This window comes from Paragemmobacter straminiformis (genome assembly GCF_014243445.1).
Taxonomy (GTDB): Bacteria; Pseudomonadota; Alphaproteobacteria; order Rhodobacterales; family Rhodobacteraceae; genus Paragemmobacter; species Paragemmobacter straminiformis.
Genome location: NZ_JACLQD010000005.1, coordinates 110,134 through 219,663 on the forward strand (window position 1 = coordinate 110,134; position 109,530 = coordinate 219,663).

Genomic DNA, 109,530 nt, shown 5'->3' on the forward strand with positions numbered 1-109,530 from the left:
CTATCTGGTCGTGAACATGCCGCAGGACGTGCTGTTCGCGGTCGACAGCGCCACGCTGCGGCCCGACCTGACGCGGGACATCAAGTCGATCGCGGGCAATTTGCAGCGCTATCCGAACAGCCAGATCCAGATCGTCGGCCATACCGACAACACCGGATCGGCAGCCTACAACCAGGACCTGTCGCAGCGCCGCGCGGTTTCGGTGGCGCAGGTGCTGCGCGAAAGCGGCGTGCCGAATGCGCGGATCACCGCGTTCGGGCGTGGCGAGGACCAGCCGATCGCCTCGAACCTGACCGAGCAGGGGCGCGCGCAGAACCGCCGCGTGGAAATCATCATCCGCCCCTACAAGTAAGGCGGCATAGCCCCCCTATCTTTCGGTGAAAGGCCGGGCCGCAGGGTCCGGCCTTTCCTTTTTGCGGCGTTTTGGTCATAGTTTCAGACCAGATCGCGCAGATCGCGGGGGGTCCATGCCGTTCCAGAAAGTGCAGACGGAAAAGCTGTCGCAAAGCGTGGTGCGCCAGATCGAGCTTTTGATCCTGCGCGGAATCCTGCGTCCGGGAGAGCGGTTGCCTTCGGAGCGGGAACTGGCGGAGCGGATGGAGGTGTCGCGCCCCTCGCTGCGCGAGGCGGTGGCGGATCTGTCCGAGCGGGGCCTGCTGGTGGCGCGGCCCAATGCGGGGATCTATGTGGCCGAGGTGCTGGGATCGGCCTTTGCGCCGGCGCTGGTGGACCTGTTCGCGCGGCATGACGAGGCGGTGTTCGACTATCTTGCCTTTCGCCGCGACATGGAGGGGCTGGCCGCCGAGCGGGCGGCGCGGCTGGCGTCGGACACGGATCTTGCGGTGGTGGATGCGGTCTTTCGCAAGATGGAAGTCGCGCATGGCAAGCGCGACCCTTCGGACGAGGCGGGGCTGGATGCCGAGTTCCACATGGCGATCATCGAGGCCAGCCATAATGTGGTGATGCTGCATATGATGCGGTCGATGTTCGACCTGCTGCGGCAGGGGGTGTTCTACAACCGCCAGATGCTGTTTCGGGCCCGCACCACGCGCGATGTGCTGCTGGACCAGCACCGTGCCATCAACGCGGCCTTGCAGGCGCGCGATCCGGCGGCGGCGCGGGCGGCGGTCGAGGCGCATCTGGGGTTTGTCGCAGAGGCCCTGGGCGACCAGTTGAAGGCCGACCGCTTCGAGGCCATCGCCCGCCAGCGGCTGGAGCATGAAAAGGGCCGCTAGCCCTTTTTCGCGCCGATCTTCGGTTCGGTTCCGTCCTTGAGCCGGCGGATGTTTGCGGCGTGGCGGAGCCAGACGAGTGCCGCAAGCAGCGTGGCGAGCAGGACCATATCGCCCTGTTCGAACAGGATCAGCCAGACCGGGGCAAGGGCGGTGGCGATGAGCGCCGAGAGCGAGGAGATGCGCGACAGCAGCGCCGTGGCCAGCCATGTCGCGCAGACCGCCAGCCCTGCGGGCCATGCCAGTGCCAGAGCCGTGCCGATGAAGGTGGCGACGCCCTTGCCGCCCTTGAAGCCGAGCCAGACCGGAAAGAGGTGGCCGAGGAACGAGAAGAGTGCTGCGAGTTGCGCCGCGTCGGGGCCTACGAGGCTGCGCGCGACAAGCACGGCGATGCCGCCCTTGCCCGCGTCGAGCAGCAGGGTCGCAAGGGCGGCGGGCTTGTTGCCGGTGCGCAGCACGTTGGTCGCGCCGATGTTGCCCGAGCCGATGCTGCGCAGATCGCCCAATCCGAAGGCGCGGGTGATGACCAGACCGAAGGGGATGGAGCCCAGCAGATAGGCGAAGGCCACGGTCAGAAGCAGGGCAAGGGGAGGGCTGGTGAAATCGGGCATGGCTTACGCTTTGAACACCTGCGTCCCGGCGACGAAGGTCGCGAGGACCTTACCCTCCATCCGCTGGCCGTCAAAGGGCGTGTTCTTCGATTTGGAGCGCAGGGTGAAGCGGTCCATGACGAAGGGGGCGTGGGGGTCGAAAAGCACCAGATCGGCGGGCGCGCCGGGTTCCATGCGGCCCTGCGGCAGGCCGAGGCGGCGCGCGGGGTTCAGCGACAGGGCGCGGAACAGCGCGGGCAGGTCGATGTGGCCCGCGTGGAACAGGCGCATGGCGGCGGGAAGCAGGGTTTCGAGGGCGACGGCCCCTGCGGCGGCTTCCTCGAAGGGGAGGCGCTTTGACTCTTCGTCGGCCGGCGTGTGCATGGAGCTGATCGTGTCGATCAGGCCGGTGGCGACGGCTTCGACCATTGCCAGACGGTCCTCCTCGGACCGCAGGGGCGGGGTGAACTTGAAGAAGGTGCGGTAGTCGCCCACGTCGATCTCGTTCAGCGTCAGGTGGTGGATCGAGGTTCCGGCGGTCACGTCCAGCCCTGCGGCCTTGGCGCGTTGCAGTGCGGGAAGGCTGCGGGCCGTGGTGATCTGGTCGGCGTGGTAGCGCGCGCCGGTCATTTCCACCAGCGCGAGGTCGCGGTCGAGCCCCATGCGTTCGGCGATGGGCGAGACGGCGGGCAGGCCGCGCAGCGAGGCGAATTTGCCCGAGGTGGTGGCGGCCCCCTTCGACAGGCCCGGTTCCTGCGGGTGGCCGATCACCAAGGCGCCGAGGCTGCGGGCATAGGTCAGCGCCCGCGACAGCGCCTTGGTATCGGTCGTCACCGCGAAAGCATCGGTAAAGGCCACGGCGCCCGCATCGAGCAGGAAGCCGATTTCGGTCATCTCGCGCCCCTCGCGGCCCTTGGTCAGGGCGGCCATGTGGCGGATGCGGACGGGCGAGGCCTCGGCCGCGCGGCGGGTGACGAATTCCAGCGTTTCGGGCGTGTCGATGGCGGGGGTGGTGTCGGGACGGGCGACGATGGTGGTGACCCCGCCCGCAGCGGCGGCGAGGCCTGCGGAACGGAAGGATTCCTTGTGGCGTTCGCCCGGTTCGCCGACCTTGACGCCGATGTCGACCATGCCGGGGGCGAGGTAATGGCCGCCGCAGTCGATTTCGGTGGCCCCTTTGGGTTTGGGGCCGTCGATCGCCGCGATCAGCCCCTTGGCAAGGGTGACCGATCCGGTCGAGACGGTGCCCGCTTCGGGGTTGACGATCTGCGCGTTTACAAGGTGAAGCGTGGTCATGCGCGTCTGCCCGTTCCCAATGCTGCGATAACGGCGGGGGCGTTACCGATGTATTTCATGAGGTGTTTGTCGCCCTGACGGGTGACGAGCTGCACGTCACCCAGAAAGGGGCGTGCGGCGACGATGTCCTCGCGGGCGATGTCGCGCAATCCGGGGCCGAGCAGGCGGCGGTCGGTCAGGCGCCAGCGCTGGCCGAGGGCTTCCGAGCGCAGGTAGGCGGCGCGCAGGCCGATGGCCAGTGCGGCGGCAACGGGGCCGACCCAAGGATGCGGATTGCCCAAGACCACAAGCACGAGACCCGCCGCGATGCCGCCGAGCAGGGCAAGGATGCCGTGGCCGCGCCAATAGGCGGCGGGGTCGGGGCGGAATTCGGCCAGCAGAACCTCGCCCGCCGCGAGGGGTGTTTCGCCGCCGAGAATGCTGTCGGGCGCGATCTTCATGACGCCATCCAGATGAAAACGGCGGTGAAGATGAAGAGGAACACCAGCACGGCCATCGCGATCCGGCCCGACATGGCGGCATCGGACACGGGCTTGCCGCGCGGGCCTTCCAGCACGCCCTTGGCCGAGGCGGTTGCGGGCATGGGCAGGATGGGGCCTGTGGCGGGTTCGGTATAGTGGCCGATGAAGCGCAGGGGCGCTTGCGGGGAAAGATGCGTGCCGCCCGTGCCGAGTGCGGCGCGGAACACCATGAGAAGCCGCCCCTTGAGACTGTCGAGCAGGACGGCATCGGGGGCGACGGTGGCGTCGTCCATGCCGTTCGCCTCGGTCAGATAGGTCGCAAGGCCGATGAGCCGGATGGTGTCGGTGTCGATCACCTCGACCTGCGCGGGGTCGAGTTCGGCCGCGCCGAGGGCCGCGGCGAGGCCGGTTTCAAGAAAGGCGTCCACCTGTTCGTCGGGCAGGTCGATGGCGAAAAGCCAGATCGCCCGGTCCTGTGTCAGGGGGATGCGCAGGGGGTCGGTCATGGCATCACGGCCGCGAGGGCGCGGCCCCGTTCCGCGCGGAGGTTGCGGGCCAGCAGGTCCATGCAGGCCATGCGGACGGCGACGCCCATTTCGACCTGTTCCTGAATGACGGAGCGGTTGATGTCGTCGGCCAATTCCCCGTCGATCTCGACCCCGCGGTTCATCGGGCCGGGGTGCATGACGATGGCATCGGGCTTGGCGAAGGCGAGTTTCTCGGCGTCGAGCCCGTAGCGGTGGTAATATTCGCGCTCGGACGGGATGAAGCCGCCGTCCATGCGTTCCTTTTGCAGGCGGAGCATCATGACGACATCGGCGCCTTCGAGACCCTTTTTCATGTCGCCGTAAAGCTCGCAGCCGAAGTCTTGCACCCCGGCGGGCATGAGGGTGGGAGGCGCGATCAGGCGGATGCGGTTTTCCATCTTGCCGAGCAGGATCAGGTTCGACCGCGCCACGCGGCTGTGGGCGATGTCGCCGCAGATGGCGACGGTGAGGCGCTGGATGCGCCCTTTGGCGCGGCGGATGGTGAGCGCGTCGAGCAGCGCCTGCGTCGGGTGTTCGTGCCGCCCGTCGCCCGCGTTCAGGACGGCGCAGTTGACCTTGCTTGCCAGCAGGTTCACCGCGCCCGAGGCGCCGTGGCGCACGACCAGAAGGTCGGGGTGCATGGCGTTCAGCGTCATGGCGGTGTCGATGAGGGTTTCGCCCTTCTTCACCGAGGACGAGGCCACGGACATGTTCATCACATCCGCGCCGAGGCGTTTTCCCGCAAGCTCGAAACTGGCCTGCGTGCGGGTGGAGTTTTCGAAGAACATGTTGATCTGCGTCATCCCCGACAGCACGTCGGAGGATTTCACCGTGCGGCGGTTCAGGTCGACGTAGCGGTCGGCGAGGTCGAGGATGGTGGTGATTTCAAGCGGGGAAAGCTGTTCGATGCCGAGGAGGTGACGGGCGCGGAAGGTCATGGTCTGTCCTCATCTGGCGCGGGCTGGCGGGCCGCTTCCTGCGGCTTATAGGTAGGCTGCGGCGATGCGACAAGCGGGCTTTGCCGGGGCATTTGCGCGGCACCCCGATTTTTCTGCGAAAAATCCCGCCGGTCCTGCGCCCGTGGCGCGGCTGAAATGGCGGGTTGTGGCGCGGTGGGGGCGGGCCTACCTTTGCCGGCATGGGAATCGAGGGCGACATCGCGGCAGAGGTCTGGGAAGGGCCGGAAAGCTGGCATGCGGCGCTGGCGGCGCTGGCGTGGCAGGCCGATCTGGGCGTGACCGAGGTGATCGGGGACAGGCCGGTCAATGCCTATGTGCTTCCCGACAAGACCAAGGCCGCTGCCGCCACGGCGCCGGTGGCGCGGGCCGAGGTGATGCCGGTCATTTCGGCCGAGGCGCGGGCGGCGGCCGAGGCGGGGCAGGCGGTCGCGGCGGCCAAGGCTGCGGCGGCGGCGGCCGGCACGGTCGCGGAGCTGCGGGCGGCGCTGGAACAGTTTGAACATTGCGAGTTGAAGAAGGGGGCGCGGTCGCTTGTCTTTGCGGACGGGTTCCCCTCGGCGCGGGTGCTGGTGCTGGGCGAGGCGCCGGGGCGCGAGGAGGACATCGTGGGCAAGCCCTTTGTCGGGCCGGCGGGGGTGCTGCTGGACCGGATGTTCGCGGCCATCGGGCTGGCGCGGGACGCGGGCGAGCGGGCTTCGGGGCTGTATGTCACAAGCGTCCTGCCGTGGCGGCCGCCCGCGCAACGCGAGCCGACGCCCGACGAGATTGCCATGCTGCGCCCCTTTGTCGAGCGGCATATCGCGCTGGTCGATCCCGATGTGATCGTGGCGATGGGCAATGCGCCCTGCGCCATGCTGCTGGGGGCCAAGGGCGTGCTGCGGCTGCGCGGCCACTGGGCCGAGGCTTTGGGCAAGCCGGTGAGGCCGATGGTCTCGCCCGCGCAGGTGCTGCGCAACCCGTCGGCCAAGCGTGACGCCTGGGCCGACCTGCTGGCGATCAGGGCGCGGCTGGGGGGATGAGCTGGATCGTCGAGCCTTCGGTTCTGGCGGCATTCGCCGTGGCGGGGTTGGCGCTGAACCTGACGCCGGGGGCGGATATGATGTTCACGCTGGCGCAGGGGCTGCGGTCGGGGCGCAGGGCGGCGATGGCGGCCAATGCCGGGATCGCGCTGGGCGGGCTGGTCCAGACGCTGGTTGCGGGGCTGGGTCTGGGGGCGCTGGTGGCGGCGCATCCCTTGGCCTTCGATCTGATCCGCTGGGCGGGGGTGGCCTATCTGCTGGTGCTGGCGGTGCAGGCGCTGCGGGCGGGCCCGCTGCGGGCGGGGGCTGTGGCGGAACGGTCGGCGGCGCGGGTGTTCGGGCAGGCGATGATGGTGAATTTGCTGAACCCCAAGGTCATCCTGTTCATCCTTGCGCTGCTGCCGCAGTTCATCGACCCCGCGCGGCCGGTGCTGGCGCAGTTCATGGTGCTGGGGCTGGTCTTTGCGACCGGCGGCTTCGTGGTGAACGGGCTGGTCGGGCTGTTTGCGGGCAGCATCGGGCAGAGGCTGGCGCAATCGGCGGCGCTGTCGCGCTGGTTGGGGCGGGCGAGTGCAGCGATCTTTGCGGGACTCGCGCTGAGGCTTGCGCTTGTGCAACGGGGGTAGGGGATGAGCCGGATCGACGAAAGCCGCGAGTTCATCGCGATGCGGATCGCGGTGCTGACGGTGAGCGACACGCGGAGCGCGGCCGACGACCGGTCGGGCGACACTTTGGTCGAGCGGTTGCAGGGCGCCGGGCACCAGCTTGCGGCGCGGGGGATCGTGCGGGACGACCGCGCGGCGATTGCGGCGCAGTTGCGGGCGTGGATTGCCGATCCGGCGGTCGATGTGATCCTGACCACGGGCGGCACGGGCCTGACGGGGCGCGATGTGACGGTCGAGGCGCATCGGGATGTCTACGAGAAGGAGATCGAGGCCTTCGGGACGGTGTTCACCATCGTGTCGATGCAGAAGATCGGCACCAGCGCGGTGCAGTCGCGGGCCTGTGGCGGGGTGGCGGGGGGAACCTATCTGTTCGCCTTGCCGGGGTCGCCCGGGGCCTGCCGCGATGCCTGGGACGAGATTTTGCTCTGGCAGTTCGACTATCGCCACCGGCCCTGCAATTTCGTGGAAATCCTGCCGAGGCTGGAAGAGCATCGCCGCCGCAAGTGACGGGGACAGGGGACGGCGCTGGGTGACGGCGCTAGGTGGCGGGGCGGCGATTTTTCTGCGAAAAATCGGTGCGTCGCGGATGTTGCGGAGGGGTGCGCTGGCGGTCGGGGAGCAGGCGGGCGGTGCGCGGGCAGTCTGGGCGCGGGCCGTCGGGCGGTCGGGTGATTTTTCGCAGAAAAATCGTGGTCAGGGCGCGGGGCAGCCGTTGATTTCCACGGCGCTGTTTTCCGCGATGACCGTGACGGTGACGCCCGAGCGGTCGAGCGCGAAGGGGGCGCCGTCGGGCGGGACCATTTCGGAGACGGCCGTCAACTCGGCCCCGTTGCGCGATGCGCTGGCCTGCGAGACCCAGACGCCGCGGGTTGCCGTTTCGAACACCACGGTTTCGGTCGGCCCGAGGGCCGCAAGGCCCATGCGCGCGGTGATGCGCAGCCCGTCCGAGATGGGGTCGAGGCTGCAACCGATGCCCGTAAGCCCCGCCGCGCTGGCCGGGGTGGGCATGTCTGCCAGTGCCTGCGAGATGGCGGATTGCTTGCTGCCCGCGCCCTGCAATTCGGCGTCGAAGCTGAGGGCCGCGGGAAGGCAGATGTCCTTGCAGACGCCCAGATCGACGCTGACGCGCAGGGCGACGGGTTTTGCGGGATCTTTGGCCGTGACCTCGAAGGGCAGGACCACGCCGTCATGATAGCCGATGGTCTGCATGCCGTTCAGGTCGAAAACCACAGGGCGGGGCCAGTGGATTTCGACCGATTGCAGGTTGGTCGAGCCGGAAAAGTCGAAGCTGGGGGGTATTCCCGCCTCGCCGGGGGCGCGCCAATAGGTTTTCCAGCCGGGGGCGAGGACCAGTTCGAAGGCGGCCATGCGGGTGCCGGATGCGGTTTGCCAGCCCGGCAGCAGCCGGGCCGCGAGGACATCGTCCTGCGTCAGCGCATGGGCGGGCGGCGCGAGCAGCGCAAGGCAGGCGGCAAGGCAGGTGGCGGGTATCTGGCGCAAGGTCATGGCTGGGAAAAAGGTCATGGCAGGGAAATTAGGCGATGGGCGGAAAATGGGAAATCACTTTGACGAGACGCCGCGCGGGATGGAAACGGGGTTGAGGCTTTGCGGTCGCAGCCCCACATTGGGCGGGCAAGCGGGGACGGGCAAGCGGGAGAGTCGCGATGGACGAGGTCACCGATCTGGACGGCAAGCTGCTGATCGCGATGCCCGGCATGGGCGATCCGCGTTTCGAGCGCGCCGTGATCCTGCTGTGCGCCCATTCGGCCGAGGGTGCGATGGGCCTGATCGTGAACAAGCCCAGCCCCGAGCTGAGTTTCGCGGGCCTGCTGGAGCAACTGTCCATTCCGCGCGCGCCAGCGGGGCGCGATATCCGGGTGCATTTCGGTGGCCCTGTCGAGCGGGGGCGGGGTTTCGTGCTGCATTCGGCCGATTACGCGGGTGGGCCTGCGACGATGCGGATCGATGCGCGCTACGGGATGACGGCGACCTTGGACATTCTGGAGGCGCTGGCGCAGGGCGCGGGTCCGGCGCAGGCGCTGCTGGCGCTGGGCTATGCCGGATGGGGGCCGGGGCAGCTTGAAGCCGAAATCCGTGCCAATGGCTGGCTGGTCGGCGATGCGCCGGGAGAGCTGGTATTCTCGGGCGATGATGCGGGAAAATGGGCGGGGGCTTTGAAGGGCCTCGGGGTCGATCCGCTGACGCTTTCGGCGGCTGCCGGACGGGCGTGAGGCGCGGGGGGGCGTGAGGCGCGGGGGGCGTGAGGCGAAAAGGGGGGGGGCCTGTGCGGCCCCCCTGCCATGCGGCGGGCCGCATGGCACCCCCCGCAGGATATTTGCACGAGTATGAAAGCCGCTATTCGCCGTAGGGGACCCAGATGGTCTTTACCTCGGTTGCCTGTGCGAGGGCGCTGCGGGGGGCAAGGGGGAAGGCGGTCGCCTTGCCGTGATTGACCCATGTGCGTTTGAGGTTGGTGGCGCTTTCCTCTTCGACCAGTTTCGAGACGGGGGACGAGGAGAAGGACCAGAGCGCGTCGATGTCCATGTGGCCCGCCAGCGGTTTGGCGAGTTCGGCGTGGCTGCCCGTGACGATGTTCACCACCCCCGCCGGAACGTCGGAGGTTTCGAGCACCTGGTAAAAATCGGTCGCGGCAAGCGGGAAAGGGTCGGAGGGGACGAGGACGCAGGTGTTTCCCATCGCGATGGCGGGGGCCATGAGCGAGACGAGGCCGAGCAGCGGCGCGTCATCGGGGCAGAGCGCCGCGATCACGCCGCAGGGTTCGTGCATCGCCAGCGCCACGCCGCGGATCGGGACGGATTTGGCGGCGCCGTCGTATTTGTCGGCCCATGCGGCATAGGTGAAGAGCGTGTCGATGCTTTGCGCCACCTCGGCCTCGCCTGAGGAGCGTCCGGTCAGGTCGCGCAGGCGGCGGGCAAATTCCTCGGCGCGGGCCGAAAGGTTTTCGGCCATGTAATACAGGATTTGCGCGCGGGCGTGGGCGGTCGTTTTCGCCCAGCCTTTGGCGGCATGGGCGGCTTCGACCGCGTTCCTGATGTCCTTGCGGTTGCCGAGGCCCGCATGGCCCAGAAGCCTGCCCTTGGGCGACCAGACGGGGCGGGAATAGCCGCCGTCGGGGCGGGCCTGTTTGCCGCCGATGAACAGTTTCGCCGTGCGGTCGAGTGCCGGGGCTTCGGGGGTGGCCGGTTCGGGGAAGGGTGCTGCGGGTTTCAGCGGTTTGCCGCTGGCGCGCGGTTTGAGATAGGCCATCAGCCCCTCCCACCCGCCTTCGCGGCCGAAGCCGGATTCGCGCAGCCCGCCGAAGCCTGCGGCGGCGTCGAAGAGGTTGGTGGCATTGACCCAGACCACGCCCGCCTTGAGCTTGGGCGCGATGTCGAGGGCGAGGTTGACGTTTTCGGTCCAGACCGTTGCCGCCAGCCCGTAGCGGGTGTTGTTGGCAAGCTCGACCGCTTCGGCGGGGGTGCGGAAGGTCATGGAGACGAGGACGGGGCCGAAGATCTCTTCCTGCATCAGGCGCGAGGCCGAGGAGAGGCCGGTGATGAGCGTCGGCGGGTAGAAGCAGCCCTGCGCCGGAAGGGGGGTGTCGGCGCGGTAGATTTCGCCTTCGGAGGCGTCGACCATGCCGGTGATGGTGGCAAGCTGGATCGGGTCGACCACGGCGCCCACGTCGATGCACTTGTCGAGCGGGTCGCCGATGCGCAGCCCGTCCATGCGGCGCTTCAGCTTTTCATGGAAACGGGGGGCGATGCCTTCCTGCACGAGAAGGCGGGAACCGGCGCAGCAGACCTGTCCCTGATTGAACCAGATGGCGTCGACCAGCCCTTCGATCGCGCTGTCGATATCGGCGTCGTCAAAGACGATGTAGGGGGATTTGCCCCCCAGTTCGAGGGTCAGCGCCTTGCCCGTGCCGGCGGTGGCGCGGCGGATCGCCTTGCCGACCGAGGTCGAGCCGGTGAAGGCGATCTTGTCGACGGGGGCTGCGACGAGGGCGGCGCCCGTGTCGCCATCGCCCGTGACGATGTTCAGCACGCCTTTGGGCAGACCCGCCTCGCGGCTGATCTCGGCAAAGAGGAGGGCGGTGAGGGGGGTGTATTCGGCGGGTTTGAGGACGATGGTATTGCCCGCGGCAAGGGCGGGGGCGACCTTCCATGCCAGCATGAGGAGCGGGAAGTTCCACGGGATCACCGCCCCCACGACGCCGAGCGGCGCGTGGTCGGGCAGTTCGGCGGGGGCAAGCTGGGCAAGCCCTGCGTGATAGTAGAAATGGCGGGACACGAGCGGCAGGTCGATGTCGCGGCTTTCGCGGATCGGCTTGCCGTTGTCCATCGTTTCCAGCACGGCCAGAAGGCGGGCGTGCTTCTGGGTCAGGCGGGCGAGGGCGTAGAGGTATTTGGCGCGCTGGTGGCCCGAGAGGGCGGCCCATTTCGGCTGGGCGCGGCGCGCGGCGGCGACGGCGGTTGCCACATCGGCCGCGGTGCCCTGGGTCACGGTGGCGAGCGTTTCGCCCGTGGCGGGGTTCCGCGTGGCGAAGCCCGCTGCGGGTTTGGTGAACTGGCCGTCGATGAAATGGCCGAAGGCAGCGGCGTGGCGGGCGAGCCAGTCCTTGGCCTCGGCGTTGGATTCGGGGGCGGGGCCGTAGCTCATGGCGTCGAAGATTTCCTTGATCGTCATGGTCTTAACCCATCGCGTGGCGGTTGGCGGCGGAATAGTGGCCGGTCAGGTGGTGTTCGAGCTGGCGTTCGATATCGCCCAAGAGGGACGACGCGCCGAAGCGGAAGAGGTCGGGTTGCAGCCACGGGTGGCCGAGTTCGTCCTTCATCAGCGCGAGGTAGAGGAGCGCGTCCTTGGCCTTGGCGATCCCGCCGGCCGGTTTGTAGCCGACCTTGATGCCGGTGCGGTCCTGATAGTCGCGGATGGCGCGGATCATGGTGAGAGAGACGGGAAGGGTGGCGTTGACCCCCTCTTTCCCCGTGGAGGTCTTGATGAAATCGGCGCCTGCCATCATGCAGACGAGGCTGGCGCGGGCGACGTTGCGCAGCGTGCCGAGTTCGCCCGTGGCGAGGATGGCTTTGACATGGGCCTCGCCGCAGGCGGCGCGCATCTCGCGCATCTCGTCATAGAGGGCTTGCCAGTTTTGCGTCAGCACATGGCGGCGGGAAATGACGATGTCGATTTCGCGCGCGCCCGCCTTCACGCTTTCGCCGATTTCGGCGATGCGGAGGCGGAAGGGCGACAGGCCCGCGGGAAAGCCGGTCGAGACGGCGGCGACGGGGATGCCTGTGCCTTCGAGCGCGCGGACGGCCGTGGCGACCATGTCGTGATAGACGCAGACCGCGCCGACGGTCAGGCCCTGCATGCCGAGTTTTTCCAGCATCCACGGCGCGACGGGCTGGCGGGCCTTGGCGCAGAGGCGCTCGACCCGGCCCCAGGTGTCATCGCCCGAGAGCGTGGTGAGGTCGATCAGGCTTATCGCCTTGAGCAGCCACGCCGCCTGATAGTCCTTTTTCACCGAGCGGCGGCCGCCGAGGCTGGCGGCGCGGCGTTCGATGGCCGAGGTGTTGGCCTGCACCGCCGCGACCCAGTCGAGGTCGAGGTCCATGCCCGGATTGCGGGTATGGGTGATCTGGGGCAGCTGCGATTTGGCGGGGGTGAGTGTGGACACGCTGTCCTCCCTTTGGACGGGGAAAGGATGCAACGCAGGGCAGGGGGTTGCAAGCCCCGTGGCGCGTGGATTTTGACCTGTTGGTCAAATCGGGGTCAGCGGCGGGGCAGGTCGGGTTCGTCGGTGTCGACCGTCGGGTCGAAGGTGGCCCAGGGCCGGTCGGTTCCGCTGGGGGGCGGGGTGTAGGTGCCGCCGAAGAGGTGGAGTTTCGACAGGTAGTTGGCGGAAACCGGGGCGGTGACGAAGATGAAGACCATCACCGCGATTTCCTGCCAGCTGAAGCCCGTGCCGATGGTCAGCCCGTGCAGCATCGAGGCGAGAAGCGCCGCCCCGAGGCCCACGGTCGAGGCCTTGGTCGGGGCGTGCAGGCGTTGCATTCCGTCGCGCAGGCGCAAGAGCCCGTAGCTGCCGATCAGGCCGAAGGTTCCCGCCACGACGAGCAGGGCAGCGAGAAGGAGGTTCAGGATCATTCGATCACGCTTCCCCTGAGCAGGAATTTGCAAAAGGCTATGGTCGAGACGAAGCCCGTCATGGCCAGCAGCATGGCGGCGGGGAAGTTGAGGCCCATCCCGGTCTTGATGCCGTAAAGCACGATCAGGGCGATGGCGTTCACCACCATCGTATCGACGGCAAGCACGCGGTCGGGCAGGGCGGGGCCGATGAGCAGGCGGGCCAGTGTCATCAGGAAGCCCGCGCCGAAGCAGGCGAAGGCAAAGGCGAGCGGGAGCGTCAGGATCAGGGGGCCGGTCATTCGAAGATCCTTTTCAGGCGGGATTCGTAGCGCGACAGGATCTCGTCGCGGATCGCGTCGGGGTCGGGGGCGTGCAGGGAATGGACGAGAAGGACGGTGCCGTCGCCGTTCATGTCGGCGGTGACGGTGCCGGGGGTCATGGTGATCGTGCCGGCCAGAAGCGCGATGGCCTCGGGCGATTTCAGGGTGATGGGGACGGGGATGAAGGCCGAACGGATGCGGTCCCGCGGCATGAACAGCACGATGCGGGCCACCTGTATGTTGGCAAGGATCACATCCCAGACGACGAGCGCGACATAGGCCAGCAGCAGCGGCAGGCTGTTCAGGCGCGGCTGGTGCGGCCAGTAGGCATGCGTCAGGCGCGGAATGGCGGAGCCGAGGATCGCCGCCATGACCAGCGTGCCGACGCCGATGTGGTTGACGAGCAGCACCCATGTCAGGCCCAAGAGAAGCGACAGCACGGGATGGGGGAACAGGCGGCGCATCATATGGCCCCCAGGCGGTTGGCGTCGATATAGGCCTGCGGTGCGCCAAGGTCCTGTGCGGCGCCTTGCAGCCAGAGCGTGGCCGGCCCCGCAAGCACGGTCAGCAGGGCGAGCAGGCCGAGCAGGGTGGCGATGGCGGCGATGGCGGCGGGTTCGGGCGGCTTGGCCGATGCCTCGGCGCCGGTGTTCCAGAACAGGGTAGAGCCGGCACGGGAAAACCCGAGGATCATCAGGAACGAGGTGGTCAGGATCACCGCCCAGAGCCACGGCGCATCGCGCAGGGCGTTCAGGATCAGCAGTTTGCCGATGAAGCCCGAGAGCGGCGGCAGACCCGAAAGCGCGATGGCGCTGGCGAAGAACAGCGCGGCCAGCAGACCGTGACCGGCAAGGCGGGGGCCGGAGGCGATGGCGGGGCTGCGGCGGCTGGCGATCTGGTCGACGATCAGGAACAGCGCCGCCGTGGCGAGGGTCGAGTGGATCAGGTAATAGAGCGCCGCTCCTGTGGCCTGCGGCGTCTGGGCGGCGATGGCCAGAAACAGCGTGCCGATCGAGGCAAGACCCGCAAGGGCGGCAAGGCGCGGCAGGCTGCGCGCGCCAAGCGTGCCGATGGCCCCCGCGACCAGCGTCAGCGCGGCTGCGGGCAGCAGCAGGTCGGCCAGCAGCGGGCCGATGGCGGGGGTGCCTTGGGGAAAGATCAGCGTCGTCGTGCGCAGGATGGCATAGGCGCCGACCTTGGTCATGATGGCAAAGAGGGCCGCGACGGGGCCGGGGGCGTTGGCATAGGTGCCGGGAAGCCAGAATTGCAGCGGCACCAGCGCGCCCTTGATGGCGAATACGCCGATCAGCATCACCGCCGTCGCGCGGATGAGGGCGTGGTCTCCGACCGGCAGGGCCGCGACCTTGACCGCAAGATCGGCCATGTTCAGCGTGCCGGTCACGGCATAGAGCGCGCCGAGGGCGAAAAGGAACAGCGTCGAGCCGATCAGGTTGAAGGCGACATACTGGATGCCCGCGCGCAGCCTGTCCCGCCCGCCGCCGTGGACCATGAGGCCGTAGGAGGCGATGAGCAGCACCTCGAAAAAGACGAAGAGGTTGAACAGGTCTGCGGTCAGGAAGGCCCCGTTCAGGCCCATGAGCTGGAAGAGGTAGAGCGCATGGAAATGTTTGCCCCTTGCATCCCAGCCGGTCGCGATGGCGTAGGCCTGCACGACCAGCGCCAGCGTGGCGGTCAGCGCCAGCATCAGGGCCGAGAGGCGGTCGAGCACCAGAACGATGCCGAAGGGGGCGGGCCAGTCGCCAAGCCGGTAAAGCGCGGGGCCTTGGGCCGATTGCGACAAGAGCGCCAGCGACAGGCCGAGCAGGGCAAGGCTTCCGGCAAGGCCGAGGATGCGTTGCAGCGTCAGGTCATGGCGCAGGAACAGCAGCAGCGGGGCCAGCAGGGCGGGCAGGACGACGGGGGCGATGATCCAGTGGGTCATGCGTCGCGGTCCCCCGAAGCGCCTTCCCCCGAGGCGCCGTCGCTGAAATCGGTATGGTCGTCGCCGCCGGTGAACCATGCGCCAAGCGCCATGATGACGATCACGGCGGTCATGCCGAAGGAGATGACGATGGCGGTCAGCACCAGCGCCTGCGGCAGGGGGTCGGTGTAGCCGGATGCGGCCTTGTCGATGATGGGCGGCACCCCTGCGGCGAGGCGGCCGCTGGCGAAGAGGAACAGGTTCACCGCATAGGAGACCAGCGACAGCCCCACGACGAGCGGAAAGGTGCGCTGGCGCAGGATCAGGTAAAGGCCCGTTGCCGTCAGCAGGCCGATGGCGATGGCGACCAGTGCCTCCATCTAGAGCCCCTCGCCCATGTCGAGGTCATAGGGGGTGCGCGCGACGCTTTCGCCCGCGCGGCGGGCAAGGCGGCCGAGCGAGTTCAGCACCAGCATCACCGCGCCGAGCACGGTCAGGAACACGCCGAGGTCGAAGACGGCGGCGGTGGCCCATTCGAACGCGTCCAGCGGCCAGAGGTGGATATAGCCGTAGTTCGAGGTGAGGAAGGGCAGCCCCCAGAGCCACGCCCCCGCCCCTGTCAGCCCCGCGACCAGCACGCCTGCGCCGATGAGGCTGTGGAAGGCGATGCGCTGGCGCGTCTCGGTCCAGCCGAGGCCGGAGGCGAGGTATTGCATCAGATAGGCGATGGCCACGACCAGCCCCGCGACGAAGCCGCCGCCCGGAAGGTTGTGGCCGCGCAGGAAGATGAAAACCGCCACGACAAGGGCGAAGGGCAGCAGGAAGCGGGTGGCCATCACCATCAGAAGCGGGTGGCGGTCGCCCGCGCGAGCGGGGCGCGACGCGCCGAAGGCGGCAAGGCGGCGGCTGGCGGGGCCGGGGGCGAGAAGCGATTCGGTCAGGGCGAAGATGATGAGCGCGGCGATGCCCAGCACGATGATCTCGCCAAAGGTGTCGTAGCCGCGGAAATCGACGATGATGGTGTTGACCGCGTTCGTTCCGCCCGCGCCCGGTTTCGACTGGGCGAGGTGGAAGGCGGAAATCGGGGGGAAGGCGGGGGCGCGGGTCATCAGGGCGTAGGAGAGGGCCGCGATGGCAAGGCCCGCCGCGCCGGACAGGGTGATGTCGCGGATGCGGCGGGGGGTGGTGCTTTCGCGCGGGGTCTCCTTGGGCAGGAAATGCAGGGCGAGGAGCATGAGGATGACGGTCACCACCTCGACCGTGATCTGTGTCAGGGCAAGGTCGGGGGCGGACAGCCATGCAAAGCCGACCGACAGGATCAGGCCGATCACGCCGACCATCAGGAGCGACAGCAGGCGGTTGCGGTGCAGGATGGCGGCCAGCGCGGCGGCGGTGACGAGCAGCAGCCAGCCGATGGCCGGAACGGGGGTGACGGGCAGAAGCGCGCGGCTGCCTGCGGCATGGCTGCCGCCGGCAAAGGCGCAAAGCGCCGCGGCGGTGATCGTGGCGATGGCGATGGCGGTGGCGCGGGTGAACGAGCCGTCGTGCGCGGCATCGTTCAGGCGCGTCGCGCTGCGGGCCAAGCCGTTGATCGCGCTGTCGAAGATGCGCTTTGCATCGGGACGGGGGGCGGCGTTCCACAGGGCGGCGAGGCGCGGGGAGAGGGCGAAGAGGACGGCCCCCCCCGCAAGGGCAGCAAGCGACATGCCGAGGGCTGCGGTCAGTCCGTGCCAATGCGCGATCTTGACCGCGACGACCGTGCCCGTGGTGGCGCTTGCGGCGGCATTCACCAGCCATGCGGCCGAGGTCATGGGCAGAAGGCCGATCAGCACGACCAAGCCCGCGAGAAGGGCGGGTGCCGCCCAGAGGCCGATGCCCGGATCATGCGGTTTTTGCGGAGTTTTTGCGGGATTGCCGAAAAAGCCGTGCAGCAGGAACCGCAGGCTGTAGGCCACCGACCAGAGCGCGCCGAAGGTTGCAAGCGCGGGCAAGAGCCAGGCGGGGCCATAGCCTGCGTGGAGCGTTTCCTCGAGCATCATCTCTTTGGACAGGAAGCCGTTGAGCGGCGGGACGCCCGCCATCGAGAGCGAGGCGATGGCGGCGATGGCGAAGGTCAGCGGCATGGCGCGGCGCAGGCCGCCGAGGCGGGCCAGATCGCGGGTGCCGGTTTCGTGGTCGACGATACCGGCGGTGAGGAAAAGCGCGGCCTTGAAGGTGGCGTGGTTGAGGATGTGGAACATCGCCACCGTGGCGGCGGCGGGTGTGCCGAGGCCCAGTAGCATGGTGATCAGGCCAAGGTGGCTGACGGTCGAGAAGGCCAGCAAAGCCTTCAAATCATTCTGGAAAAAGGCGATTTTCGCCCCGATCAGCATGGTTGCGAGCCCGGTGCCGGTGACGATCCAGAACCATTCGGGGCTGCCCGACAGCACGGGCCAGAGGCGCGCCATGAGGAAGATGCCCGCTTTCACCATCGTGGCCGAGTGCAGATAGGCCGAGACGGGAGTGGGGGCGGCCATCGCGTGGGGCAGCCAGAAATGGAACGGGAACTGGGCCGATTTGGTGAAGGCGCCCAGAAGGATGAGGATCAGCGCGGGAAGGTAGAGCGGCGAGGACTGGATCAGGTCGGCTTTCGTCAGGATCACCGACAGGTCGTAGCTGCCCGCGATCTGGCCGAGGATCAGCATGCCGCCGATCAGCGCGAGGCCGCCGCCGCCGGTCACGGCGAGGGCCATGCGGGCGCCTTGGCGGCCGGCGGGGAGGTGGCTCCAGAAGCCGATGAGCAGGAAGGAGGAAAGCGAGGTCAGTTCCCAGAACACCAGCAAAAGCAGGATGTTATCGGAGAGGACAATGCCCGTCATCGCGCCCTGGAAGAGCAGGAGAAAGGTGTAGAACTGCCCCATCGGATCGGATTTCGCGAGGTAGAAGCGGGCGTAGAGGATGACGAGCATCCCGATCCCGAGGATCAGCCCCGCAAAGAGCAGGCCAAGCCCGTCGAGACGGAAGCCGAGCGTGAGGCCAAGCGCCGGAAGCCATTGCCACGAGGCGAGAACCACCTCGCCCCGCAGGACGGCAGGAGCCTGAAAACACAAGAGGACAAAGCCGAGTGCCGAGACGCAAAAGGCGCTGGCGGCGCTGGCGTTGCGGCCCGCGCGCAGCATCAGGGCGGGCAGGAACGCGCCGAGAAAGGGGAGCGCCGCGATCAGGGCGAGTGTCATACGGTCGCTGTCCCTTGGCTGCGCGGTTCATCTTGGTCGGTGTCGTTATGCCCGATGTGGGGGGCGTGGCAAAGGGTTCAAGGCGATGCACGGGCGATGCACGCTTTTGCACGGGCGCAGGGGCCGGGCCTAGGCGCGGGCGGTTTGGCGGACTGCACAGGCGATGCACGCTTCTTTCGCGCGGTTTTAACGGGCGCTTTACCCTGTCGGGCCATCAACTCTCGCGGTTGAGGGCGTTCTGGTCGATCAGGTAGCGCTGCGCCAGAGGGATGGCGGCGGCCCCGAGGGCGCGGGCATCGGCACCGACGGTGCCTTCGCGAACCTGCGGCGGCTCGACCCCCGAGAGGTCGAGGCGCATCAGGGCCGCGTGGGTGCGGCGGGTGATTTCGGCGCGGATCGTGGCGGGCATCCAGCCGTCGATCAGCACGGCTTCGAGTTCGATCAAAGCCGAGGCCGAAAGCGCGGCGTAGGCGATGCCTTCGGAGGCGGACTCGAGCCAGCGGTCCAGCACGGGGGCCGAGACGCGCCATTCGGCATGTTGCTGCCAGAGGTGGTCGGAGGGTTCGCCCGCGGCCTCCATCTCTTCGGCGAGGCGGGACATGGAGGCGACGTCGAACAGGCGTTGCAAGGTGCCGTCGGGGCCGGGGACGGGCATGGGGCCGACGCCGCCCGCGTTGCCGGTGCGGCCCGTGAAGAGCTGGCCGTTCAGGACAAGCCCGCCGCCGATGAAGGTGCCGAAGTAGAAGTAAAGGAAGTCTTTCGGCTTTTCGCCCGTGCCGAACACCAGTTCGGCCCCGCAGGCGGCGGTCGCGTCGTTCTGGATGTGGACGGGCATTCCGGCGATGGCCGCGATTTCGGCGTGGACATCGCGGTCGCGCCACTGGTCCATTTCGGATTGCGGCGCGCCGATGTAGCGGACCCAGTTCCAGAGCTGGAAGGGCATGGCGATTCCCATGCCGCCGACGCGGTCGCGCTGGGCGGGGGGGAGCGAATCGAGGACGGCCGGAAGTGCCGCACCGACAAAGGCCACGACATTGCTGGGCGTGGGGTAGCGGTAGACCTGCCGCCGCGTGGCGCGGACGCGGCCGAGGAAATCGACGAGCATGAGGTCGGCCGAGCGGCGGCCGATCTTGAGACCGAGGAAGAAGGCGCCATCGGCGGCCAGCGACATCGGCACCGAGGGTTGGCCGATCCGGCCGCGCACGGGTTCGCCGCGCAGAAGAAGCCCTTCGTTTTCGAGGCTGCGCATGATGACCGAGACGGTCTGGTTCGAGAGGCCGGTCATGCGGGCGATGTCGGATTTGGACAGGCCACCCTGCTGGCGGACAAGCGAAAGCACCAGCCGCTCGTTATGAGCGCGCATGCCGGACTGGTTCGACCCCCGCAGGCCAGATGCCTCGGGGGCCGGACGATCCATCGCCGGTTCCGCCAAATGTCTCAAAGCTCCTCCCAAAAGGCGTTCGCCCTCTCTTTGGGCAGAGATTGGGGGGGGAATCGCGGCTCTGTCAATAATAATTCAGAGTGATTTAATTATCTTGACGGATGGCAGGGAATCGGTTTTCTTACCGCCTGTCGCTGCGGGGAAAACAGCCCCGCCGGCAATCAACAAAGGGCGAGAGCCCGGATTTTCTTGGGAGGAAAATCAATGAAATTCAAAGCGAAAGCCCTTTGGGGTGCTGCTACGCTTGCTCTGATGGCGGCGGCTCCGGCGATGGCGCAGGACGTTTCGGCCTGCCTGATCACCAAGACCGACACCAACCCCTTCTTCGTGAAAATGAAGGAAGGCGCTTTGGCCAAGGCCGAAGAACTGGGCGTGAAGCTTTCGACCTATGCCGGCAAGGTCGACGGCGACCATGACAGCCAGGTCGCTGCCATCGAATCCTGCATCGCCGATGGCGCCAAGGGCATCCTGATCGCCGCTTCGGACACCAAGGCGATCGTCGACTCGGTCAAGAAAGCCCAAGCCGCCGGCATGGTCGTGATCGCTCTCGACACCCCGCTGGATCCGGCTGACGCCGCCGACGCGACCTTTGCGACCGACAACCTCGAAGCCGGCAAGCTGATCGGCGCATGGGCTGCCGCGACGCTGGGTGCGGATGCTGCCAATGCCAAGATCGGTTTCCTTGACCTCGTCCCGTCGCAGCCGACCGTCGACGTTCTGCGCGACCAGGGCTTCATGATCGGCTTCGGCATCGACCCGGTCGACGCCAACAAGATCGGCGACGAAACCGACCCGCGCATCGTCGGCCATGACGTGACCAACGGGAACGAAGAAGGCGGCCGCAAGGCGATGGAAAACCTTCTGCAGAAAGACCCCGACATCAACGTGATCCACACGATCAACGAGCCTGCCGCTGTCGGTGCCTATCAGGCGCTGAAAGCTGTCGGCAAAGAGAACGACGTGCTGATCGTGTCGGTTGACGGCGGTTGCCCGGGCGTTGCCGCTGTCAAGGACGGCCAGATCGGCGCGACCTCGCAGCAGTACCCGCTGCAGATGGCCGCTCTGGGCGTCGAAGCGATCAAGAAGTTCGCCGACACCGGCGAGAAGCCGCAGCCGACCCCCGGCAAGGCCTTCTTCGACACCGGCGTGGCGCTGATCACCGACAAGCCCGCCGAAGGCGTGCCGTCGATCGACACCGCCAAGGGCACCGAGCTGTGCTGGGGCTGATATCCTGAAGGATTGTGCCGTGACCCAAGTCGCTGCATGATCCTGACAGGGAGAAGATCGGGGCGGCCCTCGGGCCGCCCTTTTTCAAAGAAACCGACGCCTGCCCCGCTGATGTGCCGAGGGCGGAACCATTCTCAGGGGGGACCATGAGCCAGCCACAGGAATTCGAAAAGGTCTTGTCCGGCAGCGCGAGCAGCGTTGCCCATTTCGAGGAAGGCCGTTCGCCGCTGCAGCGGTTGCAGCATTTCCTTCACTCGAATCCGGCCATGGTGCCGTTGATCGTTCTGGTGGTGCTGGTTGTGTTCTTCGGCATCGCCAAGGGCGAGAAGTTCTTCTCGGCCTATACGCTGACGCTGATCATGCAGCAGGTTGCGGTGGTGGGTATCCTGGCCGCCGCGCAGACGCTGGTGGTGCTGACGGCGGGGATCGATCTTGCCATCGGCGTGATCATGGTCTTTGCCTTCGTCATCATGGGCAACGCGGTGCTGCATTACGGCATGCCCGCGCCGATCGCCATTGTGATGGGCTTCGCGATGGCGGGGTTCTGGGGCTGGGTGAACGGGTTCCTCGTCTCGAAGCTGAAGCTGCCGCCGTTCATCGTGACGCTTGGCACGTGGAACGTGGTGATGGCGATCTGTCTGATATATTCGGCCAACGAGACGCTGCGCGAGGCCGATCTGACCGCGATCACCGGATGGCTGCATTTCTACGGGCTGAACTTCAAGGTCGGCAAAGCCGTGGTGACGCTGGGTGTGGTCGCGATGATCCTGCTTTACGTGGCGCTTTGGTACATGCTGAACAACACCGCCTTCGGCCGCCATATCTATGCCGTGGGCGACGATATGGACGCCGCCGAACTGTCGGGTATCCGCACCAGCCGCGTGCTGATCGGCACCTATGCGCTGGCGGGGCTGATCGCGGGCTTGGCGGCCTGGGTGTCGATTGGCCGGAACGGGTCGATCTCGCCCTCGACGGTGGTGACGGACTATAACCTTCAGGCCATCACCGCGACGGTGATCGGGGGGATTTCGCTCTTTGGCGGGCGGGGGTCGATCCTTGGTGTGCTGTTCGGAACGCTGATCGTGGGCGTGATGAGCATGGGGCTGAACATGATGAACGCCGATCCGCAATGGAAGGTGCTGCTGACGGGGGTGCTGATCATCGGCGCTGTCGCGGTGGACCAGTGGATCCGCAAGGTTTCGGGCTAAGGGAGCACAACGAAATGGCTGAACCCATTCTGACCGCACGCGGCCTGACCAAACGCTATGGGCGGGTGACGGCGCTGGATAACTGCGACTTCGATCTTTATCCCGGCGAGATTCTGGCCGTGATCGGGGACAACGGCGCGGGCAAGTCGACGCTGATCAAGGCGCTTTGCGGCGCCGTGACGCCGGACGAGGGCGAGATCACGCTGGAAGGCAAGACCGTCAACTTCGCGAACCCGATGCAGGCGCGGGATGCGGGGATCGAGACGGTTTACCAGAACCTTGCGCTTTCCCCCGCCCTGTCGATTGCCGACAACATGTTCATGGGGCGCGAGATCCGCAAACCGGGGATCATGGGGTCGGTGTTCCGCATGCTCGACCGCGCCGCGATGGAGAAGGTGGCGCGCGACAAGCTGACGGAGCTTGGCCTGATGACGATCCAGAACATCGGGCAGGCGGTGGAAACGCTGTCGGGCGGTCAGCGCCAAGGCGTGGCGGTGGCACGGGCGGCGGCCTTCGGGTCGAAGGTCGTGATCATGGACGAACCGACCGCGGCGCTGGGCGTCAAGGAAAGCCGGCGCGTGCTGGAGCTGATCCTTGACGTGAAGAAGCGCGGGCTGCCGATCATTCTGATCAGCCACAACATGCCGCATGTCTTCGAGGTGGCGGACCGTGTCCACATTCACCGTCTGGGCAAGCGGCTGTGCGTGATCGACCCGAAGAAACACACCATGTCGGACGCCGTGGCCTATATGACCGGGGCCAAGGTGCCGGAAGAGGTTATGGCCTGACCGCCAAGGGCAGGGCTGCGGGAAAAGGGGGCTTCGGCCCCCTTTTTCCTTGGGCGAGGGGGGAAGATTTTTCGGCGAAAAATCTTCGGGATGAGATTTCCGCAGAATTTCGGGGGGGCGGAGGGAATGTCAGCCCTGCGGGGTCAGCGCCTTGCGCTGGGCGGCGCGGTCCTTGCCGAGTTTGCGTTCGCGCAGGATGATGAGGATGCCTGCCGTCACCACGATGGCGGCCCCTGTCAGCATGGTGGCGGTCGGCACCTCGGCAAAGACGAAATAGCCGATGCCAAGGGCGAAGAGCATCGAGGCATAGTCGAAGGGCGCGACGAGCGAGGCGTCGGCCTCGCGGTAGCTCGAGGTCAGCAGGATCTGCCCCAAGCCGCCCAGAAGCCCGCAGCCGACCAGCAGCGCGGCCTCGAACGGGGTGGGGACCACCCAGCCGAAGGGGATGGTGACAAGTGCGAGGCCCGAGGCGGTGGCCGAGAACCAGAACACCACGGTCGCGGTGCGTTCGGTCTGCACGAGTTTGCGCACGAACACCTGCGCCAGCGCCGCAAAGACCGCGCCGCCCAGGACAAGCATGGCCCCCAGCGCCTCGGTCTGGCCAGCGCCGCCTTGCAGGACGGTCAGGCGGGGCGAGAGGACGACCAGCACCCCCGCAAGGCCCAGGGCGACGCAGGAGAGGCGGAAGAGGCGGACATCCTCGTTCAGGAACATCGCGGCGAAGATGACGGTCAGCAGCGGGGCCGCGTAGCCGATGGCCGTCACCTCGGGCAGGGGCAGATAGCCGAGGCCCGCAAAGCCGAGCCCCATCGCGCAGGTTCCGGCAAAGCCGCGCCAGACATGGCCCAAGGGGTTCGCGGTGCGGAAGCCGATGGAGAGTTCGCCCCGCAAGGCCAGCCAGGCGACGATCACGGGGATGGCGAAGAACGAGCGGAAGAACACGGCCTGTCCGGCGGGGATGTGCTGCGCCGTGGCCTTGACCATCGAGGACATGACGATGAAGACGAGGACCGAGGCGATTTTGAGGGCGATGCCGCGCAGGGGGCGCATGGGAGGGTGCTTTCCGGTTTGCGGCCAAAGGACCACCCTTTGCCGCGCGCTGCAAGAGGTTCGGGCTGGACCTTTGGCGGGGGCTTCGGTCACAGTATCGCGAAAAGGAGCGTGACATGACCGCAGCCAAAGCCGCCCTTGCCGACCGGATCGATCAGGGACGCGGGGTCGTGCCCGCCGATCTGGTGCTGAAGGGCGGGCGCGTGTTCGACCTGATCACCGGAGATCTGGTCGAGACCGATGTGGCGATCTGCGGCGACACCATTGTCGGGGTCTTTGGCAGCTATCGCGGCAGGCGCGAGGTGGATGTGGCGGGGCGGATTCTGGTGCCCGGCTTCATCGACACGCATCTGCACATCGAAAGCTCGCTGGTGACGCCGTTCGAGTTCGACCGCTGCGTGCTGCCGCGCGGGGTGACGACGGCGATCTGCGATCCGCATGAAATCGCCAATGTCTGCGGGCTTGAGGGGATCGGCTATTTCCTCGAGGCGTCGGGGCGGACCCTGATGGATATAAGGGTGCAGCTTTCGTCCTGCGTGCCCTCGACCCATATGGAGACGGCGGGGGCGCGGTTGGAGGCGGCGGATCTGGTGCCGCTGATGGAGCATCCGCGCGTGATCGGGCTGGCCGAGTTCATGAATTTTCCCGGAGTGCTGCACCGCGATGCGGGGTGCATGGCCAAGCTGGAGGCCTGGCAGGGGCGGCATATCGACGGGCATGCGCCGCTTTTGCGCGGCAATGACCTGAACGGCTATATCGCCGCCGGAATACGCACCGAGCACGAGGCGACCACCGCCGCCGAGGCCTTGGAGAAGTTGCGCAAGGGGATGCGGGTGCTGATCCGCGAGGGGTCGGTTTCCAAGGACCTGCTGGCGCTGGCTCCGCTGCTGACCGAGCGTTTCGCGCCCTATCTGTGTTTCTGCACCGATGACCGCAACCCGCTCGACATCGGTGAACACGGGCATCTGGACCATATGATCCGCGTGGCGATTGCGGGCGGTGCGCCGCCTTTGGCGGTGTATCGGGTGGCGAGCCTGTCGGCGGCCGAGGCCTTCGGCCTGAAGGATCGCGGGTTGATCGCGCCGGGCAAGCGCGCGGATATCGTGGTGATCGATTCGCTGGAAGGCTGCCATGCCAGCGCGGTTTTTGCGGGCGGCGTCGAGGTGAACGCGGCGGCCTTTGCGCGGCGCGAGGTGATCGCCCCCGTCGCGCGGCATTCGGTCAAGGCAAGCCGCGTCGAGCCGCATCATTTCCGCTGCGGGGGGAACAGGGTCGAGACACCCGTGATCGGCATCTTGCCCGGCAAGATCATTACCGAGCATCTGACCTATGACATCGCGCCCGAGGATGGCGACAAGCGGCCCGACCTGCCGCGCGACCTTGTCCGGATCGCGGTGATCGAGCGGCATGGCAAGAACGGCAACCGCGCCACGGGCTTTGTGAAGGGGTTCGGGTTGAAGCGGGGGGCCATCGCCTCGACCGTGTGTCACGACCATCACAACATCGCGGTGGTGGGGGCCGATTACGGCGACATGGCGCTGGCCGCGAACCGCCTGACCGAGATCGAGGGCGGGTTTGTCGTGGTCGAGGGCGGGCGGGTGCTGGCCGAGCTGGCGCTGCCGGTGGCGGGGTTGATGAGCCTGCTGCCCTTTGAGGAGGTGCGGCAGGCGCTGGTGGCGTTGCGCGCGGCGGCGGCCTCGCTTGGCGTGGTGCTGGAGGAGCCGTTCCTGCAACTGGCCTTTCTGGCGCTGCCGGTGATTCCGCACCTGAAGATCACCGATTACGGCATGGTCGATGTGGACCGGTTCGAGGTGATCCCCTGAGCGATTGACGCGACCGTGAACGCGCCCTCCGTTTGGCGGTGATGCGCTGGCGTTACTTTTGGGGCATAGGGTTTGCAGGCCGGCCAGACCGACGGGATGATGGGAAGGACAGCGCCGCGATGGCGAGAGGCAGATCGATAGCGAAGCGGTTCCGCAAGGTGGCCAAGGGGCCGGTCCCCGAGGGGAAGAAGCGGTTCTCGCAGATTCTGGATGCGATCGGTGCCGACCAGCGGCGCGACCGCGTTTCGGTGTCGGACCTGATGCAGGCGATGGATGCGCGGGCGGTGGCAGCGCTGATCCTGTTGTTCGCGCTGCCCAACGTGGTGCCGACCCCGCCGGGGACATCGGCGATTCTGGGGCTGCCGCTTTTGTATCTGACGGCGCAGATGATGCTGGGCAAGATGCCGTGGTTGCCTGCCTTTATCGCCGACCGGTCGATGACGCGGGCGGATTACGTGTCGTTCGTGGGGCGCGTGACGCCCCTGCTGGCGCGGGCCGAGCGATTGCTGAAGCCGCGGTTCCTGTTCCTGACCGCGCCCAATGCCGAGCGGGTGGTGGGCGGGTTCTGTCTGCTTCTGGCGGTGGTGCTGGCGCTGCCGATTCCCCTTGGCAACATGCTGCCCGCTTTCGCCATATCGCTGATGGCGCTTGGCGTCTTGGAGCGGGACGGGATCTGGGTGGTGATCGGCGCGCTGGTGGGGGGCGGGTCGCTGATGATCGTGTGGGGGGTGGTCTATGCGCTGACCAAGGCCGCGATCTTCGTGCTGATGAACGCCTTCTAGGCGCGGTTCACTGGAGCGGCGGCTTTCCGGGGCTGTAGGTGGAGGAGGGGCGGGTGGAGGAGGGGCGGCAGGCAGGTTCGGGCAGGGGCCTGTGGATCACCCGGACATCGACGTTGCAAAGCCCCGCATAGGCGCGGGTGATGCGGGCGGTGGCGGGAAAGTCGGGGCCGCTGTCGACGAATTCGAACACCGCGCCGAAGGGAATGCCGGGGAATTGCGGGACATCGTAGCTGATGGCCAGACGGACATAGACGTGCATCGCGTCCCCTTTTCTCGCGCTTTGCGTGCAGGATAGGGCAAGCTGCGGCGGGGTGTCAGACGGCCGTCCGGCGCGGGGCCATATGCAAAGGGCTGTAGCGGCCGGGGTTGGCGCGCGCTGTGGTCTGCGTTCGGTTTGGGAAGTTGGTGGAGCCAGGGAGGATCGAACTCCCGACCTCTTGAATGCCATTCAAGCGCTCTCCCATCTGAGCTATGACCCCACCGGAGGTCGAAGCCTTTCGGCTTCGATGGGCGAAGCGTTTCCGCTTCGGTGGCCGTTGTCTAGTAGAGGGCGCGGCGGGGTGCAAGGGGAAAATCGCACGTTTTTGCCGCGCTTTTCCGGCCCCGCGCGGGGGCCGGAAAGGGCGTTGGATCAGACTTCTTCCTCGTCGCCGGCGACGTCGGCGAGATCGTCGAGCGAGACGTTGTCATCGGCGTCGTCCTCGAGCAGATCATCGTCGAGTTCGGCATCATCGGTGACGCCGGCTTCGAGCAGATCATCATCGGCTTCGAGATCGTCGACCAGAACCTCTTCGTCCTTTTCGGGGACGGCGCGGCTGATCACGGCGGCCGCCATCTTGCGGCGGGCGGATTCGATATCGACGACTTCGCCGGTATAGGGCGAAACGATGGGCGAACGGTTCAGGTCGTAGAAGCGCTTGCCGGTCGTCGGGCAGATGCGCTTGGTACCCCATTCTTCCTTGGGCATGGTCATCCCTTTGGTTCAAGGTGCCTGACGGGCAGGCGTGATCTAAGCGGTGTCGCTTGCCACAGGCAGGGGGCGGTGTCAAAGGCTTTTCTCGTGCCGTGGCGGGGGGCGAAAAATGGCGCATTTTTCGCGGCGGAATTTGACGCAAATTCCGGGGGGCAACGGTCGGCGGCGGAGTTTGCGTCAAACTCCGGTCCGGAAAATGCGTCATTTTCCGTGACGTGGCGGCGGTGGTTGCCCTTGGGCGCAGGCTGGCTATCCTGCGGGCAGGAAATGGGAGCGGTCATGCCGGTTTTGCTTGCCAGCGGCGCGCATGGGGATGCGGTCGAGATCACGTTGAAGCGGTCGGCGCGGGCGCGGCGATTCTCGCTTCGTGTCAGCCGTCTGGACGGGCGTGTCACGCTGTCGATGCCGCTGCGGGCGCGCGAGGCCGAGGCGATGGCTTTCGCGCGGGCGCAAGAGGAGTGGATCCGCTCGACCCTCGCGCAGATGCCGCAGCGGGCGGGCGTGGGGATCGGCGGGGTGATTCCGGTCGAGGGGCGGATGCTGCGGCTGGTGGCGGGCACGGGGCGCGGCGTGCGGGTCGAGGGCGAGACGCTGGTGATCGGCGGCGATCCGGCGCAGGCGGGCGCACGGGCGGGGGCTTTTCTCAAGGCGCTGGCGCGCGAGCGGCTGGTGGCGGCATCGGACCGCTACGCGGCGGCCATCGGGCGCAAGGTGAGCCGTGTCACGCTGCGCGACACGCGGTCGCGCTGGGGATCCTGCGCGCATGACGGGGCGCTGATGTATTCGTGGCGGCTGGTCATGGCCCCGCCTTCGGTGCTTGACTACGTGGCCGCGCACGAGGTGGCGCATATGGTCGAGATGAACCATTCCGACGCGTTCTGGGCGGTGGTCGAAGGGCTTTATCCGCGCTGGCAGGTGCAGCGCAAATGGCTGCACAACGAAGGGCAGGCGCTGCATGGCTACCGGTTCGGTGACTAGATGATCACTCCGCGCCAGACAGACCCGAACGCGGCCGCGCACGAGCGGGTGTATCGCAGTCTGCGCCAGCAGGTGATGCATGGCGAGATGGCGCCGGGGCAGGCGCTGACCTTGCGGGGGATCGGCAAGCAGTTCGGCGTGTCGATGACCCCCGCGCGCGAGGCCGTGCGGCGGCTGGTGGCCGAGGGGGCGTTCACGCTGTCGTCGTCGGGGCGGGTGTCGACGCCGGAGCTGTCGCCCGAGCGGATCGAGGAGTTGGCCGCCATCCGCGCGCTGCTTGAGCCGGAGCTGGCCTCGCGCGCTTTGCCGCGGGCGCACTTCGCGCTGATCGACCGTTTGGCCGCGATCAACGCGCTGAATGCCGAGGCCGTGGTGAAGCAGGATGCGGTGGCCTATGTGCGGACCAACCTTGAATTTCACCGCACGCTGTATCTGCGCGCGCAGGCCCCTGCGATGCTGGCGATGTGCGAGACGGTGTGGTTGCAGCTGGGGCCGACGATGCGGGCGCTGTATTCCAAGCTGCGCCGCAAGGAGCCGCCGCAGCACCACCGGATGATTCTGGCGGCGCTGCGGGCGGGCGACGAGCCGGGCTTGCGGCTGGCGGTCAGGACGGATGTGACGCAGGGGTTGCGGCATCTGGCGAGTTGACGGGAGATCGTGCAGCGCCGGGGATTGCCCCGTGGCCCCGAGCCACGGGGCGCGCCCGAACCGCCCCCACGGGGCGGGCGCACGTAGACGTGCCCCCACCCCTCGGTTCGGGCGCGCCCCTTGTGTCGTCACGACCGAAAGAAGAAGGGGGCATGTGCCGCCCCCTGGCTTTGGGCCAAGGGGCAACACCGAAGGTCGGGAAGCGGCAGAAAGCGGCGGTAGGGCCGCTCAGGCGTGGATCGCGCCGTCGCCGCAGGCGAGGGCGGCTTCGCGCACGGCTTCCGAAAAGGTCGGGTGCGCGTGGCAGGTGAGGGCGAGGTCTTGCGCCGAGGCGCCGAATTCCATCGCCACGCAGATTTCGTGGATCAGGTCGCCGGCGGCGGGGCCGATGATATGCGCACCAAGGATGCGGTCGGTGTCCTTGTCGGCAAGGATCTTGACGAAGCCTTCGCCCTGGAACACGGCCTTGGCGCGGCCGTTGCCCATGAAGGAGAATTTGCCGACCTTGTAGGGGCGGCCTGCCTCTTTCAGCTGTTCTTCGGTCTGGCCGACCGAGGCGACTTCGGGCGTGGTGTAGATCACGCCGGGGATGACGCCATAGTTCACGTGGCCCGATTTGCCAGCGAGGATTTCGGCCAGCGCCATGCCCTCGTCCTCGGCCTTGTGGGCGAGCATGGGGCCGACGATGGCATCACCGATGGCGTAGAGGCCGGGGATGTTTGTGGCATAGTGGCTGTCGGTTTTCACCTGACCGCGCGGCAGCATTTCGACGCCGAGCGCCTCGAGGCCGAGGCCTGCGGTATAGGGGCGGCGGCCCGTTGCGACGAGGACGGTGTCGGCGTCGAGCGTGGCTTCGGCGTCGGTCTTTTTCAGCTTGTAGCGGACGGTCGCGCCGGTCTTGTTCGTGTCGACACCCTGGACGGCGGCACCGAGGATGAATTTCAGGCCCTGTTTTTGCAGGATGCGCTGGAAGCTTTTGGCAACCTCGGCGTCCATGCCGGGGGTGATGGCGTCGAGGTATTCGATGACGGTGACTTCCGCGCCGAGGCGGGCATAGACGCTGCCCATTTCGAGGCCGATCACGCCCGCGCCGATCACGGCGAGTTTAGCGGGGATTTTCGCGAGCGTCAGCGCGCCGGTCGAGGTGACGACGGTTTTCTCATCAATGGTCACGCCGTTCAGGGGCGAGGATTCCGAACCCGTTGCGATGACGATGTTTTTGGCTTCGTGGATGTCGTCGCCCACTTTCACCTGACCCGGCGCGGGGATCGAGGCCCAGCCCTTGATCCATGTCACCTTGTTCTTCTTGAAGAGAAACTCGATGCCCTTGGTGTTCTGGCCGATCACATCGTCTTTGTAGCCCAGCATCTTGGCCCAATCGACGGTGGGTGCGCCGCCCATGAGGCCCATTTTCTCGAAGTTCTCGTGAACCTCGTGCAGGTGGTGGGTGGCGTTCAGCAGGGCTTTGGAGGGGATGCAGCCGACGTTGAGGCAGGTGCCGCCAAGGGTGTCGCGGCCTTCGACCACGGCGACTTTCAGCCCCAGTTGGGCGCATCGGATGGCGCAGACATAGCCGCCGGGGCCGCCGCCGATGATGATTGCGTCAAAGCTTGCCATTGGGTCGTTTCCTTTTCGGTCGGGATGCACGGGCGATGCACGCCTGATGCACATATTTTCAGATCAGCGCGGCCAGCAGAAGGCCGAGGGTGGAGAACCAGCCCACCGCCCAGATGGCAGAGCGCCACGGCGACAGGCCGAGGGCGTAGGCGGGGATGTAGAGAACGCGGGCGGCGAGGTAGGTATAGGCGAGGGTGGCGGTGGTGGGGGTGGACTGGCCCGAGAGGGTGATGACCACCACGGCGAGGGTGAAGAGGATCAGCCCTTCGAAATGGTTGTTCATGGCGCGTTGCAGGCGGGCGGTCAGGGTCGAGAGCGGGCGTTCGGGCGCGCGGTCGCGGGGGCCGGAGGTGTAGCGGGTGCCAAGCTCGAGGTTCGCGGGAAGGGCGAAGGCGACGAATTGGACCATTTGCAGCAGGCCCGAGAGGGTGAGGGCGGTGAGTTCGGGGGTCATGGGGTGGCCACCTTTGAAGAAACGTCACGCCCGGCGGAACGCCGGGCAGCGCCCGACCCGCCCCCCACGGGGCGGGCGCTTCTCGCCCACCCCGTCGGGCCGGGCGCTGCCCTTTGCGCCAAACCTGACACGGTCTTAGAGGTCCATCAGCAGACGGCGCGGATCCTCAAGCGCCTCTTTGACCCGCACCAAGAACGTGACCGCGCCCTTGCCGTCGACGATGCGGTGGTCGTAGCTCAGCGCCAGATACATCATCGGGCGGATGACGATCTGGCCGTTTACCACGACGGGGCGGTCCTGGATCTTGTGCATGCCGAGGATGCCCGATTGCGGCGGGTTCAGGATGGGCGAGGACATGAGCGAGCCGTAGACGCCGCCGTTCGAGATGGTGAACGATCCGCCCTGCATTTCGGCCATGCTCAGCTTGCCGTCGCGGGCGCGCAGGCCGAGTTCGGCGATCTTCTTCTCGATCTGGGCGAAACCCATCTGGTCGGCATCGCGCAGGACGGGGACGACGAGGCCCGAGGGCGTGCCGACCGCCACGCCCATGTGGACGTAGTTCTTGTAGATCACGTCGGTGCCGTCGATTTCGGCGTTGACCTCGGGGATCTCTTTCAGCGCGTGGGTGCAGGCTTTGACGAAGAAGGACATGAAGCCCATCTTGACGCCGTGCTTCTTCTCGAAGGCGTCCTTGTAGGTGTTGCGCAGTTCCATGATGCCGGACATGTCGACCTCGTTATAGGTCGTGAGCATGGCGGCGGTGTTCTGCGCGTCTTTCAGGCGGCGGGCGATGGTCTGGCGCAGGCGGGTCATCTTGACGCGCTCTTCGCGGGCGGCATCGTCGGCGGCGACGGGGCCGCGCGGGATGGCGGCGACGGGGGCAGGGGCCGCAGCGGGCGCGGGCGCGGGGGTGGCGGCGGCGCGGGCGACGTCTTCCTTCATCACTCGGCCATCGCGGCCGGTTCCGGTGACCTGATCACGGGTCAGGCCGGCTTCGGCCATCGCCTTTTTCGCGGCGGGGGCGTCCTCGACATCCTTGGCGGCGGGGGCCGCTGCGGGGGCGGGGGCGGGGGCCGCTGCGGGGGCGGGGGCGGGGGCCGCTTCGGCCTTGGGGGCCGGGGCGGCGGCGCCTTCGGTCATGATCGCAAGGCGGGCGTTGGCGGCGACGGTCGCGCCCTCGGGGGCGATGATTTCGGTCAGGATGCCCGAGACGGGGGCCGGAACCTCGACCGAGACCTTGTCGGTTTCAAGCTCGCAGAGCATTTCGTCCTGTTTGACGAAGTCACCCGGTTTCTTGAACCAGGTGGAGACGGTCGCCTCGGATACGCTTTCGCCAAGGGCGGGCACCATAACATCGGTCATCTGTTCATCCTCCGCGCGCATTATCGCGCCAATCGTTCCGGTCTTGGGCGGGGGCCGCCCTGTGAGATGTCCCGCGCCTTTGGGGGGGCGCGGGGAAAGGGTTCAGCCGCGTCTCAGCCGCCGAGGGCTTCGTTGACGAGGGCTTCCTGTTCGGCCTTATGCCGCGAGGCGAGGCCGGTTGCGGGCGAGGCGGATGCGGCGCGGCCTGCATATTGCGCGCGGCTGTGCTTTGCGCCGATGCGGGTCAGCACCCATTCGAGGTTGGGTTCGACAAAGCTCCAGCCGCCCTGGTTCTTGGGTTCTTCCTGACACCAGATGATCTCGGCGCCCTTGAAGCGTTCGAGTTCCTTGGTGAGCGCGAGCGCGGGGAAGGGGTAGAACTGTTCGAGGCGCAGCAGATAGGTGTCATCGGCCCCGCGCTTGTCGCGTTCGGCCAGCAGGTCGTAATAGACCTTGCCCGAGCAGATCACGACGCGCTTGATGTCGGCATCGGGCTTCAGCGCGAGTTGCGAGTTGCCCTTTTGCGCATCGTCCCACAGCACGCGGTGGAAGGTGGAGCCGGTGGTGAAATCGGCCGCTTCGCTGATGCACATCGGGTGGCGCAGCAGGGATTTCGGCGTCATCAGGACCAGCGGTTTGCGGAACGAGCGGTGGATCTGGCGGCGCAGGATGTGGAAGTAGTTGGCCGGCGTCGAGCAGTTGGCGACGATCCAGTTGTCTTCCGCCGAGTTTTGCAGGAAACGTTCGAGGCGGGCGGACGAGTGTTCCGGCCCCTGCCCTTCGAAGCCGTGGGGCAGAAGCATCACAAGGCCGGACATCCGCAGCCATTTGCGTTCGCCCGAGTTGATGAACTGGTCGAACATGATCTGCGCGCCGTTGGCGAAATCGCCGAACTGGGCTTCCCACATGGTCAGCGCGTTGGGTTCGGCCAGCGAGTAGCCGTATTCGAAGCCGAGGACGGCATATTCCGAGAGCATCGAATCGATGACCTCGTAGCGTGCCTGACCCGCGCGGATGTGGTTGAGCGGGTAGTGGCGTTCTTCGGTCTGCTGGTCGATGAAGGCCGAATGGCGCTGCGAGAAGGTGCCGCGCGTGCAGTCCTGCCCCGACAGGCGGACGGGGAAACCCTCGACCGCGAGGGAGCCGAAGGCGAGGGCTTCGGCGGTGGCCCAATCGAAGCCGCGGCCCGAGGCGAACATCTCTTTCTTGGCGTCGAGCTGGCGCGCGACGGTCTTGTGGATGTCGAAGCCTTCGGGGATGCGGGTCAGGGCCGCGCCCACCTCGGCAAGGGTTTCGGGTTTGATCGCGGTGTCGCCGGGGGTGTAGTCGGAGCCTTCGCGGTCGATGCCGGACCAGCGGCCATCAAGCCAGTCGGCCTTGTTCGGCTTGAAGTTCTTGCCCGCCTCGAATTCCTCGTTCAGCCGGGCCTGGAAGGCGGCTTTCATGTCCTCGATCTCGCCCTCGGGGATGAGACCGTCTTTCACGAGGCGTTCGGTGTAGAGTTGCAGCGTGGTCTTCTGCTTCTTGATGCGGGTGTACATCGCCGGGTTGGTGAACATCGGCTCGTCGCCTTCGTTGTGACCGAAGCGGCGGTAGCAGAAGATGTCGATGACGACATCCTTGTGGAACTTCTGGCGGTATTCGGTGGCGACCTTGGCCGCGTGGACCACGGCTTCGGGGTCGTCGCCGTTGACGTGGAAGATCGGTGCTTCGACCATCAGCGCGATGTCGGTGGGATAGGGCGAGGAGCGGCTGAAGGAGGGGGCGGTGGTGAAGCCGATCTGGTTGTTCACAACGATGTGGATCGTGCCGCCCGTGCGGTGGCCGCGCAGGCCGGAAAGGCCGAAGCATTCGGCGACGACGCCTTGCCCTGCAAAGGCCGCGTCGCCGTGCAGCAGGATCGGCAGGACCGAGGAGCGGTTGATCTGGTCGCCCAGCTGGTCCTGCTTGGCGCGGACCTTGCCGAGGACGACGGGGTTCACCGCTTCGAGGTGGCTGGGGTTGGCCGTCAGCGACAGGTGGACGGTGTTGCCGTCGAAGGCGCGGTCGGAGGAGGCGCCGAGGTGGTATTTCACGTCACCCGAGCCGTCGACATCCTCGGGCTTGTAGGAGCCGCCCTGGAATTCGTGGAAGATGGCGCGGTAGGGTTTCTGCATCACGTTGGCCAGCACCGAGAGGCGGCCACGGTGGGGCATGCCGATGACGACATCCTTCACGCCAAGCGCGCCGCCGCGCTTGATGATCTGTTCCATCGCGGGGATCAGGGCTTCGCCGCCGTCAAGGCCGAAGCGCTTGGTGCCCATGTATTTGACGTGGAGGAATTTCTCGAATCCCTCGGCCTCGACCAGCTTGTTCAGGATGGCTTTGCGGCCTTCGCGGGTGAAGGCGATTTCCTTGCCGTAGCCTTCGATCCGTTCTTTCAGCCAAGCGGCCTGTTCGGGATCGGAGATGTGCATGTATTGCAGCGCGAAGGTGCCGCAATAGGTGCGGCGCACGATCTCGATGATCTGGCGCATCGAGGCCACGTCGAGGCCGAGAACCTTGTCGATGAAGATCGGGCGGTCCATGTCGGCTTCGGTGAAGCCGTAGGAGACCGGGTCGAGTTCGGGGTGCATCTTCTCGTCGCGCATGCCGAGCGGGTCGAGGTTGGCCACGAGATGGCCGCGGATGCGGTAGGCGCGGATGATCATCAGCGCGCGGATCGAGTCGACCACGGCGCGTTGCACCTGGGCGTCCGACAGCGAGACGCCCTTTTCCTCGGCCTTGGCTGCGATTTTCTGGGCGGCGGCCTTGGCGTCCTTGACGGGGGCGAGCGGCCATTCGCCGGTCATGGCGGCGGTCAGGTCGTCGGTCGGGCTGGGCGGCCAGTCGGCGCGCGCCCATGACGGGCCCTGCGCCTGACGCTTGGCGTCGATCTCGCTGTCACCGAGGGCGCGGAAAAACTCGGCCCATTGGGCATCGACCGAGGCCGGGTCGGTGGCGTAGCGGGCCTGCAACTGGTCGATGTAATCGGCGTTGTGGCCTTGCAGGAAGCTTTGCGCGTGGAACTGGTCGTTCGGGCTGTGGTCGGTCATGTCGTCGTTCCCTCCCCTATGATGGGAAATGCGGCGGGGCGTCCCCCGCCGACTTTCAGTTCTGGGTGCCGAAGAGCGCGGTGGTCATGGCCGCGTTGGCTTCGGCGTGGTTCAAGGACGCGTAGGCGGTCAGACCAAGGACCGCCAGCAGGGCGAGGAAGGAGGCGATCACGGTCTTGGCGCGGGTGTCCATAGCTGCGTCCTCCATCCCCGTTTCCCTTTCTTTACCGGCCCAAGGCTTTCATCACGGCCTCGCCCAAGGTGGCGGGGCTGTCCGCGACGATGATGCCGGCGGCACGCATCGCCTCGATCTTGCTTTCGGCGTCACCCTTGCCGCCTGCAACGATCGCGCCAGCATGGCCCATGCGGCGGCCGGGGGGGGCGGTGCGTCCGGCGATGAAACCGGCGCAGGGCTTGGCGCGGCCGCGCTTTGCCTCGTCCCGCAGGAATTGCGCGGCTTCCTCTTCGGCCGATCCGCCGATTTCGCCGATCATGATGATCGACTGGGTTTCGGGGTCGGCAAGGAACATTTCCAAGACGTCGATATGTTCGGTGCCCTTGATCGGGTCGCCGCCGATGCCCACGGCCGAGGACTGGCCAAGGCCGAGGTCGGTGGTCTGCTTGACCGCCTCATAGGTCAGCGTGCCCGAGCGCGAGACGACACCGACCGAGCCGCGGCGGTGGATGTGGCCGGGCATGATGCCGATCTTGCAGGCGTCGGGCGTGATCACGCCGGGGCAGTTCGGCCCGATGAGGCGGGATTTCGACCCCTCAAGGGCGCGCTTGACCTTCATCATGTCAAGCACCGGGATGCCTTCGGTGATGCAGACGATCAGCTCCATCTCGGCGTCGATGGCTTCGAGGATGCTATCGGCGGCAAAGGGCGGGGGGACGTAGATCACGGTGGCATTCGCTTCGGTCACGGCTTTCGCTTCATGGACCGAATTGAATACCGGCAGGTTAAGGTGGCTGGAGCCGCCTTTGCCCGGCGTCACGCCGCCGACCATCTTGGTGCCATAGGCGATGGCCTGTTCCGAATGGAATGTGCCCTGCGAGCCGGTGAAGCCCTGACAGATGACGCGGGTGTTTTCGTTGACGAGTACGGCCATGCCGGTTGCTCCGATTACATGAATTTCTTGAAGAGAGACGCCACGAGACCGACGGCACCCATGGCACCCAAAACGCCTCCGATGATCTGGCCGACCCGTCCGAACGCGCCGTAAATCCGCCAGAAGAAAGGGGGCAGGTGGCTTTCAGCCTCAGCGTGCGTCATGTTTCTTTTATTGAAGAGAACGAACCACGGATTGTAGCGGGATAACTCAACGATTTTGGCCCTGTTGTTGAACGCGGTGCGGATGAGGGTCGCAATAGTCCAAAAGCCGAGCCCAAAAACCATTAAGACCAACGCGTCCAGCGGGCTGTCGAAAAGATTTATGGGCCGAGAGTTCGTCATTGATCAGCCCTTCACCGCTTTGACGATCTTCTGTGCGGCGTCCGACAGGTTGTCGGCGGCGATCACATTGAGGCCGGAGTTGCGGATGATGTCTTTGCCGAGTTCGACGTTGGTGCCTTCGAGGCGGACGACGAGCGGGACCTTGAGGCCCACTTCTTTCACCGCGGCGATGACGCCTTCGGCGATGATGTCGCAGCGCATGATGCCGCCGAAGATGTTGACGAGGATGCCTTTGACGTTGGGATCGGAGGTGATGATCTTGAACGCCTCGGTCACCTTTTCCTTGGTCGCGCCGCCGCCCACGTCGAGGAAGTTGGCGGGTTCGGCGCCGTAGAGTTTGATGATGTCCATCGTGGCCATCGCAAGCCCTGCGCCGTTGACCATGCAGCCGATCTCGCCGTCGAGGGCGATGTAGTTGAGGTCGAATTTGGAGGCGGCGAGTTCTTTGGGGTCTTCTTCCGTCTCGTCGCGCAGCGCCGCGATGTCGGCGTGGCGGTAGAGGGCGTTGCTATCAAAGCCCATCTTGGCGTCGAGGCATTTGAGGTTGCCGTCGGTCATGACGACGAGCGGGTTGATTTCCAGCATCTCCATGTCTTTTTCGACGAAGAGGCGGTAGAGGTTTTTGACCAGCGCCACGCATTGCTTGATCTGGTTGCCGGTCAGGCCCAGCTCGAACGCGACGCGGCGGCCGTGGAAATCGCTCAGGCCGGTGGCGGGATCGACCGAGAAGGAGAGGATTTTCTCGGGCGTGTCATGGGCGACGTCTTCGATGGACATGCCGCCTTCGGTCGAGACGACGAAGGAGACGCGGCTGGTCTGGCGGTCGATCAGCAGGGCGAGGTAAAGCTCGCGGGCGATGTCGGAGCCGTCTTCGATGTAGATGCGGTTGACCTGCTTGCCGGCGGGGCCGGTCTGGACGGTGACAAGGGTGCGGCCCAGCATCTGGCGGGCGAACTGGTCGGCCTCTTCCACCGAGCGGGCAAGGCGGACGCCGCCTTTTTCACCGGCTTCGGCTTCCTTGAAGTGGCCCTTGCCACGGCCACCGGCGTGGATCTGGGCCTTGACCACCCAGAGGGGGCCATCGAGTTCGCCGGCGCAGGTTTTCGCCTCTTCCGCCCGCAGGACCACGCGGCCGTCGGACACGGGAACCCCGTAGTGGCGCAAGAGCGCCTTGGCCTGATATTCGTGGATGTTCATGGCAACCGTTCCCGTCGCTGTGGTTTTGCAGGCGTATTGCCACGGAACGGGCGGCGGCAAAACGGTATTCTACGGTATACCGTGGTTTGGGGGCAAAAAAGCGGAGTTTGTGATCACACGCTGAAAAAGTGTGATCACAAGTTAACAAGACGTTACCGCAAACAGGTGATTCGGCGGATTCAGGCGCCTTGGCCGGAGGCCGTGGTCAGGCAGGGCGGGCGACGACGAGTGCCTGTCCGCGCGGCAGCCTGTCGGTGCGGAGGTCGGCCGCGAAGCCCGAGGCGCGGGCGAGGTGCAGCACATCTTCGGCCAGCATGTGCCACGGTGCGCGGGTGGCATGGGTGACGACGCCGTCGGGCTGTTTGCAGGGCAGGTGCAGGCGGGCGGCATCGGGGCAGAGAAAGACGGTGAAGAGCAGGGTTTCCAGCCGCGGGAAGCGTTGGCGCAGCGAGACGAGGGCGAGGCGCAGGTGGTTCATCGGCAGGTGGGTGAAAACGGCGAAGGCGATGGCATGGGTGATGCTGTCGGGGATGGCGGGGAAGGCGAAATCCGCATCCTCGACCAGATGGTCGGGCGAGAGGCGGGCAGGGTCGGAGAGTTCCTGCGCATGGCCCGCAAGCATGAGGGCGCGGCTGGCATCGGTGGCCCAGTAATGGCCCGCGTCGAGGTAGGGCACGGCCTTGCAGCCGAGGCGGAGCGCGCCCGCGCCGATGTCGAGCAGGTGGTGGCGGGGCGCGAGGCCCGCTTCGAGCAGGATCTGCATCTGGGCGCGGCCGGTTTCATCCCAGCGGCCGCCCACGATATCGCGGTGCCGCCCCTTGGACAGGGCGGAGGCGTAGAAATCGGGCGCGGTGTAGGGCGAGACGAGGCCGTTGGACATGGGCGAGCCTAGCGCGGATCGGCGGGCGGGGAAAGCGGCGCGCGCCCCGGGGCAGGCGCCGCAGACCCGATCACCAGCGGTGGTGGACGTGGGGCGCGACGAGGCGGGTGTAGATGTCGCGCGCCGCGGCCATCGTGGCGGCGGGCAGCGGGGCGAGGGCGTCGGCGGCGGCGTTGGATTGCGACTGTGCGGGCGTGCGGGCACCGGGGATGACGACGGTGATGGCATCCTCCATCAGGCACCATTTCAGCGCGAATTGCGCCATCGTGGCCCCTGCGGGGACAAGGGGGCGCAGCTCCTCGACCGCTTGCAGGGCGATGTCATAGGGGACGCCCGAGAAGGTTTCGCCCATGTCGAAAGCCTCGCCGTTGCGGTTGAAGGCGCGGTGGTCATCGGCGGCGAAGGTGGAGGCTGCGGTCATCTTGCCGGTGAGCATGCCTGAGGCGAGGGGGACGCGGGCGATGACGGCGACGTTGCGGGCGCGGGCTTCGCGGAAGAAGAGGGACGCGGGGCGCTGGCGGAAGATGTTCCAGATGATCTGGACCGAGGCGCAGCCGGGGTATTCGATGGCTTTCAGCGCCTCTTCGACCTTTTCGACCGAGACGCCCCATTGGGCGATTTTTCCCTTTTGTTTCAGAGACTCGAGCCCGTCGAAGAGGGCGGGGGTGTAATAGACCTCGGTCGGCGGGCAGTGGAGTTGCACGAGGTCGAGGCAGTCAACACCGAGGTTCGAGAGGCTGCGGTCGATGAAGGATTCGATCGCCTGCGCCGTGTAGCCCGGGGCGATGTGCGGGTTCAGGCGGCGGCCTGCCTTGGTGGCGACGAAGGGTTTGTCGGGCCGCGTTTTCAGCACATCGCGGATGATGCGTTCGGAGCGGCCGTCGCCGTAGACATCGGCGGTGTCGATGAAGGTCATGCCGGCGTCGAGGGCGGCTTCGAGCGTGGCTTTGGCGTCGGCTTCCGACACATCGCCCCAGCTGCCGCCGATGGCCCAGGCGCCGAAGCCGATGCGGGTGACGGTGCGGCCGGTCTTGCCGAAGGGGGTGGTGGACAGGGTCATGGGGCGCTCCGTTGTCAGGCGGGGGAGGGGGGCTGTCTGCCCCCCACGGCGCCCAAGGGCGCCTCCCCCCGAGAGTATTTCAGCAAAGGTGAAGGGAAAGGGCGGTCAGGTGCGGACGCCCGCGAATTTCTGCTGCCAGTCGGCCCGCTCTTCATCGGTGATCTTGCGGAAGAGGTTTTCGGGGACCGAGAAGGCGGCCCCTGCGGGAAGGGCGCGCATGGCTTCGGAAATGTCGGCGGGCCATGTCCAGTCGGTCGAGCCCATCGCGGTCATCATGGCGGCGGCCGCATCGGGGATGAAGGGCTGCGAGAGGATGGCGTAGACGCGGATGAGGTTGAGCGCGAGGCGGATTTGCGCCTGCGCCTGTTCGGGATCGGTTTTCACCACCGACCACGGGGCGGCGGATTGCAGGTATTCGTTGCCGATCACCCATATGGCGCGCAGTTCGGCGGCGGCCTTGCGGACCTCCATCTGCTCCATCAGGGTTTCATAGTCGCGGATGCGCGCGCCGAGGTCGGCGATGAGGGCGGTTTCCTGCGGGCCGAAGGTGCCGCCTGCGGGGATGGTGGTGCCGAATTTCGAGGTGGCGAATTTGGTCACGCGGGAGACGAGGTTGCCCAGCACATCGGCAAGGTCCTTGTTCACCGAAGACTGGAAATTCTCCCACGTGAATTCGGAATCCGAGGATTCGGGGGCGTGGGAGAGCAGCCACCAGCGCCAGTAATCGGCGGGCAGGATCGAGAGCGCCTGATCCATGAACACGCCGCGTCCCTGCGAGGTGGAGAACTGGCCGCCGTCATAGTTCAGGTAGTTGAAGGACTTAAGGTAGTCGACCATCTTCCACGGCTCGCCGCTGCCGAGGATGGTAGCGGGGAAGGAGAGGGTGTGGAAGGGGACGTTGTCCTTGCCCATGAACTGGTAATAGGTGACGTCGGACGCGCCCTTGTCGGTGCGCCACCAGCGTTCCCATGCGGCGTCGTCCAGCCCGTTGGCATCGGCCCATTCGGCGGTGCCTGCGATGTATTCGATGGGGGCATCGAACCAGACGTAGAAGACCTTGCCCTCCATCCCCGGCCAGGGCGCGTTGCCCTTTTTCACGGGGATGCCCCAGTAGAGGTCGCGGGTGATGCCGCGATCTTGCAGGCCTTCGCCGTCGTTGAGCCATTTCTTGGCGATGGAGGTGGTGAGGATGGGCCAATCGGTCTTGCTGTCGATCCATGCCTCGAGCTTGTCGCGCAGGCTGCGCTGGCGCAGGAAAAGGTGTTTCGTCTCGCGCACTTCGAGGTTGGTTGAGCCGGAGATCGACGAGCGCGGGTTGATGAGGTCGGTCGGGTCGAGCTGTTTGGTGCATTCCTCGCACTGGTCGCCACGGGCCGAGGTGTTGCCGCAGTTGGGGCAGGTGCCGGTGATGTAGCGGTCGGGCAGGAAGCGGTTGTCGTCGATGGAAAAGACCTGCTTTTCGAGGACTTCGTCGATCAGGCCGTTTTCGGCCAGCTTGCCCGCGAAATGCTGGGTGAGGCGATGGTTGCGGGCCGAGGAGGAGCGGCCGAAGTGGTCGAAGGACAGCCGGAAGCCTGCGGCGAGGTCTTTCTGGACATCGTGCATTTCGGCGCAATAGGCCTCGACCGGTTTGCCCGCCTTGGCGGCGGCAAGTTCGGCGGGGGTGCCGTGTTCGTCGGTGGCGCAGATGAACATGACCTCGTGCCCGCGGGCGCGCATGTAGCGGGCGAAGAGGTCGGCGGGCAGTTGGCTGCCCACGAGGTTGCCGAGGTGCTTGATCCCGTTGATGTAGGGGATGGCGGAAGTGATCAGAATCCGTGCCATAGCTGCGCCTTTCGTCCGGTCCGGCGGGGTGTTTAATACGGGGCGGCGGGAAGGGCCAGAGGATAGGGCGCTTGCGCGGGATTTTAGCCGCGGATCATGCGGGTGAGGGTGCCGTCGCCGTCCATCTCGCGTTTCAGCGCCGCGCCGATGTGCAGGGCGAGCAGGCCCATGAAGAGCTTGGTCGCGATGTCGTGAAAGGCGAAGGCCGCGCTTTCCCATGCCTCGGAGACGGGGGCGATGGCGGGCAGGGTGATCCGGTCGAAAAGGACGGTGTCGATGCCCGTGGCGCTGGAGGCCACCCAGCCCGAAAGGGGAATGGCGAACATCAGGGCATAGATCGTCCAATGCACGAGGCGGGCGGCCAGCGCCTGCCAGCCGCCGCCGAGCGGGGCGGGGGGCGGGGAGTAGACATGCCAGACCAGCCGGATGGCCATGAGGGCGAAGACCGTCATGCCGAGGGATTTGTGCAGCCCGTAGAGCCAGAGGTTCGCAAGCCCCGGCTCGAGCCCCGAAAGGCGCAGGCCGAGGGGAAGCTGCACGAGGATCAGCGCGGCGATGGACCAGTGCAGCGCGCGGGTGACGAGGCCGAAGCGGGCGGGACCGTTGGCGAGCATCGGTCAGTCGGCCCTTGCGATGCGGGCGGTGATGGTGAGGCGGACTTCGTCGCCGACCATGTCGCTCCAGCCGGTCGCGCCGTAGTCGGAGCGGTTGAGCTTGCCCGTGAGCTGCACGGTGAGGTGCGACAGGTCGCCCGCTTCGCTGCCTTTCTGGCGGAAGATGGTGGCCGCGAGGGTGACGGGGCGGGTGACGCCGCGGATCGTCAGATCGCCCGCGACCGAGGCGCCGTCGCCCGCGCGGGTGACGGCCGAGGAGCGGAAGGTCATTTCGGGGAAGGTGCCGGCGTCGAGCACCTTTGGCCCTTTCATCGCCTGTGCCGCGAAGGGAAAGGAGGCGTCGGCATGGGCCACGTCGAGCGCCACGTCGATCACGGAATTGGTGGCCTGATCGAAATCGAGGATCAGGCGGGCGGATTTCACCGGCATGGCGCCCGTGATGCGGTCGGGGCCGAAGTCGGTTTCGAAGCCGACGGTGGACTGGTCGGTTTGCAGGTCATAGGCCACGGGGGCGGCCTGCGCGGCGAGGGGCAGCAGGGCGGCGGCGAAGAGCAGGCAGGCGGTGAGGCGCATTCCCGGCATCCCTTTCGATGGGCCTTTCGATGGGTTGCGGAGAATGTAGCACGGCCGCGCGGTTTGTCGCGTTCGCGTTCAGGTGATCGGCGCGGCGGGGTCGGTGCGGGGGTCGGTGCGGGGGTCGGTCGCCAGCACGGGGGCGGGCATCAGCGGGTGCGGGACGGGGTCTTTGGCGCGCAGCAGGTAGCGGGCGAAGACTTCGGCGTAGGAGCGGTAGACGTAGCCGTCGTTGCGGCGCAGGTAGTGGTCGCGGTTGGCGGCATAGGTGGCGGGCAGGCGATACCACGGGATTTGCGGGTGCATGTGGTGGACCACGTGCAGGTTGTTGTTGAGAAAGAGCAGCGCGAGCGGGCCACGGTCTTCGACGATGACCGTGCGGGCGCGGGCGGCCTTATGCGCGCGGTGTTCGAGGAAAGTGCGGATCTTCAGCAGCGCGTGGCCGGCATAGGCCGCAAGAAGATAGGCCCACCACGGCATCGGGGCGAGCGTCAGCCAGAGGGCGACGAGGGCGAGGCCGCCGGCATGGAGCGCCCAGTCGCGGCGCGTGCCGGGGGCGTCGTGCCACAGGAGCAGGGCTTCGGATTTCAGCCAGAGCAGGGTGCCGAGGATCGGGCCGAGGGTGATGCGGCCCAGAAGCGTGTTGTTCAGGCGCATGGCCGCCTTGGCCGGGGCGGGAAGGGTGGCCCAGACCACGGGGTCGCAATAGTTCGATTCGGGGTCGTCGTAGGGGTCGGTCAGGATCGGGTCGTGGTGGTGGGCGAGGTGGGTGTCGCGGAAGCGGCCGTAGGGGACGGTGAGGCTGAGGGCGGGGAAGGCCAGCGTCTCGTTCAGGGGGCGCGAGCGGAAGGGGTGGCCGTGCAGGATTTCGTGCTGGAGCGAGGAGAATTGCGCGATGGCGAGGCCGGTTAGCAGGATCGCGGCGAGGGGCGAGAGCGGGTAGAGCGCGGTCGTGCCGATGCCCCATGCGGTGTAGGTGGCGGCCAGAAGGAGCAGCGTGGGCCACTCCACGCCTTGTGTCGTCTTGTCCAATTCGGTCCCCGATGCCTGCCGTTTTCGGCTTGTGGGGCAAGCATAGCGATTGTGCGCCGGGCTTTGAATTCGGTAGATGCGCAACATAATGTCACATATGGTGATATTTGTCACCAACGGGGCGGGGATGGAGCGGGGGCAAGGGTGGACAAGCGCGACAGGGCGGTGATCTTTCGGGCGCGGCTGGCCGAGGCGATGGCCGAGCGGGGGATGAACCGGTCGGACCTTGCGCGGGCGGTGGGGGTGGACCGCTCGACCGTGTCGCATCTGCTGGCCGGGGGGACGCGGCTGCCCAATGCGGGGCTGGCGGCGGATGCGGCGGCGGCTTTGGGCATTTCGGCGGATTGGCTGCTGGGGCTGGCCACGCGGCCCGAGCCGATCGCGGACCTGCTGGCGACATCGCTTGCGGTGACGGAAGCGCCGCGGGCGCTGATCGACGAGACGATCTTCGGCTGGCACCGCGAGGCGGCGGGCTACAAGATCAGGCATGTGCCGGCGACGCTGCCCGACATGCTGAAAACCCGCAGCATGGTGGAATGGGAATACCGGCCGCAACTGGGCCGCACGGCAGAGCAGGCGCTGGGGGCGTTCGAGGACCGTCTGGCATGGATGCGGGGGGCGCGGTCGGATTACGAGATTGCGCTGCCGCTGCATGAGCTTGAGGCTTTCGCGGGCGGGACGGGGTATTATGCGGGACTGCCCGCAGAGGTGCGGGCCGAGCAGATGGAGCGGCTGATCGCGCTGGCGGGGCAGCTTTATCCGTCGCTGCGGCTCTATCTGTTCGACGCGCGGCGGGTGTTTTCGGCACCCGTGACGATCTTTGGCCCGTTGCTCGCCGTGGTCTATCTGGGGCGGCACTATCTGGCGTTCCGCGATTCGGGGCGGGTGGCGAGCATCAGCCAGCATTTCGACTGGCTGGTGAAGGAGGCGGCCTTTTCGGCGCGGGAGGTGCCGGAGTATCTGCGCGGGTTGCAGGCGCGGGTCTGACGGGGGGGGTGACGGGGGGGCGGGTGCCTGACGGGGTGCCCCCTGCCCGGCGGCGGCGGGGGGACTTTGCGTCCCCCCGCACCCCCCTGCAGGATATTTGCGGCAAGAGGAACGGGGGGGGCGGGGGCTACCAGCTTTGCAGGCGGGTGGTGTCGTAGCCGTTGAAGGCGAGCACCTGTCTGGCGGCGGTGAGACGGTCGGGCGGCAGCGGGCCGTCGCGGTTGAGGATGAAGCCGAAGCTGCCGTCGGGGGTGCCGATGACCACGGTGCGCAGATCGGTGTCGGCCCAGAGCACCCACCATTGCCGGTCCAGCGGCGCGGGGGCCTTGCCCGTGGGGGTGAGGCGTCCGGGGCCGGTGGTGGCGAGGTCGGTCGCGAGGTCGCGGGAGTCGCCGTCGAGGCAGAGGCGGGCGCGCAGGGTGATGCCGGTGGCCGTGGGCTCGATCATCGCGCCGCCGGAGCGGCAGCCCTTGCCGGGGGTATTGGTGAAGGCGGAGGTCTGGCTCCAGCGCCCTGCGAGGGCGGCGGCGGAGAGGCTGGCGTTGGAGTAGATGGGCGTTGCGGTGTCGCGGAAGGCCTGACGCCGGTCTGTCTTGTTGCCGCAGGCGGCGAGGACGAGGAGGGGGGCAAGGGCGAGGAACAGCGCGGCGAGGGGTCTTTTCACGGGGAGGCTTTCACTGGGGGTCTTTCGATGGGGCCTTCGATCGGGGGCCTTCGGGAAGGAGGTCAGTCGATGCAGAGCGTCGCCTCGGTTCCGTCGTCTTGCAGGATCGGGTTGCAGCCGAAAAGGGGTTTGACGGGGGCGCAGGTGCGCGAGCGCGAGAGGCAGAGGCCTTCGCAATCCGAGGCGCGGTCGCAGGATTTGCCGGAATCGCGGGTCGGATGGATGCAGCTGTGCAGTTTGGCGAGGCCCGTGGCGGACCACGTGCCGCCCTTGGCTTCGCATTTCGCCTGTTCGGGCGAGACGGGTTCAGGGGTGGGGGTGGGTTCGGGCTTTGGTTCGGGTTCGGATGCGGGGGCGGGGGCTTGTGCGGGGCGGTCCTGTGCGGGGGGGGCCGTGGTGGCGGTATCGGGGCGCGGTTTCGGGGCGGTGGCGGGTTTCGCGCCCGATGCCGGTGCCGCAGTTGCCGGGGCGGAGGGCGTCGGGGCCGCAGTTGTCGGGGCCGCAGCCGTCGGGGCGGGGGCGTCGAGGGGGGTGACCTCGACCGTGCCGGGGCCGAGGATGGCGGGCGGGCTGGCGGGCGCGTTGGCGGATTTGCCCGGCAGCGAGAGGGTGCAGGCGGTCAGGCTGGCGAAGAGGAGGGGAAGGAGAAGCCTGCGCATCGGTCATGCCTGTTGGGGGTCGGAGCAGTAGGACCTGATCCGGCCCGATTGTGCAAGCGGAGCGCGCGCGGCGGGCGGACGCGGACGGGCGGGGGCGGACGGGCGGGCGGGGGCGGGGGCCTGCCGCGCCGTCAGTAGGGTTGCGGATGGGCGCGCCATGCGGCGGCGATATCGGCCAGAACCTCGGGCGCGAGGGTGAGGGAGGCCGCGCCGATGTTGGTTTCAAGCTGGGCGAGCGTGGTTGCGCCGATGATCGGGATGTTCGGATAGGGGCGGGTGCGGCAGAAGGCGATGGCCATACGGGCGGGGTCGAGCCCGTGTTTGGCGGCGATGGAAAGGTAGGTTTCCACCGCGGCATGGGCGGCGGGGGTGACGCGGCCCGAGAGGTCGGCGTTGAGGCTGCGGCGCGAGCCGGCGGGGGTGGCATCATTGCGGTATTTGCCGGTGAGAAGGCCCGTGGCGAGGGGCGAGAAGGCGAGCAGGGGCAGGTTCTCCATCGCCGAAAGCTCGGCCCAGTCGCTGTCGAACTGGCGGCAGAGGAGGGAGTATTCGTTCTGCACCGTCGCCATGCGCGGCAGGTCGTGGAGGGCGGCGAGATGCAGCCAGCGGGCGGTGCCCCAGACGGATTCGTTCGACAGGCCGATGGAGCGGATTTTCCCCGCGCGGATCAGCCCGGCGGCAGCGGAGAGGATGTCGAGCATGTTTTCGGTCACGGCGCCCGCGTCGCGGCCCGAGGGGTCGAAGCCCCAGATCTGGCGGAAGTGGTAGCTGCCGCGATTGGGCCAGTGAAGCTGGTAGAGGTCGATGTAATCGGTCTGGAGGCGCTTGAGCGAGCCGTCCACCGCTTCGCGCAGGGAGGCGCCGGTGATCGGCTGGTCGGGGCGGACGAAGGGGCTTTTGCCGGTGATCTTGGTGGCCAGAACGACGCGGTCGCGGCGGCCCTTTGCGAACCATGTGCCGATGATCTCTTCGGTCTTGCCGACGGTTTCGGCGCGGACGGGATTGACCGGATACATCTCGGCTGTGTCCCAGAAGGTGACGCCGTGGTCGAGCGCCATGTCCATCTGGGCGTGGCCCTCGGCCTCGGTGTTCTGGCTGCCCCATGTCATGGTGCCGAGGCAGAGTTCCGAGACGGTGAGGCCGGTCTGGCCGAGGGGGATCTGTTTCATGGATGGCTTTCCGGTGGTTCGGCTGCGCGGCGCGGTGTTGCGCCTTTGCGCGGGAGCCTAGCGGGCAACGGCGCGGGGGCAAGGGGGAAGGCTTGAGAACATATCATGAACATGGCAGGATCGCGGACATGTCGCTGCCGATTCAGGATCAGTTCGGGCCGAGGCCGAAACGGGCCAGCCAGCCGCTTGCGGGCGGGTTGGAGCTGTTGCGCGGGCGGGTGCATGAAGGCTGCGGCCCGGCGCGGGTGGTGATGGCGGCGCTGCTGATGGGGCGGTCGGCGGGGCCGGTGCTGTGGATCCTGCCGGCGTGGCAGGGGGAGCGGCTGTTTCCCGACGGGCTGGCCGCATTCGCCGATCCGGGGCGGCTGGTCATGGTGCAGGCGCGGCGGGTCGAGGACATGCTTTGGGCGATGGAAGAGGGGTTGCGGTCGGGCGTGACCCCGCTGGTCGTGGCCGATTTGCCCGAAGTGCCGGGGCTGACGCCGGTGCGGCGGTTGAACCTTGCCGCCGAAAGCGGGGCCGAGGCGGCGGCGGCGTGGCGCGGGCCTGCGCCCCTTGGGCTGCTGCTGACGCCGGGCGCGGGCGGGGCGGCGGGGGCCGAAAGCCGCTGGCGGATGGAGTTCGCCCCTGCCGGATCGGCGCTGCTCGAGGCGGCGCAATGCTGGCGGCTTGAACGGCAAAGGGCGCGCGGCGCGCCGCCCGCCGCCTTTCGCCTGCGGCTGGAGGCGGGCGAGGTGCGGGTGGAGGCGGGCTAGGCGAAGAATTTTCGGGGAAAATTCTTCGGGCGGGGGGGGCGGGCGGGAAAAATTCTGGTCATTCCCGCGGCGGCGGGCCAGAACCCCGCGCATGGAACATCTGTGGATCATCCTGACCATCGCGGCGGCGGCGTTGCAGACGCTGCGTCTGATGCAGCAAAAGCGGCTGAAGGGCCTGGGCCTTTCGACGGCGGGGGCCTCCTTTGCGCGGTTTCTTTACGGCGCGCCGCTTGCCGTGGCCCTGCTGGCGGTGCTGCTGGTCCGGGGCTATCCGGCCGTGCCGGTGTCGCTGTCTTTCGCGCCCTATGTGATGGCGGGGGCGGTGGGGCAGATCTTTGGCACGCTGTGCAGTGTCGCGCTGTTTTCGGAACGCAGTTTCGCGGTGGGAACGGCCTTTACCAAATCGGAGACGATCCAGGCGGCGGGGTTTTCGGCGCTGATTCTGGCCGAGCCGGTGTCGGTGCTTGGTCTGGCCGCGATCTCGCTGGGAACGGTGGGGGTGCTGTTGCTGTCCTTCCGTCCGGGGGGCTGGGGCGGGCTGTGGAATCGCGGGGCGGCGCTGGGGCTGGCGGGAGGTGCGTTCTTCGCGATCTCGGCGATCGGCTATCGCGGGGCGACGCTGGCGGTCGGCTCGCCGGACGCCTTTTACCGCGCGACGCTGGCGCTGGCGGCGGTGACGACGTTCCAGACGGTGACGATGGGGCTGTGGCTGGCGTGGCGCGACCGTGCCGAGTTGGGGCGCGTGCTGGCGGGCTGGCGGGCGACGGCGCCCGTCGGGGCCAACAGCATGGCCGGATCGCTGCTGTGGTTCACCGCTTTCGCGCTGATGAATGCGGCCTATGTGCGGGCGCTGGGGCAGGTGGAGCTGATCTTTTCGGTCGCGGCTTCGGTCCTGTTCTTCCGCGAGACGGTCAGCCTGCGCGAATTGTGCGGGATCGGGCTTCTGGCGCTGGCCGTGGTGGGCGTGGTTTCGGTCGCCTGACGGGCGGGGCGCTGAGGCGCGCGGCGGGGCGGGGCGGGCGGGCGCTAGAGGCGGCGGAAGGTCGGCACGGGGCCGGAATTGTCGAAGAAGGGGATGCCGTGGTCGGGGGCGCCCGCAAGGCTGGCCGCCACTTCGGCAAGGACGACTTCGGTGATGAAGGGCAGGTCGAGGGCGCGGGCCTCGGACAGGCCGATCCAGTGCAGGTGGCCCAGTTCGTCCGAGGCATCGGTGAAATCATCAAGATCGCCCGCGATGCGGCTGGTGTCGATGAGGAAGAACCGCGCGTCGAAGCGGCGCGACCGTCCGGGGGGGGTGATGGCGCGGAAGATGAAGCGCAGGGGTGGTGTCGCGGCGGGGGCGGCCTGCTCGGGCGGGGCTGCGAGGTGAAGGCCCGTCTCCTCGACCAGTTCGCGCAGGGCGGCGGTGGCGAGGGTGTCGGGGTCTGGCGCATCGGCGGGCGTGCGGGCTTGCAGGCGGTCGGCGCAGAGCGGCGCGAGAAGCCCCTTGCGCGGGGCGATGCGGTCGGAGGCGTCGACGCCGCCGCCCGGAAAGACGTATTTCGACGGCATGAACACGGCCGCCGAGCCGCGCTGGCCCATCAGCACGCGCGCGCCGCCCGCGTCCTGCCGCAGCAGGACGACGGTTGCGGCATCCCTGATCCTGTCCTCGGTCAGGCCCGTGCTCCGAACCCGTGCATCCGTTTCGCCCATTGCAGCCCCACCAAAGCGCCCTTCAATCGGGGCAGAAGGTAGAGCGAGAGCGCGACGGTGCCTATCGAAAACACCGTTGTCAGCACAAGCGGGTCGGGGCGGTAATGCACGAAGACCCAGAGGATCGCGGGGGCCATGAGGTGACCGACGATCAGGATGGTCAGATAGGCGGGGCCGTCGTCGGCGCGCTGGTGGTGCAGGGCCTCGCCGCAGACGGGGCAGCTTTCGCGGACCTTGAGATAGCCGCGCAGCATCGGGCCGGAACCGCAGGACGGGCAGCGCAGACGCCAGCCGCGCAGGAGCGCGGGCTTCAGCGGGCGCTCTTCGCCCGTGTCGGCGTGTGATTCTGTGTGGTGGGCATGTGCTTGGGGCATCTGCCAGTCGTCCTTTGGGTGGTGAGTGGGTCGGTCCGGCAAGGGATAGGCCGCGGACCGCGATCTTGCCAGAGGCGAAAGGTAAGCATTCCGGCGCGGGATGCGTAGGGGACAGATCGCCACAGCAAACAGGCCCGGTCGACGGGCGCGCCTTTGCGGGGAGGGGGGCGGAAGCGGGGGCGCGAATGCGGGGGGGCGCGCAATCGGGGGGGCGGCAGAAAAGAATTTCTCCGGCAGGCGACGGAATGCGGGGCGGCGGGCGTTTGAGGGTCATGGAAGGCGCGGAAGCATGCCGCCGCCTTGGATGGAGAGAGATGATGAACAGAACGAACAAGACGATCCTTGCCGCCGTGCTGCTGACTGCCGCCGCGGGTGCCGCCTTGGCACGGGGACCCGGCGACATGATGGGCGACATGATGGGCGGGGGCGAGGGCATGGGCCCGATGGCCCAGTTCGATTTCGCCGCCATCGATGCCGACAAGGATGGCAAGATCACGCAGGCCGAAATGACGGCGTGGCGCGCCTCGCAGGTCATCGGGGTGGATGCGGACAAGGATGGCAAGCTGTCGGCCGACGAGCTGAAGGCCATGCATATGGCGCGCATGGAAGAGCGTGCCGCAAACATGGCGACGCAGATGATCGAGCGGCTCGACGTCGACGGTGACGGGTTGCTGGGCGTGGAAGAGATGGCCGCGCGTCCCGGCCCTGCGATGATGTTCGACCGGATCGACGCCGATGGCGACGGGGCGGTGACGCAGGAGGAAGTCGATGCCGCGCGTGCCGCGATGGCCGAGATGCGGGGGCAGGGCATGGGCGAGGGCCGTGGCATGGGCGAAGGCATGGGCCGTGGCATGGGTGCCGGGCATGGCATGGGCGAGGGGCATGGCCGGATGCGCGGCTGGTTCTTCGGCAACGAGTGACGTGACGGTCCCGCGCCCTGTCCGGTCTGGACGGGGCGCGGGCGGTTTTCTTTGATTGGTCCCGCAGGACCGGCTATTCCGCATCAGGATGGACATGCCCCGCGACAGTTTGGACGAGGTGACGGACGAGGCCTTGCTGGCCGCCTATGCTCGGGGCGAGGCTGCGGCGGCGCGGGCGCTGAGCTTGCGTCTGGTGCCGCGCGTGCTGGGCTATGCGGCGCGCCTGTTGGGCGACCGCGCCGAGGCCGAGGATGTGGCGCAGGACGCGATGCTGCGGCTGTGGCGTGCGGCTCCGGGCTGGCGGGCGGGCGAGGCGCAGGTGACGACGTGGCTTTATCGCGTGGTGACCAACCTTTGCACCGACCGTTTGCGGGGCCGCGTGCGGCGGCGGACCGATACGCTGGAGGATGCGCCCGAGGTGGCCGATGCCGCCAAGGGTGTCGAGGCGGGGCTGATCGAGGCCGACCGCATGGCGGCGCTGGATGCGGCGCTGGCCGAACTGCCCGAGCGGCAGCGGCAGGCGCTGGTGTTGCGGCATCTGGAGGGGTTGTCGAACCCCGAGATCGCCGTGGTGATGGACATAGGGGTAGAGGCGGTCGAAAGTTTGACCGCCCGCGCCAAACGCGCCCTTGCGGCCCTGCTTGCGGGGCGGCGGGACGATCTTGGATATGGGGACGAGGTGTGAAGATGGCACAGGATGATCTGGACGATCTGTTCGCCGCGGCGCGGTCGCGGCCCTTGGTGCCTTCGGAGGCGCTGATGGCGCGGGTGCTGGCGGATGCGATGGCCGAGCAGCCGAAAGCGGCGGCGGTGCGCGCGGCTGTGGCCCCTGCGCGGCGCGGGGGATGGTTTGCGGGCTTTGCCGAGGTCTTTGGCGGCTTTGGCGCGCTGGCGGGTGTGGGAGGTGCTGCGGTGGCGGGGCTGGTTCTGGGCTTTGTGCAGCCGGCGACGGTGACGGATTTCGCGGACAGTCTGCTGGGGGCCGAGGTGACGAGCGTCACGCTGATCCCCAGCGCCGACGCGCTGATGGTCGAGGAGTGACGGGAATGGGCGAGAACGCGGAAAACGGCCAGACGCCGGAGGCCGGACCCGGCCCGACGCCGGCTTGGGCGGCGGGCATGGCGGCAGCTCCGGAAGGGGGCAAGCAGTCGGACGGGGGCGAGCAGTCGGGCGGGGGCAAGCCTTCGGGCCGGGGCGTGCGGATCGCGCTGGCGGTTTCGGTGGCGCTGAACCTGCTGATCGTCGGGCTGGTCGCGGGGGCGGTGCTGCGCGACGGCGGGCCGCGCGGGCGGATGATGGGAGAGCTGGATTTCGGACCCTTTACCGAGGCGCTGACGCGCGAGGACCGCGACGCGTTGCGGCAGGCCTTTGTCGAGCGGATGCCCGACATGCGCGACATGCGGCGGCAGATGCGGACCGATTTTGCAGCACTTCTGGCGGCGCTGCGGGCCGAGCCTTTTGATCCGGCGGCGCTGCGCGAGGTGATGGCGAACCAGTCGTCGCGGATGCAGGAGCGGTTGCAGATCGGCCAGTCGTTGATGCTGGAGCGCCTCGAGGCGATGTCGCCCGAGGCGCGGGCGGCCTTTGCCGACCGGCTGGAAGAGCGGTTGCGCCACGGGCCGCGCGGCGGGATGGGTGACGCGATGGGCGGCGGCGCGCCGAAGGGCTGAGGCCGCGCGGCGCGGGCCGGGGCGGCTTGCGCCGAGCGTGGCTTTCAGGCGGGCGGCTAGCGGGATGCTAGCGGGCGGGGCGGGCAGAGGCGGCTGTCAGATGGCGGCGGCGCGCAGGTCTGTCGCGACGCGGTTGCGCCCCTTGGCCTTGGCCGAGAACAGGGCGCGGTCGGCGCGGTCGATCAGCCGGTCGAGGGTTTCGCCGCCCCTGCCGATGGCAAGGCCGACCGAGACGGTGACGGTGACGGGCGGGCTGCCGGGGACGGAAACCGGCGCGGATTTTACCGCATCGCAAAGGCGCTGGGCGGTGCGGCGGGCATCGGACAGGTCGAGGCAGGGCAGGGCGAGCAGGAATTCCTCGCCCCCGATGCGGGCGATGAGATCCTCGGGGCGGAGGTTTGCGGCGAGGCTGCGGGCGACCGAGACGAGAACGCGGTCGCCGATGCCGTGGCCGAAGCGGTCGTTGACCGATTTGAACCGGTCGATATCGACCAGCATCAGCGCGAAAGGTGTCGCCGTGCGATGCGCCGTCGCTGCGATGTTGCCAAGTTCGGCCAGCGCGTAGCGGCGGTTGTGCAGGCCCGTCAACGGGTCGGTCATGGCAAGGCGCAGGCTGTCGCGCAGCGAGAGGCGGCGCTCTTCGGCGGCGCGGGTCCGGCGGATCAGGGCCGAGAGGCGCAGGGCGAGTTCTTCGGGATCGACGCTGCTGGGCAGGACTTCGTCGGCGCCGAGGTCGAAGGCCATCGCGGCCTGTTTCGCGCCATCGCACAAAAGCACCACGCCCGCATGGCTGGTGGCGGTGCGGGTGCGGATTTCCGAGACGAAATGCAGGCCGTTGCTGGCGCCATCGTCGAGGACGAAGGCTTCGGGCTGAGCGGCGGCGATGCCGGGATGGGCCAGAACCTCCTCGCGGCTGAGGGGGGTGACGCAATGGCCGGTGCGGCGGGCCAGATCGCGGGCGAGGCGCAGGCGGTCTTCGGTGCGGCGGGTGACGACCGCGACGAAGCCGGGCCGTTCGAAGGTGGCGGGCGGATCGGCCATGTCGTTGCCCGGCGCATCGGCTGCGGCGGGTGTGTCGGACTGGCGGCGCAACAGGCTGCGGATGCGGGCGAGCAGCAATTCGTCGTTGACGGGTTTGGTGAGGATGTCGTCGGCCCCGGCGCCGAGGGCTTCGAGGCGGGAGGTGCGGTCGGTTGCGGCGGTCAGGACGATCACCGGCACATCGCGCCGCGCGCGGCTGCGGCGCAGGGTGGCCAGAACCTCGAGCCCCGACATGTCGGGCAGGTCGAGGTCGAGCAGGACGAGGTCGGGCGCTTCCTCGCGCAGGGCGGCTATGGCGCTTGCGCCGTCGGGGGCGGCGAGCGGGGTGTAGAAGGCAAGCCCCAGTTTCGCCCGCAGGACGATGCGGGTGATGGGACAATCCTCGACGATCAGAATCCTGCCTGCCATTCCGGCCCTGCCACACCGCTTCTTGCGCCGGTCGCCCCTGCGCGTTTTTTGCCCGTGCCGGGCTGACTTGGTTCACAGAATCCTTCCAAAGGGTTAATCAAAGGTTTCCAGACTGGTGCCAATTCGAGTCAAACTTGGCTGCGACGGCGGGAAATTGTGGATAAGACGGATGAGACAGGAACAGGCCGAGACGGTGGGGTTGCAGGCGCTTGCCTGGTTGGCGGGAGAGGACGAGTTGTTCGGCAGCTTCCTTGGCGCGTCGGGGGCGGGGGCTGAGGATGTGGCCGCCGCCGCGGGGCGGCCCGAGTTCCTTGGGTCGGTGCTTGATTTCGTGATGATGGAGGACGCCTGGGTCATGGCGTTCTGCGATGCGTCGGGGCTGGCCTATACGGTGCCGATGGCGGCGCGGGCGGCCCTGCCGGGCGGGCAGACTGTGCATTGGACCTGACGCGGCGCTTGCGGCAACCGTTGCGCCGTGAGTATTTGGGCAAGGCTGAAGCGGGCAGGTTTGAAGCGGGCCGGGTTGGGGTCTGCGGTAAAGGGGACGGAATGATCGACGGCATCATCTTCGACAAGGACGGGACGCTGTTCGATTTCCGCGCGAGCTGGGGCGGATGGGCGCGGCATCTGTTGCGCGATCTGGCGCGGGACGCGGAACATGCGCGCGAGATGGGGGCTGCCATCGGTTTTGACGTGGAGAGCGGGCAGTTCGCCCCCGACAGCCCCGTGATCGCGGCGACCGCGGCGGATATCGCGGCCTGCCTGCTGCCGCATATGACGGGGCGGAGCCATGCCGAGGTGATGGCCGAGATCAACGCGCGGGCGGCGGTGGCGGCGATGGCGCCTTCGGTGCCGCTGCGGCCGCTGTTGGGCGTGCTGAAGGCGCGGGGGCTGCGCGTGGGGCTGGCCACGAACGACACCGAGGCACCCGCCCGGGCGCATCTGGCGGCGCATGACATCACGGAGTTCTTCGATTTCGTCGCGGGCTACGATTCGGGCTATGGCGCGAAGCCGGGGCCGGGGATGTGCGCGGCATTCGCCAAGCGTTTCGGTTTCGATCCGGCGCGGGTGGTGATGGTGGGCGACAGCCGCCACGACCTCGAGGCGGGGCGCGCGGCGGGAATGCGGACGGTGGCGGTGCTGACCGGTGTCGCGGGGAGCGAGGAGCTGGCGCCGCATGCCGATGCGGTGCTGGCCGATATCGGCGGCTTGCCCGCCTGGCTGGACGGTCTGCAGGCCGCCTGAGGCGGGCGCAGCCGGTCCATTGCGGAAAAACGACGCAATCGCGTCGGGGACGGAGTGTCGCCGCGCCCCCTCATTCGCCATGTTGTGCGAAAGCCCGTCTCAGCGGGCGGGAAAAGACCGGGAGAGACCTGATGAACGACGAGCCGGGACGCAAACGTCGCGCCGGAGGCCGCGCCGGCAACAAGATCCGTGCGGGCAGCGCCGTCATCGACCAGATGCCGTGGCGCATTCCGGTCAACCCCGATGCGCCGGTCGAGCCACTGGACGCCGATGCGGTCGAGCGCATGCACAAGACCGCGATGCGGATCCTGCGCGAGTTGGGGATCGAGTTCCTGAACCCCGACGCGGTGGCGATCCTGAAGCAGGCGGGGTGCAAGGTCGAGGGCACCAACGTCAAGATGGACGAGGATTTCGTCATGGAGATGCTGTCGCATGCTCCGGAAAGCTTCACCATCACGCCGCGCAATCCGGACCGGGAGCTGGTCATCGGCGGCAAGCACATGGTCTTTGTCAACGTCTCGTCGCCGCCGAATGCATGGGACCTCGAACGCGGCAAGCGGTCGGGCGATTTCGAGACCTTCAAGGAATTCATCAAGCTGACGCAGTATTTCAACTGCATCCACATCGCGGGGGGCTATCCGGTCGAGCCGATCGACATCCACCCTTCGGTCCGCCACCTCGACTGCCTTTACGAGAAGCTGACGCTGACGGACAAGGTGGTGCATGCCTACAGCCTTGGCGCCGAGCGGGTCGAGGATGTGATGGAGATGACCCGGATCGCGGGGGGGCTGAGCGAGGAGGAGTTCCGGGCCAAGCCGCGGATGTATACCAACATCAACTCGGTCAGCCCGCTGAAGCATGATTACCCGATGCTGGACGGGGCGATGCGGCTTGCGAGGCGCGGTCAGCCCGTGGTGGTGACGCCCTTCACGCTTGCCGGGGCGATGGCGCCCGTCACCATGGCGGGGGCGGTGGCGCTGTCGCTGGCCGAGGCGCTGGCGGCGGTGGCGCTGCTGCAATACATCAACCCCGGTTGCCCCGTGGCGATCGGCACCTTTACCAGCAACGTCGACATGAAATCGGGCGCGCCCGCCTTTGGCACGCCGGAATACATGCGCGCGACGCAGATGACGGGGCAGATGGTGCGGCGCTACAAGCTGCCGATGCGGTCCTCGGGGGTTTGCGCGGCCAACGTGCCGGACGGGCAGGCGATGTGGGAGACGTCGAACAGCCTTTGGGCTGCGGTGCAGTCGGGAACCAACATGGTCTACCACGCGGCGGGATGGCTCGAGGGGGGGCTGATCGCCAGCCCCGAGAAATTCGTGATGGATTGCGAAGTCTTGCAGATGATCCAGCGCTATTTCGAGGAAGCGACCTTTGCCACGACCGATGACGACCTTGCGTTCGATGCGATCAAGGAAGTCGGGCCGGGGGGGCATTACTTCGGCTGCCAGCACACGCAGGAGCGATACACCACGGCGTTCTATGCGCCCTTTGTGAGCGACTGGCGGAACTACGAGGCGTGGCAGCTGGACGGGTCGGTCTGGACCGCGGAACGGGCGCACCGGATCTACAAGCAGATCCTGGAGGAATTCGAGGCGCCGCCGATGGATGGCGCGCATCAGGAAGAGCTGCGCCGCTTTGTTGCCAAGCGCAAGCAGGAGGGCGGGGCGCCGACCGACTTCTGAGGCGGGGCCTTTGTGCTGACGGGTCGGAATGGCCCCCTTTTCCGCCGCGGAAGAGGGGGCTTTTTCTTGCGCGGTTTCCGCGTCGGGCCGCTGTTGCGCGCGGGGTGGCCGCTGCCGCGCGGGGGGCCGATGCCGCGCGGGGTGGCCGATGCCGCGCGGGGGGCCGATGCCGCGCGGGGGGCCGTCTGCCCCCCGCACCCCCCGAGGATATTTGTGCGGGTGTGAAAGGGGGGGCGGCGTTCGTTGCGGTGGCGGGCGGGGATGGTGGGGCCGGGGAATGTGTGGGATAATGGGGGCGGAAGGGGCGCGGGACGTGTCAGGGAAGGTCGAGCGTCACGGGGAAGTGGTCGGAGGCGTCGAGCAGGGCTTCGGGCAGGCCTGCGATGGCGGCGGTGGCGCGGTCGTTGAGCGGGTGCCAGATGCGCCAGTGCGGGCCGCGGGCGGCGAGATCGGGCGAGACCATGATGAAATCGAGAAGCGCCTCGAGCCATTGGTCGGGCGTGGGGACGTAGAAGCGGGCGGTCGAGGGGGCGAGGCCGATGCGCTGGGCAAGCTCCATGCTGGCGTGGGGGTCGAAGAGGCGGCGCTCGGGCGAGAGGGTGGTGCCGAGGACGACCTCGACCCCCGAGCGGCCGAAGAGCTTTTCGTATTCGTCCAGACCGGGGCCGTCGTTCAGGTCGCCCATCACGATCAGGCTTTCCCCCGCCGCGAGGTGGCCATCGATGCGCTGGCGCAGCCAGATGCATTCGGCAAGCTGTTTGCGGCGGTTGTCGATGGCGATGCGCAGGCCTTCGGCCGGGCTGTGGTAGCCGTGGGCGGCCTTGGATTTGGCGTGGACGCCGATCAGGCGCAGGTCGCGCCCCGGTATGGCAAGGGCGATTTCGAGCGGGGGTTTGGAAAAGCGGATCTGTTCGCTGACGCCATCGGCGTCGAGGTCATAGCGGAAGGTGCCGTCGAAGCGCGGCGCGCCGTGTGCGCCGCGTTTGGGGCTGGGCGGGCCTTTTGGGTCGTGGCGGGCGGCGATGCGCAGGGGGTCGTAGAGGAAGGCGATTTCCTGTTCGGTGCCGGACATGAAGCCGGTGAGGGCCTTGGTCGTGCGCAGGCCCGCGCTGGCGGCGAAGCGTTCGAGCGCCGTGACGGTCGACCGCCGCGTGCCGGTGTCGGGGGCTTCGATCACCATGATGCCATCGGCGTCGAGGGCGGCGAAGACGGTGCGCAGCGCGGCAAGCTGGCGGGCGCGCGAGAGGCCGTAGCGGTGCGAGGGGCCGTCGTCGTCTTGCGGGTTGCCCGCATCGTCGAAGAGGCTGTTGAACCATTCGACGTTATAGGTCGCAAGGCGGAGCGGGCGGGGGGCCGGGGCTGCGGGTTCCATCAGGCGGCGCGGCGGGTGGAGATGTCGTCCCAGGCGGCGGTGATGTCGATCAGGCGGCGTTCGGCAAGTTTCACCGCCTCGGGCGGGACGCCGCGGGCGATCATGCGGTCGGGGTGGCTTTCGCGGACCAGCGCCTTGTAGGCGGCGCGGATTTCGGACAGCGGCGCATCGGGGGTGACGCCCAGCACGTCATAGGGGTCGCGCGGCGCGCCATGCACGAAGCGGGCGCGGATCGCCGAAAAGCAGCGGTCGTCGAAGCCGAAGATGCGGGCGACGTCGTGGAGGAATTCCTCTTCCTGCGGGTGCCATGCGCCATCGGCCATTGCGATGTGGAACAGCCCTTCGAGCAGGTCGCGCAGGGTTTCGCGGTTGTCGCCGGTGAACATGGCGGCGATCTTGCGGGCGTAGGCGTCGTAGCCCGCCACATCCTGCCGGGCGAGGTTGAAGACGCGGGCGGCGTTCTGTTCCTCGGCCTCGTCTATGGTGAAGATGCGGCGGAAGGCGGTGACCTCGTCGCGGGTCACCTGACCGTCGGCCTTGGCCATCTTGGCCCCGAGGGCGATGACGGCGATGGTGAAGCCGACCGAACGGTCGGGGGCGGAGTTGGTCGTGCCGCGCAGCCGGTCGAACACCGCCGAGAGCGGTTCACCCTGTGCGAGGGCGGCGAGGGCATCGGCGATACGGGTCCACAGTGACATGGCCGCAGGATAATGCGCGGCGGGGCGCTTGTCAGGTGAGGAATTTCTGCATCAGCACGAGGTCCATGTAGCGGCCGAATTTGTGGCCGACCTGCCGCAGGACGGCGACCTCGGCATAGCCGATGCGGGCATGGAAGGCGCGGCCTGCGGGGTTTTCGGCGCTGACGCCTGCGAACATGCTGTGCGCGCCGCCATCGCGGGCGTGGGTTTCGAGCGCGGTCATCAGCGCGCGGCCCGTGCCGCGGCCTTGGGCTTCGGGGGCGAGGATGATCGTATGCTCCATCGTGCGGGCATAGCCCACGCCGCCACGGAACTGGGCATAGGTGGCGAAGCCGAGGAGGGCGCTGCCATCGGTTGCCACAAGGAAGGCGTGGCCGTCGGCCTGTCGGGTGCCGATCATGGTGGCGATGTCCGGCCCCGTCTTTTCCAGCGCGTTGAAGGTGACGGCCGTGTCGCGGATCATCGGGTTCCAGAGGGCTGCGAGGGCCGCGGCATCGGCGGTGGTGGCAGGGCGGATCATCGGATGAGGCGGGTCCCGTGCGGGGTGGAGAGGGTGGCTTGCAGGGCGGGCGCGCCGGTGGTGACGACGACGCGCGGATCGGCCAGACGCGGGGCGAGGTGGGCGGCAAGGGCCGCGCCATCGGGGTGGGCGATTTCGAGGCGGGTCAGGCGGCAGCCGCTTTCGGGCAGGGCGCGGGCGGGGTGGAGCGTGCCTTGCCAGTGGATCAGGGCGGGAAAGGCGCCGTCGAAGGGCAGTTTGCCCGTGGCGGGCACGGCCATTTGCCAGCGGTAGTCGCCGCGCTGCAACTGCGTGATGGCCCCCGTGCCCTGCGGCGAAAGCGCGAGTTCGGCGGCGAGGTCGTCGCAGGCGGCGACCCAGTTCGTCAGGCGCGGGGGGCCGGAAAAATTGTCGAGGTCGAACCAGCGCGGCCATGCGGGCGGGGTTTGGGCGGGGTCGATGGCGATGACTTCGAGGTAGAGATCGCCAAGGCCGAGCAGGCGGTTGTGCGTGGCCATGTGGCTGTGCTGGCCGCCCCCTGCGAGGGGCAGGCCAAGGGCGGCTTCCACGGCGTCGACCCCTTCGGCCAAGGTGCCGGCCGAAATGGCGATATGGTCGAAGGCGAGCATCAGGTTCTGGCCGAGACGATGCTGGGAATGGCCTTGAGCGAATTGGCGAGAGAGGCGAAGCGGGCTTCGGCCACCTCGCCGAACAGATCGCGGCCGCGCGGGGTAAGGGCCAGTTCCAGCGTGCGTTTTCTGGGGTTCCACGACAGGCTTCCCGCCTCGGACGGGTCGGCGGCCGAGAACATCGCGCCAAAGCGCATGGCCTTTCCCAGAACCTCGGCGTCGCGGATCTGGTCGTCGTTCAGGAGACGGAACAGGGGTTCGAGCCGCGATCCGGCGCGGGAGTTCTTGTAGCGGTGCAAGAGGGACAGGCCGAGGAAAACGCGGCCCGGATGGTCGAGCCCGCCAAGGTTGGCGCGGGTGGCGTTGTCAAAGCAGACCTCGGCGCGGTAGTCGGGGTGGGCGCGCCATGTGGTGTCATGCAGCAGGCAGGCGGCCTTGATGAGGCGGTGGCGTTCCTCGTCGGCGGATTTGAAGAGGGGGAGGAGGAATTCGTAGAGTTTCTTGCCGAACCCCGGAACGCGGGCCGATGTGAGTTCGGCCATCCGCGCCGCTTCGATCAGCGGGTCGCGGCGGCGCAGGCGGTCGGGCATCTGTTCGTAAAGCAGGCCTTCGCGGATGCCATAGGCCGACACGTCGATTTCCGAGGGTTTCAGGATGCGGATGAGTTCGCGCAGCACCTCGCAGGCCAGCGGGACCAGTTCCATCCGTTCGGTCGAGGTGCCGGTGCGGGCGCGCAAAAGCGCAAGGTCGGAGGTGGCGATCCAGTCGAGGGTGTCCATCAGGCTTTGCGGCGTCATGCGGTATTCGTGCAGGACGGTGAGGGGGTAGTTGCGCCGCTCCATGTCGAGGCGCGCGATGACGCGCCACGAGCCGCCGACGAGGTAGATGCGTTCGCCGGTGGACTTGATGCTGGTCTGCGCCGAGGTGATGACGCGTTCGATCAGTTTCTGGCGCTTCTTCTCGCCGCCTTCGACCTGTTGCAGGCGGAAGGGGCCGAGGGGGGTCGAGACGCGCTTGCCGACCTTGCCTTCGCCGATGCGGGCAAGCTCCATCGAGTTGCCGCCGATGTCGCAGACGATGCCCTGCGCGTCGGGCCAGCCGAGCAGCACGCCCTGTGCGGAAAGCCGCGCCTCTTCGTCGCCGTCGATGACCCAGAGCTTGAGGCCGGTCTCGCGCAGCACTTCGGCCTGGAAATCGGGGCCGTCGGCGGCTTCGCGGGTGGCAGCGGTGGCGACGACGGTCAGGGGGCTGGAGCCCATGCCTTCGGCCAGAAGGGCGAAGCGTTTCAGCGCGGAAAGGGCGCGCCTGCGGCCTTCGGGGTTGAGCTTGCCGGTTTCGTGCAGGCCCTTGCCCAGACCGCACATGATCTTTTCGTTGTAGAAATAGGCCGGGCTGCGCGCGGCCCCGTCAAAGACCACCATGCGGACCGAGTTGGAGCCGACATCGACCACGCCGACACGGCTGAGCGCACGGGCGGAGGGGTCGTCGAACAGCGGTCGGCCGAACGGGCCCCAATCGTCCTCACTCGCGATGTCGGCGAGGGCGGCGGTGTCGGTCATTCGTGCAGTCCTTGTATTGCGGGGAGAGAGTGGCGCGGGGCGGAGGCGCGGTCAAGGATTCGGGCGCTTGGCCCCGGGCGGCGCGGTGACGCGGGCCATATGACGCAGGTCACATCATGCGGGGCAAAAGGTGGGGCCAACCCCTGAGGGCCACATCCTGCGGGCCACATCAGGCGGGCCGCATCCGTGCGAACGGATTTGCGGATTTCCCGAAAGAAATCCGCGTCAGGCGGGCGGCCCCTCGTCGCGGAGTTGGGCGAGTTTGGGGACATCTTTCGCCCCTGCCGTGCCGCGCCCCGAGAGCGACGGGTTTTCCATGAAGAAATGGTGGCAGTTGAACAGCGCGCCATCGCGGGGCGGCAGGTCGCGGCTGTAGCGGCCATCGGGGGAAAGGACCCAGCTTTGCGCCTCGTCGGCAAGGTTGGCGGCCATGATCTGGCCTTCGATCTGGGCCTTGACGGTGGGGTTGTGGATTTCGACCAGCGTTTCCACCCGCCGCGTCAGGTTGCGGCCCATCCAGTCGGCCGACGAGATGAAGACGCGGGCGGATTTCGAGGGCAGGCCGTGGCCGTTGCCGACGCAGAGGATGCGGCTGTGTTCGAGAAAGCGTCCGACGATGGATTTGACGCGGATGTTTTCGGACAGTCCCTTGACGCCCGGTCGCACGCCGCAGATGCCGCGGATGACGAGGCTGATCTTCACGCCGGCCTGAGAGGCGTCATAGAGCGCGTCGATCACCTCGGGGTCGATGAGGCTGTTCATCTTGGCCCAGATTTCGGCCGGACGTCCGGCGCGGGCGTGGTCTGCCTCGGCCGCGATCAGCTCGAGCAGGCGGGGTTTGAGCGTGATGGGCGAGATGGCGAGGTTTTCCAGCCCCTCGGGTTGCACATAGCCCGAGAGGTAGTTGAACACCTTGGTCGCATCGCGGCCCAAGGCGGCGTCGCAGGTGAAGAAGGACAGGTCGGTGTAGATGCGCGCCGTGATCGGGTGGTAGTTGCCCGTGCCGTAATGGGTGTAGGTGACGAGGTTCTCGCCCTCGCGCCGGACGACGGTGCTGATCTTGGCGTGGGTCTTGTACTGGATGAAGCCGTAGACCACATGCGCGCCCGACCGTTCCAGCCGCCGCGACTGGCGGATGTTGGCGGCCTCGTCGAAGCGGGCTTTCAGCTCGACAAGGGCGGTGACGGATTTTCCGGCCTCGGCCGCCTCGCACAGGGCCGAGACGATGGGGCTGTCCCATGAGGTGCGGTAGAGGGTTTGCTTGATCGCCAGCACGTTGGGGTCGCGGGCGGCCTGTTCGAGGAAATTGATGACGAGATCGAAGGTCTCGTAGGGGTGGTGGAGCAGGATGTCCTTTTGCCGGATCGCGGCGAAAAGGTCGCCTTCGTGGTCTTGCACGCGTTCGGGAACGCGGGGCGAGAAGGGCGGCCACAAGAGGTCGGGGCGCGAGGACAGGACCAGTTCCTTGAGGTCGGCGATGCCCAGAAGGCCGCGCACCTCGACCACCATATCCTCGGTGACGGCGAGTTCGTCCATGATGAGGGCGCGCAGGTCGGGCGGCGCGCCTGCCGAGAGTTTCAGGCGGATCACATCGCCGCGCCGGCGGCGTTTCAGCGCGGTTTCGAATTCGCGGACGAGGTCTTCGGCTTCGTCCTCGACCTCGAGATCGCTGTCGCGCAGGACGCGGAAGATGCAGTGGCCGCGGTCGGTGTAGCCGGGGAAGAGCATGTCGAGATGCAGAAGGAGCAGTTCTTCCAGCGGCAGGTAGCGATGCTCGCCCGGTTTGCCGGGCAGGGGGACGAAGCGGGCAATCTGCTGCGGGATGGGCAGAAGGGCCTTTAGCGTGCGCTGGTCGGTGACGCGTTCAAGCTCGAGCGCCAGCGAAAAGCCGGTGTTGGGAATGAAGGGAAAGGGGTGGGCCGGGTCGATGGCCAGCGGCGAGAGGACGGGAAAGACCTTGTGCAGGAAATGCTCGGCCAGATGTTTCAGATCGCGGGAGGTGAGTTTGGAGCGGGTCAGGATCGAGATGCCCTGCGCCTCCATCTCGCGCTTGAGGCGGTTGAAGACGGTTTGCTGCGTCAGCATCAGGCGGCGCGCGTCGTCGTGGATGAGGGCGAGTTGCTCGGCGGGGCGGCGGCCGTCTTCGGAAAGGGTGGCGTTGCCGTTCCTTTGCAGGGCGCGCAGGCCAGCGACGCGGACGGTGTAGAATTCGTCGAGGTTGGTGGCCGAGATCGAGAGGAAGCGGAGGCGTTCGAGCAAAGGCACGGCGGGGTTCGAGGCTTCGTCGAGGACGCGCCAGTTGAAGGCCAGCCACGAGAGTTCGCGGTTGAAAAACCGGCGCGGGCCGCTGCGTTCGGCCTCGGGGAGGGAGACGGGGGCTGGGAAAGCGGCTTTGAGGAAATCGGCTTGGGTCATGGGCCTGCGGGATAGCGGGGGTGTGCGACGGTTTCATGACATGTGACCATTGGCGGGGGGGCATGTCCAGCGGTGGTTTGGCGGGGGAGTTGGCGGGGGGCGGTGCGGGGGCAGGGGCGCATGGTGCGGCCCGCAATGCCCGCGCCGCCCGCGCTTTGCTGCGTCGGTCTTGAGCGACGGGGGAAGGCGGGGGCGGGGAGCAGTTCGGGGAAGGTGGTGCAGGGGGCAGGCGGGGCGTTTCGAGTATTTGGGCAAGGCTGAAAGGGGGGGCGTCAGGCCACGGGTGCCGCGCCTTTGCGGCGTGTGGTGACGTGGTGGATCAGGGCGCGGGCCTCGGGCGGCGGGGCAAGCCTGTTGCGGTGGTAGGCGGTGCCGTCGGGACTGCGCGCGAGAAGGCCGAGCCCGGTCATGTCGCGGCGCAGCAGCGCGGGGTCGCCGAAGCCGTGGGCGGGGGCGAGGAGCGCGTTCACCTGCCGCTCGTGCAGGCCGGAGCCGAGCGGGAAGAGCGGCCAGAGCGCCCAGAGGCAGAGGATTTGCAGGTTGCGGCGCGAGGGCCAGCGGGCGAGGCGACCCTGTTCGTCGAAATGGCGCAGGGCGCGTTCGACGAGGCTGTGGTCGGTCTGGGCAGCAGTCTGGGCCGTGGTCCGGGCGGCGTCGAGCCGGGATTTGGCGGCGGCGGCGGCGCGCAGGTGCTGGAGGTTGCGGAACCCGCCTGCGCGGGCGAGCATGTTCAGCAGCTCGAGATGGCCCGGTGCCGGTTTGGCCTGAAGTTGCAGGGCAAGGGCGCGGGCGAAGGCCGAGAGGTCGGAGGTCTGGAGTGGGAGCGCAAGGCGCGACATGGGACTTATCCTGATGGGCCGCAGGCTGTCATGGTCGCTGGCTTGTGACGCGGCGCAGGGGTGTCCGTTGCGATGCGTGTTCAGGGCAGGTTTAGCATTCCCTTGCGGGACAGCGACGCCTCGGTGATCTGCCGACCGTGGGGGCAGGATAGCCGAAGGCGGTTGCGGTGCAAGCCCTAGCCGTCGCGGCCCAGAATGTCGGCCGCGAGTTGGCGGGTGACGGGGCGGCCCTGGGCCAGAGAGACCGCATCGAGGGCGGCGACCAGTTTGCGGGCGGTGTTGAGCGAGCGTTCCATGCGCTGGACCATGTAGGGGATCACATTCGGCGGAACGGCGATCTGGCGGTCGGCGAAGAGCTTGACCAGCACGGCGGACAAGAGCGCGTCATCGGGCGCGTCGAGCCGTGTCAGCGGCGCGGCTTGCAGGCGGCTGGCAAGGTCGGGCAGGCGCAGGCCCCAGTCGCGCGGCGGGGTGGCGGCCGTGACCAGAAGGGCGGCCCCCTGCGTCACGATGTTGTGGAGGTGGAAGAAGGCGGCCTCGCCCTCGCGGTTGCCCGCGACGGCTTCGGCGTCCTCGACCGCGACGGGGCCGCCTGCGGTGAGGCTGGGGATGTCGGCCTCGGCAAGGCTGGTGGCGCGGACGAGGGTGGCGCCGGTCTCTTGCGCCCAGAGATGGGCGAGGTGGGTCTTGCCGCTGCCCCTTGGCCCCACGATCAGCATCTTGCCGCCCGGCCATGTGCGCCATGCCTCGACCGCCGCAAGCGCCGGGGCGTTGGTGGGCGAGACGAAGAAATCCTCGCGGCGGAAGGTTTCGGCCACGGGCAGGTCAAAGGCGAGTTGGCGGGTCACTCTTGAACGTCGTCCTCGGGCGCGGGGTCGTTGTGGCCTGCGAGGCCGCGGTAAAGCAGGCTCGACTGGTATTGGGCGATGCCGAAGCGGGCAAAGACGCCGATCGAGGCCGCGACAGGCACGGCGACCAGCATGCCGACGAAGCCGAAGAGCGAGCCGAAGGCCGAGAGGGCGAACAGAAGCCAGACCGGGTGCAGGCCCACCGAGTTGCCGACGAGCTTGGGGGTGAGGACATTGCCTTCGATGAACTGGCCCACGGCGAAGATCGCGGCGATCAGGCCGATCGAGACCCAGTCGCCCCAGAACTGGAAGAGCGCAAGCCCGATGGCAAGCGAGCCGCCGACAAGCGAGCCGACGTAGGGAATGAAGGTGATGGCCCCCGCGATGGCCCCGACCACAAGGCCGAATTGCAGCCCTGCGAGCATCAGCGCCAGCGAATAGAAGCTGCCGAGCAGGAGGCAGACGGAAAGCTGTCCGCGCACGAAACCGGCCAGCACGGCGTTGATCTCGCGTCCCAGACGGCGGATCACGGGGGCGTGGTCGCGCGGCAGCAGCGCGTCGATCCGGTCGACCATATGGTCCCAGTCGAGCAGCATGTAGAAGGCGACCACGGGGACGACGACGATGAAGATCACCGCCGAGACGAGGGACATGGCCGAGGAGAGCAGGGTTTCGGCAAGCTGGCCGCCCTTGGCCTGGATGCCCTGGGCGATCTGCGACAGGGTCTGGCGGATGGTCGAGGTGGAGTCGTTGATCTCGGGGAAACGCTCGGTCAGGAAGGCTTGCAGGCGGGCGGCGATTTGCGGCGCGGCGTTGATGAGGCCGGTGAGCTGTTCGACCAGCGTCGGAATGACCGCGAGGACCAGCAGCACGGCGATGAGAAGCGCGGCGAGCGAGATGGTCACCGTAGCCCCGACGCGGCTGAAGCCCGCGCGTTGCAGCCGGTCGGCCACGGGGTCGAGGAAATAGGCGATGGCGCTGCCGACGATGAAGGGCAGCAGGACATCGCCCAGAAGCCACAGAAGCAGCAGGAACACCGCGGTCGCGATGCCCCAGGTCAGAAGCTGTTGCCGCACGGGCAGGGCCATGATCGCGCCTTTCGCTTTGCCGGCGGAACATATCACCATTGCGGCGCGCCGGTGCAAGGGGGGCAGAGTGCGGGGGGCAGAAGCGTCGGGCCGCCGCATGGCCCGCCCGCCGGGGCGCTGCCCCGGACCCCGGAGTATTTGGGCAAGGCTGAAGGGCGGGGCGCGGCCTGTCGGGCGGCAGCATGGGCTGCCCCGTGCGGGGAGGGCGCGGGGAGGGTGCGGTGCGCGCCCTGTGTGCCCGAGGTTGCCTGACAGGCTGCTTCCCGCTAGGAACGCTGGGAAACCGTTTCACGAGGCCCGTCCCATGCGTCTGACCCGCTACTTCCTGCCCGTCCTGAAGGAAAACCCCGCCGAGGCGCAGATCGTCTCGCACCGCTACATGCTGCGGGCGGGGATGATCAAACAGCAGGCGGCGGGGATCTATTCGTGGCTGCCGCTGGGGTTCCGCGTGCTGAAGCGGATCGAGGAGATCGTGCATCAGGAGCAGGTGCGGGCGGGGCATATCCCGCTGCTCATGCCGACGCTGCAACCGGCGGACCTGTGGCGCGAGAGCGGGCGCTATGACGATTACGGGCAGGAGATGCTGCGCATCACCGACCGGCAGAAGCGCGAGATGCTCTACGGGCCGACGAACGAGGAGATGATCACCGACATCTTCCGCAGCCATGTGAACAGCTACAAGGACCTGCCGCTGACGCTGTATCACATCCAGTGGAAGTTCCGCGACGAGATGCGGCCGCGCTTTGGCGTGATGCGGGGGCGCGAGTTCCTGATGAAGGACGGCTACAACTTCGACCTCGACAAGGAGGCGGCGCTGCATGCCTATAACCGCCATATGGTGAGCTATCTGCGCACCTACGAGCGGATGGGGCTGACGGCGATTCCGATGCGCGCGGCATCCGGCCCCATCGGCGGGGACAATACGCACGAGTTCCTCGTGCTGGCGCAGACGGGCGAGTCGGAGGTGTTCTACGACGACCGCGTGACCGCGTTGAAGCTGGGAAGCCGCGAGATCGACTATGACGACCGCGCCGCCGTGGCGAAGGTCTGCGAGGAATTCACCACGCTTTACGCGCGCACCGACGAGACGCATGAGGCCGGTGCCTTCGAGGCCGTGCCGGAGGCGCATCGCAAGGTGGGGCGCGGGATCGAGGTGGGGCAGATCTTCTATTTCGGAACCAAGTATTCCGAGGCGATGGGGGCGACGGTGGTGACCCCCGACGGCAGCCGCGTTCCGGTCGAGATGGGCAGCCACGGGATCGGGGTGAGCCGACTGCTCGGCGCGATCATCGAGGCGAGCCATGACGACAAGGGGATCATCTGGCCGGAGGGGGTGACGCCCTTCCCCGTGGGGATCGTGAACCTCAAGCAGGGCGATGGCGCTGCGGATGCGGCCTGCGAGGGGCTTTACAAGGCGCTGGCGGCCAAGGGGCTTGAGGCGCTGTATGACGACCGCGACGAGCGGGCGGGGGCGAAATTCGCCACGATGGACCTGATCGGCCTGCCGTGGCGCATCACGGTTGGCCCGCGCGGGCTGGCCAATGGTGTGGTCGAAGTCACCAGCCGCCGCACGGGCGAAAGCGAGGAGATGTCGCCGGAAGCCGCCGTGGACCGCATCGCCGCGATTTACGCGGGCGTGTAAGGGCATCTTGCGGATGCCGAGGTGCAAGGGGAGGGCCGCGGCCCTCCCCTTTTCCGTTTGCGCTTGTGGCGGGCGAAGAGAGGGGCGCTGCCCCTCGCCTGCAAGCAGGCTCACCCCGGAGTATTTGGGGCAAGGGTGAAGGGGGGCTTGAACCTGCGGCTTTCATCCTTGCGCAAAATACTCTCGGGGGGTGAGCCGCCCCTTCGGGCGGCGAGGGGGGCGGAAAGCCCCCCTTTTGCGCGGGTGGTCCGCAGGGTTGCGGGACGCAAACGTGACCGCCCTTGCCTTGACGCGGGCGGGGGTTGCACGCAGGGTGCGGGCGGAATTGGAACGGGTGGACCGATGGCTTCGACGCGGCCTTTTGCGCCTTATGAATGGATGATCGCCTGGCGGTATTTGCGCGCGCGGCGGGCCGAGGGCGGCGTGTCGGTGATGACCTGGATTTCGCTGGTCGGGATCACGCTGGCCGTTTTCGCGCTGATCGCCACGCTGGCCGTGCGCGCGGGGTTCCGCGCCGAGTTCGTCGACACGATCCTGGGCGCGAATGCGCATGTCACGGTCTATTCCGTGGGGCGGGTCGATGACGCGGGGCGGCTGGTCAAGGGGTTTTCCGATTACGACGCCCGTGCCGGGGCCGTGGCCAAGGTCGATGGCGTCACCCGTGCGGCGCCGCTGATCCGCGGGCAGGTGATGGTGACGGCGGGCGAGGGCTCGACCGGGGCCGAGGTCTACGGGATACGGCTGGCCGATCTGGAGGCCATTCCGCGCGTCGGGATCGGGGCCGAGGCCGAGGGCGACATTTCCTATTTCCCCGACGGCATCGCCATCGGATCGGGGATCGCGCGGGAATTGGGCGTGGGTCTGGGCGACCGTCTGCGGCTGGTGGCCCCCACGGGGGTAAAGACGGCCTTTGGCACCAGCCCGCGCGTGAACGCCTATGAGGTGGTCTATATCTTTACCGCCGGGCGCTATGACATCGACCGCACGCGCATCTACATGCCCTTTGACGAGGCGCAGAGCTATTTCAACCGCGAGGGCATGGCCGACGAGATCGACGTGACGCTGGCCCGTCCCGAGGCGGTGGATGATATGGCGCCCGTCGTCATGTCGGCCGCGGGCGAGGGGGCGCTGGTCTGGACGTGGCGCGATTCCGCGGGGGCCTTTCTGCGGGCGCTGGATATCGAGGACAACGTGATGTTCGTGATCCTGTCGATCCTTGTGCTGATCGCGGCGATGAACATCATTTCGGGGCTGATCATGCTGGTCAAGAACAAGGGCCGCGACATCGGCATCCTGCGCACGATGGGGCTGACCGAGGGGGCCGTGCTGAGGGTGTTCTTCATCTGCGGGGCCTCGACCGGGCTGGTCGGCACGGCGCTGGGCGTGGGGCTGGGTTGCCTGTTCGCCATCTACATCGACCCGATCTTCTCGGCGGTGAATTACGTGGCGGGGGGTGGGGTCTGGGACCCGTCGATCCGTGGCATCTATGCGCTGCCGGCGAAGTTGCAGATCAGGGACGTGCTGTCGGCCGTGTCGCTGTCGCTGTTCTTGTCTTTCGTCGTCACGCTGTTTCCGGCGCGGCGGGCGGCGCGGATGAACCCTGTGGAGGCCCTGCGCTATGAGTGAGGCCTTGGTTCTGGAGGGGATCGAAAAGGGTTACAACCGCGGCAAGCCTTCGGAAGTGGTCGTGCTGCGCGGGGCGAGCCTGACCGTGGCGCGGGGCGAGGTCGTGGCGCTGGTCGCCCCGTCGGGGGCGGGGAAGTCGACGCTGCTGCATATCGCGGGCTTGCTCGACGTGGCCGACAGGGGGCGCGTGGTCCATGCCGAGCGCGAGATGGCGGGGCTTTCGGACAATGCCCGCACGGCGGCGCGGCGGGCGGATGTGGGGTTCATCTACCAGTTCCACCATTTGCTGCCCGAGTTTTCGGCGCTGGAGAATGTGGTTTTGCCGCAGCTTGCCAACGGTGTCGCCAAGGCTGTGGCCGTGGCGCGGGGTATGGCGCTTCTGGAGCGTGTCGGGGTGGCGGCGCGGGCCGGGCACCGCCCTGCGGCGCTGTCGGGGGGCGAGCAGCAGCGGGTCGCCTTTTGCCGTGCGCTGGCCAACGGGCCAAAGCTTTTGCTGGCGGACGAGCCGACGGGGAACCTTGACCCCGGAACCTCGGAGACGGTGTTCGCGGCGCTGATGGAATTGGTGCGCGAGACGGGGCTTTCGGCGTTGATCGCCACGCATAACATGGAGCTTGCGGGCCGGATGGACCGGATCGTGCGGCTGGATCAGGGGCGGGTGGTGGCCTGATCCGCGCGTCTGGCGCTTGCGCGCGGGGGCGGCTTCGTGGTTCTGTCGGTTGACGGTTATTAACGGAGACTCCCCGATGCAGCGCGCTTTCGTCTTTCCTGCCGGCATGGCGATTCTGGCGGTGCTGACTGCCTGCGTGATGCCCGGGCGCGAGGCCGAGGTGCCCACGGGGGCGCAGGATTTCGCCGAGCATTGCGTGGCCTGTCACGGGGTGTCGGGCAAGGGCGATGGCGAGGCGGCGGCGGGGCTGGCGAAGAAGCCTGCCGATCTGACGCAACTGTCGGCGAAGAATGGCGGGGTGTTTCCGGGCACGCGGGTGATGGCGCAGATCTGGGGCTATACGGGCCGCGACGAGGGGCGGGTGATGCCCGAGTTCAAGGATTTGCTCGACAGCGGGACGGTGCTGTTCGATGGCGGCGACGGGATCGAGACGCCGACCCCGCTGCGGCTGGTGCAGCTTGCGGAATATGTGAAGGGGTTGCAGGGCAAGTGATGCACGCTTCGGCTGCGTCTGGTCCATCTATGCGGATAGCCTGACGCCGACCGTTCATGCAGGCGTCGCGTATTGGGTCACGAAACGTTCCGGACGTTACGCGGCAGGGGCGGTCACCTAAAGCCCGAGCGCGCGGCGCAGGGCGGCGTTGGCGCGGGTTTGCCAGCCTTTGCCCTCGGCCTTGAGCGCGTTTAGGACATCGCGGTCGAGGTGGAGCGTGACGCGCTGCTTGCGCATTGCTTCGGGCAGGGGCGGGCGGCCCAGCTTGCCGTGCTTTTGCAGGATTTCGACGAGTTCGGGGAAATCCCAGACGGGGCGGGCGCGGGCGAAGTTTTCGTCGGTCCATTCATAGGTGTCGGGGTCCGAGGCGATGCCACGGTTGATGGCTTCGTCTTCCTCCGGCGTGGGGGGGATGATCTTCGGCTTTACGGTTCGCGGCTGATCCATCGCAGATATTCCCGATAATTGGCCTTTCGCAGGCTGATGGCGCGGTAGGTGGGCCCGCGCATGGTGTAGGTCACGACATGAAGCCTGTCGCCGATCAGGCCAAAGGCGTTCAGCCGCTCTTCGCCATAGTCGCGGCGGAGGTCGGGTTCGACCTGCGCCGTGGACCAGTTGAAGGTTTCAAGCGCGGCGAAGGCGAGGCCGTGCTTGGTGAGGTTCGCCCGGGCTTTGGCCTCGTCCCAGTCCCACATTTATATGCATACATTAAGTTGGCAGGCAAGGGTGCGTGTGGGGCGGGGAGTGTGGGGCGGGGAGGGTTAAGAAGGGGTTAAGGGGCGGGTGTCGGTCGGGCGCGCAGCCAGAGCGGCTGCGAATTCATCGCTGTGCGAAAATCGGCGGTTGACAGCCCTTGGTTGTGTAAGCTTGGGTGGGCGGGTGCGGTCTGTGGTTCGGTGCGCCAGTGGATGGTCTGTGGTTGAGCGGTGAGGAAAGCATCGAATCCGCAATGGGCGGGACGCTTGCCTTTCGGCCTGTCCGGCCGGTCGGACCCCTTGCCCCTTTGGCTGCGCGCATCGGGTCGGTGGACTGCCCCCTTCTTTCAAAAGCACAGCAGGGCGCGACGGCGCGGCGCGGGCAGCGGCCATGCCTGCGCGGCAGGGGGCTGCATGTCCACGACAGCGCCGCTTTCGGCGGCTTGAACCATCGCGAAACCGCGCGGCATCCGCGTCATGAACACCCGAATATCAGGAGCTTACCATGCTGAAAGCCGCAGGACTTGCCGTGTTGCTTGTCGTGTCCAGCCAAAGCCTTCTTACAGGCTGCACCCCGACCGAGGTGATGGTCTCGGATTATGGAGGGCAAGAGGTGCTGGGGGTCACCGCCGCGCCCGGTGCCAGAATGCCGGCGGGTGCCGAACGGATCGTCTACGGCATGAAGCAGGTCGATGTGCTGGCCTTGCTGACGCCGCGCTATGCCGTCACCCATGCCCCCAATGCGACGCCGGGACGCCCCGAGGCGGATTACTTCTGGTACAAGGAACAGGGGAAAACCAAGGTCATCGAGGTTTGGTACAACGGCGACCAGGTCTACCGCATCCAGTATGGCTACGAAGGGATCGTCGGCTTTATCTGATCGTCCAGGCGGTCCGGCCGTTTGATCCCGCTATCGGTTCGGTGTTATCAGGTGCGGGTTGGGGGGGGATGGTGGGGGTGCGCAGCGAGTGCGCACCCTACGCTGGCTGTGCGGTGGGCCGGTTGAAGGTTTCCAGCGCGGCGGAGACGAGGCCGTGCTTGGTGAAGTTGGCACGGGCTTTGGCTTCGCCACAGTTCCAGATTTGCATGCATAGGTTTGGTTGGCAGGCGAAGGGGGGGATAGGGGTAGGGTGCGCACTTGATGCGCACCGTGGCGCGGGTTGGGCGTGATGGTGCGCAGCGAGTGCGCACCCTACGGTCGGGGTTCGGGCGCTTGGTGTGGCCGATGGTCCGGTTTGGTCGGGCGCGCGTTGGGCGTGATGGTGCGCAGCGAGTGCGCACCCTACGGTCGGGGTTCGGGCGCTTGGTGTGGCCGATGGTCCGGTTTGGTCGGGCGCGGGTGGGCGTAATGGTGCGCAGCGAGTGCGCACCCTACGGTCGGGGTTCGGGCGCTTGGTGTGGCCGATGGTCCGGTTTGGTCGGGCGCGGGTGGGCGTGATGGTGCGCAGCGAGTGCGCACCCTACGGTTGGGGTTCGGGCGTTTGGTGTTTCCGTTAGGCCGGTCTGGTCAGGCGCGGGTGGTGGGAGAAGCGTTTCGGGACCGCGTCGGGTGCGGGCCCCTCACACGTCCAGCTCTTCGACAAACTTCGCATTCTCCTGAATATATTGGAAGCGCAGTTCCGGCTTCTTGCCCATCAGGCGTTCCACCAGATCGCCTGTCATGCCCGGTTCGTCCTCGTCGATGCTCACGCGGATCAGTTTGCGGGTGGCGGGGTTCATGGTGGTGTCTTTGAGGTCTTTGGCGTCCATCTCGCCCAAGCCTTTGAAGCGTTGCACGTCGATCTTGCCTTTGCCGCCCAAGCCCTTGGCGAGCCAGAGTTCCTTTTCGGCGTCGTCGGCCACGTACATGCGTTTGGCGCCCTGGGTCAGGCGGTAGAGGGGCGGGCAGGCGAGGTAGAGGTGGCCCTTGTCGATCAGCGGGCGCATCTGGGTGAAGAAGAAGGTCATGAGCAGGCTGGCGATATGCGCGCCGTCGACATCGGCGTCGGTCATGATGATGATCTTGTCGTAGCGCAGGTCGTCGACCTTGAATTTGGTGCCCATGCCGACACCCAGGGCTTCGCAGATGTCGCGGATTTCGCTGTTGTCGTGCAGTTTGGCCGAGGCCGCGCCGAGGACGTTGAGGATCTTGCCCTTGAGCGGCAGCAGCGCCTGCGTTTCGCGTTCGCGCGCCCCTTTGGCCGAGCCTCCGGCGCTGTCGCCTTCGACGATGAAAAGCTCGGTCCCTTCGCGGGTTTTCGAGGTGCAGTCGGTCAGCTTGCCCGGGAGGCGCAGTTTCTTGGTGGCGGTCTTGCGGGCGGTTTCCTTTTCCTGACGGCGGCGCAGGCGCTCTTCGGCGCGCAGGATCAGGAAATCGAGGATGGCGCCTGCGGATTTGGTGTCATTCGCCAGCCAGTTGTCGAAATGGTCGCGGACGGCGCCTTCGACCCATTTGGCGGCCTCTTCGGTGGCGAGACGGTCCTTGGTCTGGCCCACGAATTGCGGTTCGCGGATGAAGCAGGAGACCAGCGCGCAGCCGCCCGAGGTGAGGTCCTCGCGGGTGATGAGTTCGGATTTGCGGTTCTTGACCAGATCGCCATAGGCGCGGATGCCGCGCAGGATGGCGGCCCAGAAACCCGCCTCGTGGGTGCCGCCCTCGGGGGTGGGGACGGTGTTGCAATAGCTTTGGATGAAGCCGTCGCGGGCGGGTGTCCAGTTGATCGCCCATTCGACCGAACCGGGGATGTTGTATTTCTCGGTGAAGCTGACTTTGCCCGCAAAGGGGCGGTCGGCATAGGTGGTGGTCTTGAGAAGCGAGTCAGACAGGTAGTCGGCCAGACCGCCGGGGAAGTGGAAGGTGGCTTCGAGCGGGGTTTCGCCGTCGTTGATGGCGGTCTTCCAGCGGATTTCGACGCCCGAGAAGAGATAGGCCTTCGAGCGGACCATCTTGAGCAGGCGGGCCGGTTTGAAGGCTTGCGAGCCGAAGATTTCGTGGTCGGGGTGGAAGGTCGTGGTGGTGCCGCGCCGGTTCGGGGCGGGGCCGACCTTGGTCACCGGGCCTTGCGGGATGCCGCGCGAGAAGGACTGGGTGAAGAGTTCCTTGTTGCGGGCGACTTCGACCTTCATCACATCCGACAGGGCGTTGACGACCGATGCGCCCACGCCGTGCAACCCGCCCGAGGTGGCATAGGCGTCGCCGCCGAACTTGCCGCCCGCGTGGAGGGTGCAGAGGATCACCTCGAGCGCGGATTTGCCGGGGAATTTCGGGTGCGGGTCGATCGGGATGCCGCGGCCGTTGTCGCGCACGGTGATCGAGTTGTCGGCATGAAGCTCGACCTCGATCCGCGTGGCGTGGCCTGCGACGGCTTCGTCCATCGAGTTGTCGAGGATTTCGGCGACGAGGTGGTGCAGGGCGCGTTCGTCGGTGCCGCCGATATACATGCCGGGGCGCTTGCGGACGGGTTCGAGACCTTCGAGCACCTCGATGGAGGAGGCGTCATAGGTCTGTTCGCCTGTCGAGAGGAGGTCTTCGGCCATTGGATGCTCGATTCTTTGTGCTGCCCTGTGGGGCGGGATTAGATCATCTTGCGGGGTGGGGACGCAAGATGTTGGGGTGCCGGAGAGGCAAAGAGGCAGGGACGCGACCCGTCAGGCACGGGGCGCGCGCTGGCGCAGCCATTCGGCAAGCTCGGCTTCGTCGAACAGGCGCTGGGCGGCGCGGATGATGGTCTGGCCGACGTCTTCGTGGTTCCAGCCGATCTGGACCCCGTTCAGGTCGAGGCAGACGTCCATCGACTGGTGGGCCGTGCGCTTGTTGCCATCGTTGAAGCAATGGCCCTGCGCGATGGCGATCGCATAGGCGGCGGCGAGGTCGAAGGCATCTTCGATCATGCCGTATAAAATGCGGTTGTCGACGCGGGCAAGTGCGCCTTCAAGGGACTTGTCGCGCGCCCGTCCGGGCAGTTCACCGGGGTTCAGGATGGCGTCGTGGATACTTTCCACCAACTCGGCACTCAACAGGATGAAGGTCATTTGTCACGCAGGTAATCGAGGACGGGTTGGTTGATTTCGCGGCGGCGGTTCAGGCTTTCCATCACCTCCTCCATCGTGGCGTAGCGGCCTTCGGTCTTGCCCACCGCTTCGGCGGGGACGATGTAGCCGACGAGGGCCGAGTTCTTCAGGATCGCCACGGGTTGGCCATTGGCGCGGTCAAAGACCTTTTGCGGCTCGCGCAACTCGGTCATGGTGCAGATGTTCGGCGTGGCGAGGCGGGTCATCAGCGGCTCCCTTTGACGGATGTGCAATTGAATATACATTCTGGCGCGCAATTTTCCAAGGGAGGGATCGAGGATGCGGGTTCTGTTCACGGGCGGGTCGGGGAAGGCTGGCAAATATGTGGTCGCCTATCTGGCGGCGGCGGGGCATCGGGTGCTGAACGTAGACCGCGTGCCGCTGCGGCATCCGGGGGTGGCGGACCTGATCGCGGATATCACCGACAGCGGCCAGATGTTCAACGCGATGAGCGCCTATGCCGGTGACGACGAGATGGAGGATGGCAAGGGGCATCGGCCCTTTGACGCGGTGGTGCATTTCGCGGCCATTCCCGCGCTGAAGATCGCGCCGGACAACGAGACCTACCGCGTCAACGTCATGGGCACCTACAACGTGATCGAGGCGGCGGTGAAGATGGGCATCCGCAAGATCATCGTGGCGTCATCCGAGACGACCTACGGGGTCTGTTTCAGTGACGGGGTGGTGGACCCGAAGGTGCTGCCGCTCGAGGAGGATTACCCGATCGACCCGATGGACAGCTATGGCATGTCGAAGAAGGTGAACGAGGCCACGGCGCAGAGTTTCCAGCGGCGGTCGGGGGCCGATATCTATGCGTTGCGGATCGGCAATGTGATCGAGCCGCATGAATACGCAACGGTCTTTCCGCCGCTGAAGGACAATCCGGGGCTGCGGCGGCGGATCACCTTTAGCTACATCGACGCGCGGGATCTGGGGCAGATCGTGGACCTGTGCCTGAAGAAGGACGGATTGGGCTGGCAGGTGTTCAACGCCTGCAACGACACCAATTCCGTGCCGCAGGAGAATGGGGAGTTGCTGGCGCGGTTCTTTCCGAACGTGCCCCTGTCGCGGCCTGTGGGGCCGCATGAGAGCCTGCTTTCCAACCGCAAGATCCGCGAGGTTCTGGGGTTCAGGGAGCAGCATGACTGGCGGAAGTATGTGGGGTGAAGGGGGGGCGATCCCTGTGATGTGAGGGGGCGTTGAGGACCGCCGCGAAAAGGTCCAGTGGACCTTTTCGCCGGTCCGATTGCGGCTGAGGCAACGAAGCCGCAAGGGGTGTTCAACATTCCCGAAGCCTTGGGCACGGGGCGCGACCGCCCGGCGGGTGCGATCTATCGCGCCCGCCCCCCGCAGGGCGGGCGCGGCCCGTGCGCTGGACGCACGGGCGGGCATGGGGCGGGCTTGGTCGCCGTGCGCACAACGATGGTTGTGCGCAATGCAGCGGAACGTTTACGCCGGTTCGGCCATCCGTCCGGCCCACATCGTCTTGAACCCGTCGCGCGCTTGGCAGGTCTTGATCCACGCGTCGAGGGCGGGGAATTCGGCCATCAGCGCGGCGTTGCCCTGTGCGTAGCGGACGCATTCGGCCACGACGATATCGGCAGCGGTGAAGCGGTCGCCCAGCATGAAGGGGTGGGCCGCCAGATGCGCATCAAGCCGCGCGAAGGGGCGGCGCAGCTTTTCGGCCGAGACGTTTACGGTGGCCTGCTGTTCCGGCGTCAGCGCCGCACCCGAGGCGAGCGGGTAGAACATCTCGAGAGCGGGGCCTTCCACGGAGGTCGCGGCAAAGAGGGCCCATTGCTCCATCAGCGCGGTTTCGGCATCGGAACGGGGGCCAAGATCGCCGCCGTAGCGGCGGGCGATGTAAAGCGTGATGGCAAGGCTTTCGGTCAGGACCAGATCGCCGTCCTTGAGCGCGGGGATCTGCGCCTGCGGGTTCACGGCGGTGAATTCGGGAGAGGCGGTGTTGACGGGCGCATCCGCCGCGACGGGTTGGGGCAGCCGATAGGCCTGTATCACCGGAACATGGGCAAAGGGCGTTCCGGTTTCGGCCAGAAGCCAGAGCGGGCGCGAGGCGCGCGAGCGGTAGACACCGTAGAGGGTAAGCATGGAAACCTCGGGAAGGTTGATGGGTCAGTCGGGAAGGGCGTAGACGGCGAAGCCCGGCATGGTCGAGACGTTTTCGAGTGTCGCCATCCAGGGGCGCGGGTCGGGGCCGTATTCCTGCACCTCGGGCGGGCCCCAGTAGATGTAATCGATGCCGAGGGCGCGTGCGGCCTCGCTCCAGTCGGGCGCGCCCTGCATCAGCTTTTGCAGCAGCGCATCGCGGGGGGCGGTGTCGATGCCATGCGACCAGAGGTGGCCTTCGTAGCCCAGCACGCGGAAGCGGCCCAGCCAGTCGAGCGGGTGGTTCACGCGGCGCGAGGCGGCGAAAACCGCGTCCTTGGGCAGGGCCTCGACGGCGGCTTCGGTGCCGATCACCTCGTCCCGCGCGATGAGGCCGTAGCCGTTCGTCCCGCCGCTGCGCAGCGAATAGGCCAGCAGCAGCACCGCCGGTGCCAGCAGCAGGGCCGCGGCCACGGGGGCGGCGGCGCGGCCGAGGCGGTCGAGGCGCGGTTGCACGAGGCGTTCGGCAAGGGCGAGGAGCAGCAGCCACGGCCAGATGATGAGCTTGATGTTGTCCCAGTCCCACGGGGCCAGCATGACGGTGAAGAACAGCGCGAAAAGCGCCACGGTGCCGATGGCCATGCGCCGGGTGGCGCGGGCGTCGGGGGCGTTGCGGTCGGCCCAGAGGCAGGCGGCCACGGCAAGCGGAAGGGCGAGCCAGAGGCCGAAGTTGTCCCACAGGAAGGGCAGGAAGGGCTGGTCGCCCGCCATCCAGCCAAGGGTGATATGCGCGACCCCTGCCTTTTGCAGCCATGCGGTCGAATGCAGCACCAGCAGGATCGCGGGCAGATAGGCCGTCAGGGCCATCGGCCCCGAGAGAAGCCTGCCCGCCCCGCGCAGCCCGCCCCGTGCCAGCGCGACAAGCCCGAGGATCAGGCTGACCGCGACGAAGGCGTGCAGGTGGAACAGCGGCATCACGCCCCAGAGCAGGCCGAGCATGACCTGCGCATTGCGCGCAAGCGGGCGTTTGCCGCTGGCATGGCCGTCGAGCGCAAGGATCAGCATCAACCCGATGGGCAGCGCGAAGAGCATGCTGCGCTGTGGCACCATCAGCGCCAGCGTCAGGTTCTTGAACTGCGTGCCGTTCTGGAAGTCGATCCCGTCCCAGCCGGCGGGCGCGACCATCGCGGCGGTGGTGACCCAGCTGATGTTCAGGAACATTCCCCCCAGCGCCCACCACCCGCCGAAGCGCAGCAGAAGCGCCACGCAGAGCAGGATGGTGACAAAGCCCGTCAGCATGAGGTGAAGCGCTGTGTCCGCGCCGACCGCCTCCCACAGCGCGTTGTAAAGATCTGCGCCGAGCGGGTAGCGCAGCGGATCGGTCGGGTAGCCGGGGTTCGGGGGCGGAAAGGCGGTGCCGTCGACAAAGGAGCGCAGGTAGCTGATGTGAAGCGGCAGGTCGCCGAAGTTCATCACGTCGCGCGTGCCGTAGCTGTCGGGTCCGGTCAGCAGGATTCCCTGGAAATGACCGAAGCAGAAGGCGGTGACGAGGACGGCGATCCCCCATTCCAGCGCGTTGAGCGGCAGGCGCGGCAGGTCTGCGAAGCGGCGGGCGGGCAGCAGCGCCAAGGGAAGGGCGAGGACAAGGCTGACCAGCGCCACGCGGGCATCGAGGCCCTGCGAAGCAAGCGACAGAAGATAGGCGATCGAGGTGGCAAGCACGGCATGGAAGAAGAGAAAGACCGGAACGATCATGCCCGCCCCCATTCCGCGCCGGTTGTGGCTTGCACGCGTTGTCCTCCATCGGCCCTTGCTGGCGGAGCCTAGCCCCCGAATGACGGATAATTCAAGGGCAGAGGCCCGCTTGCGTTTTGCCGCGCTGCGGCGAGGGTGGTGGCTTGCCCGCCCCCCTCGGGGCGGATAGGTCTGGGGCATGACGACCGCATCGACATATCCGGCCCATGCGCGGGCGACGCTTGCGCTGGGATTGCCGCTGATCGGCAGCCATCTGGCGCAAATGGCCTTGCATGTCGTCGATACGGTGATGCTGGGCTGGTACGGGGTCACGGAACTGGCCGCCGTGGTGATCGGCGGGTCTTCGTTCTTCGTGGTGTTCATCCTCGGCTCGGGTTTTGCGCAGGCGGTGATGCCGATGGTGGCGGCCTCGCTGGGCGAAGGGGACGAGGCGCAGGTCCGGCGCGACACGCGCATGGGGCTGTGGCTGTCGCTGGGGTTCGGGATTGCGGTCTATCCGCTGTTCTGGAACGCCGAACCCGTGCTGCTGATGCTGGGCCAGAAGCCCGAGGTCGCGGCGCTGGCGCAGGATTTCCTGCGGGTGGCGGGACTTGGCATGGTGCCGGCCTTGCTGGTCATGGCGCTGAAAAGCTATCTTGCCGCGCTGGAGCGGACGCAGGTCGTGCTTTGGGTCACGCTGGTCGCGGTCGGGGTGAATGCGGCGATCAACTGGTTCCTGATCTTCGGCAATGGCGGCGCGCCCGAGATGGGGGTGGTGGGGTCGGCCATCGCCTCGCTTTCGGTGCAGGTGGTGACCTTTGCCGTGCTGGCGGTCTATGCCGGATGGCTGCCCGAATTGCGGCGCTTCCGGCTGTGGCAGCGGTTCTGGCGGCCGGACCCCGCGGCGCTGGGGCGGGTGTTCCGGCTGGGCTGGCCCATCGGGGTGACGGGGTTGGCCGAAAGCGGGATGTTCCAGGCGAGCGCGCTGATGATGGGCTGGATCGGGACGGTGGAACTGGCCGCGCATGGCATCGCGATGCAGGTGGCGGCGCTGGCCTTCATGGTGCATCTGGGCCTGTCGAATGCGGTCACGGTGCGGACGGGCTATGCCGACGGGGCGGGCGATGCGGCAGGGGTCAGGGCGGCGGCGGCGACGGGGATCGCGCTGTCGCTGGGGTTCGGCGCGCTGATGGTGGCGCTGTTTCTGGCCGCACCCGTGCAGATCCTGTCGCTTTTCCTCGACATGACCAAGCCCGAGTCGGGGCGGATCGTGGCCTATGGCACGGTCTTGCTGGCGCTGGCGGCGCTGTTCCAGATCATGGATGCGATGCAGGTCATCGCACTTGGCATGTTGCGCGGCGTGCGCGACACGCGGGTGCCGATGGCGCTGGCGGCGCTGAGCTACTGGGTGATCGGCATTCCGACCTGCTACATCCTTGCCTTTCCGCTGGGGCTGGGCGGGGTGGGGCTGTGGCTCGGGCTGGTCGTCGGGCTGACGGGTGCGGCGTCGAGCCTGATGTGGCGCTTCTGGTCGCGGCGCTGACGACCGCTGCCCGGACAAGGAAGGGGGGCTTTCCGCCCCCCTCGGGGCGCTGCCCCTCACCCCCCGAGGATATTTGGGGCAAGAGGAACGAGGGACGAGGGACGAGGAACGCGGGACGCGAAGCCCGGTCTTTTCCCGTCTTTCACATTCGCGGAAATATCCTCGGGGGGAGGCGCCTTGCGCCGTGGGGGGCGGAAAGCCCCCCGGAATTTTCGCAGAAAATTCGTCTATTCGGCGGCCTTTTGCGCCTTGATCAGGCGGTCGGCCTTTTTTCGGACCAGAACCGAGCGCAGGTCGTGCATGGCCAGAAGCAGGGTGTCGGTCACCTCGGCCAGCTCGGCGTCGGTGGCTTTGGACTGGGCCCATTGCGTGGTCAGGTTCATGTGATCCACGGCGCGGAGGATGTCGTCGATGTCGCGGCGGGCGAGGGTGTCGAGGCGTGCGGCCATCCAGTCGGCGATGACCTTGGCCTCGGCCCCGGTCAGGGGGCGGTCGCCGTGCGGCTTGACGTTGCCGTTGCGCACGTTGACCACCGCGATCTCTTCCATCTCGATCCGGCGCTGGCGGTTTTCGGTATCGACCCGAAACACCGTCGCGCCGTTCTCGCGGATGCGGAAGTAATATTCCGGCAGATCGCCCGACATCGGCTCACCTTTCAGACGAGGCTTGCGCAGAACCGCTGGATGCGGGCGCAGGCCTCTTGCAACAACGCGTCCGAGGTAGCGTAGCTGACGCGGAAGTTCGGGGAAAGCCCGAAGGCCGCGCCGAAGACCACGGCGACGCCGGTGTCTTCGAGAAGGGCCGAGGCGAAAACCTCGTCATTGGTGATGGTGACGCCCGAGGGCGTGGTTTTGCCGATGCAGCCTGCGATGTCGGGGTAGACGTAGAAGGCGCCTTCGGGCGTGGGGCAGGTGATGCCCCGGGCCTGGTTGAGCATGCCGACCACCAGATCGCGGCGGCGCTGGAACAGGGTGCGGTTGGCGGCGAGGAAATCTTGCGGGCCGGTCAGCGCCTCGAGCGCCGCATATTGCGAGACCGAGGAGGGGTTCGAGGTCGATTGCGACTGGATCGTGCCCATCGCCTTGATCAGCGCCACGGGGCCTGCGGCGTAGCCGATGCGCCAGCCGGTCATGGCGTAGGATTTCGACACGCCGTTGCAGGTGAGGGTGCGGTCGTAGAGGCCCGGCTCGACCTCGGCGGGGGTGCAGAATTCGAAATCGTCGAAGACGAGGTGTTCATACATGTCGTCGGACATGATCCAGACCTGCGGGTGGCGCATCAGCACGTCGCAGAGCGCCTTGAGCTCGGCCCGCGTGTAGCCCGCGCCCGTCGGGTTCGACGGCGAGTTGAAGATGAACCACTTGGTCTTGGGGGTGATTGCCGCTTCGAGCTGTTCGGGGGTGAGTTTGAACTGCGTCTCGATGCCTGCCACCACGGGAACGGGGGTGCCGCCCGCGAGCAGGACCATGTCGGGGTAACTGACCCAGTAGGGGGCGGGGATGATCACCTCGTCCCCCGGATTGCAGGTGGCCATGAGCGCGTTGTAGAGGATCTGCTTGCCGCCCGTGCCGACGGTGACCTGTGCGGGGGTGTAGGTCAGGCCGTTCTCGCGCAGGAATTTGGTGCAGATGGCGGCTTTGAGTTCGGGGATGCCGTCGACGGCGGTGTATTTGGTGCGGCCTGCGTCGATGGCGCGTTTGGCGGCGTCCTTGATGTTCTGGGGTGTGTCGAAGTCGGGTTCGCCTGCGCCGAGGCCGATGATGTCGCGCCCTGCCGCCGCCAGTTCGCGGGCCTTGTTGGTCACGGCGATGGTGGGCGACGGTTTGACGCGGGCGAGCGTGTCGGAGAGGAAAGCCATTTGAACCTCGGACTGGATGGGGCATGTGTGCGCTGTTGGCGCATCTCTTAGGGTGCGGCCTGCACGGGTTCAAGCTGGATGAGGGATCACCATGGCCGAGACGGCGGAGGCGCGCCTGAAGCGCATGACGATGCGGAGCTGGCGGCGCGGGACCAAGGAGATGGACCTGATCCTTGGGCCATGGGCCGATGCGCATCTGGCGGGGCTCGATGCGGCGCGGCTTGAGGCCTACGAGCTTTTGCTGGCCGAGAATGACCAGGACCTGATGGCCTGGATCTTCGGGCAGGCCGAGGCGCCCGCGCATGTGGCGCCGCTTCTGGGCGAGATCGCGGCCTATGCCCGCGCGCGGCTGGTGCCAAAGGGCTGACGTTTACCCGATCTTGGGAATTTGCGCCGAATCTGGGCCGGAGATGCCGGACAGGAGGGCGAAGATGACGGTTCATGGAACGATCCGCGACGGGTCGGAAACGCTGGTGTTGCAGGGCTATCTTGACAACATGGCGCTGGTCGAGCGGCTGCACAGGCTGTTGCTCGATGTGATCAAGGACGAATTCGAGCGGCTGGGGGTCGAGGAGATCAACCCCGTGCAGGCGCTGTTGCTGTTCAACATCGCAGAACACGAGGTCACGGCGGGCGAATTGAAGTCGCGCGGCTACTATCAGGGCAGCAATGTCAGCTACAACCTGAAGAAGCTGGTCGATCTGGGCTATCTGCACCACCAGCGTTCCGAGGTGGACCGCCGTTCGGTGCGGGTGAAGCTGACCGCGAAGGGGCGCGAGATGCGCGGCAGGATCGAGGACCTGTTCCGCCGCCATGCGGGGCTGCTGGCCGTGCGCAGCGGGGTTTCGGCCGCGGGGCTGGAAGATGCCAACCAGGTGCTGCGGCGGATCGAGCGGTTCTGGGGCGAGCAGATCCGCTACATTTATTGACAAAACTGCATCGCTCGGCGGCGAAGGCGGGGGTTGTTAACAAACCTTACTTGGAGAGGGCTGCGCCTTGGTTTAGATTGCACCCATTCTTATGGCTGGGGCACGGCTGACATGGTTTTGCGGAAAGACAAGAAATTAAAGACATTCGTCGCGGATGAAAGCGGCCTGTCGCTGACCGAATATCTGATCTTGCTGGGCGGGATCGGTGCTGCTGCGGCGGCTGCCGTGTTCTTCGTGGTGCGGGAGTTGGACGCGCAGGCGGCCAAACCGCTGCAAACCGTCGCGGATTCGGCCACGGGGATCGGGACTGCCGTGGAAGGCACGGGCGGGACGCCGACACCGACGCCGACTCCGACAGCCACGGCGACGCCCACGGGAACGGCAACGCCGACGGCAAGCCCTTCGGGCACGGCGACACCGTCGACCAGTGCGACGCCTACGGTGAGTGCGACTCCGACGGGGAGTGCGACGCCGACGGTGAGTGCGACCCCGACGGCGAGTGCGACCCCGACCGCCAGTGCGACGCCGACGGCGAGTGCGACCCCGACTCCGACGCCGACGCCGAGCACCAATGGCGGGGGCAACACGCCTCCGGGCCAGAACAAGACGCCTACGCCTACGCCGACACCCACCCCGACGCCTACGCCTACGCCTACGCCGACGCCGACACCCACGCCGACACCGACACCGACGCCGACGCCGACACCGACGCCGACGCCGACGCGCACCCCGACGCCGACGCCGACGCCCGCGCCGACGGCAGCGCCTACGACCGCGCAGACCAACAGTGCGATCACCACTTTTGCTTCGGGAACGACCTATACGAGGGTGCCGGGACCGGGGACGACGCAGAAGGGGCAGAAATACTACGCCTGGTATCAGGTCGGCACGACCGGCACCTATGTCGTCGTGGAATGCGGCAGCACATCGGCCTCGTGCACCGCGACCAAGCCCTGAGGCGGGGCAGGGTCAGGCTGAACCGGCGGGCCAAGCGATTGGCCCGCCTTTTTCATGGCGACGATGCCGCTACCGCCAGAGCCACGCCTGCCCCGCCAAAGCGCCCTGCGCCTTGGCCAGCAGGCGGTTGAGCGGGGTCGGGGCGGGGATGTCGCCGCTTGCCAGCCGGTCAAGCGCCACTTCGGGCGGGCAGGGGCGGCGGGTGACGGGGTCGTAGTAGCGCGGATAGGCGATCAGGGCTGCGTGGACAAGGCGCAGCAGCGGCACGGGGGGGCGGCGGCTGCCATCGGGCAGGCGCAGGCGGCGGTCGGGCACGGGGCCGAGATCGCGGGTCAGGCCCCATCCGGCATAGAACGGCGCGCCGAGGGTGGTGACGGGCTTGCCACGCAGCAGCGCCTCGAAGCCCAGAAGGGATGTCATGGTCCAGACTTCGGCGCAGAGGTCGAGCAGGGCCACGGGATCGGTGTGGCGGGCGACGGCGTCGGCCAGCCTTGCCAGTTCGGCTTCGGGGATGGCCCCTTCGCGAAGGCCCGCTTCCACATCGGGATGGGGTTTGTAGACGATCACCGCTGTCGGGTTGGCGGCGCGGACGGCCTGCAACAGGGCGCGGTTGGTGCGGACCTCGGCCGCGCCGAGACGGATCGAGGCGTCGTCCTCGACCTGTCCGGGAACGAGGATGCGGTGGCCTTGGGGCAGGTCTGGCGCGGCTTGGCCGAGGTTGTATTTCGACAGGCCCGCGCCGATGATGCGTGAAAGAAGGCGGTCGGCCCGCGCCTCGGCCCCTGCGGGGAAGGGAGTGGCGATCAGCCGTTCGAGGCGGCTTTCGCGCGTCGGATCGTAGTAGATGCCGAGATCGTCGGTCACGAGGCTGAGCGGGGGGACGAGATCGGCCCCGAGGCCGCGCGAGCGCAGGAAGCCGTCCTCGCAGCGGAAGCTGGCGAGGTCGGGCGGCAGGGCCGGTTCCTTGCCCGCCCAGACCAGAAGGGGGCGGCGCGTGGCGCGGGCGGCGGTGATGGCGGTTTCGGACGAGCGGGCGAAGATCAGGGATTTTTCGCGGCCGAAGACCTGCGCGAGGCGCGGGCGTTTCCACAGGCGCATGCCAAGCGCCACGTATCCGGCACGGTCCTGACGGAAGGCGCGGGTTTCGGCCTCGAGCTGGTCGACGGCCTCTTCGAAGGAACAGAGGCGGTCGCGGCAGGGGTCATACCAAGTGGGGGCAAGGATCATCGCCACGGCGAAGAGTTGCGCGCGGGTGAGGCTGCGCTTGCGGCGCGGGATGGGCTGGCGGTCGTGGGTCAGGCCCCATCCGGCGTAGAAGGGCTGGCCGAAGACATGCGGGCGGTGTCCGGCGAGGATGGCCTCGAACCCCAGTTGCGACGAGACGGCGTAGACGGCGATGGCCCCGTTGAGCAGCGCCCAGGGTGAGACGGGGTCGGAGAGGAGGGTGGCGTTGGGCGGCAGGGTGGCCGCGCTGTAATGGCCCGCCCGCAGGCCAAGCGCGGTTTCGGGGTGGGTCTTGACGACGATGCGGGCTGTGGGGTGGTCGGCCGCGGCCTGTGCGAGCATCTCGGCAAAGGTTGCGGGCGAGGCGCCGGAATGTGCGATGGAGGCGTCGCCCCGGGTCTGGTCGATGACCAGAACATATCCCGGCGCGGGGGGCGCGAGGGCGGGGTCGTGCAGGTTGTATTTCGACAGGTCGAGCGTTTGCAGGCGGGCGATGCCGTCGCGGGCGCGCGCCAGAAGCGTGGTGTCGTCGAGCGGGTGGGTGATGGCGAGATGTTCGATCAGCGAGGGGGCGGAGGCGTCGAAATGCACGCCAAGCGGGTCGATCAGAAGGCCCAAGGGCGCATCGCCCTGACGGCCCGGGCGCAGCGAGCGGAGGAAGGCATCCTCGACGCGGACGAGCGGCAGGTTGCGCCGTGTCGCCATGCGTTCGGCCCGTCCGGCGGTCGGCGAGCGGCCCCATGCGACGAGGCCGTCGCCCGCCTGCGGCAAGCCGAGGTGCAGGCTATGGCCGGAAAGCGCGAGGATGCGGCGCAGGCGCGGGTTCAGGAAGCCGCCGTTCAGATAGAACAGCCGCCGGGGTGGCCCCTCGGCGGCTGTGTCGCTGTGCCGGTGCATCGGCCTTACTGGCCGGTAAGCGAGGTGGCCGCCGCCGTCGTGCCGGTGATCGCGCCGATGGCTTTTTGCCACTGCACATAGGGCGCCTCGGTGACGTAGACCGTGTCGCCGTCGCGCACGAGGAAGTCGCGCGCCTCGAACATGCCGGTGGGCTGGGTCAGGTCGAGGACGTAGACCATGCGTTGCGCACCGACGAGGTCGTTGCGGCCAAGCACGGCATTGGCAACTTCGGACGGTTCGTTGCGGAACACGAAAACACCCGTCGGATCGGCGAGGTTGGTGTTCAGGCCGCCGACGATGGCGATGGCCTCGATGGCCGAAAGGGTCTGGGTCTCGAAGGGGACGCGGTTCTGTGCGCCCGTGGCCCCGAGTGCCGTGAAGGCGCGGCTGTCCTTTTCCACCACGATCTGGTCGCCGGGGCGCAATGCGATGTCGAGTGCGGGGTTCTGGTAGAGGTCTTGCAGCCAGACCTTGCCGGTCTGGCCGTTGCGGGTGACGCGGATGATGGCCTGACCGGGGTCGATCTTTACCCCGCCCGCGCGGGCGAGCATGGTCGAGAGCGTGCGGGTCGGCCGTTCGATGGCGTAGATGCCCTGGGCATTCGCCTCGCCCGCGATGGAGACGGTCGAGCCGTCGCCCGCGATGCGTTGCACGATCACCTGCGGGTCGGGGGTCTGGCTGTCGAGCTTGCCCGCGATCTCGTTGCGCAATTCCTCGGGGGATTTGCCCGAGGCCTTGATGCGGCCGGCGTAGGGGATGAAGATCTCGCCCTTGCCGTCGACCTGCAATTCGTTGAGCTGCGACAGGCGCTGGCCCGAATTGCCGAGCAGCGGGTCGTCCTTGACGTTTTCGTAGACGGTGAGCGAGAGCTTGTCGCCCGCGGCGATCTGGTCGGAGCCGATGACGCCCGCGTTGAGGAAGCCGTTGGAAAAGCCGTAGGAGGGTGTCACCGCCGTGGCGCGGGTGACGCGGCTGTTGACCTGCACGACGAAGGCGTCGCCCTGTTTCAGGACCGAGCCGCGATAGATTTCCGCCTTGTTTGGACCGCTGCGGGGCAGGCCGCAGCCTGCCATGCTTGCGCATAGCAACGAAAGGGCCATGACCTTGGCCCCGTAAGATACCGACATTGCCACTGCTCGGGCTCCTTGAATGGAGTTTGCCTCAAGTTTTGACGACAAGCCTACAGGAAGACGGGGTTATTTGCCAAGTGACTTGGGGCGGAACGGCCGAAAGGTCAGTTCACGGCGTAGAACTGTTGCCGGGGGGACGCGTTGCCCGCGAGAAGCGAGTCGTAAGGATCTTCGGCTGCGAGCATGAGGTCGACCACCTGACGCAGAAGGGCGCGGCGTCCGCCGGCGGCGTAGAAGCCGCCCGGAATTTGCGAGGTTTCAAGCAGATAGCGGCGGAAATCGCGGTAGGCGCGGGCGTCGGGGCGGGTGGGCGCGGCGAAGAACGCGGCAGGGTCCTGTGTCGAGACGAATTCGGGCTTGGCATAGACCGCCTGTCCGAAGGCCCGGAGCGGAAGGCCGCGCCAGAGCGCCTGTTGCCCCGCGGTGGAATTGACCGTGACGGCGCTGCGCGCGTGGTCGAGCAGCTGCGCGAGCTTGCCGCCGCGCACCACATGGACGCGCCCGGCCAGACCGTGGCGCGCGGCGATGGCGCGGATGTCGCGGCGCAGGGGGGTGCGGTCATCCTCGAGCGGGTGGGCCTTGAAGACGAGGTGGTGATGGGGTGGCGCGCCTGCGGCGAAACCCGCGATCACGGTTTTCGCAAAGTCGGCCATGCTGGAAAAGGGCGAATGGGCGCGAAAACTGGCGTCATGTTCCAGTTGCAGAAGCACGATGTGATAGGGGTAGCCGCCGCGACGGATGCGGGCGGTGGCGAATTTGCGCTGCCACCTGTGGAGGGGTTGCAGCAGCAGGCGGCGGAGGTGGAGTTTGGCTTCCTGCCAGACCGTGATCTCGCGGTGGGGACGGTAGGCGCGGTAATCCCAGAAGCCGGCAAAGACGAACCAGTGATAGAGCGCGCCCCAGAACATGTGCTGGCGCATGTCGCCCCAATGCGCGGGGGCATCGGGTTGGCTGGAATCGCTTTGGGCAAGGGCGGCCTGCATTTGCGCCACGGATGTGTGCATCAGCCGCGAATGGCCGTTCGACCCGCCGCGTTCGTAGGTGACCCAGTAGGGGCGGAGGTAGCCCTCCTCGAACACATGGATGGTCAGCCCGGCCTTGCGGGCTTCGGCAATGGCTGCGGCATGCAGGGGGCGGGTGTCGCCGTAGAGGACGATGTCGGTCAGCGACAGGTCGGTGACGAGGCGGGCGAAGGTGGCGGGCCAATCCCCGACCGTGCCGCGATAGGGGATGTAGCTTGCCGCGTCGGGCCAGAAGGCATGGTCGCCCCGGTTGAAGCCTGCGCGATGGACCGTCGCACCCGAGGCGCGCAGCATCGCGCCGAGTTGCCCGAAGAACGGGCCGTGCGGGCCTTGCAGAAGCAGGAAATGGCGGCCTTGGCCGGATACTCGCATGGGACAACCTGTCGTGGACGACAGCGCCAAGGATAGGCCGAAAGCCCGGACGTGGGAAGGGTGCGCTGGTGCGAAGAATTTTCGGACGAAAATTCTTCGTCGGTGGCGGGGTGGCGGGCGGGTGGGGGATATTTGGGCCGGCGTGGCAGCGGGGGGCTTGCCCCTGCGGGGGGATTGGGTCGATATAGCCAGATCAACGCGAGGATCAGGCCAGATGGCGATACCGGTCGAGAGCTTCTTTCTGCCGCAAGGGGCTGCGGGAACCCTCCAGCAGCGCATCCGGCAGATGGTTTCCGAAGGGATCCTGTCGGGGCGGTTCCGGGCCGGGGACCGGATGCCGTCGAGCCGCGGGTTGGCCGAGCATCTGGGGGTGAGCCGGATCACGGTGACGCTGGCCTATACCGAGCTTGTCTCGTCCGATTACCTGACGGCGCGGGGGCGGTCGGGGTATTACGTGAGCGAGGGGGTTCCGGTGCAGCCCGCCTTTCGCCCCGTGCCGAAGCGCGAGGAGCGGGTGGATTGGGCGGCGGTGACGGGGGGGCGGTTCTCGCGCCAGCCCAAGCTCGACCGGCCCGAGGACTGGCGGGCCTATCCCTATCCGTTCATCTACGGTCAGGCGGATGCGGCCTTGTTCGACCACCAGAACTGGCGGCTCTGCGCGGTGCAGGCGCTGGGGCGGCGGGATTTCGAGACCTTGACGGGGGATTACTACGAGCAGGACGATCCGATGCTGATCGAATACATCCTGCGCAACATCCTGCCGCGGCGGGGCATCGTGGCGCGCCCGTCCGAGGTGCTTGTCACGATGGGGGCGCAGAACGCGCTTTGGCTGGCGGCGCAGGTGCTGCTGGGGGCGGGCAAGGTGGTGGCGCTGGAGAACCCCTGTTACCCGCCGTTCCGTGGCATGGTCGCCCAGACCGGCGCGCGGATCGCGGCGGTGGATGTGGATGCCGAGGGCTTGCCGCCCGAGGCCCTGCCCGAGGGGGTGGATGTGGTGTTTCTGACCGCGAGCCACCATTGCCCGACCAATGCGACCCTGCCTGTCGAGCGGCGCAACGCGCTGCTCAGGGCTGCGTCCGAGCGGAATTTCATCGTGGTCGAGGATGACTACGAATTCGAGATGAGCTTTCTGCGGCCTGTGTCGCCCTCGCTCAAATCCCTCGATGCCGAGGGGCGGGTGGTGCATGCGGGGTCGTTCTCGAAGTCGATCTTTCCGGGGTTGCGGCTGGGCTGGCTGGTGGGATCGGAAGGGTTCATCCGCGAGGCGCGGGCCTTGCGGGGGCAGGTGTTGCGCCATCCGCCGGGGCATATGCAGCGGACGGCGGCCTATTTCCTGTCGCTGGGCCATTATGACGCGCTGGTGAACCGGATGAAGGCCGCGTTCCGCAAGCGGCGCATGGCGATGGACGAGGCGATTGCCGCCAATGGTCTGACGGTGGCGGGGCAGGGCGGGTTCGGCGGGTCGTCGTTCTGGATGCAGGCGCCCGACGGTGTGGATACCGAGGCGCTGGCGTTGCGCCTGCGGGGCGAGGGGGTGCTGATCGAACCGGGGCGGGTGTTCTTTGCGCCGGAAGCCGAGCGGCGGAATTTCTACCGTCTGGCCTATTCCTCGATTCAGGCGACGCGGATCGCGGAAGGCATCGCGCGCATCGCGCGGGTGATCGGGCAGGGGGGCGGGCGATGAGCGGTGACCTTTTCCCTGACCTTTCCCTTCGCCCCGTTTGCGCCCCCGTCCGCGCCCCCGTCCGCGCCCCCGTCCGCGCCCCCGTCTGCGCCGCCGGAATTGCAGACCAGCGCCCGGGCTTGCGCGGATGAGCCTGCTTCCCCCCCCGCTTGCCGACTGGATCGCCGCGCGTGGCTGGTCCTTGCATCCGCATCAGGAGGCGATGCTGCAACGGGCCGCTGCGCCCGCGACGCTGCTGATCGCGCCGACGGGGGGCGGCAAGACGCTGGCGGGGTTCTTGCCGACGCTGGCAGAGCTGGGCGCGCGGCCCGAGGCGGGGTTGCATACGATCTACATCTCGCCGCTCAAGGCGCTGGCCGCCGACATCCGGCGCAATTTGCGCACACCCGTCGAGGGGGCCGGACTCGCGATACGGATCGAGGACCGCACGGGGGATACAAGCTACACCCAGCGGCGGCGGCAGCGGGCCGATCCGCCGCATATCCTGCTGACCACGCCGGAAAGCCTTGGGCTGCTGCTGAGCTACGAGGATGCGCCGCGCCTTTTTGCCAAAGTGCAGCGGGTGGTGGTGGACGAGATCCACGCCTTGGCGGAATCGAAGCGCGGCGACCAGCTGATGCTGCTTCTGTCGCGCTTGCAGGCATTGGCGCCGGGGCTGCGGCGGGTGGGGCTTTCGGCCACGGTCGAGGACCCGCCGGCGCTGGCGCGGTTTCTTGCGCCGGGCGGCTGCGCGGTGCTGGTGGCCGATCCGGGGCCGGAGCCGGATATCGCCATGCTCGAGACCGACGCCCCGCCCCCCTGGAGTGGCGGCGGGGGGCGCTATGCCATTCCCGCGATCCTCGAGGAGGTGAGGCGGCATCGCACGACCTTGATCTTTCACAACACGAGGGCGCAGGCGGAGCTGTTCTTTCACGACCTGTGGTTGCAGAATTCCGATGATCTGCCGATTGGCATCCATCACGGCTCGCTCTCGCGCGAGCAGCGCGAAAGGGTGGAGGCGGCGATGGTGGCGGGGCAGTTGCGCGCCATCGTCTGCACCGGATCGCTTGATCTGGGGATCGACTGGGGGGATGTCGATCTGGTGGTTCAGGTCGGCGCGCCGAAGAATGTGAAGCGGCTGGTGCAGCGGATCGGGCGGGCGAACCACCGCTACAACGCGCCGTCAAAGGCGCTGCTGGTGCCTGCGAACCGGTTCGAGGTGGTGGAATGCCGCGCGGCGCTCGAGGCGGTGCGCGCGCATGATCTGGATGGCGAGCCGCGCGGGGCGGGGCCGCGCGATGTGCTGTGCCAGCATATCCTGCTGACGGCTGCGGCGGGGCCTTTCGACGCGGATGCGCTTTATGCCGAGGTGGTGACGGCCGGCCCCTATGCGGGGCTGGCGCGGGCAGAGTTCGACGCCTGTCTCGATTTCGTGGCCACGGGGGGCTATGCGCTGCGGGCCTATGACCGCTGGCAGCGGCTGATGCAGCGGGACGGCAAGTGGCAGTTGCGCGACCCGCGCAGCGCCGCGCCGATCAGGCAGAACCTTGGCACGATCATCGACACCGAAACCCTGAAGGTGCGGCTGCGCAACCGCATGGGCGGCACCCCGCTTGGCGAGGTCGAGGAGGATTTCGCGGCCACCCTGACGGCGGGGGATACCTTTCTGATCGGGGGGCAGGTCGTGCGCTTCGAGGGGTTGAAGGAGTTGACGGTCGAAGTGTCGCGCGCTGCGGGACGCACGCCGAAGGTGGCGGTCTACAACGGGACGAAATTCGCGACCTCGACCCTGCTGACGCAGCGGATCATGGCGATGTTCCAAAAGCCGGATTGGCCGGAATTGCCATTGCATACGGCCGAATGGCTTGCCTTGCAGCGTGAAGTCAGCCGATTGCCCGAACCGTCGCGGCTTCTGGTGGAAAGTTTCCCGCACGACGGGCGCGAGCATCTGGCGGTTTACGGCTTCGCCGGACGCAATGCCAATGCGACGCTTGGCCTGCTGGTGACCAAGCGGATGGAGGAGCAGGGGCTGGCGCCGCTGGGCTTTACCTGCACCGATTACGCCACGCTGATCTGGGGGCTGGAGCCGGTTCTGGACCCCGCGCCGCTGTTCGAGGTGGAAGCCCTGCGCGAAGGTCTGGAGACATGGCTTGCGGGCAATGCGGTGATGAAGCGGACCTTCCGCAACTCGGCCATCATCTCGGGGCTGATCGAGCGGAACAATCAGGGGCGGCGCAAGTCGGGGCGGCAGGCGACATTCTCGTCGGATATCCTGTATGACACGCTGCGGAAGTATGATCCGGGGCATCTGCTGTTGCAGATCACGCGCGAGGAGGCCGAGCGCGGTCTGGTCGATTTCGCGCGGATCGAGGAGATGCTGGCGCGGGTGCAGGGGCGGGTCGACTGTCTGCGCCTTGCGCGCGTGACGCCGCTTGCGGCGCCGCTCTTCCTCGAGCCGGGACGGATTCCGGTGCAGGGCGCGGGGCGCGACCGGCTGGTGCAGGATGCGGCGCGCGAGCTGATGCGGGCCGCGGGGCTGGAATAGGCAGGGCCTTGCGCCGTGGTGCCTGTTGCCCGGGGGGCTGTCTGCCCCCCGCGGCGCGTGCCGCGCCTCCCCCCGAGGATATTTGCACGAGTATGAAAGCGCTGCGTCCGGCTGCTTCCTCTTGCCGGAAATATCCTCGGGGGGTGAGGGGCGCGGAACGCGGCCCGAGGGGGGCAGACGGCCCCCCTTTGCGGCGCATGCGGCGGGCGCGGCGCGCAGGGCGGGGCGGGGTACGGGGCGGGAGACGGGGGAATATGTCGCAATCAGGCTTGCGGGGGTGGGGATGCGGGCCTATGGCGGGGGAATGCGTATTCTTTTCCTTGGCGATGTGATGGGGCGGAGCGGGCGTGCGGCGATTGCCGAGCGGCTGGCGGCGCTGCGTGCGGAATGGGGGCTCGATTTCGTCGTGGTGAACGGCGAGAACGCCTCGAGCGGGGCGGGGCTGACGCCCGAGCATGCGCGCGCGATTTTGCAGGCGGGTGCCGATTGCATCACGCTGGGGGATCATGCCTTTGACCAGAAGGACATGCTTTCCTTCATCGAGACCGAGCCGCGCATCGTGCGGCCGCTGAACTTTTCCAAGGTGGCGCCCGGCAAGGGATTTCGCATCTTCGATGCGACGCAGGGGCGCAAGGTGCTGGTGGCGCAGGTTCTGGGGCAGGTCTTCATGAAGCGGCCTTTCGATGACCCGTTCTCGGCCATCGAGACGGTGCTGAAGACCCATGCGCTGGGGGCTTCGGTGCAGGCGGCGGTCGTGGATGTCCATGCGGAGGCCACGAGCGAGAAGATGGCGATGGGCCATTGGTGCGACGGGCAGGCCTCGTTGGTGGTGGGCACGCATACGCATGTGCCTACGGGGGATGCGATGATCCTGAAGGGGGGCACCGCCTATCTGACCGATGCGGGCATGTGCGGGGATTACGACAGCGTCATCGGGATGGAGAAGATGGAGCCGCTGCGGCGCTTTATCACCGGCATGGCCAAGGCGCGCTTCGAGCCTGCGAACGGGCCTGCCACGCTGTCGGGTGTTTACGTCGAGACCGACGACCGCAGTGGCAAGGCGCTGAAGGTGCGGATGATCCGCGTCGGCGGGCGGCTGGAAGAGGCGCGGGTTTGACCGCGCTGGCAGCCGGGCCGCAGGGGCGGCAGCGGCGGCTTTACGTTGCGGCGCTTGTCACGCTGGGCCTTGGCTGGGGCATGACGCAGCCCTTGGGCAAGATCGCGACAAGTTCGGGGCACAAGCCCTTTGGCCTGATCTTCTGGCAGTTGGTCATCTGCATTCTGGTGCTGGGGACCCTGTCGGCGGTGCGGGGCAAGGGGCTGGTCTTTACCCGCGCCACGCTGAAGTTCTATGTGATCGTGGCGGTGATGGGCACCCTGGTGCCCAATGCCACCTTTTACCTGTCGGCCACGCGGCTTCCGGCGGGGATCATGTCGATGATCATCTCGGCGGTGCCGATGCTGGCCTTTCCGATGGCGCTGGCCCTGCGGATGGAGCGCTTCTCGGCGCGGCGCCTGCTGGGTCTGCTGCTCGGGCTTGCCGCAGTCGGGCTGATCGCCGCGCCGGGGGCGGTGTTGCCCGACCCTGCCTTGGCGGTGTTCCTGCCCGTAGCGCTGGTCGGGCCGCTGTTCTATGCGATGGAGGCGACCTATGTCGCGCGCAACGGCACCGAGGGCATGGATGCGGTGCAGGCCATGCTGGGGGCGTCGGTCGTGGGGCTGGTGATCTGCGCGCCGATCACGCTGGGCTCGGGGCAGTTCTTCGACCCGTTCGCCGGTTTCGGGCGGGCAGAGGCGGCTTTGGTGGGGTCATCGGCGATCCATGCGCTGATGTATGCCGGTTACGTCTGGCTTGCGTCGCGGGCCGGATCGGTCTTTGCCGCACAATGTTCCTATATCGTGACCGGAGCAGGAATTTTCTGGGCGATGGCGCTGCTGGGAGAAAGATTTCCTCCTTTTATATGGCTTGCCGTTGTTCTTCTTCTCTCGGGTGTGGCATTGGTCAGCCCGCGCGGGGCGGCGAAGTCGGGCTGATCGAGGCCCGCCGCCGCGCCTTGCCGGGCAGGTGGAGGCAGGATGCTGGGGTTCGGGATAGCGGCGGAATGGCAGCCCTTTGTGGCGCTGGGCATCCTGTTCGTCATGTTCGTGCTGTTTCTGCGCGAGACCTATCCGGTCGAGGTGACGGCCATCGGCGGGGCGGCGGTGATGCTGCTGACGGGGCTTTTGCCGGTCAAGGACGGGATAGCGGTGCTGTCGAATGCCGCGCCCTGGACCATCGCGCTGATGTTTCTGGTGATGGGCGGGCTGGTGCGCACGGGGGCCGTGGAAATGGTCATCCGCACCGCCGAGCGGCATGTCGGCAACCGGCCCAAGCTGACCATCGTGGTGCTGTTCGCCTTTATCGCCGTGGCTTCGGCCTTCATGAACAACACGCCCCTTGTCGCGGTGATGATCCCGGTGGTGATGCAGATCGCCGTGCGGCTGGGGTCGGCGCCGTCGAAGCTGCTGATACCCCTGAGCTATATGACCGTTCTGGGCGGGATGATTACGCTGATCGGCACGTCGACCAACCTGCTGGTCGACGGGGTGGCGGCCAAGGCGGGGCTGGCGCATTTCTCGATTTTCGAGATCGCGCCGCTGGGTATCGCGCTGACGCTGGCGGGCGGGGCCTTTCTGGGCTTGACGGCGCGCAAGCTGTTGCCGGTGCGCCAGTCGATGGGCACGCTGCTGAACGACCGCCGCAAGATGAAGTATTTCACCGAAGTCGCCATTCCCGAGGACAGCCCGCTGATCGGGCAGGCGGTGCTGGCGGTCGATCTGTTCAAGCGCGACGGGGTGCGGCTGATCGATGTGCTGCGGGGCGATGCCTCGCTTCGGCGCGAGCTGGCGCCCGTTGTGTTGCAGGCCGGTGACCGCGTGGTGCTGCGGACCGAGATGACGGAACTGCTGGGATTGCAGCAGCGCAAGGACCTGCATCTGGTGGACAAGCTGTCCTCGACGCGGACCGAGACGGTGGAGGTTCTGATCTCGCCGGGGTGCCGGATGGAGGGGCGGCGTCTGGGCGAGTTGCGCCTGCGGCGGCGCTACGGGGTCTATGTGCTGGCGGCGCACCGGCGCAACCAGAACATCGGGCGGCAGCTTGACGATCTGGTCGTGCGGGTGGGCGACACCTTGCTGCTGGAGGGGGCTATCGAGGATATCCAGCGGCTGGCGGCGGATATGGACCTTGTCGATATCAGCCGGCCGTCGATCAAGCCGTTCCGGCGGGCAAAGGCCCCCATCGCCATCGGGGCGCTGCTTCTGGTGGTGGTGCTGTCGGCGCTGGACGTGGCGCCGATCATCGCGCTGGCGCTTGTGGCGGTGTCGCTGATTCTGGTCACGCGCTGCGTCGATGCGGAAGAGGCGTTCAGCTTCGTCGACGGGCGCCTGCTTGCGATGATCTTCGCCATGCTGGCTGTGGGCGAGGCGCTGGACCAGTCGGGGGCGGTGCGGATGATCGTCGATCAGGCCGCGCCCTACATGGCGGGGCTGTCGCCGTTCTGGCTGATCCTGTGCGTCTATTTCCTTGGTCTTGTCCTGACGGAATTCCTGTCGAACAATGCGGTGGCGGTGATCTATACGCCCATCGCCATCGAGTTGGCGCATAACCTCGGCATCGACCCGCGCCCGCTGGTGGTGGCGGTGATGTTCTCGGCCTCGGTCGCATTTGCGACGCCGGTGGGGTATCAGACGAATATGATGGTCTACGGGCCGGGTGGGTATAAGTTCTCGGATTACATGCGGGTGGGGATACCGCTCAACATCATCACGGGGTTGCTGGCTTCGGCCCTGATCCCGTTGATCTGGCCGCTTTGAAAGGGTTCGCCATGCGTCGTTCGGTTTTGTTGCTGGGGTTGTTGGCGGGATGCGCGGCAGCGGGCGGGGCTGCGGTGCCGCAAGCGGCGCGCCTGTCGGGCGAGACGTTGACGCTGAGCCTGTCGGACGGGTCGGTTTGCCGCGCGCCGTGGAAGGCCGAGGGCGGGGCGGGGCGGCTGGAGGGTTGCGGGGCGGGCTATGACTACCGCGTGACCGAGGTGGCCAAGCCCAACCTGCTGCGTCAGCTTTTCGTCGGCGTGACCGATGCGCTCGGGGCCGAGGGTGCGGTGCCGCCGATGGCCGAGGTCGTGGTGACGGGCGCGGGCCGCGACTGGCGCTTCGTATCGCCCCCGCCGGTCGACTGATCGCGGCGGCGGCGCGGCGGGGCGGGAAACTGCGCCAGCCAGTCGCGCACCTCGTCGGTGCGCGAGGAGGCCACGCGGACGGTTTCGCCGTCGCGCAGGGACAGGGTGATGCTGCGCCCTTGGCGGCTGGCACTGGCCACCATGCGTGTTGCGACCCATTCCGAGCGGTGGACCAGACAGCCCATGCCCTGGGGCAATTGCTCGACAAGGCTCGACAATGGGCCGGGCAAGAGGCGGGTGCCGGACCCGGTGAAGAGTTGCACGTAATTGCCCTGCGCGCTGAGGCGCAGCACCGTATCCGCCGGAACGCTGACCGGGCCAGAGACAAGGGTGGCGGCGGGGGCGGCGGGCGCGGGGAGGCTGTCGCCCGCGTCAAGCGGTTCGGTGCGGATGTCGCGCAGGATGCGGTCGGCCAAGGGGCGCAGGCCGAAGTGGAAATACCCCTCTCCCAGCAGCTGGAACGCAAGCACGATGGCCAGCGCAAAGCCGGCGGACGGGTAGGGTATGCCGAGAAGGTGCCGCAGGAGCAGGGCCTCGGTTCCTTGCGCGACAAGGATGCAGATCAGCAGCGGCAGCGACAGGTGGACCCTGACCGCGCCCCTTTTCGCGCCCTTCCGCGGGCCGAACCGCGCGGCGAGGTGCAGGGTCAGGATCGCGGCGGCAAGGCCTGCCGAGACACCGAGGAAGGTGATGGGAATGCGCAGGTTGGTCGTCGCCTCGACCGAACCGTGGGGCAGGCGCGCGAAGCCGATCAGCAGATCGAGGCCCGCGACCACCAGATAGAAGCCCATGACATAGGGATGCCGCAGGACGAGGGTGATTTCCTGTGTCCCGATCTCGCGTTGCCAGCCGCCGAGGAAGGCGAGGCACAGCCTGCGGCCCGTGGCCGGTCTGGAGGTTTCGGGGATCGGCGGGGGCACTGGCAATATACGCTCGATTCAAAAGACAGGCTCTTGGCTTGTAGATAGGGCAGGCGTGCGGCGCTGACCATGCTTCGTTTGGATAGGTCGGTGCGGCGGACGGTCGGGTGGGGCGGGGTTGCCCATTCCACCCTGCTTTGTATATACGGGCGCATTACCCAAGCAGGGATACCGGAGTACGGGTCATGGCAGGCCATTCTAAGTGGGCGAACATCCAGCATCGCAAGGGCAAGCAGGACAAGCTGCGCTCGAAGATGTTCTCGAAACTGGCGAAGGAAATCACCGTCGCCGCCAAGATGGGCGACCCCGATCCGGACAAGAACCCGCGTCTGCGTCTGGCCGTCAAGGCGGCGAAGGCCGTTTCGATGCCCAAGGACGTGATCGACCGCGCGATCAAGAAATCGGTGGGCGGCGATGCGGCGGATTACACCGAAATCCGCTATGAGGGCTATGGCGCCAACGGAATCGCGATCATCGTCGAGGCGATGACCGACAACCTGAACCGGACCGCTTCGAACGTGCGGTCGTATTTCACCAAATGCGGCGGCAACATGGGGCAGACCGGATCGGTCAGCCATTCCTTCGACCGCGTGGGCGAAATCTCGTATCCCGCAAGCGCGGGCGATGCCGATACGGTCATGATGGCGGCGCTGGATGCCGGCGCGGACGATGTGGAATCGGACGAGGACGGGCATTGGATCTATTGCTCGGTCGAGGCGCTGTCGGATGTGTCGGACGCGCTTGAGAAGGCGTTGGGCGAATCGACCGAATCCAAGCTGGTCTGGCGGCCGCAGACGCTGACCGAGGTAGACCTTGATACGGCGCAAAAGCTGATGCGGCTGATCGACATGCTGGAAGAGGATGACGATGTGCAGACCGTGACGCACAACTTCGACATCCCCGAGGATGTTGCCGCGCAATTGGGCTGACCGCCCTGTCCGGACGGATAGGAAGGCCCCCGCCGATGGCGGGGGCCTTTTGTCGTTTCGAGAATGCTTGCCGGAAAAAACGGCCCCCTTTCGGGGGCCGCAGGCTTCGGAGGATCAGGGGATCGCACCGAGGAGACGCGGGGGCGGACGCTGGCTGTCGCGCGAGGCGAGCCAGTGGGCATGGTTGTCGCAGGCCTGGGCTGCGCCCTTTGCCAGTCGCGCATGGGTGAGCGGCTTCTTCAGGGTCGCATCGCAAAAGGCCATGCGTTCGGTGGTGAGATCGTCTTGCGCGACGCGCGAGGACGCCATCAGGACCGGAAGCTCTGGCGCGTAGCGGCGCAGGCGCTGGCCGAAATCGATGACATCGCCGGGATCGCCGAGGTGGTCGGCATCGACGAGGGCGATGTCGAAGCCGGTGGCATATTGGTCAAGCCATTCAAGCGGCAGGTGGCGTTCGCCCACATGCACCGGCGACGCGCCGAGGCGGTCGAGCCATGTGTGGATTGCGGGCGCATCTGCCCCGTCGCGCCCGACGATCAGCACGCGCGGCGCGGCACCACCGGCGGCAGAGGCAACGACAGAAAGGTGGGAAGCGGTGCGGTGCGGCATCTGGTGACTCATGGGCGGGGCCGGAACGCGAACAGGAACGACGCCGATGCCGGTGATGAGGCGTAAGTGCATCGGTGCCGCTGGTTCTGACGTGTTGGGATGACACGCGCGTTCCGGCATGCTTGATGATGCGGCAGACTGACCTATTGTCAATATGATAATTGTAATGGTGACAGGCCTATGTCGGGTTCCGTTGCGCTTGATGCAGAATTGGCATATCATATGGTATACCGGCAGGGGATTGTCCGTGCCGAACGATGCGATGGTGCCTGTTTTGAATATCAAGAGCGTATCTCAACTGCGGGCACTGCTGCTCGAAATGGAAACGACGCTGGGTCTGGTCGAATTGAGCCCGAACGAGCGGGATGTGCTTTACGCGATCAACGAAGTGGCGGCGGGAATGGCCAAGGCGGCGCGGTCGGATGCGATCCGCGCGCATCCGCTGGCAGCGGCGATCCCGCAGGCGACCTACCACCGCGCGTTGAAAAGCCTTGTGCAGCGCGGGCTTGTGAAGCATGCACCCGATACGAAGGCCGGAGCCTATATCGTGACGGGTGCCGTCGGTGGTGCCGGTCAGGGATAGGGCCGATCTGATAATTCTTGCTCTTTGGGGGCCATTTTGGAAAAGCGCGCCTATGCCGTGCCGGCACTTCACTTTCTTGTCGGCTCGGCGCTTGTATTCGGCTCGTACGGTCTGAAGGACCTGATCGACGGGCTGATTCATCCGAAAGTGCTTATCGATTTTTTCGGTGCCATCTCGATCGTCTATCTGCCGCATGGGGTGCTGGTTCTGCTGGCCTGGTTCTACGGCTGGCTTGCGGTGCCGATCGTGCTGCCCGCGACGGTGCTGTCTGTCTGGCTGTTGCGCGGGGCCGACGGGTTGGGCGCGATGATGTTCCTTTTGGTGACGATCAAGACGGTTGCGGCACCGCTGACATTCGATCTGTTCCGTCTGGCGGGGATCGATGCGCGCGGGCCGGGGGAGGCGCTGAACTGGAAGGTGCTGTTCCTGATCGGGCTGGTGCAATCGGTGATCAGCAATCAGGCGCGGTTCTGGCTGGGCTGTTGCGGCGAGCTGACGTCGGACGAGTTGATGGTCGCGTTTTCGGGCAGTGTGCTTGGTGACATGATCGGGCTTTTGGCGGTGATGCTGGGGGCGATGTTTTTCTTCAGGGCACTGCGGCAGGGATAATGTTCCATCAAGATGTGCAGGCCGCCCTCGCCGGGTATCTGGTGGGGTTGAGCCTTATTCTGGCGATCGGGGCGCAGAACGCCTTTGTGTTGCGGCAGGGGTTGCGGCGCGAGCATGTGGGGGCTGTCGTGGCCGCCTGTGCCGGATCGGACGCGCTGCTGATCCTTGCCGGTGTCGGAGGCTTCGGCGCGGTGTCGGGGGCGGTGCCGTGGCTGGCCGAGGCGATGCGCTGGGCCGGTGTGGCCTTTCTGACGGTTTACGGGGCCTTGCGGTTCCGCGCGGCCTTGCGGGGCGGCGAGGCGCTGATGCCTGCGGCGGGCGAGAAGGCAAGCCTTGGCGCGGTGCTGGGCACCTGTCTGTTCCTGACCTGGGCCAATCCGCATGTCTATCTGGATACCGTTGTGCTGGTGGGGTCGATCTCGGCGCAATATGCGCCTGCGGGATGGGCCTTTGGCATCGGGGCGGCGGGGGCGTCGCTGTCGTTCTTTGCGGCACTTGGCTATGGCGCGCGCCTGCTTGCGCCGCTGTTCGCAAGGCCGCGGGCGTGGGTCGTCCTCGAGGTGGTGGTGGGGGTGACGATGTGGGCCATCGCCCTGGGGCTGGTGGTCGCTTGAACCTGGCGCGGGGACAGGGTTTGGTGGCGGGATGAAAGCCTTTGCTCCGACCGATCTGGGACGCCCCGTCGAGGCGGTTCTGTGGATGCTGGCGACAGGGCTTTGCTTTGTCGGCGTCACGGGGGTCGTGCGGCATCTGGGCACCGGGATTCCGGCCGCGCAATCGGCCTTTCTGCGGTTCGGCTGGGGGGTGCTGTTCCTGTTGCCGACCCTGCTGCCGATGGTGCGCGCGGGGTTTCCGGCGGGGTCGCTGAAACTGTTCGGGGTGCGCGGGCTGTTCCATACGGCGGCGGTGGTGTGCTGGTTCTATGCGATGGCGCGCATTCCTGTCGCGGAGGTGACGGCCATCGGCTACCTGAACCCCGTTCTGCTGACAGTCGGGGCGGCGATGATCTTTGGCGAGAAGCTGGCATTGCGGCGGGTTCTGGCGGTCTGTGTCGCCCTGATCGGGGCGCTGATCGTGCTGCGGCCCGGATTGCGCGAGGTGACGGGGGGGCATTTGGCGCAGCTTGCGGCGGCGACCTTCTTTGCGGGAAGTTACCTGATCGCGAAACGGCTGAGCCAGATCGTCTCGGCGGGGACCATCGTGGCGATGATGTCGCTTTCGGTGACGGTGCTGCTGGCGCCCTTTGCGTGGTGGGTCTGGGTTCCGGTGGACTGGGTGCAGCTGTTGTGGCTGGCGCTGGTCGCGGCCTTTGCCACGGGCGGGCATTACTGCATGACGCGGGCCTTCGGGGCGGCCCCCCTTGCGGTGACGCAGCCGGTGACGTTCCTGCAACTTGTCTGGGCCACGCTGCTGGGGGCGCTGGTCTTTGGCGAAGGGGTGGACCCGATGGTGCTGCTGGGCGGGGCGGTAATCATCGGCGCGATCAGCTACATCACCTGGCGCGAGGCGGTGCTGAAACGCGCGGGCGTCACCCCGGCCGAGGCCGAAACCATCTGACACGTGGCGCAAATGGGGCGCGCTGCGCCAAGGCGCGGCAAGGGCCGCGATTTCGCCATGCTTGCGAAACAAGGGCTTAACCCTGTCACGACACCCTGATCGGGCCTACGGGCAAGGGGTGTGTGCGATATGGAATTCACGAGGGTCGGGGTCGTCTCCGGCGCACGTTTCGGCGTGCCGCTGGCACAAGCCTCGCTTGTGCCGGAACAGGGTGGGGCGGGGGTGCGGGTGTTCAACCCCGTCGCCGCCGAGACCGTGCGTCTTGGTCTGTCGGTGTCGGGGCTGGCGGGTGTGACAGGGTTCACGAGCCACGGCACCGCGCGGGTGGCCGTGACGGTGGGCGGCGTTTCGGGAAGCCTTGCGACCGATCTGGTCGCATCGGCCAAGCTGGCGGCGGGCGTGGCGTTGACGGGGTATCTGACCCCGACGCCGGTGGCATCGCAGGCGGTCGAGGTGATGGCGGTTTCGGCGGGCGGTGTGGACTATCTGGTCGCCACGCGCCCCGCGGGAACCGGGATCGAGGTGTTCCGCATCGGCGCGGACCAGAGCCTGACCCGCGTGGCGGGTTTTGCCGATACGGCCGAAACCTCTGTTGCCGCTGTCTCGGCCCTTGCCTTTGCCCAAGCGGGTGGTGTGGCGCTGGTCTTTGCCGGATCGGCTTCCGAGAACGGGGTGAGCGCCTTTGCGCTGGATGCCGAGGGGGGGCTGGTTCCGGTTGCCACGGCGGGGGCGGCGCAGGGCGTGCCGATGCAGGGGGTGAGCTGTCTGAAGGTCGTCGAGAGCGGCGGCACAAGCTGGCTGGTCGCAGGGGCGGCGGGATCGTCGAGCCTGACGGTGTTCCGGCTGGAGGCGGGCGGCAGGATGGTGCCAGTCGATCATGTGGTGGACGATCTGGGCACGCGTTTCGCCGGAGTCGTCGCGCTGGATGCGGTGGCTGTCGGCGGGCGGGTCTTTGTGGTCGCTGCGGGGGCGGATGACGGCATCAGCCTGCTGACGCTGCTGCCGGATGGCAGGCTGGTGCATCTGGCGAGTCTGGCCGACAGCCTGACGACGGGCTTGGCGAATATCTCGGACCTGCGGTTGTCGCTGGTGGGCGGGGTGTTGCAGGTGCTGGTCCTGTCGGGGGCCGAGGCGGGGTTGACGCAGCTGTCGGTCGATCTGCGGAACCTTGGCGCGGTGGGCGAGGCGGGAACCGCGGGCGATGATCTTTTGACCGCGCCCGCAGGTGGCGCCGCTTTGGCGGGCGGGGCGGGGCGCGACATTCTGCTCGATGGCGCGGGAAGCGACACCTTGGGCGGGGGCGCGGGGGCGGATGTCTTTGTGCTGGCCGCCGATGGCACGCGCGACGTGATCACGGATTTCGACATTGCGCAGGACCGGATCGACCTGACGCGGTGGTCGTTCTTTCGCAATGCGGGACAATTGACCATCACCGCGACGGCGACGGGGGCGGTGCTGCGCTTTGGCGAGGAGGAGCTTGAGCTGCGCAGCATCGACGGTCGGGCGCTGGCCGTGACGGCGCTGCGCGGGCTGGACTACGGGGCGATGACACGGCTTGAGCCTGTGACGCAAGTCACCCTGCCCCCGCCCGAGCCGCTGACCCTTTCGGGAAGTGCCGCCAATGACACGCTGTCGGGCACGGCCCTTGCCGAGGTGCTGACGGGGTTGGCGGGGGATGACCTGCTGGTCGGGGGCGGGGGGGCCGATACGCTTTACGGCGGGGCCGGGCTGGATTGGGCCAGCTATGCGGGGCTGGATACGGCGCTGCGGATCGACCTGCGGGCCTGGGCCGAGGGGTCGCCAGAGGTGGCGGATGATGTGGTCGAGGGGGTCGAGGGGTTCATCGGCACCGGTCTGGGCGATGCGATGACGGGCGGGGCGGGATATGCGCGCTTCGACGGCGGAGCGGGAGAGGATACGCTGGCTGCCGGTGCGGGTGGTGGCGCGCTTTGGGGGGGCGAGGGGGCCGACAGCCTGACGGGCGGAGGTGCGGCGGATGCGGCCTATGGCGGCGCGGGGGATGACGCCGCGCTGGGTGGCGAGGGGGCCGACACGCTGGAGGGCGGCGCGGGAAACGACCGTCTTGCAGGCGGGGCTGGCGCAGACCGGATCGTCGGGGGCGAGGGGGATGATCGGCTGGACGGGGGCGACGGGGTGGATGTCCTGCTTGACGGGGCGGGAAACGACACGGTCTTTGGCGGCGCGGGGAACGAGACCGTCACCGCCACGGCGGGGAATGACTGGCTATACGGGGACGAGGGCAATGACACGCTGGACGGCGGGATCGGCAATGACCGTCTGTTCGGGGGGCCGGGGGCCGACCGGCTTGTCGGCGGCGCGGGCGACGACTGGTTCGAGGGCGGCGAGGGGGTGGACCTGTTCTCGGACGGGGCGGGCGACGATACGATCTATGGCGGGGTCGGAAACGAAAGCGTCACGGCAACGGTGGGCAACGACGGGCTATACGGCGAGGAGGGCAACGACACGCTGGACGGCGGGATCGGCAACGACAGGCTGTCGGGTGGAACCGGCGCGGACTGGCTGATCGGCGGCGAGGGGGACGACTGGCTTGACGGGGGCGAAGGGGTGGACCGTTTCTCGGACGGGGCGGGGAACGACACGGTTCTGGGCGGTGCGGGGAACGAGAGCATTGCCGCGACGGCGGGAAATGACTCTGTCTCGGGCGGAGAGGGCGACGACACGGTTTCGGGCGGCGAGGGGGACGACAGGCTGTCCGGCGATGACGGACGGGACATTCTGGACGCGGGCAACGGCAATGACGGGCTGGAAGGCGGGTCGGGCAACGACCTTTTGTCGGGGGGCATGGGCGACGACAGCCTGTGGGGCGACGCGGGCAACGACATTCTGGGCGGCTTTGGAGGCAACGACCGGCTGGACGGGGGCGCGGGGGACGATGTGCTGAACGCCGGTGCGGGCGACGATGTGCTGACGGGCGGGTCGGGCAATGACCGGCTGAGCGCAAGCACGGGGCGCGACACGCTGGCGGGAGGCGAGGGCGACGATCTGCTTTACGGCCTGTTCGGGGACGATGTGCTTGACGGTGGCGCGGGCAGCGACCGGCTGGACGGCGGGCGCGGCAAGGACCGGATGACGGGGGGCACGGGGGCGGATCTGTTCCAGTTCACCAGCTATCTGCGCGGCGAGGTGGATGTGATCACCGATTTCGAGGACGGGATCGACCGTTTGCGGTTGACGGGTCTTGGCGGCGGCACGGATGCGGCGCGGTTTCGCGGGCTGGTGATCCGCGATGTGACGATCGACGGGGTCGACTATGCGCAGATCAGCCGCGGCGGCCATCTGATCTGGCTGGAAGGTGTCGATGCCGCCGACCTGACCGCATCGGATTTCCTGTTCGTCTAGGCCCCTAGCGGCCGACTCCGGCATAGGCGGTGAAGCCCGCGGCGGCGACGTCGTCGCGGTTGTAGATGTTGCGCAGGTCGGCCATGCGCGGGGTCGCCATCTTGCCGGCGAGTTTCGCAAGGTCGAGGGCGCGGAATTCGTTCCACTCGGTCAGGATGACCACGATGTCGGCCCCTTGGGACGCCTGATAGGCGTTTTCGCACCATGTCACGCCGGGGAGAAGGGCCTCGCCCTCGCGCTGGCCTTCGGGGTCGGTGACGCGGACGCGCGCGCCGTTGCCGACAAGAGCGGGCACGATGGTAAGCGAGGGGGCGTCGCGCATGTCGTCGGTGTTGGGTTTGAAGGTGACGCCGAGGATGGCGACGGTCTTGCCGTTGACCGTGCCGCCGCAGAGGTCGACGATCTTTTCGACCATGCGGGCTTTGACCTCTTCGTTGACGCGGATCACGGTTTCGGTGATCTGCATGGGAACGGCGTGGTCCTGCCCGATGCGGGCGAGTGCCTTGGTGTCCTTGGGAAAGCACGATCCGCCATAGCCGGGGCCTGCGTGCAGGAACTTGTTGCCGATGCGGCCATCGAGGCCGATGCCCTTGGACACGGCCTTGATGTCGGCCCCGACGCGTTCGCACAGGGCGGCGATCTCGTTGATGAAGGTGATCTTCGTCGCGAGGAAGGCATTGGCGGCGTATTTGATCATCTCGGCCGACTCGAGGCCGGTGAAGACGATGGGAAATTCGCGCAGGAAGAGCGGGCGGTAGATGTCGGACATGACCTTTTTCGCGCGGTCGCTTTCGACGCCGACGACCACGCGGTCGGGGCGCATGAAATCGTCGATGGCCGCCCCTTCGCGCAGGAATTCGGGGTTCGAGGCCACATCGAAGGTGGCGGCGGGGTTGGCGGCGGCGACGGCCTCGGCCACCTTGCGGTTGGTGCCGACGGGGACGGTGGATTTGGTGACGACCACGGCGTAGCCGGTGAGTGCTGCGCCGATCTCGGCGGCGGCGGCCATGACATAGGTCAGGTCGGCATGGCCGTCACCGCGCCGTGTGGGCGTGCCCACGGCGATGAATACGGCATCGGCGCCCGCGACGGCTTCGGCCAGATCGAGGGTGAAGGACAGGCGGCCTGCGGCCACGTTCTTGGCCATGAGGTCCTGAAGGCCGGGTTCGAAGATCGGCACCTCGCCCGCGCGGAGGCGGTCGATCTTGCCGGGGTCCTTGTCGACGCAGATGACGTCATGACCGAAGTCCGAGAAGCAGACACCCGAAACGAGGCCGACATAGCCTGTTCCGATCATTGCGATTTTCATGGGGATTCACCAAGCGCCAGAGATTGGCCTTGGTGTAAGGGCAAGGTCGCCCCGCTGTCAAACGGGGCGAGGCGCAAATGCCGCCCCGAGGCGCAATCGCGGTGCCGGGCGCAGGATTTGGGCGGATTGCCGAGGATTGCCGACAATTCGCGCGCCCCTGTCATGCACCCGTGCCATGCGGGCACAGGAACAGGACACCGGAAAGGGGACGCCGGAAAGGGGACGCCGGAGCGGCGGACGGGCAAGGGAGCCGTCACGCCCATCGGCCGACCGCCATGACATGGGCGTTCACCGAGGACGGCAGGCTGATCGCCGCACAACCGCGCAACGAGGCTGCGGTCGCCGTGGGGGTCGATGCCGTGAGCCATGCGCTGGTGCTGGCCGTAAGGCCCGAGACGACCGGCACGACCGCGAAGGGCGCGGGGAAGGTCCATGTGATCGCGGCAGAGCCCTGAAACAGGCTGCCGACGGCCGTGTTCAGCGCGCCGAGGGCGAGGATATGGGTGCAGATCTGGGTGCCGTCGGCGAAGCGGACGAATTCGCCTTGGGTGCCGGTGCCGCGCTGGATCACCGAGCCGGTCGGAAGGCCCGAGGTCATGGCGACGGTTCCGGTGAGCGGGATTGCGCGGGACCATGCGCTCCA

The 109,530-nt window shown here is 67.4% G+C and carries 109 protein-coding genes and 1 tRNA gene (2 of these 110 cut by a window edge); 44 read left to right on the top strand and 66 right to left on the bottom strand.

Going from position 1 to position 109,530, the window contains the following annotated elements; all coding sequences use genetic code 11:
* On the top strand, nt 1-352 hold the 3' portion of the coding sequence (locus H7F16_RS16110) for a YiaD family glycine zipper/OmpA-like lipoprotein (RefSeq protein ID WP_185798660.1). It extends 317 nt beyond the left edge of the window; 352 of the gene's 669 nt are visible here — the last part of the coding sequence; its start codon lies beyond the left edge, outside the window; the stop codon is at nt 350-352.
* A gap of 115 nt (nt 353-467) precedes the next feature.
* Nucleotides 468-1,235, top strand: a complete 768-nt coding sequence (locus tag H7F16_RS16115) for an FCD domain-containing protein (protein WP_185798661.1) — start codon at nt 468-470, stop codon at nt 1,233-1,235.
* Here the strand turns inward: H7F16_RS16115 and plsY are convergent.
* Genes plsY through H7F16_RS16140 form a run of 5 tightly spaced genes read right to left on the bottom strand, consistent with a single transcriptional unit; the run spans nt 1,232 to nt 5,044 of the window.
* On the bottom strand, nt 1,232-1,843 hold the full coding sequence (gene plsY / locus H7F16_RS16120; protein WP_185798662.1) for a glycerol-3-phosphate 1-O-acyltransferase PlsY: 612 nt from the start codon (nt 1,841-1,843) through the stop codon (nt 1,232-1,234). The genes H7F16_RS16115 and plsY overlap by 4 nt on opposite strands.
* A 3-nt stretch (nt 1,844-1,846) precedes the next feature.
* Nucleotides 1,847-3,118 (bottom strand): dihydroorotase, encoded by a 1,272-nt coding sequence (pyrC, locus tag H7F16_RS16125; protein ID WP_185798663.1) that lies wholly within the window; start codon nt 3,116-3,118, stop codon nt 1,847-1,849.
* On the bottom strand, nt 3,115-3,558 hold the full coding sequence (locus tag H7F16_RS16130) for a hypothetical protein (protein WP_185798664.1): 444 nt from the start codon (nt 3,556-3,558) through the stop codon (nt 3,115-3,117). The genes pyrC and H7F16_RS16130 overlap by 4 nt, the downstream gene beginning before the upstream one ends.
* Nucleotides 3,555-4,085: a hypothetical protein gene (locus H7F16_RS16135; protein ID WP_185798665.1), complete on the bottom strand. Its 531-nt coding sequence runs from the start codon at nt 4,083-4,085 to the stop codon at nt 3,555-3,557. The genes H7F16_RS16130 and H7F16_RS16135 overlap by 4 nt, the downstream gene beginning before the upstream one ends.
* A complete protein-coding gene (locus tag H7F16_RS16140) occupies nt 4,082-5,044 on the bottom strand; it encodes an aspartate carbamoyltransferase catalytic subunit (protein ID WP_185798666.1) in 963 nt (320 codons plus the stop codon). Before H7F16_RS16140 ends, H7F16_RS16135 begins: the two co-directional genes overlap by 4 nt.
* Nucleotides 5,045-5,244: 200 nt before the next feature.
* Here H7F16_RS16140 and H7F16_RS16145 point away from each other — a divergent pair, with 200 nt between their 5' ends.
* From H7F16_RS16145 to moaB, 3 genes are read left to right on the top strand one after another with little or no spacing between them, the layout of a single operon-like run.
* Entirely contained in the window at nt 5,245-6,084 is an 840-nt protein-coding gene (locus H7F16_RS16145; protein ID WP_185798667.1) for a uracil-DNA glycosylase, read from the top strand.
* 5 nt (nt 6,085-6,089) lie between these two features.
* Entirely contained in the window at nt 6,090-6,710 is a 621-nt protein-coding gene (locus tag H7F16_RS16150; protein ID WP_185798914.1) for a LysE family transporter, read from the top strand.
* Nucleotides 6,711-6,713: 3 nt separating this feature from the next.
* Nucleotides 6,714-7,256, top strand: coding sequence for a molybdenum cofactor biosynthesis protein B (gene moaB, locus H7F16_RS16155; protein WP_185798668.1), 543 nt, complete (start codon nt 6,714-6,716; stop codon nt 7,254-7,256).
* Nucleotides 7,257-7,442: 186 nt separating this feature from the next.
* On the opposite strand, the gene H7F16_RS16160 is transcribed toward moaB, so the two are convergent.
* Complete coding sequence (locus H7F16_RS16160) at nt 7,443-8,273, bottom strand: protein-disulfide reductase DsbD domain-containing protein (protein WP_241741487.1); 831 nt, start codon at nt 8,271-8,273, stop codon at nt 7,443-7,445.
* A gap of 140 nt (nt 8,274-8,413) precedes the next feature.
* On the opposite strand from H7F16_RS16160, the gene H7F16_RS16165 reads away from it, so the two are divergent.
* Entirely contained in the window at nt 8,414-8,980 is a 567-nt protein-coding gene (locus tag H7F16_RS16165; RefSeq protein ID WP_185798669.1) for a YqgE/AlgH family protein, read from the top strand.
* Nucleotides 8,981-9,104: 124 nt separating this feature from the next.
* Here the strand turns inward: H7F16_RS16165 and H7F16_RS16170 are convergent, their stop codons facing one another.
* From H7F16_RS16170 to H7F16_RS16210, 9 genes are all read right to left on the bottom strand, one after another.
* The gene (locus H7F16_RS16170) at nt 9,105-11,438 is read right to left on the bottom strand and encodes an aldehyde dehydrogenase family protein (protein WP_185798670.1); all 2,334 of its coding nucleotides are present in this window, start codon (nt 11,436-11,438) and stop codon (nt 9,105-9,107) included.
* Nucleotides 11,439-11,442: 4 nt separating this feature from the next.
* Entirely contained in the window at nt 11,443-12,429 is a 987-nt protein-coding gene (gene deoC / locus H7F16_RS16175) for a deoxyribose-phosphate aldolase (protein ID WP_185798671.1), read from the bottom strand.
* 95 nt (nt 12,430-12,524) lie between these two features.
* Complete coding sequence (locus H7F16_RS16180; RefSeq protein WP_185798672.1) at nt 12,525-12,899, bottom strand: cation:proton antiporter; 375 nt, start codon at nt 12,897-12,899, stop codon at nt 12,525-12,527.
* Nucleotides 12,896-13,165 (bottom strand): K+/H+ antiporter subunit F, encoded by a 270-nt coding sequence (locus H7F16_RS16185; RefSeq protein WP_185798916.1) that lies wholly within the window; start codon nt 13,163-13,165, stop codon nt 12,896-12,898. Before H7F16_RS16185 ends, H7F16_RS16180 begins: the two co-directional genes overlap by 4 nt.
* Nucleotides 13,166-13,176: 11 nt before the next feature.
* Nucleotides 13,177-13,668, bottom strand: coding sequence for a Na+/H+ antiporter subunit E (locus H7F16_RS16190; protein WP_185798673.1), 492 nt, complete (start codon nt 13,666-13,668; stop codon nt 13,177-13,179).
* The gene (locus H7F16_RS16195) at nt 13,665-15,143 is read right to left on the bottom strand and encodes a monovalent cation/H+ antiporter subunit D (protein ID WP_185798674.1); all 1,479 of its coding nucleotides are present in this window, start codon (nt 15,141-15,143) and stop codon (nt 13,665-13,667) included. Before H7F16_RS16195 ends, H7F16_RS16190 begins: the two co-directional genes overlap by 4 nt.
* Nucleotides 15,140-15,502, bottom strand: coding sequence for a Na+/H+ antiporter subunit C (locus H7F16_RS16200; protein WP_185798675.1), 363 nt, complete (start codon nt 15,500-15,502; stop codon nt 15,140-15,142). The genes H7F16_RS16195 and H7F16_RS16200 overlap by 4 nt, the downstream gene beginning before the upstream one ends.
* On the bottom strand, nt 15,503-18,337 hold the full coding sequence (locus H7F16_RS16205) for a monovalent cation/H+ antiporter subunit A (protein WP_185798676.1): 2,835 nt from the start codon (nt 18,335-18,337) through the stop codon (nt 15,503-15,505).
* Between the two features lie 214 nt (nt 18,338-18,551).
* Entirely contained in the window at nt 18,552-19,754 is a 1,203-nt protein-coding gene (locus H7F16_RS16210) for an ROK family transcriptional regulator (RefSeq protein ID WP_185798677.1), read from the bottom strand.
* A 228-nt stretch (nt 19,755-19,982) separates the two neighbouring features.
* Here H7F16_RS16210 and H7F16_RS16215 point away from each other — a divergent pair, with 228 nt between their 5' ends.
* The 3 genes from H7F16_RS16215 (at nt 19,983) to H7F16_RS16225 (ending at nt 23,001) form a co-directional block, all read left to right on the top strand.
* Nucleotides 19,983-21,005 carry a sugar ABC transporter substrate-binding protein gene (locus H7F16_RS16215; RefSeq protein ID WP_185798678.1) on the top strand — a complete coding sequence of 341 codons (1,023 nt, stop codon included), beginning with the start codon at nt 19,983-19,985 and terminating at the stop codon, nt 21,003-21,005.
* A gap of 146 nt (nt 21,006-21,151) precedes the next feature.
* Nucleotides 21,152-22,213, top strand: coding sequence for an ABC transporter permease (locus H7F16_RS16220; RefSeq protein WP_185798679.1), 1,062 nt, complete (start codon nt 21,152-21,154; stop codon nt 22,211-22,213).
* A 14-nt stretch (nt 22,214-22,227) separates the two neighbouring features.
* Nucleotides 22,228-23,001, top strand: coding sequence for an ATP-binding cassette domain-containing protein (locus tag H7F16_RS16225; protein ID WP_206682611.1), 774 nt, complete (start codon nt 22,228-22,230; stop codon nt 22,999-23,001).
* Between the two features lie 129 nt (nt 23,002-23,130).
* On the opposite strand, the gene H7F16_RS16230 is transcribed toward H7F16_RS16225, so the two are convergent.
* Entirely contained in the window at nt 23,131-24,051 is a 921-nt protein-coding gene (locus H7F16_RS16230) for a DMT family transporter (RefSeq protein ID WP_185798681.1), read from the bottom strand.
* A gap of 116 nt (nt 24,052-24,167) precedes the next feature.
* Between H7F16_RS16230 and ade the strand changes: the two genes are divergently transcribed.
* Nucleotides 24,168-25,874, top strand: coding sequence for an adenine deaminase (ade, locus tag H7F16_RS16235; RefSeq protein ID WP_185798682.1), 1,707 nt, complete (start codon nt 24,168-24,170; stop codon nt 25,872-25,874).
* A 119-nt stretch (nt 25,875-25,993) separates the two neighbouring features.
* Entirely contained in the window at nt 25,994-26,656 is a 663-nt protein-coding gene (locus tag H7F16_RS16240) for an exopolysaccharide biosynthesis protein (protein ID WP_185798683.1), read from the top strand.
* Between the two features lie 7 nt (nt 26,657-26,663).
* On the opposite strand, the gene H7F16_RS16245 is transcribed toward H7F16_RS16240, so the two are convergent.
* The 3 genes from H7F16_RS16245 to H7F16_RS16255 form a co-directional block, all read right to left on the bottom strand.
* A complete protein-coding gene (locus tag H7F16_RS16245; protein WP_185798684.1) occupies nt 26,664-26,915 on the bottom strand; it encodes a hypothetical protein in 252 nt (83 codons plus the stop codon).
* 144 nt (nt 26,916-27,059) lie between these two features.
* Nucleotides 27,060-27,135, bottom strand: a tRNA-Ala gene (locus tag H7F16_RS16250).
* 152 nt (nt 27,136-27,287) lie between these two features.
* Nucleotides 27,288-27,623 (bottom strand): TIGR02300 family protein, encoded by a 336-nt coding sequence (locus H7F16_RS16255; protein ID WP_185798917.1) that lies wholly within the window; start codon nt 27,621-27,623, stop codon nt 27,288-27,290.
* A 285-nt stretch (nt 27,624-27,908) separates the two neighbouring features.
* Between H7F16_RS16255 and H7F16_RS16260 the strand changes: the two genes are divergently transcribed.
* Entirely contained in the window at nt 27,909-28,607 is a 699-nt protein-coding gene (locus H7F16_RS16260; protein WP_185798685.1) for a M48 family metallopeptidase, read from the top strand.
* A complete protein-coding gene (locus H7F16_RS16265) occupies nt 28,608-29,255 on the top strand; it encodes a GntR family transcriptional regulator (RefSeq protein ID WP_185798686.1) in 648 nt (215 codons plus the stop codon). It abuts the gene before it with no gap.
* A 228-nt stretch (nt 29,256-29,483) separates the two neighbouring features.
* Here H7F16_RS16265 and lpdA read toward each other — a convergent pair whose 3' ends face one another.
* From lpdA to H7F16_RS16335, 14 genes are all read right to left on the bottom strand, one after another.
* Nucleotides 29,484-30,872 carry a dihydrolipoyl dehydrogenase gene (lpdA, locus tag H7F16_RS16270; RefSeq protein WP_185798687.1) on the bottom strand — a complete coding sequence of 463 codons (1,389 nt, stop codon included), beginning with the start codon at nt 30,870-30,872 and terminating at the stop codon, nt 29,484-29,486.
* Nucleotides 30,873-30,930: 58 nt separating this feature from the next.
* Nucleotides 30,931-31,326: an MAPEG family protein gene (locus tag H7F16_RS16275; RefSeq protein ID WP_185798688.1), complete on the bottom strand. Its 396-nt coding sequence runs from the start codon at nt 31,324-31,326 to the stop codon at nt 30,931-30,933.
* Nucleotides 31,327-31,461: 135 nt separating this feature from the next.
* Nucleotides 31,462-32,688, bottom strand: coding sequence for a 2-oxoglutarate dehydrogenase complex dihydrolipoyllysine-residue succinyltransferase (gene odhB / locus H7F16_RS16280; RefSeq protein WP_241741488.1), 1,227 nt, complete (start codon nt 32,686-32,688; stop codon nt 31,462-31,464).
* Between the two features lie 113 nt (nt 32,689-32,801).
* Nucleotides 32,802-35,762 (bottom strand): 2-oxoglutarate dehydrogenase E1 component, encoded by a 2,961-nt coding sequence (locus tag H7F16_RS16285; RefSeq protein ID WP_185798689.1) that lies wholly within the window; start codon nt 35,760-35,762, stop codon nt 32,802-32,804.
* 55 nt (nt 35,763-35,817) lie between these two features.
* Nucleotides 35,818-35,970: a hypothetical protein gene (locus tag H7F16_RS16290; RefSeq protein WP_185798690.1), complete on the bottom strand. Its 153-nt coding sequence runs from the start codon at nt 35,968-35,970 to the stop codon at nt 35,818-35,820.
* A 16-nt stretch (nt 35,971-35,986) separates the two neighbouring features.
* Nucleotides 35,987-36,871, bottom strand: a complete 885-nt coding sequence (gene sucD / locus H7F16_RS16295) for a succinate--CoA ligase subunit alpha (RefSeq protein ID WP_185798691.1) — start codon at nt 36,869-36,871, stop codon at nt 35,987-35,989.
* A 14-nt stretch (nt 36,872-36,885) separates the two neighbouring features.
* On the bottom strand, nt 36,886-37,215 hold the full coding sequence (locus H7F16_RS16300) for a hypothetical protein (protein ID WP_185798692.1): 330 nt from the start codon (nt 37,213-37,215) through the stop codon (nt 36,886-36,888).
* A 3-nt stretch (nt 37,216-37,218) separates the two neighbouring features.
* Entirely contained in the window at nt 37,219-38,412 is a 1,194-nt protein-coding gene (sucC, locus tag H7F16_RS16305) for an ADP-forming succinate--CoA ligase subunit beta (protein WP_185798693.1), read from the bottom strand.
* A 205-nt stretch (nt 38,413-38,617) separates the two neighbouring features.
* Entirely contained in the window at nt 38,618-39,292 is a 675-nt protein-coding gene (locus H7F16_RS16310) for a class I SAM-dependent methyltransferase (protein WP_185798694.1), read from the bottom strand.
* Nucleotides 39,293-39,362: 70 nt separating this feature from the next.
* The gene (locus H7F16_RS16315; RefSeq protein ID WP_185798695.1) at nt 39,363-40,352 is read right to left on the bottom strand and encodes an aldo/keto reductase; all 990 of its coding nucleotides are present in this window, start codon (nt 40,350-40,352) and stop codon (nt 39,363-39,365) included.
* 105 nt (nt 40,353-40,457) lie between these two features.
* On the bottom strand, nt 40,458-42,176 hold the full coding sequence (gene metG / locus H7F16_RS16320) for a methionine--tRNA ligase (protein WP_185798696.1): 1,719 nt from the start codon (nt 42,174-42,176) through the stop codon (nt 40,458-40,460).
* 83 nt (nt 42,177-42,259) lie between these two features.
* Nucleotides 42,260-42,790, bottom strand: coding sequence for a cytochrome b (locus H7F16_RS16325; protein ID WP_185798697.1), 531 nt, complete (start codon nt 42,788-42,790; stop codon nt 42,260-42,262).
* A 3-nt stretch (nt 42,791-42,793) separates the two neighbouring features.
* A complete protein-coding gene (locus H7F16_RS16330; protein ID WP_185798698.1) occupies nt 42,794-43,363 on the bottom strand; it encodes a YceI family protein in 570 nt (189 codons plus the stop codon).
* 78 nt (nt 43,364-43,441) lie between these two features.
* Complete coding sequence (locus tag H7F16_RS16335) at nt 43,442-44,395, bottom strand: fatty acid desaturase (protein WP_241741489.1); 954 nt, start codon at nt 44,393-44,395, stop codon at nt 43,442-43,444.
* Between the two features lie 144 nt (nt 44,396-44,539).
* Here H7F16_RS16335 and H7F16_RS16340 point away from each other — a divergent pair, with 144 nt between their 5' ends.
* Nucleotides 44,540-45,382, top strand: a complete 843-nt coding sequence (locus tag H7F16_RS16340) for a helix-turn-helix domain-containing protein (protein ID WP_338402019.1) — start codon at nt 44,540-44,542, stop codon at nt 45,380-45,382.
* Between the two features lie 127 nt (nt 45,383-45,509).
* On the opposite strand, the gene H7F16_RS19910 is transcribed toward H7F16_RS16340, so the two are convergent.
* The 3 genes from H7F16_RS19910 to H7F16_RS16350 all read right to left on the bottom strand — a co-directional run bounded on the left by H7F16_RS19910 (nt 45,510) and on the right by H7F16_RS16350 (nt 47,874).
* The gene (locus H7F16_RS19910) at nt 45,510-46,046 is read right to left on the bottom strand and encodes a lipocalin family protein (RefSeq protein ID WP_338402020.1); all 537 of its coding nucleotides are present in this window, start codon (nt 46,044-46,046) and stop codon (nt 45,510-45,512) included.
* Nucleotides 46,047-46,108: 62 nt separating this feature from the next.
* Nucleotides 46,109-46,705, bottom strand: a complete 597-nt coding sequence (locus H7F16_RS19915; RefSeq protein ID WP_277818391.1) for a hypothetical protein — start codon at nt 46,703-46,705, stop codon at nt 46,109-46,111.
* 131 nt (nt 46,706-46,836) lie between these two features.
* The gene (locus tag H7F16_RS16350) at nt 46,837-47,874 is read right to left on the bottom strand and encodes an aldo/keto reductase (protein WP_185798701.1); all 1,038 of its coding nucleotides are present in this window, start codon (nt 47,872-47,874) and stop codon (nt 46,837-46,839) included.
* A 128-nt stretch (nt 47,875-48,002) separates the two neighbouring features.
* On the opposite strand from H7F16_RS16350, the gene H7F16_RS16355 reads away from it, so the two are divergent.
* Entirely contained in the window at nt 48,003-48,629 is a 627-nt protein-coding gene (locus tag H7F16_RS16355) for an ImuA family protein (RefSeq protein ID WP_185798702.1), read from the top strand.
* Nucleotides 48,630-48,720: 91 nt separating this feature from the next.
* Nucleotides 48,721-49,611 (top strand): EamA family transporter, encoded by an 891-nt coding sequence (locus H7F16_RS16360; RefSeq protein WP_185798703.1) that lies wholly within the window; start codon nt 48,721-48,723, stop codon nt 49,609-49,611.
* Nucleotides 49,612-49,655: 44 nt separating this feature from the next.
* On the opposite strand, the gene H7F16_RS16365 is transcribed toward H7F16_RS16360, so the two are convergent.
* Nucleotides 49,656-50,321 (bottom strand): NUDIX hydrolase, encoded by a 666-nt coding sequence (locus H7F16_RS16365; RefSeq protein ID WP_185798704.1) that lies wholly within the window; start codon nt 50,319-50,321, stop codon nt 49,656-49,658.
* Nucleotides 50,282-50,695, bottom strand: coding sequence for a DUF983 domain-containing protein (locus tag H7F16_RS16370; RefSeq protein WP_185798705.1), 414 nt, complete (start codon nt 50,693-50,695; stop codon nt 50,282-50,284). The genes H7F16_RS16365 and H7F16_RS16370 overlap by 40 nt, the downstream gene beginning before the upstream one ends.
* A 317-nt stretch (nt 50,696-51,012) precedes the next feature.
* Here H7F16_RS16370 and H7F16_RS16375 point away from each other — a divergent pair, with 317 nt between their 5' ends.
* The 4 genes from H7F16_RS16375 (at nt 51,013) to H7F16_RS16390 (ending at nt 53,285) form a co-directional block, all read left to right on the top strand.
* Nucleotides 51,013-51,615 (top strand): EF-hand domain-containing protein, encoded by a 603-nt coding sequence (locus H7F16_RS16375; RefSeq protein ID WP_241741491.1) that lies wholly within the window; start codon nt 51,013-51,015, stop codon nt 51,613-51,615.
* A gap of 88 nt (nt 51,616-51,703) precedes the next feature.
* Complete coding sequence (locus tag H7F16_RS16380; protein ID WP_185798706.1) at nt 51,704-52,300, top strand: RNA polymerase sigma factor; 597 nt, start codon at nt 51,704-51,706, stop codon at nt 52,298-52,300.
* Nucleotides 52,301-52,302: 2 nt separating this feature from the next.
* Nucleotides 52,303-52,656, top strand: coding sequence for a dihydroorotate dehydrogenase (locus H7F16_RS16385; RefSeq protein ID WP_185798707.1), 354 nt, complete (start codon nt 52,303-52,305; stop codon nt 52,654-52,656).
* A 5-nt stretch (nt 52,657-52,661) separates the two neighbouring features.
* Nucleotides 52,662-53,285, top strand: coding sequence for a periplasmic heavy metal sensor (locus tag H7F16_RS16390; protein ID WP_241741492.1), 624 nt, complete (start codon nt 52,662-52,664; stop codon nt 53,283-53,285).
* A gap of 96 nt (nt 53,286-53,381) precedes the next feature.
* On the opposite strand, the gene H7F16_RS16395 is transcribed toward H7F16_RS16390, so the two are convergent.
* Complete coding sequence (locus H7F16_RS16395) at nt 53,382-54,734, bottom strand: diguanylate cyclase (RefSeq protein ID WP_185798708.1); 1,353 nt, start codon at nt 54,732-54,734, stop codon at nt 53,382-53,384.
* A gap of 169 nt (nt 54,735-54,903) precedes the next feature.
* On the opposite strand from H7F16_RS16395, the gene H7F16_RS16400 reads away from it, so the two are divergent.
* The 3 genes from H7F16_RS16400 to H7F16_RS16410 all read left to right on the top strand — a co-directional run bounded on the left by H7F16_RS16400 (nt 54,904) and on the right by H7F16_RS16410 (nt 57,667).
* Entirely contained in the window at nt 54,904-55,182 is a 279-nt protein-coding gene (locus tag H7F16_RS16400; RefSeq protein ID WP_185798709.1) for a DUF3572 domain-containing protein, read from the top strand.
* 101 nt (nt 55,183-55,283) lie between these two features.
* A complete protein-coding gene (locus H7F16_RS16405) occupies nt 55,284-55,979 on the top strand; it encodes an HAD family hydrolase (protein ID WP_185798710.1) in 696 nt (231 codons plus the stop codon).
* Nucleotides 55,980-56,110: 131 nt separating this feature from the next.
* Entirely contained in the window at nt 56,111-57,667 is a 1,557-nt protein-coding gene (locus H7F16_RS16410) for a trimethylamine methyltransferase family protein (RefSeq protein WP_185798711.1), read from the top strand.
* A gap of 316 nt (nt 57,668-57,983) precedes the next feature.
* Here H7F16_RS16410 and H7F16_RS16415 read toward each other — a convergent pair whose 3' ends face one another.
* The 9 genes from H7F16_RS16415 to H7F16_RS16455 all read right to left on the bottom strand — a co-directional run bounded on the left by H7F16_RS16415 (nt 57,984) and on the right by H7F16_RS16455 (nt 67,614).
* Nucleotides 57,984-59,039: an endonuclease/exonuclease/phosphatase family protein gene (locus tag H7F16_RS16415; RefSeq protein WP_185798712.1), complete on the bottom strand. Its 1,056-nt coding sequence runs from the start codon at nt 59,037-59,039 to the stop codon at nt 57,984-57,986.
* Nucleotides 59,039-59,737: a TerB family tellurite resistance protein gene (locus tag H7F16_RS16420; RefSeq protein ID WP_185798713.1), complete on the bottom strand. Its 699-nt coding sequence runs from the start codon at nt 59,735-59,737 to the stop codon at nt 59,039-59,041. The genes H7F16_RS16415 and H7F16_RS16420 overlap by 1 nt, the downstream gene beginning before the upstream one ends.
* Nucleotides 59,738-59,768: 31 nt before the next feature.
* Nucleotides 59,769-60,257 (bottom strand): GNAT family N-acetyltransferase, encoded by a 489-nt coding sequence (locus H7F16_RS16425; protein WP_185798714.1) that lies wholly within the window; start codon nt 60,255-60,257, stop codon nt 59,769-59,771.
* Entirely contained in the window at nt 60,254-60,865 is a 612-nt protein-coding gene (locus tag H7F16_RS16430) for a VOC family protein (RefSeq protein WP_185798715.1), read from the bottom strand. The genes H7F16_RS16425 and H7F16_RS16430 overlap by 4 nt, the downstream gene beginning before the upstream one ends.
* Nucleotides 60,865-62,424: a Ppx/GppA family phosphatase gene (locus H7F16_RS16435; protein ID WP_185798716.1), complete on the bottom strand. Its 1,560-nt coding sequence runs from the start codon at nt 62,422-62,424 to the stop codon at nt 60,865-60,867. Before H7F16_RS16435 ends, H7F16_RS16430 begins: the two co-directional genes overlap by 1 nt.
* A 225-nt stretch (nt 62,425-62,649) precedes the next feature.
* Nucleotides 62,650-64,839 (bottom strand): RNA degradosome polyphosphate kinase, encoded by a 2,190-nt coding sequence (locus tag H7F16_RS16440; RefSeq protein WP_185798717.1) that lies wholly within the window; start codon nt 64,837-64,839, stop codon nt 62,650-62,652.
* Between the two features lie 272 nt (nt 64,840-65,111).
* The gene (locus tag H7F16_RS16445; protein WP_185798718.1) at nt 65,112-65,678 is read right to left on the bottom strand and encodes a DUF2087 domain-containing protein; all 567 of its coding nucleotides are present in this window, start codon (nt 65,676-65,678) and stop codon (nt 65,112-65,114) included.
* A gap of 176 nt (nt 65,679-65,854) precedes the next feature.
* Nucleotides 65,855-66,526, bottom strand: coding sequence for an HdaA/DnaA family protein (locus H7F16_RS16450; protein WP_185798719.1), 672 nt, complete (start codon nt 66,524-66,526; stop codon nt 65,855-65,857).
* A complete protein-coding gene (locus H7F16_RS16455; RefSeq protein ID WP_185798720.1) occupies nt 66,523-67,614 on the bottom strand; it encodes an AI-2E family transporter in 1,092 nt (363 codons plus the stop codon). Before H7F16_RS16455 ends, H7F16_RS16450 begins: the two co-directional genes overlap by 4 nt.
* A 304-nt stretch (nt 67,615-67,918) precedes the next feature.
* On the opposite strand from H7F16_RS16455, the gene proS reads away from it, so the two are divergent.
* The 4 genes from proS to H7F16_RS16475 all read left to right on the top strand — a co-directional run bounded on the left by proS (nt 67,919) and on the right by H7F16_RS16475 (nt 72,045).
* Nucleotides 67,919-69,256 carry a proline--tRNA ligase gene (gene proS / locus H7F16_RS16460; RefSeq protein WP_185798721.1) on the top strand — a complete coding sequence of 446 codons (1,338 nt, stop codon included), beginning with the start codon at nt 67,919-67,921 and terminating at the stop codon, nt 69,254-69,256.
* Between the two features lie 342 nt (nt 69,257-69,598).
* Nucleotides 69,599-70,882, top strand: coding sequence for an ABC transporter permease (locus H7F16_RS16465; protein WP_185798722.1), 1,284 nt, complete (start codon nt 69,599-69,601; stop codon nt 70,880-70,882).
* Nucleotides 70,875-71,552: an ABC transporter ATP-binding protein gene (locus H7F16_RS16470; RefSeq protein ID WP_185798723.1), complete on the top strand. Its 678-nt coding sequence runs from the start codon at nt 70,875-70,877 to the stop codon at nt 71,550-71,552. Before H7F16_RS16465 ends, H7F16_RS16470 begins: the two co-directional genes overlap by 8 nt.
* Nucleotides 71,553-71,628: 76 nt before the next feature.
* Nucleotides 71,629-72,045 (top strand): c-type cytochrome, encoded by a 417-nt coding sequence (locus tag H7F16_RS16475; protein WP_241741493.1) that lies wholly within the window; start codon nt 71,629-71,631, stop codon nt 72,043-72,045.
* A 117-nt stretch (nt 72,046-72,162) separates the two neighbouring features.
* Here H7F16_RS16475 and H7F16_RS16480 read toward each other — a convergent pair whose 3' ends face one another.
* The 3 genes from H7F16_RS16480 to H7F16_RS19920 form a co-directional block, all read right to left on the bottom strand.
* Entirely contained in the window at nt 72,163-72,492 is a 330-nt protein-coding gene (locus tag H7F16_RS16480; RefSeq protein ID WP_185798724.1) for a BrnA antitoxin family protein, read from the bottom strand.
* Nucleotides 72,471-72,740, bottom strand: a complete 270-nt coding sequence (locus H7F16_RS16485; protein ID WP_185798725.1) for a BrnT family toxin — start codon at nt 72,738-72,740, stop codon at nt 72,471-72,473. The genes H7F16_RS16480 and H7F16_RS16485 overlap by 22 nt, the downstream gene beginning before the upstream one ends.
* Before the next feature lie 347 nt (nt 72,741-73,087).
* A complete protein-coding gene (locus tag H7F16_RS19920) occupies nt 73,088-73,219 on the bottom strand; it encodes a hypothetical protein (protein WP_277818392.1) in 132 nt (43 codons plus the stop codon).
* Between the two features lie 26 nt (nt 73,220-73,245).
* Here H7F16_RS19920 and H7F16_RS16490 point away from each other — a divergent pair, with 26 nt between their 5' ends.
* Nucleotides 73,246-73,620 carry a hypothetical protein gene (locus tag H7F16_RS16490; RefSeq protein ID WP_185798726.1) on the top strand — a complete coding sequence of 125 codons (375 nt, stop codon included), beginning with the start codon at nt 73,246-73,248 and terminating at the stop codon, nt 73,618-73,620.
* A gap of 680 nt (nt 73,621-74,300) precedes the next feature.
* Here H7F16_RS16490 and parE read toward each other — a convergent pair.
* The 3 genes from parE to H7F16_RS16505 form a co-directional block, all read right to left on the bottom strand.
* A complete protein-coding gene (gene parE / locus H7F16_RS16495; RefSeq protein WP_185798727.1) occupies nt 74,301-76,256 on the bottom strand; it encodes a DNA topoisomerase IV subunit B in 1,956 nt (651 codons plus the stop codon).
* 111 nt (nt 76,257-76,367) lie between these two features.
* Complete coding sequence (locus H7F16_RS16500; RefSeq protein ID WP_185798728.1) at nt 76,368-76,751, bottom strand: type II toxin-antitoxin system death-on-curing family toxin; 384 nt, start codon at nt 76,749-76,751, stop codon at nt 76,368-76,370.
* Nucleotides 76,748-76,996: a hypothetical protein gene (locus H7F16_RS16505; RefSeq protein ID WP_185798729.1), complete on the bottom strand. Its 249-nt coding sequence runs from the start codon at nt 76,994-76,996 to the stop codon at nt 76,748-76,750. Before H7F16_RS16505 ends, H7F16_RS16500 begins: the two co-directional genes overlap by 4 nt.
* A 73-nt stretch (nt 76,997-77,069) precedes the next feature.
* Between H7F16_RS16505 and H7F16_RS16510 the strand changes: the two genes are divergently transcribed.
* The gene (locus H7F16_RS16510) at nt 77,070-77,957 is read left to right on the top strand and encodes an NAD-dependent epimerase/dehydratase family protein (protein ID WP_185798730.1); all 888 of its coding nucleotides are present in this window, start codon (nt 77,070-77,072) and stop codon (nt 77,955-77,957) included.
* A gap of 282 nt (nt 77,958-78,239) precedes the next feature.
* Here H7F16_RS16510 and H7F16_RS16515 read toward each other — a convergent pair whose 3' ends face one another.
* On the bottom strand, nt 78,240-78,899 hold the full coding sequence (locus H7F16_RS16515; protein WP_185798731.1) for a glutathione S-transferase family protein: 660 nt from the start codon (nt 78,897-78,899) through the stop codon (nt 78,240-78,242).
* Nucleotides 78,900-78,923: 24 nt separating this feature from the next.
* On the bottom strand, nt 78,924-80,651 hold the full coding sequence (locus H7F16_RS16520; RefSeq protein ID WP_185798732.1) for a hypothetical protein: 1,728 nt from the start codon (nt 80,649-80,651) through the stop codon (nt 78,924-78,926).
* Between the two features lie 178 nt (nt 80,652-80,829).
* Here H7F16_RS16520 and H7F16_RS16525 point away from each other — a divergent pair, with 178 nt between their 5' ends.
* Nucleotides 80,830-82,173, top strand: coding sequence for an MATE family efflux transporter (locus H7F16_RS16525; protein WP_185798733.1), 1,344 nt, complete (start codon nt 80,830-80,832; stop codon nt 82,171-82,173).
* A 227-nt stretch (nt 82,174-82,400) separates the two neighbouring features.
* Here the strand turns inward: H7F16_RS16525 and H7F16_RS16530 are convergent, their stop codons facing one another.
* Nucleotides 82,401-82,817 (bottom strand): hypothetical protein, encoded by a 417-nt coding sequence (locus H7F16_RS16530; protein WP_185798734.1) that lies wholly within the window; start codon nt 82,815-82,817, stop codon nt 82,401-82,403.
* Between the two features lie 11 nt (nt 82,818-82,828).
* Entirely contained in the window at nt 82,829-84,031 is a 1,203-nt protein-coding gene (locus H7F16_RS16535; protein ID WP_185798735.1) for a pyridoxal phosphate-dependent aminotransferase, read from the bottom strand.
* Nucleotides 84,032-84,122: 91 nt separating this feature from the next.
* On the opposite strand from H7F16_RS16535, the gene H7F16_RS16540 reads away from it, so the two are divergent.
* On the top strand, nt 84,123-84,398 hold the full coding sequence (locus H7F16_RS16540) for an FAD assembly factor SdhE (protein ID WP_185798736.1): 276 nt from the start codon (nt 84,123-84,125) through the stop codon (nt 84,396-84,398).
* Nucleotides 84,399-84,462: 64 nt separating this feature from the next.
* Nucleotides 84,463-84,960, top strand: a complete 498-nt coding sequence (locus H7F16_RS16545; protein ID WP_185798737.1) for a MarR family winged helix-turn-helix transcriptional regulator — start codon at nt 84,463-84,465, stop codon at nt 84,958-84,960.
* Between the two features lie 89 nt (nt 84,961-85,049).
* Here the strand turns inward: H7F16_RS16545 and H7F16_RS16550 are convergent, their stop codons facing one another.
* Entirely contained in the window at nt 85,050-85,757 is a 708-nt protein-coding gene (locus tag H7F16_RS16550; RefSeq protein ID WP_185798738.1) for a hypothetical protein, read from the bottom strand.
* Between the two features lie 31 nt (nt 85,758-85,788).
* On the opposite strand from H7F16_RS16550, the gene H7F16_RS19925 reads away from it, so the two are divergent.
* Nucleotides 85,789-85,917, top strand: coding sequence for a hypothetical protein (locus tag H7F16_RS19925; RefSeq protein ID WP_277818393.1), 129 nt, complete (start codon nt 85,789-85,791; stop codon nt 85,915-85,917).
* 69 nt (nt 85,918-85,986) lie between these two features.
* Here H7F16_RS19925 and H7F16_RS16555 read toward each other — a convergent pair whose 3' ends face one another.
* The 3 genes from H7F16_RS16555 to H7F16_RS16565 all read right to left on the bottom strand — a co-directional run bounded on the left by H7F16_RS16555 (nt 85,987) and on the right by H7F16_RS16565 (nt 90,562).
* Nucleotides 85,987-88,038 (bottom strand): capsular polysaccharide biosynthesis protein, encoded by a 2,052-nt coding sequence (locus H7F16_RS16555; RefSeq protein ID WP_185798739.1) that lies wholly within the window; start codon nt 88,036-88,038, stop codon nt 85,987-85,989.
* Nucleotides 88,039-88,043: 5 nt separating this feature from the next.
* On the bottom strand, nt 88,044-89,171 hold the full coding sequence (locus tag H7F16_RS16560; protein ID WP_479682943.1) for a polysaccharide biosynthesis/export family protein: 1,128 nt from the start codon (nt 89,169-89,171) through the stop codon (nt 88,044-88,046).
* A gap of 101 nt (nt 89,172-89,272) precedes the next feature.
* Nucleotides 89,273-90,562 (bottom strand): capsule biosynthesis protein, encoded by a 1,290-nt coding sequence (locus tag H7F16_RS16565; RefSeq protein ID WP_185798740.1) that lies wholly within the window; start codon nt 90,560-90,562, stop codon nt 89,273-89,275.
* A gap of 214 nt (nt 90,563-90,776) precedes the next feature.
* Between H7F16_RS16565 and H7F16_RS16570 the strand changes: the two genes are divergently transcribed.
* The 5 genes from H7F16_RS16570 to H7F16_RS16590 all read left to right on the top strand — a co-directional run bounded on the left by H7F16_RS16570 (nt 90,777) and on the right by H7F16_RS16590 (nt 98,625).
* Nucleotides 90,777-92,246 carry an aminotransferase-like domain-containing protein gene (locus H7F16_RS16570; RefSeq protein WP_185798741.1) on the top strand — a complete coding sequence of 490 codons (1,470 nt, stop codon included), beginning with the start codon at nt 90,777-90,779 and terminating at the stop codon, nt 92,244-92,246.
* 127 nt (nt 92,247-92,373) lie between these two features.
* Nucleotides 92,374-94,770, top strand: coding sequence for a ligase-associated DNA damage response DEXH box helicase (locus H7F16_RS16575; protein WP_185798742.1), 2,397 nt, complete (start codon nt 92,374-92,376; stop codon nt 94,768-94,770).
* Between the two features lie 304 nt (nt 94,771-95,074).
* Entirely contained in the window at nt 95,075-95,887 is an 813-nt protein-coding gene (locus H7F16_RS16580) for a TIGR00282 family metallophosphoesterase (RefSeq protein ID WP_185798743.1), read from the top strand.
* The gene (locus H7F16_RS16585; RefSeq protein WP_241741494.1) at nt 95,884-96,804 is read left to right on the top strand and encodes a DMT family transporter; all 921 of its coding nucleotides are present in this window, start codon (nt 95,884-95,886) and stop codon (nt 96,802-96,804) included. The genes H7F16_RS16580 and H7F16_RS16585 overlap by 4 nt, the downstream gene beginning before the upstream one ends.
* A 42-nt stretch (nt 96,805-96,846) precedes the next feature.
* Nucleotides 96,847-98,625 carry an SLC13 family permease gene (locus H7F16_RS16590; protein WP_185798744.1) on the top strand — a complete coding sequence of 593 codons (1,779 nt, stop codon included), beginning with the start codon at nt 96,847-96,849 and terminating at the stop codon, nt 98,623-98,625.
* A gap of 241 nt (nt 98,626-98,866) precedes the next feature.
* Here H7F16_RS16590 and H7F16_RS16595 read toward each other — a convergent pair whose 3' ends face one another.
* A complete protein-coding gene (locus H7F16_RS16595; RefSeq protein ID WP_185798745.1) occupies nt 98,867-99,910 on the bottom strand; it encodes a LytTR family transcriptional regulator DNA-binding domain-containing protein in 1,044 nt (347 codons plus the stop codon).
* A 185-nt stretch (nt 99,911-100,095) separates the two neighbouring features.
* Between H7F16_RS16595 and H7F16_RS16600 the strand changes: the two genes are divergently transcribed.
* The gene (locus H7F16_RS16600; RefSeq protein WP_185798746.1) at nt 100,096-100,839 is read left to right on the top strand and encodes a YebC/PmpR family DNA-binding transcriptional regulator; all 744 of its coding nucleotides are present in this window, start codon (nt 100,096-100,098) and stop codon (nt 100,837-100,839) included.
* Between the two features lie 114 nt (nt 100,840-100,953).
* Here H7F16_RS16600 and H7F16_RS16605 read toward each other — a convergent pair whose 3' ends face one another.
* Nucleotides 100,954-101,460 carry a response regulator gene (locus H7F16_RS16605; RefSeq protein ID WP_185798747.1) on the bottom strand — a complete coding sequence of 169 codons (507 nt, stop codon included), beginning with the start codon at nt 101,458-101,460 and terminating at the stop codon, nt 100,954-100,956.
* Nucleotides 101,461-101,767: 307 nt separating this feature from the next.
* Here H7F16_RS16605 and H7F16_RS16610 point away from each other — a divergent pair, with 307 nt between their 5' ends.
* The 5 genes from H7F16_RS16610 (at nt 101,768) to H7F16_RS19725 (ending at nt 107,578) form a co-directional block, all read left to right on the top strand.
* Complete coding sequence (locus H7F16_RS16610) at nt 101,768-102,031, top strand: hypothetical protein (RefSeq protein ID WP_241741496.1); 264 nt, start codon at nt 101,768-101,770, stop codon at nt 102,029-102,031.
* Between the two features lie 57 nt (nt 102,032-102,088).
* Nucleotides 102,089-102,640 (top strand): hypothetical protein, encoded by a 552-nt coding sequence (locus H7F16_RS16615; protein ID WP_185798748.1) that lies wholly within the window; start codon nt 102,089-102,091, stop codon nt 102,638-102,640.
* A complete protein-coding gene (locus H7F16_RS16620; protein WP_185798749.1) occupies nt 102,640-103,254 on the top strand; it encodes a LysE/ArgO family amino acid transporter in 615 nt (204 codons plus the stop codon). Before H7F16_RS16615 ends, H7F16_RS16620 begins: the two co-directional genes overlap by 1 nt.
* Nucleotides 103,255-103,285: 31 nt before the next feature.
* Complete coding sequence (locus H7F16_RS16625) at nt 103,286-104,197, top strand: DMT family transporter (protein WP_241741497.1); 912 nt, start codon at nt 103,286-103,288, stop codon at nt 104,195-104,197.
* A 129-nt stretch (nt 104,198-104,326) separates the two neighbouring features.
* Nucleotides 104,327-107,578 (top strand): calcium-binding protein, encoded by a 3,252-nt coding sequence (locus H7F16_RS19725; protein WP_185798750.1) that lies wholly within the window; start codon nt 104,327-104,329, stop codon nt 107,576-107,578.
* A gap of 4 nt (nt 107,579-107,582) precedes the next feature.
* On the opposite strand, the gene H7F16_RS16635 is transcribed toward H7F16_RS19725, so the two are convergent.
* Both H7F16_RS16635 and H7F16_RS16640 read right to left on the bottom strand, forming a co-directional pair.
* A complete protein-coding gene (locus H7F16_RS16635; RefSeq protein ID WP_185798751.1) occupies nt 107,583-108,887 on the bottom strand; it encodes a UDP-glucose dehydrogenase family protein in 1,305 nt (434 codons plus the stop codon).
* A gap of 253 nt (nt 108,888-109,140) precedes the next feature.
* Nucleotides 109,141-109,530, bottom strand: the final stretch of a protein-coding gene (locus H7F16_RS16640) for a DUF2793 domain-containing protein (protein ID WP_185798752.1). The gene runs 1,020 nt beyond the window's last position; 390 of the gene's 1,410 nt are visible here — the last part of the coding sequence; its start codon lies off the right edge, out of view; its stop codon occupies nt 109,141-109,143.

Excerpts from the sequence above, each read along its gene's own strand:
- H7F16_RS16115 (WP_185798661.1), top strand. The coding sequence starts at position 468 with ATGCCGTTCCAGAAAGTGCAGACGGAAAAGCTGTCGCAAAGCGTGGTG.
- plsY (WP_185798662.1), bottom strand. The coding sequence starts at position 1,843 with ATGCCCGATTTCACCAGCCCTCCCCTTGCCCTGCTTCTGACCGTGGCC.
- pyrC (WP_185798663.1), bottom strand. The coding sequence starts at position 3,118 with ATGACCACGCTTCACCTTGTAAACGCGCAGATCGTCAACCCCGAAGCG.
- H7F16_RS16130 (WP_185798664.1), bottom strand. The coding sequence starts at position 3,558 with ATGAAGATCGCGCCCGACAGCATTCTCGGCGGCGAAACACCCCTCGCG.
- H7F16_RS16135 (WP_185798665.1), bottom strand. The coding sequence starts at position 4,085 with ATGACCGACCCCCTGCGCATCCCCCTGACACAGGACCGGGCGATCTGG.
- H7F16_RS16140 (WP_185798666.1), bottom strand. The coding sequence starts at position 5,044 with ATGACCTTCCGCGCCCGTCACCTCCTCGGCATCGAACAGCTTTCCCCG.
- H7F16_RS16145 (WP_185798667.1), top strand. The coding sequence starts at position 5,245 with ATGGGAATCGAGGGCGACATCGCGGCAGAGGTCTGGGAAGGGCCGGAA.
- moaB (WP_185798668.1), top strand. The coding sequence starts at position 6,714 with ATGAGCCGGATCGACGAAAGCCGCGAGTTCATCGCGATGCGGATCGCG.
- H7F16_RS16160 (WP_241741487.1), bottom strand. The coding sequence starts at position 8,273 with ATGACCTTTTTCCCAGCCATGACCTTGCGCCAGATACCCGCCACCTGC.
- H7F16_RS16165 (WP_185798669.1), top strand. The coding sequence starts at position 8,414 with ATGGACGAGGTCACCGATCTGGACGGCAAGCTGCTGATCGCGATGCCC.
- H7F16_RS16170 (WP_185798670.1), bottom strand. The coding sequence starts at position 11,438 with ATGACGATCAAGGAAATCTTCGACGCCATGAGCTACGGCCCCGCCCCC.
- H7F16_RS16180 (WP_185798672.1), bottom strand. The coding sequence starts at position 12,899 with ATGATCCTGAACCTCCTTCTCGCTGCCCTGCTCGTCGTGGCGGGAACC.
- H7F16_RS16190 (WP_185798673.1), bottom strand. The coding sequence starts at position 13,668 with ATGATGCGCCGCCTGTTCCCCCATCCCGTGCTGTCGCTTCTCTTGGGC.
- H7F16_RS16195 (WP_185798674.1), bottom strand. The coding sequence starts at position 15,143 with ATGACCCACTGGATCATCGCCCCCGTCGTCCTGCCCGCCCTGCTGGCC.
- H7F16_RS16200 (WP_185798675.1), bottom strand. The coding sequence starts at position 15,502 with ATGGAGGCACTGGTCGCCATCGCCATCGGCCTGCTGACGGCAACGGGC.
- H7F16_RS16205 (WP_185798676.1), bottom strand. The coding sequence starts at position 18,337 with ATGACACTCGCCCTGATCGCGGCGCTCCCCTTTCTCGGCGCGTTCCTG.
- H7F16_RS16210 (WP_185798677.1), bottom strand. The coding sequence starts at position 19,754 with ATGGATCGTCCGGCCCCCGAGGCATCTGGCCTGCGGGGGTCGAACCAG.
- H7F16_RS16215 (WP_185798678.1), top strand. The coding sequence starts at position 19,983 with ATGAAATTCAAAGCGAAAGCCCTTTGGGGTGCTGCTACGCTTGCTCTG.
- H7F16_RS16220 (WP_185798679.1), top strand. The coding sequence starts at position 21,152 with ATGAGCCAGCCACAGGAATTCGAAAAGGTCTTGTCCGGCAGCGCGAGC.
- H7F16_RS16225 (WP_206682611.1), top strand. The coding sequence starts at position 22,228 with ATGGCTGAACCCATTCTGACCGCACGCGGCCTGACCAAACGCTATGGG.
- H7F16_RS16230 (WP_185798681.1), bottom strand. The coding sequence starts at position 24,051 with ATGCGCCCCCTGCGCGGCATCGCCCTCAAAATCGCCTCGGTCCTCGTC.
- ade (WP_185798682.1), top strand. The coding sequence starts at position 24,168 with ATGACCGCAGCCAAAGCCGCCCTTGCCGACCGGATCGATCAGGGACGC.
- H7F16_RS16240 (WP_185798683.1), top strand. The coding sequence starts at position 25,994 with ATGGCGAGAGGCAGATCGATAGCGAAGCGGTTCCGCAAGGTGGCCAAG.
- H7F16_RS16245 (WP_185798684.1), bottom strand. The coding sequence starts at position 26,915 with ATGCACGTCTATGTCCGTCTGGCCATCAGCTACGATGTCCCGCAATTC.
- H7F16_RS16255 (WP_185798917.1), bottom strand. The coding sequence starts at position 27,623 with ATGCCCAAGGAAGAATGGGGTACCAAGCGCATCTGCCCGACGACCGGC.
- H7F16_RS16260 (WP_185798685.1), top strand. The coding sequence starts at position 27,909 with ATGCCGGTTTTGCTTGCCAGCGGCGCGCATGGGGATGCGGTCGAGATC.
- H7F16_RS16265 (WP_185798686.1), top strand. The coding sequence starts at position 28,608 with ATGATCACTCCGCGCCAGACAGACCCGAACGCGGCCGCGCACGAGCGG.
- lpdA (WP_185798687.1), bottom strand. The coding sequence starts at position 30,872 with ATGGCAAGCTTTGACGCAATCATCATCGGCGGCGGCCCCGGCGGCTAT.
- H7F16_RS16275 (WP_185798688.1), bottom strand. The coding sequence starts at position 31,326 with ATGACCCCCGAACTCACCGCCCTCACCCTCTCGGGCCTGCTGCAAATG.
- odhB (WP_241741488.1), bottom strand. The coding sequence starts at position 32,688 with ATGACCGATGTTATGGTGCCCGCCCTTGGCGAAAGCGTATCCGAGGCG.
- H7F16_RS16285 (WP_185798689.1), bottom strand. The coding sequence starts at position 35,762 with ATGACCGACCACAGCCCGAACGACCAGTTCCACGCGCAAAGCTTCCTG.
- H7F16_RS16290 (WP_185798690.1), bottom strand. The coding sequence starts at position 35,970 with ATGGAGGACGCAGCTATGGACACCCGCGCCAAGACCGTGATCGCCTCC.
- sucD (WP_185798691.1), bottom strand. The coding sequence starts at position 36,871 with ATGGCCGTACTCGTCAACGAAAACACCCGCGTCATCTGTCAGGGCTTC.
- H7F16_RS16300 (WP_185798692.1), bottom strand. The coding sequence starts at position 37,215 with ATGACGAACTCTCGGCCCATAAATCTTTTCGACAGCCCGCTGGACGCG.
- sucC (WP_185798693.1), bottom strand. The coding sequence starts at position 38,412 with ATGAACATCCACGAATATCAGGCCAAGGCGCTCTTGCGCCACTACGGG.
- H7F16_RS16310 (WP_185798694.1), bottom strand. The coding sequence starts at position 39,292 with ATGTCCAACGGCCTCGTCTCGCCCTACACCGCGCCCGATTTCTACGCC.
- H7F16_RS16315 (WP_185798695.1), bottom strand. The coding sequence starts at position 40,352 with ATGACCCTGTCCACCACCCCCTTCGGCAAGACCGGCCGCACCGTCACC.
- metG (WP_185798696.1), bottom strand. The coding sequence starts at position 42,176 with ATGGCACGGATTCTGATCACTTCCGCCATCCCCTACATCAACGGGATC.
- H7F16_RS16325 (WP_185798697.1), bottom strand. The coding sequence starts at position 42,790 with ATGCTCGCCAACGGTCCCGCCCGCTTCGGCCTCGTCACCCGCGCGCTG.
- H7F16_RS16330 (WP_185798698.1), bottom strand. The coding sequence starts at position 43,363 with ATGCGCCTCACCGCCTGCCTGCTCTTCGCCGCCGCCCTGCTGCCCCTC.
- H7F16_RS19915 (WP_277818391.1), bottom strand. The coding sequence starts at position 46,705 with ATGCGCAGGCTTCTCCTTCCCCTCCTCTTCGCCAGCCTGACCGCCTGC.
- H7F16_RS16350 (WP_185798701.1), bottom strand. The coding sequence starts at position 47,874 with ATGAAACAGATCCCCCTCGGCCAGACCGGCCTCACCGTCTCGGAACTC.
- H7F16_RS16355 (WP_185798702.1), top strand. The coding sequence starts at position 48,003 with ATGTCGCTGCCGATTCAGGATCAGTTCGGGCCGAGGCCGAAACGGGCC.
- H7F16_RS16360 (WP_185798703.1), top strand. The coding sequence starts at position 48,721 with ATGGAACATCTGTGGATCATCCTGACCATCGCGGCGGCGGCGTTGCAG.
- H7F16_RS16365 (WP_185798704.1), bottom strand. The coding sequence starts at position 50,321 with ATGGGCGAAACGGATGCACGGGTTCGGAGCACGGGCCTGACCGAGGAC.
- H7F16_RS16370 (WP_185798705.1), bottom strand. The coding sequence starts at position 50,695 with ATGCCCCAAGCACATGCCCACCACACAGAATCACACGCCGACACGGGC.
- H7F16_RS16375 (WP_241741491.1), top strand. The coding sequence starts at position 51,013 with ATGAACAGAACGAACAAGACGATCCTTGCCGCCGTGCTGCTGACTGCC.
- H7F16_RS16380 (WP_185798706.1), top strand. The coding sequence starts at position 51,704 with ATGGACATGCCCCGCGACAGTTTGGACGAGGTGACGGACGAGGCCTTG.
- H7F16_RS16385 (WP_185798707.1), top strand. The coding sequence starts at position 52,303 with ATGGCACAGGATGATCTGGACGATCTGTTCGCCGCGGCGCGGTCGCGG.
- H7F16_RS16390 (WP_241741492.1), top strand. The coding sequence starts at position 52,662 with ATGGGCGAGAACGCGGAAAACGGCCAGACGCCGGAGGCCGGACCCGGC.
- H7F16_RS16395 (WP_185798708.1), bottom strand. The coding sequence starts at position 54,734 with ATGGCAGGCAGGATTCTGATCGTCGAGGATTGTCCCATCACCCGCATC.
- H7F16_RS16400 (WP_185798709.1), top strand. The coding sequence starts at position 54,904 with ATGAGACAGGAACAGGCCGAGACGGTGGGGTTGCAGGCGCTTGCCTGG.
- H7F16_RS16405 (WP_185798710.1), top strand. The coding sequence starts at position 55,284 with ATGATCGACGGCATCATCTTCGACAAGGACGGGACGCTGTTCGATTTC.
- H7F16_RS16410 (WP_185798711.1), top strand. The coding sequence starts at position 56,111 with ATGAACGACGAGCCGGGACGCAAACGTCGCGCCGGAGGCCGCGCCGGC.
- H7F16_RS16415 (WP_185798712.1), bottom strand. The coding sequence starts at position 59,039 with ATGGAACCCGCAGCCCCGGCCCCCCGCCCGCTCCGCCTTGCGACCTAT.
- H7F16_RS16420 (WP_185798713.1), bottom strand. The coding sequence starts at position 59,737 with ATGTCACTGTGGACCCGTATCGCCGATGCCCTCGCCGCCCTCGCACAG.
- H7F16_RS16425 (WP_185798714.1), bottom strand. The coding sequence starts at position 60,257 with ATGATCCGCCCTGCCACCACCGCCGATGCCGCGGCCCTCGCAGCCCTC.
- H7F16_RS16430 (WP_185798715.1), bottom strand. The coding sequence starts at position 60,865 with ATGCTCGCCTTCGACCATATCGCCATTTCGGCCGGCACCTTGGCCGAA.
- H7F16_RS16435 (WP_185798716.1), bottom strand. The coding sequence starts at position 62,424 with ATGACCGACACCGCCGCCCTCGCCGACATCGCGAGTGAGGACGATTGG.
- H7F16_RS16440 (WP_185798717.1), bottom strand. The coding sequence starts at position 64,839 with ATGACCCAAGCCGATTTCCTCAAAGCCGCTTTCCCAGCCCCCGTCTCC.
- H7F16_RS16445 (WP_185798718.1), bottom strand. The coding sequence starts at position 65,678 with ATGTCGCGCCTTGCGCTCCCACTCCAGACCTCCGACCTCTCGGCCTTC.
- H7F16_RS16455 (WP_185798720.1), bottom strand. The coding sequence starts at position 67,614 with ATGGCCCTGCCCGTGCGGCAACAGCTTCTGACCTGGGGCATCGCGACC.
- proS (WP_185798721.1), top strand. The coding sequence starts at position 67,919 with ATGCGTCTGACCCGCTACTTCCTGCCCGTCCTGAAGGAAAACCCCGCC.
- H7F16_RS16465 (WP_185798722.1), top strand. The coding sequence starts at position 69,599 with ATGGCTTCGACGCGGCCTTTTGCGCCTTATGAATGGATGATCGCCTGG.
- H7F16_RS16470 (WP_185798723.1), top strand. The coding sequence starts at position 70,875 with ATGAGTGAGGCCTTGGTTCTGGAGGGGATCGAAAAGGGTTACAACCGC.
- H7F16_RS16475 (WP_241741493.1), top strand. The coding sequence starts at position 71,629 with ATGCAGCGCGCTTTCGTCTTTCCTGCCGGCATGGCGATTCTGGCGGTG.
- H7F16_RS16480 (WP_185798724.1), bottom strand. The coding sequence starts at position 72,492 with ATGGATCAGCCGCGAACCGTAAAGCCGAAGATCATCCCCCCCACGCCG.
- H7F16_RS16485 (WP_185798725.1), bottom strand. The coding sequence starts at position 72,740 with ATGTGGGACTGGGACGAGGCCAAAGCCCGGGCGAACCTCACCAAGCAC.
- H7F16_RS19920 (WP_277818392.1), bottom strand. The coding sequence starts at position 73,219 with ATGACGCGGATGCCGCGCGGTTTCGCGATGGTTCAAGCCGCCGAAAGC.
- H7F16_RS16490 (WP_185798726.1), top strand. The coding sequence starts at position 73,246 with ATGCTGAAAGCCGCAGGACTTGCCGTGTTGCTTGTCGTGTCCAGCCAA.
- parE (WP_185798727.1), bottom strand. The coding sequence starts at position 76,256 with ATGGCCGAAGACCTCCTCTCGACAGGCGAACAGACCTATGACGCCTCC.
- H7F16_RS16500 (WP_185798728.1), bottom strand. The coding sequence starts at position 76,751 with ATGACCTTCATCCTGTTGAGTGCCGAGTTGGTGGAAAGTATCCACGAC.
- H7F16_RS16505 (WP_185798729.1), bottom strand. The coding sequence starts at position 76,996 with ATGACCCGCCTCGCCACGCCGAACATCTGCACCATGACCGAGTTGCGC.
- H7F16_RS16510 (WP_185798730.1), top strand. The coding sequence starts at position 77,070 with ATGCGGGTTCTGTTCACGGGCGGGTCGGGGAAGGCTGGCAAATATGTG.
- H7F16_RS16515 (WP_185798731.1), bottom strand. The coding sequence starts at position 78,899 with ATGCTTACCCTCTACGGTGTCTACCGCTCGCGCGCCTCGCGCCCGCTC.
- H7F16_RS16520 (WP_185798732.1), bottom strand. The coding sequence starts at position 80,651 with ATGATCGTTCCGGTCTTTCTCTTCTTCCATGCCGTGCTTGCCACCTCG.
- H7F16_RS16525 (WP_185798733.1), top strand. The coding sequence starts at position 80,830 with ATGACGACCGCATCGACATATCCGGCCCATGCGCGGGCGACGCTTGCG.
- H7F16_RS16530 (WP_185798734.1), bottom strand. The coding sequence starts at position 82,817 with ATGTCGGGCGATCTGCCGGAATATTACTTCCGCATCCGCGAGAACGGC.
- H7F16_RS16535 (WP_185798735.1), bottom strand. The coding sequence starts at position 84,031 with ATGGCTTTCCTCTCCGACACGCTCGCCCGCGTCAAACCGTCGCCCACC.
- H7F16_RS16540 (WP_185798736.1), top strand. The coding sequence starts at position 84,123 with ATGGCCGAGACGGCGGAGGCGCGCCTGAAGCGCATGACGATGCGGAGC.
- H7F16_RS16545 (WP_185798737.1), top strand. The coding sequence starts at position 84,463 with ATGACGGTTCATGGAACGATCCGCGACGGGTCGGAAACGCTGGTGTTG.
- H7F16_RS16555 (WP_185798739.1), bottom strand. The coding sequence starts at position 88,038 with ATGCACCGGCACAGCGACACAGCCGCCGAGGGGCCACCCCGGCGGCTG.
- H7F16_RS16565 (WP_185798740.1), bottom strand. The coding sequence starts at position 90,562 with ATGCGAGTATCCGGCCAAGGCCGCCATTTCCTGCTTCTGCAAGGCCCG.
- H7F16_RS16570 (WP_185798741.1), top strand. The coding sequence starts at position 90,777 with ATGGCGATACCGGTCGAGAGCTTCTTTCTGCCGCAAGGGGCTGCGGGA.
- H7F16_RS16575 (WP_185798742.1), top strand. The coding sequence starts at position 92,374 with ATGAGCCTGCTTCCCCCCCCGCTTGCCGACTGGATCGCCGCGCGTGGC.
- H7F16_RS16580 (WP_185798743.1), top strand. The coding sequence starts at position 95,075 with ATGCGTATTCTTTTCCTTGGCGATGTGATGGGGCGGAGCGGGCGTGCG.
- H7F16_RS16590 (WP_185798744.1), top strand. The coding sequence starts at position 96,847 with ATGCTGGGGTTCGGGATAGCGGCGGAATGGCAGCCCTTTGTGGCGCTG.
- H7F16_RS16600 (WP_185798746.1), top strand. The coding sequence starts at position 100,096 with ATGGCAGGCCATTCTAAGTGGGCGAACATCCAGCATCGCAAGGGCAAG.
- H7F16_RS16605 (WP_185798747.1), bottom strand. The coding sequence starts at position 101,460 with ATGAGTCACCAGATGCCGCACCGCACCGCTTCCCACCTTTCTGTCGTT.
- H7F16_RS16610 (WP_241741496.1), top strand. The coding sequence starts at position 101,768 with ATGGAAACGACGCTGGGTCTGGTCGAATTGAGCCCGAACGAGCGGGAT.
- H7F16_RS16620 (WP_185798749.1), top strand. The coding sequence starts at position 102,640 with ATGTTCCATCAAGATGTGCAGGCCGCCCTCGCCGGGTATCTGGTGGGG.
- H7F16_RS16625 (WP_241741497.1), top strand. The coding sequence starts at position 103,286 with ATGAAAGCCTTTGCTCCGACCGATCTGGGACGCCCCGTCGAGGCGGTT.
- H7F16_RS19725 (WP_185798750.1), top strand. The coding sequence starts at position 104,327 with ATGGAATTCACGAGGGTCGGGGTCGTCTCCGGCGCACGTTTCGGCGTG.
- H7F16_RS16635 (WP_185798751.1), bottom strand. The coding sequence starts at position 108,887 with ATGAAAATCGCAATGATCGGAACAGGCTATGTCGGCCTCGTTTCGGGT.